The sequence below is a fragment of the Rhizobium sp. 05N49 genome (assembly GCF_056396805.1).
The window spans coordinates 1-115343 of the sequence record NZ_JBFTME010000012.1 but is presented as its reverse complement, the minus strand read 5'-3'; the positions used below and the strand labels follow the sequence as shown (position 1 = coordinate 115343).

Annotated in this window: 95 protein-coding genes, 2 pseudogenes and 1 riboswitch (1 of these 98 running past the window's edge); of the genes and pseudogenes, 52 read left to right on the top strand and 45 right to left on the bottom strand. The window is 59.4% G+C overall.

Annotated elements, in window-relative coordinates; genetic code table 11:
• The 5 genes from AC1DF8_RS23125 to AC1DF8_RS23105 all read right to left on the bottom strand — a co-directional run.
• Positions 1–838, bottom strand: partial view of an ABC transporter ATP-binding protein gene (locus AC1DF8_RS23125; protein WP_478155198.1) — the 5' portion only. It extends 296 nt beyond the left edge of the window; 838 of the gene's 1134 nt are visible here — the first part of the coding sequence; the start codon lies at positions 836–838; its stop codon lies off the left edge, out of view.
• Positions 839–924: 86 nt separating this feature from the next.
• Entirely contained in the window at positions 925–2130 is a 1206-nt protein-coding gene (locus AC1DF8_RS23120; RefSeq protein ID WP_478155291.1) for an extracellular solute-binding protein, read from the bottom strand.
• Between the two features lie 76 nt (positions 2131–2206).
• The gene (locus tag AC1DF8_RS23115) at positions 2207–3064 is read right to left on the bottom strand and encodes a carbohydrate ABC transporter permease (RefSeq protein ID WP_478155196.1); all 858 of its coding nucleotides are present in this window, start codon (positions 3062–3064) and stop codon (positions 2207–2209) included.
• Positions 3061–3945 carry a carbohydrate ABC transporter permease gene (locus AC1DF8_RS23110; protein ID WP_478155194.1) on the bottom strand — a complete coding sequence of 295 codons (885 nt, stop codon included), beginning with the start codon at positions 3943–3945 and terminating at the stop codon, positions 3061–3063. The genes AC1DF8_RS23115 and AC1DF8_RS23110 overlap by 4 nt, the downstream gene beginning before the upstream one ends.
• A 13-nt stretch (positions 3946–3958) precedes the next feature.
• Complete coding sequence (locus AC1DF8_RS23105; protein WP_478155192.1) at positions 3959–5116, bottom strand: Gfo/Idh/MocA family protein; 1158 nt, start codon at positions 5114–5116, stop codon at positions 3959–3961.
• Positions 5117–5527: 411 nt separating this feature from the next.
• On the opposite strand from AC1DF8_RS23105, the gene AC1DF8_RS23100 reads away from it, so the two are divergent.
• Entirely contained in the window at positions 5528–7768 is a 2241-nt protein-coding gene (locus tag AC1DF8_RS23100) for a CDC48 family AAA ATPase (RefSeq protein WP_478155190.1), read from the top strand.
• A 429-nt stretch (positions 7769–8197) separates the two neighbouring features.
• The gene (locus AC1DF8_RS23095) at positions 8198–9211 is read left to right on the top strand and encodes an aldo/keto reductase (RefSeq protein ID WP_478155189.1); all 1014 of its coding nucleotides are present in this window, start codon (positions 8198–8200) and stop codon (positions 9209–9211) included.
• A gap of 165 nt (positions 9212–9376) precedes the next feature.
• On the opposite strand, the gene AC1DF8_RS23090 is transcribed toward AC1DF8_RS23095, so the two are convergent.
• On the bottom strand, positions 9377–10399 hold the full coding sequence (locus AC1DF8_RS23090) for a methyltransferase (RefSeq protein WP_478155188.1): 1023 nt from the start codon (positions 10397–10399) through the stop codon (positions 9377–9379).
• Between the two features lie 781 nt (positions 10400–11180).
• On the opposite strand from AC1DF8_RS23090, the gene AC1DF8_RS23085 reads away from it, so the two are divergent.
• The 13 genes and pseudogenes from AC1DF8_RS23085 to AC1DF8_RS23025 all read left to right on the top strand — a co-directional run bounded on the left by AC1DF8_RS23085 (position 11181) and on the right by AC1DF8_RS23025 (position 25258).
• A complete protein-coding gene (locus tag AC1DF8_RS23085; protein ID WP_478155187.1) occupies positions 11181–13136 on the top strand; it encodes an SARP family transcriptional regulator in 1956 nt (651 codons plus the stop codon).
• Positions 13137–13177: 41 nt separating this feature from the next.
• Positions 13178–14206, top strand: a complete 1029-nt coding sequence (locus AC1DF8_RS23080) for a phosphatase PAP2 family protein (protein WP_478155185.1) — start codon at positions 13178–13180, stop codon at positions 14204–14206.
• Positions 14207–14236: 30 nt separating this feature from the next.
• Positions 14237–15931 carry a S8 family serine peptidase gene (locus AC1DF8_RS23075; protein ID WP_112970363.1) on the top strand — a complete coding sequence of 565 codons (1695 nt, stop codon included), beginning with the start codon at positions 14237–14239 and terminating at the stop codon, positions 15929–15931.
• Between the two features lie 239 nt (positions 15932–16170).
• Complete coding sequence (locus AC1DF8_RS23070) at positions 16171–17616, top strand: aKG-HExxH-type peptide beta-hydroxylase (RefSeq protein WP_478155182.1); 1446 nt, start codon at positions 16171–16173, stop codon at positions 17614–17616.
• Positions 17616–18230 (top strand): annotated as a pseudogene (locus AC1DF8_RS23065) (ThiF family adenylyltransferase); the annotation flags it as partial. The gene AC1DF8_RS23070 and the pseudogene AC1DF8_RS23065, both read left to right, overlap by 1 nt.
• A 429-nt stretch (positions 18231–18659) precedes the next feature.
• Positions 18660–18899: a hypothetical protein gene (locus AC1DF8_RS23060; RefSeq protein WP_112545496.1), complete on the top strand. Its 240-nt coding sequence runs from the start codon at positions 18660–18662 to the stop codon at positions 18897–18899.
• A gap of 108 nt (positions 18900–19007) precedes the next feature.
• A complete protein-coding gene (locus AC1DF8_RS23055; RefSeq protein ID WP_478155181.1) occupies positions 19008–19457 on the top strand; it encodes a DUF982 domain-containing protein in 450 nt (149 codons plus the stop codon).
• A gap of 116 nt (positions 19458–19573) precedes the next feature.
• Positions 19574–19798: a hypothetical protein gene (locus AC1DF8_RS23050; protein WP_112545395.1), complete on the top strand. Its 225-nt coding sequence runs from the start codon at positions 19574–19576 to the stop codon at positions 19796–19798.
• A 466-nt stretch (positions 19799–20264) separates the two neighbouring features.
• Positions 20265–21233 carry a biotin synthase BioB gene (gene bioB / locus AC1DF8_RS23045; RefSeq protein WP_478155290.1) on the top strand — a complete coding sequence of 323 codons (969 nt, stop codon included), beginning with the start codon at positions 20265–20267 and terminating at the stop codon, positions 21231–21233.
• A complete protein-coding gene (locus AC1DF8_RS23040) occupies positions 21230–22372 on the top strand; it encodes an 8-amino-7-oxononanoate synthase (protein WP_478155179.1) in 1143 nt (380 codons plus the stop codon). The genes bioB and AC1DF8_RS23040 overlap by 4 nt, the downstream gene beginning before the upstream one ends.
• Positions 22369–23007: a dethiobiotin synthase gene (gene bioD, locus AC1DF8_RS23035; RefSeq protein ID WP_478155177.1), complete on the top strand. Its 639-nt coding sequence runs from the start codon at positions 22369–22371 to the stop codon at positions 23005–23007. Before AC1DF8_RS23040 ends, bioD begins: the two co-directional genes overlap by 4 nt.
• Complete coding sequence (locus tag AC1DF8_RS23030; RefSeq protein ID WP_478155175.1) at positions 23004–24275, top strand: adenosylmethionine--8-amino-7-oxononanoate transaminase; 1272 nt, start codon at positions 23004–23006, stop codon at positions 24273–24275. The genes bioD and AC1DF8_RS23030 overlap by 4 nt, the downstream gene beginning before the upstream one ends.
• Positions 24272–25258 (top strand): beta-ketoacyl-ACP synthase III, encoded by a 987-nt coding sequence (locus AC1DF8_RS23025; protein WP_478155174.1) that lies wholly within the window; start codon positions 24272–24274, stop codon positions 25256–25258. Before AC1DF8_RS23030 ends, AC1DF8_RS23025 begins: the two co-directional genes overlap by 4 nt.
• A gap of 60 nt (positions 25259–25318) precedes the next feature.
• Here AC1DF8_RS23025 and AC1DF8_RS23020 read toward each other — a convergent pair whose 3' ends face one another.
• The 4 genes from AC1DF8_RS23020 to AC1DF8_RS23005 form a co-directional block, all read right to left on the bottom strand.
• Positions 25319–26644 (bottom strand): acetyl-CoA hydrolase/transferase family protein, encoded by a 1326-nt coding sequence (locus AC1DF8_RS23020; protein ID WP_112970356.1) that lies wholly within the window; start codon positions 26642–26644, stop codon positions 25319–25321.
• A 404-nt stretch (positions 26645–27048) separates the two neighbouring features.
• Complete coding sequence (locus AC1DF8_RS23015) at positions 27049–29193, bottom strand: methyl-accepting chemotaxis protein (protein WP_478155172.1); 2145 nt, start codon at positions 29191–29193, stop codon at positions 27049–27051.
• A 16-nt stretch (positions 29194–29209) separates the two neighbouring features.
• Positions 29210–30139: a substrate-binding domain-containing protein gene (locus tag AC1DF8_RS23010; protein ID WP_112545387.1), complete on the bottom strand. Its 930-nt coding sequence runs from the start codon at positions 30137–30139 to the stop codon at positions 29210–29212.
• 304 nt (positions 30140–30443) lie between these two features.
• Positions 30444–31235: a GntR family transcriptional regulator gene (locus AC1DF8_RS23005; RefSeq protein ID WP_478155170.1), complete on the bottom strand. Its 792-nt coding sequence runs from the start codon at positions 31233–31235 to the stop codon at positions 30444–30446.
• A gap of 168 nt (positions 31236–31403) precedes the next feature.
• On the opposite strand from AC1DF8_RS23005, the gene AC1DF8_RS23000 reads away from it, so the two are divergent.
• The 5 genes from AC1DF8_RS23000 to AC1DF8_RS22980 all read left to right on the top strand — a co-directional run bounded on the left by AC1DF8_RS23000 (position 31404) and on the right by AC1DF8_RS22980 (position 36153).
• A complete protein-coding gene (locus AC1DF8_RS23000) occupies positions 31404–32660 on the top strand; it encodes an ABC transporter substrate-binding protein (RefSeq protein WP_112545385.1) in 1257 nt (418 codons plus the stop codon).
• 109 nt (positions 32661–32769) lie between these two features.
• Complete coding sequence (locus tag AC1DF8_RS22995) at positions 32770–33864, top strand: ABC transporter ATP-binding protein (protein ID WP_183882407.1); 1095 nt, start codon at positions 32770–32772, stop codon at positions 33862–33864.
• The gene (locus tag AC1DF8_RS22990) at positions 33861–34751 is read left to right on the top strand and encodes a carbohydrate ABC transporter permease (protein ID WP_112545383.1); all 891 of its coding nucleotides are present in this window, start codon (positions 33861–33863) and stop codon (positions 34749–34751) included. Before AC1DF8_RS22995 ends, AC1DF8_RS22990 begins: the two co-directional genes overlap by 4 nt.
• 5 nt (positions 34752–34756) lie before the next feature.
• Entirely contained in the window at positions 34757–35635 is an 879-nt protein-coding gene (locus tag AC1DF8_RS22985; RefSeq protein WP_112545382.1) for a carbohydrate ABC transporter permease, read from the top strand.
• Positions 35636–35649: 14 nt separating this feature from the next.
• Positions 35650–36153 carry a GNAT family N-acetyltransferase gene (locus AC1DF8_RS22980; protein ID WP_112545381.1) on the top strand — a complete coding sequence of 168 codons (504 nt, stop codon included), beginning with the start codon at positions 35650–35652 and terminating at the stop codon, positions 36151–36153.
• Between the two features lie 93 nt (positions 36154–36246).
• Here AC1DF8_RS22980 and AC1DF8_RS22975 read toward each other — a convergent pair whose 3' ends face one another.
• Positions 36247–38049, bottom strand: coding sequence for a hypothetical protein (locus AC1DF8_RS22975; RefSeq protein WP_478155167.1), 1803 nt, complete (start codon positions 38047–38049; stop codon positions 36247–36249).
• Positions 38050–38310: 261 nt separating this feature from the next.
• On the opposite strand from AC1DF8_RS22975, the gene AC1DF8_RS22970 reads away from it, so the two are divergent.
• Both AC1DF8_RS22970 and AC1DF8_RS22965 read left to right on the top strand, forming a co-directional pair.
• Positions 38311–38778 (top strand): hypothetical protein, encoded by a 468-nt coding sequence (locus tag AC1DF8_RS22970; protein ID WP_112545379.1) that lies wholly within the window; start codon positions 38311–38313, stop codon positions 38776–38778.
• 35 nt (positions 38779–38813) lie between these two features.
• Positions 38814–39305 carry a CYTH domain-containing protein gene (locus AC1DF8_RS22965; protein ID WP_478155166.1) on the top strand — a complete coding sequence of 164 codons (492 nt, stop codon included), beginning with the start codon at positions 38814–38816 and terminating at the stop codon, positions 39303–39305.
• 4 nt (positions 39306–39309) lie between these two features.
• Here AC1DF8_RS22965 and AC1DF8_RS22960 read toward each other — a convergent pair whose 3' ends face one another.
• The 3 genes from AC1DF8_RS22960 to AC1DF8_RS22950 are packed head-to-tail and all read right to left on the bottom strand — an operon-like array spanning position 39310 to position 42070.
• Positions 39310–40248 (bottom strand): DUF2950 family protein, encoded by a 939-nt coding sequence (locus AC1DF8_RS22960; protein ID WP_112545377.1) that lies wholly within the window; start codon positions 40246–40248, stop codon positions 39310–39312.
• Between the two features lie 29 nt (positions 40249–40277).
• Complete coding sequence (locus AC1DF8_RS22955) at positions 40278–41714, bottom strand: DUF3300 domain-containing protein (RefSeq protein ID WP_478155289.1); 1437 nt, start codon at positions 41712–41714, stop codon at positions 40278–40280.
• Positions 41715–41755: 41 nt separating this feature from the next.
• Entirely contained in the window at positions 41756–42070 is a 315-nt protein-coding gene (locus tag AC1DF8_RS22950; protein WP_112545494.1) for a hypothetical protein, read from the bottom strand.
• A 323-nt stretch (positions 42071–42393) separates the two neighbouring features.
• On the opposite strand from AC1DF8_RS22950, the gene AC1DF8_RS22945 reads away from it, so the two are divergent.
• The 5 genes from AC1DF8_RS22945 (at position 42394) to AC1DF8_RS22925 (ending at position 47746) form a co-directional block, all read left to right on the top strand.
• Positions 42394–42735: a DUF3302 domain-containing protein gene (locus tag AC1DF8_RS22945; protein ID WP_112545493.1), complete on the top strand. Its 342-nt coding sequence runs from the start codon at positions 42394–42396 to the stop codon at positions 42733–42735.
• Complete coding sequence (locus AC1DF8_RS22940) at positions 42735–43892, top strand: HlyD family secretion protein (protein ID WP_112545375.1); 1158 nt, start codon at positions 42735–42737, stop codon at positions 43890–43892. The genes AC1DF8_RS22945 and AC1DF8_RS22940 overlap by 1 nt, the downstream gene beginning before the upstream one ends.
• Positions 43893–43991: 99 nt before the next feature.
• Positions 43992–45692, top strand: coding sequence for a SulP family inorganic anion transporter (locus AC1DF8_RS22935; protein WP_478155163.1), 1701 nt, complete (start codon positions 43992–43994; stop codon positions 45690–45692).
• Between the two features lie 20 nt (positions 45693–45712).
• On the top strand, positions 45713–46555 hold the full coding sequence (ppk2, locus tag AC1DF8_RS22930) for a polyphosphate kinase 2 (RefSeq protein WP_112545373.1): 843 nt from the start codon (positions 45713–45715) through the stop codon (positions 46553–46555).
• Between the two features lie 39 nt (positions 46556–46594).
• Positions 46595–47746: an AI-2E family transporter gene (locus AC1DF8_RS22925; RefSeq protein ID WP_112545372.1), complete on the top strand. Its 1152-nt coding sequence runs from the start codon at positions 46595–46597 to the stop codon at positions 47744–47746.
• Here AC1DF8_RS22925 and AC1DF8_RS22920 read toward each other — a convergent pair.
• From AC1DF8_RS22920 to AC1DF8_RS22885, 8 genes are all read right to left on the bottom strand, one after another.
• Complete coding sequence (locus AC1DF8_RS22920) at positions 47728–47964, bottom strand: hypothetical protein (RefSeq protein ID WP_112545371.1); 237 nt, start codon at positions 47962–47964, stop codon at positions 47728–47730. The two genes, AC1DF8_RS22925 and AC1DF8_RS22920, sit on opposite strands and share 19 nt — an antisense overlap.
• 167 nt (positions 47965–48131) lie before the next feature.
• The gene (locus AC1DF8_RS22915) at positions 48132–48476 is read right to left on the bottom strand and encodes a potassium channel family protein (protein WP_478155161.1); all 345 of its coding nucleotides are present in this window, start codon (positions 48474–48476) and stop codon (positions 48132–48134) included.
• A gap of 21 nt (positions 48477–48497) precedes the next feature.
• Positions 48498–49595, bottom strand: a complete 1098-nt coding sequence (gene cax / locus AC1DF8_RS22910) for a calcium/proton exchanger (RefSeq protein WP_112545369.1) — start codon at positions 49593–49595, stop codon at positions 48498–48500.
• 132 nt (positions 49596–49727) lie between these two features.
• Positions 49728–50654, bottom strand: coding sequence for an amino acid ABC transporter substrate-binding protein (locus tag AC1DF8_RS22905; protein WP_478155159.1), 927 nt, complete (start codon positions 50652–50654; stop codon positions 49728–49730).
• A 17-nt stretch (positions 50655–50671) separates the two neighbouring features.
• Entirely contained in the window at positions 50672–52030 is a 1359-nt protein-coding gene (potE, locus tag AC1DF8_RS22900) for a putrescine-ornithine antiporter (protein ID WP_113014245.1), read from the bottom strand.
• 20 nt (positions 52031–52050) lie between these two features.
• The gene (gene speC / locus AC1DF8_RS22895; RefSeq protein WP_478155157.1) at positions 52051–54414 is read right to left on the bottom strand and encodes an ornithine decarboxylase; all 2364 of its coding nucleotides are present in this window, start codon (positions 54412–54414) and stop codon (positions 52051–52053) included.
• Positions 54411–56672, bottom strand: coding sequence for an Orn/Lys/Arg family decarboxylase (locus AC1DF8_RS22890; protein WP_112970345.1), 2262 nt, complete (start codon positions 56670–56672; stop codon positions 54411–54413). Before AC1DF8_RS22890 ends, speC begins: the two co-directional genes overlap by 4 nt.
• Positions 56673–56831: 159 nt before the next feature.
• A complete protein-coding gene (locus AC1DF8_RS22885; protein ID WP_113116999.1) occupies positions 56832–57758 on the bottom strand; it encodes a cation diffusion facilitator family transporter in 927 nt (308 codons plus the stop codon).
• Positions 57759–57935: 177 nt separating this feature from the next.
• Here AC1DF8_RS22885 and AC1DF8_RS22880 point away from each other — a divergent pair, with 177 nt between their 5' ends.
• Positions 57936–59291 carry an amino acid permease gene (locus AC1DF8_RS22880; protein ID WP_112970344.1) on the top strand — a complete coding sequence of 452 codons (1356 nt, stop codon included), beginning with the start codon at positions 57936–57938 and terminating at the stop codon, positions 59289–59291.
• Between the two features lie 16 nt (positions 59292–59307).
• Here AC1DF8_RS22880 and arcC read toward each other — a convergent pair whose 3' ends face one another.
• From arcC to arcA, 3 genes are read right to left on the bottom strand one after another with little or no spacing between them, the layout of a single operon-like run.
• Positions 59308–60243, bottom strand: coding sequence for a carbamate kinase (arcC, locus tag AC1DF8_RS22875; RefSeq protein ID WP_478155155.1), 936 nt, complete (start codon positions 60241–60243; stop codon positions 59308–59310).
• 1 nt (position 60244) lies between these two features.
• Positions 60245–61249 (bottom strand): ornithine carbamoyltransferase, encoded by a 1005-nt coding sequence (locus AC1DF8_RS22870; protein WP_112545361.1) that lies wholly within the window; start codon positions 61247–61249, stop codon positions 60245–60247.
• Between the two features lie 37 nt (positions 61250–61286).
• Complete coding sequence (gene arcA, locus AC1DF8_RS22865) at positions 61287–62516, bottom strand: arginine deiminase (RefSeq protein ID WP_478155153.1); 1230 nt, start codon at positions 62514–62516, stop codon at positions 61287–61289.
• A 215-nt stretch (positions 62517–62731) separates the two neighbouring features.
• Between arcA and AC1DF8_RS22860 the strand changes: the two genes are divergently transcribed.
• Positions 62732–62971, top strand: coding sequence for a hypothetical protein (locus tag AC1DF8_RS22860; protein ID WP_162710120.1), 240 nt, complete (start codon positions 62732–62734; stop codon positions 62969–62971).
• Between the two features lie 104 nt (positions 62972–63075).
• Here the strand turns inward: AC1DF8_RS22860 and AC1DF8_RS22855 are convergent, their stop codons facing one another.
• Positions 63076–63426, bottom strand: a complete 351-nt coding sequence (locus AC1DF8_RS22855; protein WP_112545359.1) for a hypothetical protein — start codon at positions 63424–63426, stop codon at positions 63076–63078.
• 270 nt (positions 63427–63696) lie between these two features.
• Between AC1DF8_RS22855 and AC1DF8_RS22850 the strand changes: the two genes are divergently transcribed.
• The 3 genes from AC1DF8_RS22850 (at position 63697) to AC1DF8_RS22840 (ending at position 67445) form a co-directional block, all read left to right on the top strand.
• A complete protein-coding gene (locus AC1DF8_RS22850; RefSeq protein WP_478155151.1) occupies positions 63697–64914 on the top strand; it encodes a sensor histidine kinase in 1218 nt (405 codons plus the stop codon).
• Positions 64904–65578: a response regulator transcription factor gene (locus AC1DF8_RS22845; protein WP_478155150.1), complete on the top strand. Its 675-nt coding sequence runs from the start codon at positions 64904–64906 to the stop codon at positions 65576–65578. The genes AC1DF8_RS22850 and AC1DF8_RS22845 overlap by 11 nt, the downstream gene beginning before the upstream one ends.
• 88 nt (positions 65579–65666) lie before the next feature.
• The gene (locus AC1DF8_RS22840) at positions 65667–67445 is read left to right on the top strand and encodes a hypothetical protein (RefSeq protein WP_478155148.1); all 1779 of its coding nucleotides are present in this window, start codon (positions 65667–65669) and stop codon (positions 67443–67445) included.
• Between the two features lie 3 nt (positions 67446–67448).
• Here the strand turns inward: AC1DF8_RS22840 and AC1DF8_RS22835 are convergent, their stop codons facing one another.
• Positions 67449–68414: a hypothetical protein gene (locus tag AC1DF8_RS22835; RefSeq protein WP_112545356.1), complete on the bottom strand. Its 966-nt coding sequence runs from the start codon at positions 68412–68414 to the stop codon at positions 67449–67451.
• A gap of 160 nt (positions 68415–68574) precedes the next feature.
• Here AC1DF8_RS22835 and AC1DF8_RS22830 point away from each other — a divergent pair, with 160 nt between their 5' ends.
• The 10 genes from AC1DF8_RS22830 to atzF all read left to right on the top strand — a co-directional run bounded on the left by AC1DF8_RS22830 (position 68575) and on the right by atzF (position 81575).
• On the top strand, positions 68575–69219 hold the full coding sequence (locus tag AC1DF8_RS22830; protein WP_478155146.1) for a helix-turn-helix domain-containing protein: 645 nt from the start codon (positions 68575–68577) through the stop codon (positions 69217–69219).
• A 45-nt stretch (positions 69220–69264) separates the two neighbouring features.
• Positions 69265–69612: a hypothetical protein gene (locus tag AC1DF8_RS22825; protein ID WP_478155144.1), complete on the top strand. Its 348-nt coding sequence runs from the start codon at positions 69265–69267 to the stop codon at positions 69610–69612.
• A gap of 291 nt (positions 69613–69903) precedes the next feature.
• Positions 69904–71100: a DUF3422 family protein gene (locus AC1DF8_RS22820; RefSeq protein ID WP_113014261.1), complete on the top strand. Its 1197-nt coding sequence runs from the start codon at positions 69904–69906 to the stop codon at positions 71098–71100.
• Positions 71101–71787: 687 nt separating this feature from the next.
• Positions 71788–71899, top strand: a riboswitch (guanidine-I (ykkC/yxkD leader).
• A 74-nt stretch (positions 71900–71973) separates the two neighbouring features.
• Entirely contained in the window at positions 71974–73047 is a 1074-nt protein-coding gene (locus AC1DF8_RS22815; RefSeq protein WP_478155142.1) for a putative urea ABC transporter substrate-binding protein, read from the top strand.
• Positions 73048–73105: 58 nt separating this feature from the next.
• Complete coding sequence (locus AC1DF8_RS22810; protein WP_478155140.1) at positions 73106–73924, top strand: ABC transporter permease; 819 nt, start codon at positions 73106–73108, stop codon at positions 73922–73924.
• A complete protein-coding gene (locus tag AC1DF8_RS22805; protein ID WP_113210322.1) occupies positions 73921–74745 on the top strand; it encodes an ABC transporter ATP-binding protein in 825 nt (274 codons plus the stop codon). The genes AC1DF8_RS22810 and AC1DF8_RS22805 overlap by 4 nt, the downstream gene beginning before the upstream one ends.
• A complete protein-coding gene (locus tag AC1DF8_RS22800) occupies positions 74742–75563 on the top strand; it encodes an urea amidolyase associated protein UAAP1 (protein ID WP_478155138.1) in 822 nt (273 codons plus the stop codon). Before AC1DF8_RS22805 ends, AC1DF8_RS22800 begins: the two co-directional genes overlap by 4 nt.
• A gap of 10 nt (positions 75564–75573) precedes the next feature.
• On the top strand, positions 75574–76224 hold the full coding sequence (locus tag AC1DF8_RS22795; RefSeq protein WP_478155137.1) for an urea amidolyase associated protein UAAP2: 651 nt from the start codon (positions 75574–75576) through the stop codon (positions 76222–76224).
• A gap of 2 nt (positions 76225–76226) precedes the next feature.
• Entirely contained in the window at positions 76227–79766 is a 3540-nt protein-coding gene (gene uca / locus AC1DF8_RS22790; protein WP_478155135.1) for an urea carboxylase, read from the top strand.
• Positions 79767–79769: 3 nt separating this feature from the next.
• Complete coding sequence (gene atzF / locus AC1DF8_RS22785; protein WP_478155133.1) at positions 79770–81575, top strand: allophanate hydrolase; 1806 nt, start codon at positions 79770–79772, stop codon at positions 81573–81575.
• Between the two features lie 297 nt (positions 81576–81872).
• On the opposite strand, the gene AC1DF8_RS22780 is transcribed toward atzF, so the two are convergent.
• On the bottom strand, positions 81873–83048 hold the full coding sequence (locus AC1DF8_RS22780; RefSeq protein ID WP_478155131.1) for an adenylate/guanylate cyclase domain-containing protein: 1176 nt from the start codon (positions 83046–83048) through the stop codon (positions 81873–81875).
• 233 nt (positions 83049–83281) lie between these two features.
• Here AC1DF8_RS22780 and AC1DF8_RS22775 point away from each other — a divergent pair, with 233 nt between their 5' ends.
• Positions 83282–83479 carry a hypothetical protein gene (locus AC1DF8_RS22775; protein WP_112545346.1) on the top strand — a complete coding sequence of 66 codons (198 nt, stop codon included), beginning with the start codon at positions 83282–83284 and terminating at the stop codon, positions 83477–83479.
• 71 nt (positions 83480–83550) lie between these two features.
• On the opposite strand, the gene AC1DF8_RS22770 is transcribed toward AC1DF8_RS22775, so the two are convergent.
• The 7 genes from AC1DF8_RS22770 to AC1DF8_RS22740 all read right to left on the bottom strand — a co-directional run bounded on the left by AC1DF8_RS22770 (position 83551) and on the right by AC1DF8_RS22740 (position 91836).
• The gene (locus AC1DF8_RS22770) at positions 83551–85386 is read right to left on the bottom strand and encodes an ABC transporter ATP-binding protein (protein WP_112545345.1); all 1836 of its coding nucleotides are present in this window, start codon (positions 85384–85386) and stop codon (positions 83551–83553) included.
• Positions 85387–85422: 36 nt separating this feature from the next.
• Complete coding sequence (locus AC1DF8_RS22765; protein WP_112545344.1) at positions 85423–86619, bottom strand: aminotransferase class V-fold PLP-dependent enzyme; 1197 nt, start codon at positions 86617–86619, stop codon at positions 85423–85425.
• Positions 86620–86670: 51 nt separating this feature from the next.
• On the bottom strand, positions 86671–87186 hold the full coding sequence (locus AC1DF8_RS22760; RefSeq protein ID WP_112545343.1) for a RidA family protein: 516 nt from the start codon (positions 87184–87186) through the stop codon (positions 86671–86673).
• Positions 87187–87210: 24 nt separating this feature from the next.
• Positions 87211–88419 (bottom strand): amidohydrolase/deacetylase family metallohydrolase, encoded by a 1209-nt coding sequence (locus tag AC1DF8_RS22755; RefSeq protein WP_112970326.1) that lies wholly within the window; start codon positions 88417–88419, stop codon positions 87211–87213.
• The gene (locus AC1DF8_RS22750) at positions 88420–89289 is read right to left on the bottom strand and encodes an ABC transporter permease (RefSeq protein ID WP_478155128.1); all 870 of its coding nucleotides are present in this window, start codon (positions 89287–89289) and stop codon (positions 88420–88422) included.
• On the bottom strand, positions 89289–90230 hold the full coding sequence (locus tag AC1DF8_RS22745; protein ID WP_162710119.1) for an ABC transporter permease: 942 nt from the start codon (positions 90228–90230) through the stop codon (positions 89289–89291). The genes AC1DF8_RS22750 and AC1DF8_RS22745 overlap by 1 nt, the downstream gene beginning before the upstream one ends.
• Before the next feature lie 79 nt (positions 90231–90309).
• The gene (locus AC1DF8_RS22740; RefSeq protein WP_478155127.1) at positions 90310–91836 is read right to left on the bottom strand and encodes an ABC transporter substrate-binding protein; all 1527 of its coding nucleotides are present in this window, start codon (positions 91834–91836) and stop codon (positions 90310–90312) included.
• Positions 91837–92689: 853 nt separating this feature from the next.
• Between AC1DF8_RS22740 and AC1DF8_RS22735 the strand changes: the two genes are divergently transcribed.
• From AC1DF8_RS22735 to AC1DF8_RS22710, 6 genes are read left to right on the top strand one after another with little or no spacing between them, the layout of a single operon-like run.
• A complete protein-coding gene (locus AC1DF8_RS22735; protein ID WP_478155125.1) occupies positions 92690–93694 on the top strand; it encodes an NAD-dependent epimerase/dehydratase family protein in 1005 nt (334 codons plus the stop codon).
• A 33-nt stretch (positions 93695–93727) separates the two neighbouring features.
• Positions 93728–94903, top strand: coding sequence for a glycosyltransferase family 2 protein (locus tag AC1DF8_RS22730; RefSeq protein ID WP_478155124.1), 1176 nt, complete (start codon positions 93728–93730; stop codon positions 94901–94903).
• Positions 94897–97899 carry a glycosyltransferase gene (locus AC1DF8_RS22725; RefSeq protein WP_478155123.1) on the top strand — a complete coding sequence of 1001 codons (3003 nt, stop codon included), beginning with the start codon at positions 94897–94899 and terminating at the stop codon, positions 97897–97899. The genes AC1DF8_RS22730 and AC1DF8_RS22725 overlap by 7 nt, the downstream gene beginning before the upstream one ends.
• A 6-nt stretch (positions 97900–97905) precedes the next feature.
• Positions 97906–98985: a glycosyltransferase family 2 protein gene (locus tag AC1DF8_RS22720; protein WP_478155121.1), complete on the top strand. Its 1080-nt coding sequence runs from the start codon at positions 97906–97908 to the stop codon at positions 98983–98985.
• A complete protein-coding gene (locus AC1DF8_RS22715; RefSeq protein ID WP_478155120.1) occupies positions 98982–100724 on the top strand; it encodes an ABC transporter ATP-binding protein in 1743 nt (580 codons plus the stop codon). Before AC1DF8_RS22720 ends, AC1DF8_RS22715 begins: the two co-directional genes overlap by 4 nt.
• Before the next feature lie 10 nt (positions 100725–100734).
• Entirely contained in the window at positions 100735–101883 is a 1149-nt protein-coding gene (locus AC1DF8_RS22710) for a glycosyltransferase family 2 protein (RefSeq protein WP_183850350.1), read from the top strand.
• Here AC1DF8_RS22710 and AC1DF8_RS22705 read toward each other — a convergent pair.
• Positions 101880–102794, bottom strand: coding sequence for a DMT family transporter (locus tag AC1DF8_RS22705; RefSeq protein WP_183850559.1), 915 nt, complete (start codon positions 102792–102794; stop codon positions 101880–101882). The genes AC1DF8_RS22710 and AC1DF8_RS22705 overlap by 4 nt on opposite strands.
• A gap of 298 nt (positions 102795–103092) precedes the next feature.
• On the opposite strand from AC1DF8_RS22705, the gene AC1DF8_RS22700 reads away from it, so the two are divergent.
• Positions 103093–104295 (top strand): ROK family transcriptional regulator, encoded by a 1203-nt coding sequence (locus tag AC1DF8_RS22700; protein ID WP_478155117.1) that lies wholly within the window; start codon positions 103093–103095, stop codon positions 104293–104295.
• Positions 104296–104347: 52 nt separating this feature from the next.
• Here AC1DF8_RS22700 and AC1DF8_RS22695 read toward each other — a convergent pair whose 3' ends face one another.
• From AC1DF8_RS22695 to AC1DF8_RS22660, 8 genes and pseudogenes are all read right to left on the bottom strand, one after another.
• Entirely contained in the window at positions 104348–106369 is a 2022-nt protein-coding gene (locus AC1DF8_RS22695; RefSeq protein WP_478155115.1) for a beta-N-acetylhexosaminidase, read from the bottom strand.
• 30 nt (positions 106370–106399) lie between these two features.
• On the bottom strand, positions 106400–106870 hold the full coding sequence (locus AC1DF8_RS22690; RefSeq protein WP_478155113.1) for a GNAT family N-acetyltransferase: 471 nt from the start codon (positions 106868–106870) through the stop codon (positions 106400–106402).
• A gap of 14 nt (positions 106871–106884) precedes the next feature.
• Positions 106885–107811 (bottom strand): ABC transporter ATP-binding protein, encoded by a 927-nt coding sequence (locus tag AC1DF8_RS22685; protein ID WP_478155111.1) that lies wholly within the window; start codon positions 107809–107811, stop codon positions 106885–106887.
• Entirely contained in the window at positions 107808–108623 is an 816-nt protein-coding gene (locus tag AC1DF8_RS22680; protein WP_478155109.1) for an ABC transporter ATP-binding protein, read from the bottom strand. Before AC1DF8_RS22680 ends, AC1DF8_RS22685 begins: the two co-directional genes overlap by 4 nt.
• Complete coding sequence (locus AC1DF8_RS22675; RefSeq protein WP_183886315.1) at positions 108620–109522, bottom strand: ABC transporter permease; 903 nt, start codon at positions 109520–109522, stop codon at positions 108620–108622. Before AC1DF8_RS22675 ends, AC1DF8_RS22680 begins: the two co-directional genes overlap by 4 nt.
• Positions 109522–110502 carry an ABC transporter permease gene (locus AC1DF8_RS22670; RefSeq protein ID WP_112970310.1) on the bottom strand — a complete coding sequence of 327 codons (981 nt, stop codon included), beginning with the start codon at positions 110500–110502 and terminating at the stop codon, positions 109522–109524. The genes AC1DF8_RS22675 and AC1DF8_RS22670 overlap by 1 nt, the downstream gene beginning before the upstream one ends.
• A gap of 19 nt (positions 110503–110521) precedes the next feature.
• Positions 110522–112216 carry an ABC transporter substrate-binding protein gene (locus AC1DF8_RS22665; protein WP_113114308.1) on the bottom strand — a complete coding sequence of 565 codons (1695 nt, stop codon included), beginning with the start codon at positions 112214–112216 and terminating at the stop codon, positions 110522–110524.
• 371 nt (positions 112217–112587) lie between these two features.
• A pseudogene (locus tag AC1DF8_RS22660) lies at positions 112588–113054 on the bottom strand (Lrp/AsnC family transcriptional regulator).
• Between the two features lie 132 nt (positions 113055–113186).
• On the opposite strand from AC1DF8_RS22660, the gene AC1DF8_RS22655 reads away from it, so the two are divergent.
• Together AC1DF8_RS22655 and AC1DF8_RS22650 are read left to right on the top strand one after the other, a co-directional pair.
• Complete coding sequence (locus tag AC1DF8_RS22655; RefSeq protein WP_112970308.1) at positions 113187–113603, top strand: DUF2000 domain-containing protein; 417 nt, start codon at positions 113187–113189, stop codon at positions 113601–113603.
• 106 nt (positions 113604–113709) lie between these two features.
• The gene (locus AC1DF8_RS22650) at positions 113710–114339 is read left to right on the top strand and encodes a glutathione S-transferase family protein (protein WP_478155106.1); all 630 of its coding nucleotides are present in this window, start codon (positions 113710–113712) and stop codon (positions 114337–114339) included.
• Between the two features lie 445 nt (positions 114340–114784).
• Here AC1DF8_RS22650 and AC1DF8_RS22645 read toward each other — a convergent pair whose 3' ends face one another.
• Positions 114785–114973: a hypothetical protein gene (locus AC1DF8_RS22645; RefSeq protein WP_112970307.1), complete on the bottom strand. Its 189-nt coding sequence runs from the start codon at positions 114971–114973 to the stop codon at positions 114785–114787.
• Between the last annotated feature and the right edge of the window lie 370 nt (positions 114974–115343).

Below are 115343 nucleotides of genomic sequence, written 5' to 3'. Positions count from 1 at the left end.
GCGTCATCATCTTGCCGACCATGCCGTCTCGCGGCTTTACCGGCAGGGTGGCTGTCTGGCCGCGATAGTCGACGGTCGCGCCTGCCTCGCTTGCGGACGTACAGGTCACGGGCAGGAAATTCATTTTCGGATTGCCGATGAAGCCGGCGACGAACTGGTTGGCGGGCTTGTGGTAGAGCTCGAGCGGCGCGCCGGTCTGTGAAATATTGCCCGCATCCAGCACGACAATGCGGTCGGCCATTGTCATGGCTTCCACCTGGTCGTGCGTCACATAGATCATCGTCGCCTTCAGCTGCCGGTGCAGCTTGGCGAGTTCGATGCGCATGTCGGCGCGGAGGGCGGCATCAAGGTTGGAAAGAGGCTCGTCGAACAGGAAGATCTTAGGTTCGCGAACGATGGCGCGGCCGATTGCGACGCGCTGGCGCTGTCCGCCCGAGAGCATGCCGGGCTTCTGCTGCAGCCGCGTTTCGAGATGGAGGATGCGTGCGGCATTCTCGACCTTGGCCTTGAGCTTTTCCTCCTCCATCCTCTCGACACGAAGAGGGAAGGCGATGTTCTCGAAAACAGTCATATGCGGATAGAGCGCGTAAGACTGGAAGACCATGGCGATGCCGCGCTTGACCGGTGGCAGGTCGTTGACCCTGACGCCATTGATGATGATGTCGCCTTTGCTCGTTGCGTCGAGACCTGCGATCATGCGCAGGAGGGTGGACTTGCCGCATCCCGAAGGCCCGACGAAGACGACGAACTCGCCGTCCCGGACATCGAGTTCGACGCCCTTGAGAACTTCGTAGTCGCCATAGAATTTTTGAACCCTGTTGAGCTGAAGCTGTCCCAAAAATCTGTCTCCGGTCCCGGCCTGAATGCGCAAGAGTTTGGTCGGTGAGGATCGCAGATCGTCGACCTGCGATCCTCGACGTCGGTTTACTTGAAGGCTTCGATCTCGCCGGCAGCCTTCTTCAGGGCGGCTTCAGGCTCGGCCTTTCCGGTGACGACGGACTGGACCATCTCGATCATCGAGTTCTGGAAGCCCTTATAGTCGGTGAACAGCGGTTCGGGACCACCATAGCTGATGCCCTCGATGAAGGGCTTCCAGAAGGGATCCTTGGCAACGAATTCGTCGACCTTTGCAGACGGACGCAGCGGGGTAAGGCCTGCGCCGCCCTGCAGCTCGTATTCGCCCTGGATATCAGGTGAGGTGATGTACTTGGCGAATTCGGTCGCCTTGTCCTCCACGCCAGAGCCCTTGAAGATCGCAAGGCTGTCGGTGATGAGAAGCGTGCCTGCGCCCTTGGCATCCGGACCGAGCGGCAGCGTGGTGACGCCCCAGTTGATCTTCGTGTCTTTCAGGCGATAGGCGGCACCCGAGCCGGCCTGGATCATCGCGACCTTGCCATCGAGGAAGATGGCGCGGACTTCGTTCTGCTCATAGGCTGTCGGGCCTTCTTCGGCAGAGGCCGAAATATCCTTGTATGCCTTCAACGCGGCAAGGATCTGAGGGCTGTCGAGCGTGATCTTGCCTTCGGCATCGGTGACCGCACCGTTATTCGTATAAACCCAATGCATGAACTGGTGCATCGTGTTGTCGAAGGTCTTGGCGGAAAGACCAAAGCCCGGAATGCCGGTCTTTTCCTTGATGGTCTTTGCCATCTGGATTTCTTCAGCCCAAGTCTTCGGCGGCGTCTCGGGATCGAGGCCGGCTTGTTTGAAGAGGTCMTTGTTCCAGTAAAGCGCCTTGGTGGAGAAGGCGATCGGAACGCCCCACTGATTGCCGTCGAAGGTGACCGTGTCGACGATATGCGGGTAATAGCCCTTCTTCTCGTCATCGGTCATCGGAACGGGAACGATAAGGTCGTTCTGCGCGAACTCCTTCAGCGTGCGCGAGCCGACATAGGCCATCGCGACCGGCGTGCCGGCGGCAGCCAGCGTCGTTGCCTTGTCCTGGCACTGCGCCCAGCCGACGACTTCCGGCGTAACCTTCCAGCCGGCGTTCTTGGATTCCCATTCCTTGATGTATTTGGTGTGGATCGGGTCGATCGTGTCGCCGCAATAGATCCAGCTGATTTCCTTGTCGGCTGCCTGGGCCGTGACCGCGGTCAACGCCGTCGAACCAAGCAGGGCGAGCGCCACAAGGCCTGTCTTGATGGTAATGCTCACGTCGTTACTCCCATTCTCGTTGTTAGCTGTTCACTCTTTATTGTTGGTCTTATTGTTTCACCGCACCGGCGGTCAGGCCGCCGACGAGATAGCGCTGAAGGAAGAAGATGACGATCATCGCCGGCGCGATGCCGACGAAGGAGGCCGCCATCAGTTCGTTCCAGATGACCTCCTGCTTGCCGAAGTAAGCAAAGAGTCCCACCGGCAGGGGCATGTATTCAGTCTTCGAGTTGAAGGTCAGCGCGAAGATGAACTGCTGCGCATAGGCACCGATGAAGGTAGTGATCGCGACGACGATAATCCCCGGCATCGCAATGGGCAGAATGACGCGGCGCAGCGTATAGAAATGGCTGGCGCCATCCATGTAGGCCGCTTCGTTGAGTTCCTGGGGAATGCGGATCATGTAGGTGCGCAGCAGCCAGATCGCCGACGGGATAAGGAAGGCGACGCCCGGCACGATCATCGCAAGATAGGTATTCAGAACACCGATGCTGCGCATCAGGCGAAAGAGCGGGATGAGCAGGACGGCACCGGAGAACATGTTCACCGTCAGGAAGGCGCCGAGCAGGATGCCCATGCCCCTGAACTCGAATTTCGCAAAGGCATAGGACGCCGGAATGACGAGGCAGAGCACGATGACGGTAACGATGATCGAGATGAAGAACGAGTTGAAGATGTAGCGACCAAAGCCCGGCACGCTGATCCACATCGTCCGGTAAGCCTCGAACGAACCGTTTTCCGGCCAGAAGCGGTAGGGCGAGGAAAACAGCTGGCTGAGCGGCTTCAGCGACACCAGGAAGCCTTCGACGAACGGCGACAGCACGAAGAACAGGAAGACCGCAATGCCGCAATAGATCAGGATGATTTCCCACCAGCTGTAGCGATCGATCATGGGACGGCTGCTCATGCGCGCTTCTCCGGGTTCAGGCGGCGGGTGACACGGAAATAGGCGAAGCAGAAGAGCGACAGGAAGATGCAGATCAGCACCGCACGCGCTGCCCCTTCGCCATATTTCTTCGAGCCGATCGCCGTCTGATAGGTATCGATGATCATCGTCGTCGTTTCGCCGCTCGGACCACCCTGCGTCAGGATCCAGATAATGTCGAAGGAATTGAAGGTCGCAATCAGCGACAGCATCGACATTGTGATAATGGCGGGAACCATGAGCGGCAGTGTGATGCGGCGGAAACGGTACCAGCGGCCGGCGCCGTCGGTCCATGCCGCTTCGTAGAGATCCTTCGGGATCGACTGGATTGCGGCGAGGAAGTAGATCGTCACCAGCGGCACGCCAATCCAGACATCGGTGACGATCGTCGCCCAGAAGGCAGTGCTGCCATAGGCGAGGAAGGCGACCGGGCCGTCGACGAGGCCGAAGCGCTGCAGCAACCCGGAAATCATCCCGAACTGCCCATTATACATCCAGCCCCACATGAAGATACCGATAGCCATCGGCACGATCCATGGCGGCATGGTCAGCAGTCGAAACAGCGACCGGCCGGGCACGGCAGCATTCAACATTGCGGCACCGAACGTGCCGATGATCATCTTCAGGGCGACAGAAAAGAAGGTCCAGATGAAGGTTCGCAGAATGACTTCCGCGAACGTGTTATTGAAGATCTTCTCGTAATTGGCCCAGCCGACCCAGTTCGTCACCTTACGCAGCGATGCATCCGTAAACGACAGGATGAACGTATCGACCAGCRGATAGGCGACGATCGCGAGCACATAGAGGACAGCTGGAAGGAGAAGGATCCAGGCGAAGATGACGGCACTTTTCTGAGCACTCATCTTGCCGGTCTCCTCAGGCCGCTCTGGAGTGTAGCGCCTCGTCGAACCGGTCCCAGACGGGACGAAGGTCGATTACGGCCTTCTTCATGCGGGCTTCATCCATGGCGAGCGCCAGGATGCCTGCCTCCAATGCGTTGAGCGTGGAGACCGGGAGTTCCGAACCGGTGCGTACGCTTTGCAGAATATCGGCTGCCATCTGTTCGTCTGCGCCATAATGCTGCGACAGTTCGGTCGCGGCATATTTGTTTTCGACGATCTTGTTACCGGTCAGCTGCTCATGAACGTCAAGATAGCCGCGGACAAAATCGCCCTCTGCCATGCCGCGCGAGCCCATGATGGCGAAGCGGCGGAACTGGTCGGGAACATTCAGGTTGGTGTGGAAATTCATTCCGACGCCATTGGCGTATTCGACGATCGCCACCTGGTAATCGATAATGTCGGCATCGCTGTCGAACACCTTGTCCGAGCCCATCCAGCCGCTCGGCTTGCGGTGGAAGAGTTCCAGATCGTTGATTCCTTCGCGCGCSGGRTCGTTGGCGGGRATRAAGCTYTTGCGGCCGCCGAAGCTTGCAACACGTTCGGGGCGGGCGCCGACCACACCATTATAAAGGTCTAGGTCGTGGCAGCATTTCTCCAGCATGAAGCTGCCGGAATAGCGCTCGTAGCGGCGCCAGTCGCGCATGAAGAAGGCGCCGTGATAGGGCTCGATATGTTCGGAGGCTTCGATGGAGACGATTTGGCCGAGCTTGCCTTCGGCCTGGATGGCGCGCAGATCCTTATAAAGAGGCGAGTAGCGCAGCACGAGACCGACCATCAGCCTTTCATGGCCGAACTTTGCCATCAGGTGGRCAAGTTCGATGCTCTCGGCGATCGTGGTGACGATCGGCTTTTCGCAGAAGACCTTGAGGCCCGCCTCAAGGCCGAGGCGAATATGATCGAGATGCATGTGGTTGGGAGAGCCAATCATCAGGAGATCGAGCTTTTCGGAAGCGAGGAGCTCCTGCGGCGAACCATAGGCCGTGCCGGCAGAGACGCCGTTTTCCGTCAGTCCCGGCAGCCCCGCAGGGTCCGGATCGACATAACCGACAATCTCGAAGCTGCTGTCGATAGCCTTGAAGACATAGCCAAGATAGCCGAGCCGGAATCCCAGCCCAATGATTCCCACTTTCATGCTAAAGTCGTTCCCAATTTCGTAATTTATTTTCTTCAGGTTGGGACAAAAATCAGGGGCCGTCAACCGAAAACGGGGCTGAAGACGAATTGATGAAATTAATTTTCATCAGGCTCCATATGAGCGCGGCTTGCGGTTGGAGCGCACGCCGGGGTGCGACCGATCGATGCGATAGCAGCCTATCCGTGCCGAGCGGTCCGGCGAGATGCCTTACAGGAAACAGGATATTGGCCGCGCTAACAGCGCTTCTGGTGGCATGCGCAGGCGTCGATGTCTCCATCGCCGACAAGGCAGCACCATCTGTTTTCCCGTCGGGCTTTTCGTCATCAGACCCCAAACCAAACTCGCTTGCCTTTCTCATCAGGACGCTAGGTTTGTCTTGATTGTTTCACGCTCTTTTGGGGAGGCCTCATGTCCGGTTCCGATGATCTAACGCTCCAGGTCGCCAACATGCGTCCGCAGGATGCTGGAGCAAGCATAGCGCGGCTGCCAACCGCAGCGATGAACAAGCTCGGGCTTTCGGAGGGCGATCTGATCGAACTGATTGGTAAGCGCCATACCGCCGCACTCGCAGTCCGGCCCTATCCGGAAGACGAGGGACTGAATATCATCCGGCTAGATGGTCTCCAGCGCGTGAATGCCGGGGCCACGAGCGGCGATCATATCGAAATTCGCAAAGCGGACGCGCGTCCAGCAACCCGGATCGTCCTTGCGCCGGCTCAGAAAAACGTGGTGCTTCAAGGCTCGGGCGACGCGCTCCTGCGGACTTTCATGTATCGCCCCATGGTGGCGGGTGATGTGATTTCGACGTCGGTGCAACAGCGCAGCCGCGATCCTCAGTTGCTTCAGGCCTATGGCCTTCAAGAAATCAGGCTGGTCGTCGTATCCACACAGCCGCGCGGCATCGTGCAGGTTACGGAAGACACGGCTATCGAGCTTCGTCCACAGTTCGAAGAACCCAGAGAAGCTCGACGAGCCGACGTGACCTACGACGATATCGGTGGCCTTGGATCTTCGGTCGAGCAGGTTCGCGAGATGGTCGAGCTTCCACTTCGTCATCCCGAACTATTTCAGCGCCTGGGCATCGATCCGCCGAAGGGAGTTCTTCTGTACGGGCCTCCCGGGACGGGCAAAACACTTCTGGCCCGCGCAGTGGCAAACGAGACGGAAGCGAACTTCTACCATATCGCTGGCCCAGAGATTATGGGCAGTAAATACGGTGAATCTGAAGAGCGTCTGCGGCAGGTTTTCCAGGAAGCCTCGCAAAACGCACCTTCCATTATATTCATTGACGAGATCGATTCGATTGCGCCAAAGAGGGAGCAGGTAACGGGGGAGGTTGAGCGCCGGATCGTCGCTCAGTTGCTCACTCTCATGGACGGCCTCGAGCCGAGACAGAACATCGTCGTTATCGGTGCCACCAACCGGCGCGATGCAATCGACGAGGCCCTCCGGCGTCCGGGGCGTTTCGACCGCGAAATCGTGATTGGCGTGCCTGATCAGAACGGCCGGCGGGAGGTTCTAGCGATCCATACGCGCGGCATGCCTCTGGCTGAAGGCGCCGATTTGGACGAAATAGCGCGAACGACCTATGGCTTTGTTGGTGCCGACTTGGGAGCACTCGTGCGTGAGGCCGCCATGGATGCACTTCGTCGCGTCCTGCCGGACATCAATCTCAAGGAGGGTATCCCCGCAGAAGTTCTGGAAAAACTCACAGTCTCCCAGGATGACTTCAATTCAGCGATGAAGCGGATCCAGCCGTCTGCACTGCGCGAAATCATGATTCAGGCGCCAAATGTGCGCTGGGACGATGTCGGGGGGCTCGACGATGCGCAACTGAAACTTAAAGAAGGAGTGGAATTACCCCTGCGGTCGCCACAGTCATTCAAGCGGATGGGAATTCGGCCAGCTAAAGGCTTCCTGCTTTTCGGGCCTCCTGGAACCGGCAAAACGCTGCTCGCAAAGGCAGTCGCTCGTGAAGCCGAGGCGAATTTTGTCGCCACGAAGTCCTCTGACCTCCTGTCCAAATGGTACGGTGAATCCGAACAGCAAGTCTCGCGGCTTTTTGAGCGTGCCCGTCAAGTCGCGCCGACTGTCATCTTCATCGATGAGATTGATTCCCTGGCACCGGCCAGAGGCGGCGGACTTGGCGAGCCGGCCGTCACCGAAAGAGTTGTCAACACGCTGTTGGCTGAAATGGACGGTTTGGAGGACATGCAAGGCGTGGTCGTGATGGGGGCGACGAACCGGCCTAACCTGCTTGACCCCGCACTCCTGCGGCCGGGGCGTTTTGATGAGCTTGTCTATGTTCCGGTGCCGGACTTGACTGGGCGTCGTAAGATCCTGGGTATCCATACGCGGAAAATGCCACTGGCCGATGATGTCAGTTTGGATGACCTCGCTGAGAAAACGGAGCGGTTTACCGGCGCGGACCTGGAAGACCTGACCCGCCGAGCCGGGCTTATCGCACTCAGGCAATCGATCGACGCGTCGACGGTCTCGAAGGAAGACTTTGCCATGGCTCTCCAAGAGGTGCGCCCGTCCGTAACGCCCGAAGTCGAGAGGGAATACGAGGACATGCTGCGGACCCTGAGGCAGGAGAACCCGCAGAAGATGCAGATCGGTTTCACCCCTTTGCGCCTTGCGAAGTAACGCAAAGCAAAAAGACCATCATAATCGCGCTCAGCCTTGGCAATGGCGGCGCGATTAATTGCGGCCGCACCTGCTATTCCAGCGATACGGGGAGGCGCCCTTCCACCCAGGCATTTAGCAGTGCCTGCATTGCTCGCCGTCCGGTTCTCATCAAGAGCAGGAACTCTTGCAACCGCTAGCGGGGACCGGGGACTAACTCCCGACAGCTGGAGCATGAAGAGCAGGGGCGGGCGGGGCAAGCGACATCACCAATCAGGATAGCATTGCCGATCGTCCAGAGCTCGGTAGAGTGCAAGGGAATGGAGATCAAATATCCCTCGATGCTGCTGGTCGATGCAGCCGTCCCGGTGTCGTTCGAGTTCCCACACAGCCGACAAAGAGCAACGTTTTCGTGCATGGCGCTTTTGCAGACAACCAAAGGATAAGCCAATGACTCTCAAGGATATTCTGCCGAGCCGGCTTGGCTTCGGCGCAGCCCCTCTCGGCAATATGTTCCGCGATATTCCCGAACAGGAAGCAATCGCCACCGTGGAAGCCGCCTGGAGCGACGGTATACGCTACTACGACAATGCCCCCTTTTACGGCGCCGGCCTTGCCGAGATCCGCATGGGCGAAGCGCTGGCGAACAAGCCTCGCGACCAATATGTGATCAGTACCAAGGTCGGTCGCATCATTCTCGACGAGATCGAGGATGTCAGCGCCCGGGATCTCGGCGAAAAAGGCGAGGTCTTCAAATACGGCCGCCCCAACAAGATCATCAACGACTACTCGGAAGACGCCACCCTGCGCTCGATCGAGGACAGCCTGAAGCGACTGAACACTGACCGCATCGAACTCGCCTTCGTTCATGACGTCGCCCAGGATTTCTACGGCGACGAATGGCTCGGCGTTTTCGAAAGCGCGCGTAAAGGAGCCTTCAAGGCACTCGATCGGCTGCGCGACGAAGGTGTTATAAAGGCCTGGGGCCTCGGCGTTAACCGTGTCGAACCCATCGAATTGCTGCTGGCGCTGGACGGTCCGCGCCCGGATGGCTTCCTGCTTGCCGGCCGCTACACGCTGCTCGACCACGAGCGCGCGCTTCAGCGCGTCATGCCCCAAGTCTCCGAAAGGGGTCTCGGCATTGTCGTCGGCGGTCCCTACAGTTCCGGCGCGCTCGTAGGTGGGCCGAATTTCGAATACGCCCCCGCAACACCTGCGATCCTCGACAAAGTCGCGCGCATCAAGGCTATCGCCGATCGCCACGCCGTAAGCATGAAGGCAGCCGGCCTTCAATTCGCACTCGCAAACCCCGCAGTCGCCGCCGTCATTCCCGGCGCAAGCAAGCCCGACCGCATCGCCGAGGACCGCGCCGCGCTCGAAGAAGTCATCCCGCACGACTTCTGGCGTGAGATCCGTCACGCCGGTCTCGTTCACCCCGAAGCACCGTTTCCCTTTCTGGAGTGAGGGTAGGCGATAAAGACTGGTGCTGGCCTGTGCATCCGAAGGCACGGCTTAGGCCGTTTGGTTCCATAATGTTGATTATGCGATTTTGATGTGGAGCCGGGTGGGTTCAGCATGAACTCACCCCGTTAAAGTGTGTTGGCCGGCCAAGCAGACGACCGTGGACCGCTATTCAAAGAGAATGAGGCTTGCCGGAGTCGGTGGTAGCGGCCTGACCTTGACGCCGGTAAGGCCGGCCAGTCTTGCCATCTCAATCAGCTCACGTTGCGTATAGGCCTGGCCCGCCGGCGTGCCGGCGAGCATCTCCCAGGAGAAGGCCGCGGGAAAAGGCGGCGACACGCCGTCTTCGTTCGGCACGAAATCGACCGCGACGATTCGGCCTTGTTCTGCAAGGCTCGCAATGATCCTTCGCAGCAGTTGGGCGCAGGTCGGCAAATCGAAGTGGTGCAGAAAATTCGGAAGCAGCACGAGATCGTAATCCGTACCCCACTCTACATCGAAGGCACTGCCGGCGATCGTCCGGTATCGTTCAGCCACGCCAGCCTGTTGCGCATTCTGCCGCGACAGTTCCAATACGGCAGCCCAGTCGACGGCGACGATCTCCGCCGACGGAATGGCCTTCGCAATTTCGATGCCGAAAACGCCTGGACCTGCGGCGATGTCCAACACCTTTTTGGGAGACCTCGGCCAGCCGGAGATTTCACCAGCCAGTACTTTGGCGCTAAGCCCGGTAAAGGAGCCCATGCCGCGGGCAAACTTCACCCAGACGGGGTTGTCTGCCGACATATTCGCAAGCCCTGCCGAACCGCCGTTTCGCACGACGGCGGCCGGATCGCGCAGAAAATTATCCAGTACTTCCGGCGCGGCGGCGAACTCGACCGCAGAGCCCATATAGGCAGGCGAATTGCGATCGAGGAACATCCTGGTCGAGGGCGTCATTCGGTACTGTCCGTTCTCCTTTGTCAGGAAGCCATGAACCACAAGATAATCGCAGAGGATGCGCACCCCGCGCTCCGACGCGTCTATTGCCGATGCCAGCAGCGCCGCCGTCTTGCCCTCGCCGATATGAGTAAAGAGATCGAGCTCGATGGCCGCCCTGATCGCCGCCGTCTTTCGGCAGGCAAACAGTGCCTCAACCACGAGCTCGGGCGATACTGCGCCAGCATGGGCGTCCGCAACATTTGTTTCCATGGAATCCCCCCGAGCCTCGAGTGATCTTGTCTCGTGATGCCAGCCGCAGAAATTATGCGTATATTCGCGCCTTCTACAATACGTATTGCGCTAACCCTATCGGGTGACTGCCCGGCACAACTCGCCGAGCGTCGGGTCGGCTGCCACGCCTCAAAGAACTCGCTAGAGACATGAGATAGGTTCTCCCCGGCCCCGCTATGGAGTTCGGCAACCTCGATCGGTGCCGCCAGCTTTCCTCTCGTTAACGACGACAATTCCCCAGGCAACGGCGGCAGGCCGTCTCCGAGGCCCGCGTTGCGCGGCCGCGTACAACACGGACTCGTTGATCCGGTACGCGCAGCTTGTGGCCGTGGAGAACCCTTCCTTGGACGAAAGGCCAGGCGACCCAACCGTATTTTTTTTCGGCGCCCTCTCCCCGCCCCTCCCGAGATCTAAATGCCGCGCCGCAAGCACGCAGGCCGAGATCGCTCTGTTACAGCGAACGAGATGGATTTTTGAAAGGCATCGCTACTAACACTTTCGCGCAATAGCTAAAACGCCACTCCAATCAAACAGTAACGCGAAGAGGCTACCGGACTGATGACACGTCACCATTCAGAATGCCGCTGCAGCATCATCTGCATGTCTCATCCGAAAAGCGGACAAACGACAAAGAAGCGGATCGGAAACTTCGGCAGCGCCCGGAAGCTGACCGAAGGCGTACAACATTCCTTTGACGCTGCTTTGACGCCAGGGTGCTACGGCCGGTCTGCGAAGTTACGCGGAGGGATTTCAGCCAGTTATGCTTCAGTTCAATCATCGCCAGATCACCCGTATACCTTTCGAAATGCCGATTTCTCTTGTCGGTTGCTTGCCAGACGCTTCAGTTGTGACAGAGTGGACTCCGGATGCTAGATCTTCGGGCTGCCACACGAGCGTACCGGAGCCAACGGGGGCGGGGCCGGTGGATCGCATGAACAAGGAGCAAAATCCGTTTCGGATGTTCCTGCTCGGGCCATTTGCCCTGGTGGACGCCGCAGGACGGTCGGTTACTCCGAAATCCAAGAAAGCCCAGGCCCTTTTGGCAATGCTTGCGTTGTCGGCCCGTGGTTCGCGCTCGAGGATCTGGCTCAGGGACAAACTGTGGAGTGATCGTTCTGACGACCAGGCCGCAGCGAGTCTGCGTCAGGCCCTACTGGACATCCACAAGACTCTGGGACCGGCTCGTAATCTCCTGGTAGCCGACAAGAATACCGTTTGGCTGGATATGGACCGGCTTGTCCTTGACACTGACGTGTTGGTTCGGACGGAGCGATCGGCTGATCAAATCACTGACGAATTGCTCGAAGGCATCGACATCCGCGATCCGGAATTCGAGGACTGGCTTACGCTTGAACGGCAGAACTGGTATCGCCGCCTCGATGAAGGCCAGGTCCATGATGTATTCGAGCCCCGTCAAGAACCGAACCGTGATATCGCCAGACATTCCACGCTGCTGCCCCTTACAGCATCCCGGGATGCGCCAAGACAAGGCAAAGCCGTGGAGACTGGCGGCAGCGAGACATATCGCCGGCGAGGCGACGGCGGCTGGCGATGGGTCATGGCTCTTCAGTCCCCCATCGTGATAGGTGCCGGAGATGGCGGACAAATTGCTGCCACGCGGTTCCAGAATCTCATTGCAAAAGCCGTCACCGATGGGCTCGCCATTGGCGTCACCGACCTCTCTTTTACTTTGCCGGATGTTGAGGAGAGCGAGGGGCAGATCAGCCTTCCGATGTCCCTTCAGCTTCGGTTAACATTTGACGGTAGCATGGTGCTCGTCGAACTGGTGATGAAGCACCTGATCAACAACCGCATTCATTGGCTCGGCAGTCAGGCAATGAGCCGCACGCAATTCGAGCGGGGCGAGTTCGGCATCGCCGCTGCACTGATCAGCCAGGCCGTCGATCAACTGGCCTATTTCCAGGAGACCCAGTCAAACGACAATCGACTGTCGCAGGATGGCCTCCTGATCGACGCCGTCAATGCGATCTTTCGCCTGTCACGTGACGACCTCGCTAACGCCGAGCAACGCCTCGAAGAACAGATCCAGCATGAACCACGGTCATCGACCTTTGCGTGGTTGTCCTTCATCCGAACTTTCCAGGTCGGCCAACGGTTCAACGCGCTTGATGCGCATCTGATCGAGGAAGCCCAGTCCTACGCGCGCAAGGCGTTGGAAATCGATCCGCACAATTCCGTATCGCTCGCGCTTGTCGGCCATGTCCACTCGTTCCTTTTCGGCGAGTATGATTACGCAGCCAACCTGTTCGAAAAATCGATCCGTCTGAACCCGGCCCTGCCGCTCAGTTGGGATCTCTACGCGATGCTCCACTGCTATGCAGGCCAGCCGGACAAAGCCATGGCTATGGCGCGTTGGGTGCAAGAACTCGGCGTCTACAGTCCACACAAATACTACTTTGACACGACGAAGTGCATAGCAGCAGCACTTGCCGGTGATCACGCAGCAGCCATAGCCGCCGGCGAAGAGGCCTTGCGGGCACGGCCGAAGTTCAACAGCCTGCTACGCTACCTCGCCTCAAGTCATGCGCACCTCGATGATCTCGGCGGCGCACGCCACTATCTGCAGCGACTTGCGGCAGTCGAGGACGGCTTCTCCATCAACGCCTTCCGAGCTAGCGGCTATCCGCTCCTTAATACAGGCGGCGGCCAGATCTTGATCGACGGTTTGGTGAAGGCCGGCGCCAAGCTGCGCTGAACCCCGGATAATTTTTCTGAACTTTGCACAAGGAGGCTGCAATGGAAGCGGAAATAACCCCAGAGCCACAATCAAAAATTGTCTTATTCCTCAATCACTACAAATTCAAGATTGAGCCGGATGCGGTTCTTCCATGTGAACCGAGGGAGGACGAAGGGACGGCTCCTGTCGCTGGTGTACCGCCGATTGCCCCGACAGCAACCTCCGAAACTGCACTTACGCTCAACACGGGCCAGGAGGAATCGCCCGATGCAGGTCCCATGATGGCGACGATGGCCGCCGCCTCGGTCCTCAACAAGAGCGTGGCGAACAAGTCCGTGCTCAACAAGGCGTCGCTGAACAAAAACAAGAATAAAAATAAAAATAAGAACAAGAACAAGTCGACGATGGATGGCGCCAGCCTCGGCGTGTCGCAGCTTATCCCCGCCTTCGAATTGCGGCGGCTGCACCAGCAACCGTCACGCAACGCCTATACCGCAGCGCGACGTTTTACGTGGGAGATGCTGGATATATTGCCGCCGCCCGGCCCGGATTATACCCGTCTCGAAACGACGGTGCTGCTCTCGATGCAGCGACGCGACCGTGAACGTGTGCGGCGACTGCCCGACATCCAGCTCGAGTCGACGATCTCGGTCTCGGAATTCACGCGAGCATTGTACATCGAGGATCTTGGCGGTTACGAGCAGACGGAAGGACTTTTCCAGGCGATCCTGACGGCCTGCGAATATGTCGGGCTGATTTACAAGAGCAAGTTCAACCGGCAGCGGCCAAATCAGTTCGAGCCCATGCTGCGGCCATTGCTGGCCGTGCCGGTGCATGAATCCTATCCCAGCAACCACGCCTTCCAGTGCTTTTCGATCGCTTTCGCGTTCTCGACGATCCTACCGGAACATCCGGCCACCGACGAGCTTGCCCGCATTGCCCAGAACGTCGCAGAGAACCGCGAATGGGCTGGTCTCCATTATCCGAGTGACACGCAGGCCGGTCGCGATCTCGCCCGCCGCTTCGCTCCCTACCTCCACGATGCCTTCGGTCCTTTGTTCCAGGCCGTGCACCACGAATGGGTCTGAATTCGCCAGCTGCTCAACAGGGGTAAAACCATGACGGATCAATCGCAAATGCCCGAGCTCACGCCGATAAACTACTATTATCTCTGGCACTTGACCGCGCTTGGCGTGGTCGACGCCGAATATGGATCGCCTCCGCTTGTTCCACCCATGCCCGATGAGAGCGCGGCACGCGCGCTGCCCGATCCCATCATCACCGGCACGGTCTGGGATGATATCGCCTCTGCCGGCCCGTTGCGACCCGCTCGCGTTGCTTTGATCGATGTGGGTGTATCTGCAGATCATCCCAATCTTGCGACACGGCTCGACCGGGAGGCGTCAATCGACTTGACGACGCATCGCTACGGCGCACGCATTCTCGAAATTCTCGATACGACCAGCTCATTTGACCGAGAAGAAAAGCATGCCTTCTTTGCCGGACTCAACATCGCTCCGCTCGGAAATATCGGCCTTTCAAACGACGATGGTGATTATCTCAGTGATCTCGTTGCCGAATATGCCGCATCGGAGGGCGTTTTGCGGCGGCTCTACAATCCGGAATCGCTTTTTGCATCTCATGGTACCTGCTGTGCGGGGCTGATCGTCGGCGAACCCGCCGTTGTTTCGGAAGAAGGTACGCCCGCTCTTCCGCCGGAAGGAGCTTTTTACGGCGATGGCGAGGAGTTGCGCACGAGCGGCAACCGTAATGTCATCCCTTATTTCGGGGTTGACCCTTTCTCGAGGCTCATCTCGATCAGAACGTCCTTCGAAGACGATGTCAGGCAGTTCATTGCTGCCTTTCTCTATGCCTATCATCAGAAGGCGGACGTGATCGTCCTACCGCGTGGCCTGCCGGACCCGATACGCGGTGTGGTCGATCCAAAGAACGAGTTGAAGGCCGACCTGGAACTCTGGAAGAACCAGGATGCCGCCAATCTCTTCACGCGCATTGCCTTCGCCGACCTGGGTGCGCCCGAACTGGAGCCAAAGGCATCGCAGAAAGGCTCCAATCCCGACCGCCCTTGGCACATCCTCAAACAGCTCATCCTCGCTATCAGTCGCCAGATCCCTATCGTCTGTGCCGCAGGAAACAGTGCGGAAAGTCAGCTGATCTACCCGGCAAATCTCGCCGCCGACAATAACGGCATCATCGCCGTGGGGGCCGTTACTGTGGAAGGTTTCCGTTCGGGCTACAGCAATTATGGCGAAGGATTGACGGTGGTCTGCCCCTCCAACGACGGTGAGGTCTTCAACCGGCATCAGTTGCGCCTCGACCGGCTTTCTCCGTTTGCCGCACAGCACGACTACAACACCCCTCGGAGCCGGGAATACTACTATTCACACTTCTCGCTGCTGACGACGGACCTGTCGGGAATTTTTGGCTATGATCAAGGCTCGGATCCATGGTCGGCCATCGTGCCCTTCGGAACCAACCCGGGCATCGGGGGTGGATACTACACGAGCTTCGGCGGCACTTCCGGCGCGTCGGCACAAGTGGGCGGGCTCTGCGCGCTGATACAGCGGGCTTACAAGAGCCGCCACAACGCTGCTGACCGCCTCTCGGGCCCCCGTGTGAAGTCCATTCTGAAAGCAGCATCCCGCCTGGATGCCGTTGTCGCGCCCGGGACAAGAAAACTAACGGCAGATTGCATGAACGCCGAAGGTGAAGACGCCATCGATATGGCCTTTTTCTTCGGGTCGGGTCTGCCGAATGCGCGGACCGCGGTACAGTCAGCCCTCGCTATCTGAATCCCGGTATGTGACCTTCAAAAATCCAAGCCCCCTTTATCACGGGGGCTTTTTCTTTGTTTACGCGCTTTTTACGGATTTTTAACGCCGAACTGGCGGGCGGATGACGCCCTTGAGCAATAGTGCGTCACAGAAAACGACACTCACCGCTCCGATGGGACAAAGCCGGCCCGACACGGAGCATTTTCGCCCAAGATGAAATCTTGGTCTGGCTGAAGATAAACCCAAGGAGGCTGTCAATGTCCGCGTCCCGCATTCAACAAGTGGCAGATGAGGCGCGCCATGTGCTCAAGGCCAATCCCCTGATGGCAAGCACCGTCTCCTTGCGACGCATCGCAACGCGCAATCTTTCGAAGCGACGCTTCCGATATGGTCGCGCGCTCGCGGCAGCGTCGAAGCTCGCCGGCTGCTCGACCGGTACAGAGGCGCTGTCAGCCTATTTCCCCGGCCTGGCGGATGGCGGATACACTCGCTTGCTGGAGCTTCCAGCAGCCGTTGCCGGACCGGTCAATGCCGACCCCTATCGTTCATCCGTGCTCGCAGCCTGGATGGGTGGGCTCACACGAAGTGTGGAATGGCAGGCCGACGGCCCCGATGCCCGGGTCGTCAGCGACTATCTGCAGACGGATATGATCGCATCGGATCTTGAACTCGAACGTCAGCCGGCGCGCCGGCTCTCCTGTGGCATCGGCCTTGTCCCCTTGGAAAGTCCGGCACGAAGCCGCGTGATGCAATCCCTCCTCCACCAATGCATGCAGGACGATCCAGGTCTCGATCGCATCGTCACCGGCGAGGAGGAGCTGGACCAAATCGCCGGCCATATGGAGAGGGTCTTCGCGCTGATCGCGAAATTGGACATGTACGGGCATCAGCGTCTGATCGACAGCCTGCATACGCTTTACGTTGGCGTGCGGCGCGAACCGGCCTGTTCGGTATCGAGCTCGACCGAATTGCCCGGTAGCGTCATCATCGCCATTTCCAGAGAACGTTTGTGGGACGGTGATCATGCCGAGACCGCAGCCCAATTGCTTCACGAGGCCGGGCATGTCCTGCTAGGGCTGTATACGGCCTCGGCGGCAGCATGCCTGCCTGACGAATTCGAGTATGTTTCCCCGTACAAGAACGACCTACAGACGCTCGAAAGCATCCTGCATACGGCCTACACCATTCCCTGGGAGTGCGCCTTCCGCATGGCATGTCTTTCCGCCGAAGCGGATCCTGAGCGCCGCGCCCGAAAGGCTGCATCCATAATAGCCTATGCCGCGCGGCAAGTCCCGCTCATCGATATCGCTCGAAATGGAATAGAGCGTCTCGGCGGCGATGTCCTCCTCGACCTCCCAGACATCGCCGCCATACCTTCGTGGAGCGGCCGCATCCAGTTTCTCGTCAACAGACTGCTTGCAGAAGAGCCCATAGCGCACCGCCAAGCCCATTTTGCAGAGCGCCAGCAAATTCTCGATCGCCAAGCCTGGGACATCGGACAGATGCTCTTGCGCGGCAAGGAGCCGATTGACCCTCGAATGGGCCGGCGACAGATCGACGACAGCGGCGACAATGTCTTCCTCTGGTACGACGGCAAATTCCATGTGGTTCCCAAAGCGGCAGACCATGCGATGGGCAAGAATTGCAGTCCTCGCGCCGAGACGATCCACGCAACTGCGAAAAGCGAGATGGAGGTGATGTGATGGCCCATCATCGGTCCAAACAGCTGCAAGCGGTTGCCACGGCGCGCATCGATTTCCCCAACCTCTTCGCCCACAGTGTTGGGCGGGGCGGCAGAGGGGCTCTGTTTCCCGGCATTAGTGCTGATGCTGCCGAGCAACAGGGCCCCAATGTCATCAAGCCTGCATTTGCCGTTTCGCCGAACCCTTCCGACGTGAAGGCGCAGGATGAACATGTCCTGGCCACAGACGATCATATTGGTTTCCTCCCGGCGCCTCGCTGCCTCCAGCAGATTTGCGACATCGACTTCGTCATCGTCGGATGCGGCGGCCTGGGCTCGCAGATTGCTATCGAGCTTGCGACCCTTGGCGCGCGTCGTTTCCTTCTCATGGATGCCGATCGTATCGATGAGATCACCCTAGGCCATCTCCCGTGGGCGCGCCGGGATGATCTCGGCTGGCTGAAGACGGAAAAGTTGTCGAGCTATCTGGCTGCACGCTTTTCGGCCAACGTATTCGCGCTGCCGGAATTTGCGCAAGGGACGGCGGCACTCCGGTTGATCGCGGACTACGCGCAGAATCCTTTCATCGTTCTCGCGGGCGACGATCCGCGCCAGGCCGAAGAAGTCCTGACGGCCGCCCTCGCATCAACAGCCGGGCTGCCACCCCATTTGCATGTCGACTGCCCCGACACCCGTTGCAAACCAGGCCCCTCGATCGCTCCGCCAGCGGATGCAGGTCCGGTCTGCGATTGCGACGCCCGTGTCGCGACCGGGCATCGCTTTTTTGCCCTGCGGGCAGCGGCCAGCAACACATCCATCGCTCGCCTTGTCGTCTCGGCGATTGTTCAGGAATGTCTTCCGAAACACGCCCCGCCGCGTGGACGCAGTTGGATACTGGACTTCAAAGGCTCGCAGTGCGCGCTCCGTTCGCTTCCCAGGCGCCTCGCATCCGCAAGTCCTTCTTCCACCACGAGAGACACTGATATGGATTATGCCGAACGCTCGAAAGCCACTCTTCCGGCTGCGACAGGTTCGCAACCAGCGTCGCTCGCGCAGCACTCAGTCATAGGCTACGCCAGCGAGACTGCCGGAAAGGACGAGGAGCTGACAATATCAGAAGTTCTTCGTGATCCACTGATCGCTGCCGTGATGCGCGCCGATGGCGTGACGTCAGAAGAATTCAGGCGCCTCCTCGAGACGGTGGCTCGCCGGCTGAAAACCAATCTGGCCAACTCTTTCGACACAGATGGGAAGGAACAGGCCGTCAGGACGCCTGCGCCGCCCAATCGAGGGGATCATATGTGACATGTTTGCCGAAACGCCGCCGAAGTTGGTTGACGAGCCTGTGTCGTCAATCCCGGTCCCAAAGCAGGGGCCGGCGCTGGCGTTGGCTTTCCAACGGAGTTCAGGGCAATGAGATGCGATATATCAAGAAGGTTTCCGACGATAGTTCTTGTGTCTGCACAAGGCGAAGATCGTAAAGTGATCCGTACCGCACACGAGGCTGCACAATTGTTGCTGAAGGATTGGCCCATCGACGATGGTGAGGAATTCTTTGCGGCGGTGAGAATTTGTCTGAAGGTGCTGACCGGACATGCCGAACCCGATGCCGTGCATGAGGCGATCATTCGCGCCGCACATGAAGCGGGTATTACAGCGGTTACGACCGATCCACACCTGGGTATCTTCAGGATCTATCCTGGCAGCGAGGCCTGTAGCGCAAACGCCTATCCCAATCCCGCTGCCATTGAACCGCTTCGCCTATCGCCATCAGCGCGCCGGAGGCGGCAACGAAAATGGTCGGGGCGATCCAGAAAGGCATCAAGCGCGGATGTCGAGAAGGCCTCGGGGTGCTTCAAGTGAGGGCACGCCGTTTGCGCTGAAGGCGAACCAACCTCGACCTGCGTAAGGCCGATCAACCCAATCAGAGGCTGGCGTGTCCAGATAACCGTCAGCGATAGAATAGCTAAGGGACCGTCATGTCGAACAAGGAAGCAGATCGAAGATTGTTCGATCGGATCTGGGCTCTTGGGGCCGAAGCAGTGAGAGACAAGCGCGTTACCGCGCTGACCTATGTCACACTCAGTACGCCTAGCCTGGAAGAGTACCAGAATAGCCGAGGCGCGCGGATGTCGGACTTGATCAAGGTTGTCCAGCTCGGGATACTTCACCTTCGCGAAAAAGGCGAATTTAATCAATCTTGAGCAATGACGATGCCTGCTTTGACAGAGGTCGCGCCCGCGGCCTCATTCAAGCTGCCTAAATCCCTGACCAGCAGACAGGCAGTGAGTAGCGCGTTTCATAGCGGGCGGCTCTTAGCTTTTGACACGAATCGTACTGGTTACTGGGGAAGACGCCGGGAGCGTGACGCCCCATTTCCAGCGCTGAACGCGCCACCCTGTGGCGAATTACGTCAACATATGCCGCATCTGTCTTACAACGGTTGACGTAAGCCTTCACAGAACCCGCCGCTCTTATCCGAGTTGCGCAATCAAGTTCCCCTCAAAAAGCACAGGCTGGCACATACGACGGACGTTCGGCAACGATAGTTTCGCTCAATTGCTTCCGAATTGCTCTTGCAAAATTATCGATAAAAATATTTATCTATCCATAATTTGAATCAGATGGACAGAAAAAGTGAAAAAAAGCGACCAAACTTCTGAATTTTTGATGATTTCCGCATCGCACCCATTAGGCATCACGCTGGACGACGCCAAAATAATCTATAATTTGCCGTTTAACGATCTGCTCTTCCGTGCCCAAACCATTCACCGCGCACATTTCGACCCCAACGCCGTGCAGATGAGCCGTCTTTTGTCGATCAAGACGGGTGGATGCGCTGAGGATTGCGGGTATTGCAGTCAGTCCGCCCACTACCCGACCGGCCTGAAGGCCTCGAAGCTGATGGAAGTCGAGCGCGTTCTCACCGAGGCGCGTAAAGCCAAGGATGCGGGGGCGACCCGCTACTGTATGGGGGCGGCCTGGCGCAGCCCGAAGGACCGCGACATGGACACGCTGGTCGCCATGGTCGAGGGTGTGAAAGCGCTCGGTATGGAAAGCTGCATGACGCTCGGCATGTTGACTGAGCGTCAGGCAGGCGAACTCGCGGAAGCTGGCCTCGACTACTACAACCATAACATCGACACGTCCGAGCGCTTCTATTCGGAGATCATTACCACCCGAAGCTTTGAAGATCGGCTCGATACGCTGGAAACGGTGCGCATGGCCGGCATCAAGGTGTGTGCCGGGGGGATCCTGGGCATGGGCGAGACGGTCGATGACCGGATCTCCATGCTGCTGACGCTGGCAAACCTGCCCGTGCCGCCGGAAAGCGTGCCAATCAACCAGCTCATCCCCATTCCCGGTTCGAAGCTGGCAGACGCGGAACCTGTCGATCCGATCGATTTCGTGCGAACGATCGCCCTCGCGCGCATCCTGATGCCAGCCTCGCATCTACGCCTTTCGGCCGGACGCACCGAGATGAGCGACGAGATGCAGGTGCTCTGTTTCTTCGCGGGCGCCAACTCCATCTTTGTTGGCGACACGCTGCTGACCGCAGACAATCCCGGCGACGATCACGACACGGCGCTCTTCCGCCGTCTCGGCCTTTCTCCGATGCCGCTGGAGCCGGTGGTGTGACGGCGATACTTTCGGACTATACCGCCACGCTGGAGGGCCTGCGGCGCAAGGCGCGGCTGCGCAGCCTGGCGCCGCAGCGTGGCGTGGACTTCACCTCGAACGATTTTCTTGCACTTGCGGGCGCCCCGCGCCTCAAGGCGGCGATCATGGCGGCGATGGAAAGGGGCGTTCCGCCGGGCGCAGGCGGATCGCGTCTGCTGCGTGGCAACCATTCCGAACACGAGGCGCTGGAAGTGGAAGCCGCCGAGTTTTTCGGCGCGGAACGCGTTCTTTATTTCGGCAGCGGCTACGCCGCCAATTCTGCACTTTTCTCGACCTTGCCCCGGCGCGAGGATCTGATTGTGCACGACGCGCTCATTCATGCGAGCGCCCATGAGGGCATTGCGGCGAGCAAGGCAGCGTCCGTCAGCGCCGAACACAACGATGCGAACGCCTTCGATGAGGCAATCCGGAACTGGCGCAGGAGCGGCGGCAGGGGACGTCCCTGGATTGCGGTCGAGAGCCTCTATTCCATGGACGGCGACAGAGCGCCGCTCGCCGCCCTCGCCGATATTGCCGAACGCCACGAGGGCTTTCTCGTGATCGACGAGGCCCATGCCACCGGCGTTTTCGGCAGCAACGGCAGAGGACTGGCGACGGGGTTGGAAGGCCGAGACAACGTGCTTGCCCTGCATACTTGCGGCAAGGCGCTGGGCGTTTCCGGAGCCCTGCTTGCAGTCCCCCGCGTGCTTGCCGACTATCTCGTCAATCGTGCCCGCGCCTTCATCTATTCCACCGCGCCCTCGCCTCTCATGGCGGCAGGCGTGCGCGAGGCCTTGCGCATGCTGGATGACGAACCCGAGCGCCGCGAGGCCCTGGAACGCTTGGTCGCTTTTGTCGGCCATGGATTGAGGAGCCGATTCGGCAAGGAGCAGAGCGGCTCGCAGATCCAGCCGGTCGTTATCGGCGACAACGCGCGTGCGCTACGAATTGCCGAAACTCTTCAGGCCCAAGGGTTCGACATCCGCGCGATCCGTCCGCCAACCGTGCCGGAAGGTACGGCGCGCCTGCGCCTCTCGATTACGCTCAATGTCGATCAGGAGCAGATTGCGAGCATGCTGGATTGCCTTGCCGACGCCATGGAGAAACACAGGAAATGACCGCCCGTTTCGTGATAACCGGCACGGATACCGGGATCGGCAAAACCGTGTTCGCCGCGGCGCTAGCGGGTGCACTCAACGCCCGATACTGGAAGCCCGTGCAATCCGGACTGGAGGACGAGACGGACAGCGACACCGTCGTCCGGCTGAGCGGCCTGCCGTCCGACCATATCCTGCCGGAGACCTATCGGCTTTCCACCCCGGTCTCGCCGCATCTTTCGGCGCGCCTCGATGGTGTCGAGATAGACGTTGCCAGGCTTGAGCCGCCGGAATGCGACGGTCCGTTGATCATCGAGGGGGCTGGTGGCCTGCTGGTCCCACTCACGAAAGAAACGGTCTTTGCCGATGTCTTCGCCCGCTGGCGCATTCCCGTCATTCTCTGTGCGCGAACGTCGCTCGGCACCATCAATCATACGCTCCTGTCCATCGAGGCGCTGCGCAGCCGTGACATTCCCATTTTTGGTGTCGTTTTCATCGGACCGGAAAATGCCGACAGCCAGGCGACCATCGCCACTATCGGGCAAGTGAAGGCGCTGGGGCGATTGCCGCTGCTGGAAAACTTGACTGCTGAAACACTGCGCCGCGCCTTTCACGAGCACTTCGACATTGCCGCCCGGATGGAGGCACGCGCGTGACCCCCTCGCCCGTCTGGCATCCCTTCACACAGCATGCCCTGGAACCGCCGATGAAGCGCATCGTCGCGACCGAAGGCGCATATCTGTTCGACGAGGACGGCAACCGCATACTCGACGCGATCTCGTCATGGTGGGTGATCACCCATGGCCATCGCCATCCCGCCATCATGGCAGGAATCCGCGAGGCGACAGAAGCCTACGACCAGATCATCTTCGCCGAATTTACCCATGAACCCGCAGAACTTCTCGCTGAACGCCTTCTCGCCTTCGCACCCTCTGGATTGAAACACGTCTTCTATTCGGACAGCGGGTCGACGGCCGTCGAGGTGGCGATCAAGATGGCGCTCGGCACGTTCCACAATCGCGGCATTGCGCGTGATCGCATCGTCGTGATGGAACATGGCTACCATGGCGACACGATCGGCGCGATGTCCGCCGGAGAGCGCGGCGTGTTCAACGCCCCCTTCGAGCCGCTGCTCTTCGGCGTCGACCGCCTCCCCTTTCCCGAACCCGGTCGGGAGCAGAAAACGCTCGATGCGTTCGAAACCATCTGCCGTTCGGGAAGAGTCGCCGCTATCCTGATCGAACCGTTGGTGCTCGGCGCCGGCGGGATGAAATTCTACGGGAGCGCGGTCCTCTCCGCCTTGAAGGAAATCGCCGGCCGGCACGGCTGCCTGTTCATTGCCGATGAGGTCATGACCGGCTGGGGCCGCACCGGAACGCGTTTTGCCTGCGAACAGGCGGGCGTGGCGCCCGATATCCTCTGCACATCGAAGGGTCTGACCGGAGGCGCCCTGCCGCTGGCAGCCACCCTTTGCACCGGCGAGATTTTCGAGGCTCATCTGTCTCGCGACCGGCGCAAGACCTTTTTCCATTCGAGCTCCTATACCGCTAACGCAATCGCCTGTGCGGCGGCTGTCGCCAATCTGCAGGTCTGGCACGATGAACCGGTGGAAACCCGAATTACCGAACTTGCTGTGCTGCACGCCAAGCATCTGCAGCGCTTCCAGACCGACGCGAGATTTGTAAACGTCAGGCAATGCGGGACGATCGCCGCCCTTGATCTTGCTGTGCCGTCCGGCGGCTACCTCGCCGAAGTGGGGCCGCGCCTGCGCAGGCTGTTTCGCGAACGCGGGCTGCTTCTGCGCCCGCTCGGAAACGTCATCTATCTGATGACACCCTATTGCACGAGCGCCGAGGATATCGCTGTCGCCTATGACGCGATCGATGAAGTCGCCTCGCTCGTTCTCGAGGAAACTGTGTCGTGACGCCCTTCTCCTCCCGGCTCGCCGGATTCGGTCACGCAGTTCCATCCCGCATTGTCCACAATGCGGAAATCGAAAGCCGGCTCGGCCTTGAGGAGGGCTGGATCGAAAGGCGCACCGGCATCCGATCCCGCCATTGGGCAACCGATGGGGATACATTGAGCGGCCTTGCCGCCGAAGCCGGGAAAATGGCCCTTGAGGATGCTGCGATTGCGCCGGGCGAGATCGCCATGATCCTGCTCGCCACCTCGACGCCGGACCATCTCTTGCCGCCCTCGGCGCCGCTGCTGGCACACAAGCTCGGTTTAAAAAATTCCGGAGCCATCGATCTTGCCGGAGCCTGCTCCGGCTTTCTCTACGCGCTGACACTGGCAGACGGCTTCGTGCGAGCACATGGCCGAGCAGTGCTGGTCGTGGCCGCCAATATCCTCAGCCGCCGCATCAACCCGGCGGAACGCGCCAGCGCCGTTCTGTTTGCCGATGGCGCCGGCGCGGTCGTGCTTGTCCCATGCAGCAACGTTCAAAGCGGCCTCAAGGCAGCCGTCCTGGCTTCGGATGGGAGTGGCTATGACCTCATCACCATACCGTCCGGCGGCAGTAACAGGCCCTTCTCTTCCGAAACCGCAGCAGACCAGGTGCTGATGACGATGCGCGATGGGCGCGAGGTCTTCTCGCGTGCTGTCGAATTGATGACACGCACCTCGCGCCAGGCGATCGACGAGGCCACCGCAACGATCTCCACCATCGATCGCTTCATTCCGCACCAGGCCAATGCCCGCCTCTGCGACGCGGTTCGCCACAATCTCGAATTGGAAGAAAGCAAGCTTGTGAGCACGATTGCGGAATTCGGCAACTCTTCGGCTGCGACCATTCCGCTCTCCCTTTCAGTTGAAAATCGCCGCAGGCCATTCAAACCCGGAGAGCGCCTTCTCATGGCCGCCGCCGGTGCGGGTATGGCGGGTGGGGCTGTCGTCCTTGCGGTCTGAACCGCGCGGTGAAGATGCACACCTGTATTGAAGCCGATGATCGTTCGAGGAGCGACAGGGCTAGCAGAGGCCCGTCTCACGGGCTGCCCGCTCGAGCCCTTCACGAAAATCGGGGTGGGCCAGGCCAATCAGTGCGCTCGCCCGCTCGGCGACGGACCTACCCTTCAGGTTCGCCCATCCATATTCCGTAACGACGATATGGGTATCGTTGCGCGATGTCGTCACCGGTCCGGTCAGCGTCGGAACGATACGCGAAAGCGTGCCATTCGCCGCAGTCGAATGACAGGCGATGATCGATCGTCCCCCGCGAGAGGCATAAGCACCGCGCACGAAATCAACCTGGCCGCCGGACGCACTGAATTGCCGTCCGTTCACGAACTCGGAATTGCACGCGCCGTTCAAATCGATCTGTAGCGTCGCGTTGACCGATACGACCCGATCATTCCGCGCGATGACGAAGGGATTGTTCACGTAATCGACCGGATAGGCCTCGACTGACGGATTGTTGTCCAGGAAGTCGTAAAGCGCCTGATCTCCCAGTGCGAAGGTGAATATGGACCGCCCGGCATGTGTCTGCTTGCGACTGTTGTCGACCACGCCCGCTTTGACCAGGCTGGCAAGACCCGGCGTCATCATTTCCGTATGGATGCCAAGGTGGCGATGTCGAGAAAGTCCCGAGCATACGGCATCGGGAAGAGCTCCAATGCCCATCTGCAGGCAATCGCCATCGTCGACCAAGCCAGCAATGATCGCTCCGATGGCGTCGTCGACCTCGTTGCGAGGGGCGGCGGGCAATATCGGCAGGCTGATGTTGTTTTCAACAAGTGCCGTCGCGCTTGATACGGGGATCATGCAATCGCCGCGCACGTAAGGCATATTGCTATTGACTTCGAGGATCAGGCGAAGTCCGGGTTTTCGCGATATTGTCAGGGCATAATCGGTGCTGGCGCCAAGACTGAAATTGCCATCTTCATCCATTCGAGAAACGGTTGCAATCAACGTGTCCACGCCGACATGCTCGATCATGGAGCGCGGCACCTGACTGAAATGACACGGCACCAGATCGACAGCGGGCAACGCCTCCGCCAATCTCCTCTTGTCGAGCGCACGCTCGACGCCCGAATGAAAGTAACTCATCGGGACGATCAGGTCGCGCAGTTCGAAATCGAATACGCTTTTGCCGGCAACGCCGGCGCAAAGCAGATAGTAGAGGCGCACATCCTCGATTGCTCGTGCACGAGCGCGCTCGGCAAGTGCTGCCAGGAGTGCGGGTGGCTGACCGGCGGCGAGCGGCATCGCAACCTTCGCCCCGGACGGGATCATGGTGACCGCCGTCTCTGCAGATGTCAGCAGCGTGCGATATTGCCTCTCATGGATCGTGGTCATTGGGCCCTCCTCCCAGTCCACGCAGCGCGCACGGTTTGAACGCGCAGCTCCGCCAAGCCACTATGCGCATTCTACGTCGCCAAGGCGAGAGCCTTCATCGCATGGCAATGCCGATTTACAAGGTCCAAGCTGTGCGAAGCACCACATGAAACCGACACGAGCCAAAGCCGAACGATAATGGCGACGGGCGGCTCCTCATTGTTTTAGGCCTACCAGTTTCGGGAGCGGCGCGTTCGCATTACCGGTCTTGACCGGGACACCAGCGCCACCGCTTCGGAGAGCTTTTCAGATCCTTTTGATCTTGCACGGCAATTGGCTTCGCTCCACGATGTCGTGCTCGGCCTGTGGGGCAATTCTGAAAATGACACCTTCATGAACTGCCCCATTGGGAACGATCGAACGTGTCAGGATGCCATCGCATAATACCGATTTTCTGAGGCGCGAGCGCTACTTGTCCGGAACCGGTACAGCAATTCCGCGAGGTTCTCCGTTTCCTGTGTCAGGCTCTGAGCTGCGGCCGTGGTCTGTTCCACCATCGCCGCATTTTGCTGTGTCACCTTATCCATCTGGTCGCCGGCGGCCGAGACCTCGCGCAGGCTTGTGGCTTGCTCGCGGGCAGCCGCCGCGATCTCCGCAACCGTCGCATTCATCGCAGTCACCTGCTCGACGATCTGTTCGAGCGAGACACCAGACTCGCCGACCAGTTCGACGCCCGTCTTGACCTGCATCGAGGAGGTGGAGATCAGTTCCTTGATCTCTCTGGCCGCATTGGCCGAGCGCTGGGCAAGCTCGCGCACTTCCTGGGCGACGACAGCGAAGCCCTTGCCGGCTTCACCGGCGCGCGCGGCTTCGACGCCGGCGTTCAGCGCCAGCAGGTTGGTCTGGAAGGCAATCTCGTCGATGACGCCAATGATGTTGCCGATCTTCGACGAGGAGTTCTGGATTTCCGTCATTGCCGCGATGGCGCGAGAGACGATCTGACCACCCTTTTCCGCGTTGGTGCGGGCGGTTGCCACGACAGACTGGGCGCGGCTGGCGCCTTCCGCCGTTCCGTTGAGGCCGCGGGTGACATCGCCGAGCGCCGCAACCGTCTCCTCCAGCGAAGCGGCCTGCTGCTCGGTGCGGCGGGCGAGGTCGTTGGAGGCGGTGGAGATTTCCGCAAGGCCCGACCGGATGGTCGTGACCGCGCGAATAACGGCGTCGATTGCTTCTTCCAGGCTTGCGACCGAGTTGTTGAAGTGATCGCGGATCCCGACATAGCGGTGGTCGACTTCGCCGACGCGGACGGAGAGATCGCCCTTCGAGAGCGCATCCAGGCCGACCGAAATCTGACGGAAGGCATGCTCCATCACATGGGCATCGCTGAGGCGCTCCGCTTCCTGGCGCAGCCGTTCTTCTTCGGCTGCGAGGCGCGCGCGCTCGGCATTGGCTTCGGCGATCAGCTTGGCGCGACCGGTCTCCTGGAAGACCTTCAGCGAGCGCGCCATAGCACCGAGCTCGTGACGATGCTCGACGCCCTTGATCACGATGGTCTCGTCGCCGCGGGCAAGCCGCTCCATGGACTGCGCCATGCCGCGAACGGCAGAGGAAACCAGGCGGCCGACGAAATAGGAGAGCAGGAGGCCGATGACGATCAACAACCCGCTGATGACCAGTGTCGTGCTGGTCGCGGCAGCGACCGTTGCTTCGACCGAACCGTCCAGGTTCTTCTGCGCGCCGGTCACGGTTACCTGCAGATCCTTGAACGCGCTCGAAATCTTCGGTGCGAGTACGCTGAGCTGCGTCTGACGGATATTGCCGGATGCCTGCAATACTTCCTTCATATCGCCGAGACGGGCAGTGTAATTCTGCATGAGTTGCCCGGCACCCATCAGGCGCTTCTTCTGCAGCTCGTTCTTGGCAGCCTTGGCAGCGGCATCATTGAGCGCCACCGCTTCGGCGAGCGCTGCCTGCGCCGCATCATAGGCGGCAAAGTCGTTCGAATGCACGAAGCGTTCGGAGAAGTAGAGGCTGCGGTTCAAGGCTTCCAGCGTCTCCGCCGTCATGTGCAGCAGAGCCACGTCGTTCTGGCGCCAGGCGCTGCGCATCACATCGTTGAGCGCGATGCTGGTCCAGGGGCCGAATTCGGTGACCTTGGAGATCAACAAATCGCGGCGGGCCTGAAGGGAGACGATCTGTTCGAACGCCTTGCCGTAGGCGGCAATGTCCTGGCGGATTGCCGCAAGGCCGGATTGCAGGTCCTTGTTGCCGGCAAACCGTGGGTCGTCCGCCTCGAAAGCTTTGACGCCGGCGCGGAAGCTGTCGACGACGGCCTGCGTCGGCGTGGAGCGGAAGGCCTCGGCCGACATCTGGATCTCGTGCAGCTGGTCGCTGTAGTCCGAGATCGCCAGGCTCTGACCGGCTGTGGCGCGATAGGAAGCGAAGATGCCGGCAAGCCCGCTCATGCCGGAGATGGCGCTGACGGTGAGAAGGCTCATCAGCAGGATCAGCGGCACGAAGCCGGAGGTGATCTGCGCGCGAATGCCGAATTTATTCCAGAAATGCAACATGATAGGCCTCTTATGCTCACTGGCTCTTCGGCAGATATTTGGCGATGTTTTCAGGTGTCACGAGCTCGAAGGGAACGTTGTTTTCCCGGGGCACCTTCTCCTTGTTGGCGAGCTTGACCGCAGCGTCGACCGCAGTAGCCCCCTGCCCGATGGCGCTCTGGAGAATGGTGACGTCAAGATCGCCGGCCTCCATCGCCGCGAGCGCATCGTCCGTCGCGTCGACGCCGGCGACGACGACGTCCTTCATCGGCATGCCGGCCTTCTTCATCGCGTGGATCGCGCCAAGCGCCATCTCGTCGTTGTTGGCGATAACGGCGTCGAACTTGACGCCGGCGGCCAGCCATTCCTGCATCTGCTGGTCCGCATAATCGTGCGACCAATAGGCCGCCTGCCGCTCGACGATTTCGAGGCCCTTGCATTCCGGCGTGGCGATGACGTCAGATATGTCCTGGGTGCGGGCGCGAGCCGCCGCGTGGAAGGGTTCGCCCATCAGCACGACGACGCGGCCCTTGCCCTTGAGGAGGGCGCAAACCTGCTTCGTCTCCAGCGTTCCCGACTCCTTCTCGTTGGAAGCGACGACCACCTGATTTTCCGGCAGATCGAGCAGGTTGGAGGGAACATTGTTGATGTAAACAAGCGGGATGCCGGCATCCGCCGCCATCTTCGTCATCTGCGGACCGAGGTCGCCATCTGAGACCGCAAGGATGATCGCATCGACTTTGTCGGCAATGAGCTTCTGGACCTGCTTCTTCTGCAGCTCATTGTCGCCCTTGGCATTTTCGGTGACGAGCTTCAGTCCTGATATCGTCTGCCCGTGGCTGACGACGCCGTTCAGCAGCAGCGTTCTGAATTTGTCGAGATCAGACATCGAGATGCCGATCGTCTGGGCGCTGGCGGCGGAGATCGACATCGCCAAGGTTATGGATGCGAGCGTGGCAGTCTTCACTAAATTCCCTCCGCGATTTGAATTGAGCCGGATCGTTACAAATCTTGGTAAATCTTACCTTTCATTCGCAGAGGGTTGGCCAAGGAATTTAACGGTTAAGATGATTGGCTTCAGGTTCGCAAACAGGGCCATATGCGGAAACAGGATAGACTGCGCCGAGTTTGCCGGAAGCTCGACCTCTGAGAAACTGGCCGGCCGTCATGTCACGACACAGATCGCCAGAAACCTGAACGATGCGGCTTCTGCGCTTTCGCGTTCGCGGGGAACTTCGCATCCAGCCGGCCCGCACTGGGGACAGCGTGGCTCAATACTGCGTGAAATCACCTGATTCCGATTGAAGCAGCGTCAGAGGATAGCGCGCAGGATGATGGACCAGCGCTGTCAGGTTGACCGGGCGGTTGCGATCGTCGAAAGCGATCTGGTCCACGGTGAGAACCGCGGCTGGCCGCGGCAGCTCGAGCATCACAGCCTCCTGATCCGTTGCAAGGCGCGCGCTCAGCGTTGTCTGCCCGCGCTTCGGATGAATGCCATAGCGCTCGCGAAGCTCGGCATAGAGCGACCGGTTGGCAACGGCCCAGTCGAGATCGAGCAGGCCCGGAACGCGTGAAGCCGGTATCCAATCGGTCTGGACGACGGCAGGTATGTTGTCGAGAAGACGAAGCCTCGACAAGAGAACCACTTCGGCGCCAGGCGCCAGGAACAGCGGACGGCTTACCTCAAGCGGCGCATGCACGATGCTCGCCTCGATCAGCTGATGACCGGGACTTCGCCCGTTCGCTATAGCGATGCTGGTGAAGCTTTTCAGAACCTGCAGTTCGAAGCCGCCGCCACGCTCGGCGACGTAGAGTCCTTTTCCAGGCTGGCTGTGTATCACGCCCTGCTGAATCAATTCGCGGACGGCATGGCGCACCGTGATCCGGCTGACATTGTAGAGATCGACAAGTTCCCGTTCTGACGGCAGCTTGCCGCGCAGCGGCAGTTTGCCATCGCGGATGGACGCCAGAAGTGCTTCGTAGACCTGCCTGTGCAAGGGGCGAGCATCGTTGCGGTCGATGCCGCCCTGTGGCGCGATGAATGATGCCGGCGCTTGCTGCATCTTGAATCCGATCCTGTGCTGTGTGGAGCACTCTTGCCGTTTTGTATCCTCGACGCAACCGCCGGCAGAGTCCATGTTGACATGACTGGTCATAACCAGTCCTATTGCAAGCAAGGAGACAAAGAGCTCCGCATAATGCCGAAGCGTTATCAACGAAGGGAACAATCGATGCTGAAGAAAAGCCTTGCCGCATTGGCGATATCTGCTGCCCTCTGGGGTAGCAGCGCACATGCCGAAACCATTTCCGTGTTTTGCTCGCCGACGGAATTCGAGCTCTGCACGAACGTTGCCAATGCCTGGAAGGAAAAGACGGGCAATGAGGCCAAGATCAACAAGATGCCCGCGCTTCTCGACGACGCGATCCCGATCTATCAGCAGCTGCTCGCCGCCAAATCCAAGGACGTCGACGTTCTTTTCCTCGATGTGATCTGGCTCGGCATGTTCAAGAGCAACCTGCTCGACCTCAAGACAATGATCCCGCAGGCAGACCAGGATAAGCATTTCGCCTCGACACTCAACGCGGCCAAACTCGACGGCAATCTCATTGCCATGCCGGCCTATATGGACGTCGGGCTCATGTTCTACCGCAAAGACCTGCTCGAAAAATACGGCAAGGCGGCGCCGAAGACCTGGGACGAGCTGGCTGCCACGGCCAAGGAAATTCAGGACAAGGAGAGGGCTGCGGGCTCGGCCGACATGTGGGGCTATGCCTGGCAGGCCAAGAGCTATGAGGGCCTGACCTGCGACGCAATCGAGCTTGTTGCTTCCAACGGCGGCGGCACCATCATTTCCGACGATGGAAAGGTGACCATCGACAACCCGCAGGCTGCCGCAGCGCTCGAAAAGGCGAAGGGCTGGATCGGCTCGATCAGCCCCGAGGGTGTCCTCAACTATGATGAGGAGCAGTCGCGCGCCGTCTTCGAATCCGGCAACGCGGTCTTCCACCGCAATTGGCCTTATGTCTGGGGCACCTCGCATGAAAAGGGGAGCAATGTTGTCGACAAGGTCGGCGTGATGCCCCTCCCGGTCGGCAAGGAAGGCGAAAAGTCGAGCGGATGCCTTGGCCCGATGTACTACGGCGTCAACAAATACAGCGCCAAGCCCGAGGTCGCGGCCGACTTTGTGAACTTCATCACCGGCCCGGACATGCAGAAGATGCGTGCGCTGAAGGCGGCGCTCAATCCGTCGATCCAGGCGCTCTATAGCGATCCGGAAGTCCTCGAGAAGATACCCTTCCTCAAGGATAACCAGCAGGCTTTTGCCGATAGCGCCGTGCGCCCGTCCGGCTACACCGGCACAAGCTACAATCGCGTGTCGCAGGCTTTCTACCGCTCGGTTCACGACATGCTTTCCGGCGGTGCCGAGGTCAAGTCCAGCCTGACATCGCTGGCCGGTCGACTTGAGAAACTGAAGGAAAGCCGCTGACGCTCTCCGGATCTCCGGCGGCGGGAACGATCCGCTGCCGGAACGCGTCACTGCCTCGCCATCGAATAGGATGGCGAGCCCTCTGCCGTCTCATACCCCCAGGTGAACAATGGCATCGGTTTCGCTCGAATCCGTTTCGAAGAATTTTGGTACGCATACTGTTATCCAGAATGTCGACCTGCAGATCATCGACGGCGAGTTTGTCGTTTTCGTCGGTCCCTCCGGTTGCGGCAAGTCAACGCTTCTTCGCATCGTCGCCGGCCTGATCTCCGCGTCGAATGGCGTGGTGAGGATCGGTGGCGACGACGTGACTGATGTGCCCGCCTCCCAGAGAGGCGTAGCCTTCGTCTTCCAGTCTTACGCGCTCTATCCGCATATGAATGTTGCGCGCAATATCGGCTTCGCGCTTGAGACACTCGGCATGAACAGGGCCGCGATCAGCGAGAAAGTGCGGTCGGTCGCACGGATGCTGAAGGTCGATCATCTGCTCGAACGCCGGCCCCGCGAGTTGTCCGGCGGGCAGCGCCAGCGCGTTGCGATCGGCCGAGCCTTGGTGCGTCAGCCCGAAATCTTCCTCTTCGATGAGCCGCTGTCCAATCTCGATTCGGATCTGCGTATGGAGATGCGCATGGAGATCGCCAAGCTCCACGATGATCTGAAGACGACGATGATCTATGTCACCCATGACCAATCGGAAGCAATGACGCTTGCCGACCGGATCGTCGTTCTCAATCACGGACGTATTGAGCAGGTCGGCACGCCGAAGGAACTCTACCACAGCCCCGACAACCGGTTTGTCGCAGGCTTCATCGGCAGCCCCCGGATGAACTTCCTGCCCGTTCAGTCAGCTTCAGCCAAGGTGACCGGCCCGGGCGGCCTCGTTATCGATGCAGGCCCCGAGGGCCAAACTATCGCCGAAATCGGCATACGGTCGGAGGCGATCCAGCTAGTGAACGCTGGAGACGGACGAATGACCTGCGTGCTCGAACGTATCGAGGATCTTGGCCATGAGCATTTTGCCTACTGCCGCATCAACGGCGACGTCATCTGGGTCATCCGCGTCAATGTCGAGCCGCCGAGGGAACTGATCGGCACTGAGGTCGGTCTCAATTTCCGGGATACTGCGATCTTTGCCTTCGCTGCCGATGGAAAACGCCTCATTCTCAACCGTCAGGCCGCCGTGATCGAAGGAGGGCGGCAATGAGCGCCCGGCTTGCCCGCCGCGACCATCGTGCGGCCTGGCTGTTTCTGCTGCCGGTTATCATCGTCATGCTGGTCGTCGCACTCTGGCCGCTCGGCCGCACCTTCTTCTTCGCCTTCACCGATGCCTATCTTGACGACCCCTCCGTCTATTCAATGACGGGAATCGATAACTTCCTTGAGGTCATCAACGACCGCAGCTGGTGGATTGCCGTCAAGAATACGCTGATCTTCACGGTCATCTCGGTCGCGATCGAGACGGTTCTCGGCCTGGCGATCGCGCTCCTCGTCAATGAAGCCATTCCCGGCCGCGGGCTGGCGCGCGCCGCCATCCTCGTGCCCTGGGCGATCCCGGTCGTCGTCTCGACGAAGATCTGGGAATGGATGCTCAACGACCAGTTCGGCGTTATCAACAAGCTCCTCATCGGGCTTGGCCTCATCGATCATGGCATTCCGTGGACGGCGAGCGGATCGCTCCTTATGGGCGTCGTGATCTTCGTCGACGTGTGGATGACGACCCCGTTCATGGTTCTGCTTATCCTGGCAGGCCTGCAACTGATATCGTCGGAGATATTCGAGGCAGCGGAGGTCGATGGCATTCCGGCTTGGAAACGTTTCTGGTCGATCACCCTGCCGATGCTGCGCCCCGCGATCGGCGTAGCGGTCCTCTTCCGCGCCCTCGATGCGCTCAGGATGTTCGACCTTGCCTATGTGATGGCGGCAAGCAACGAGAGCGTCATGACCGTCTCCATCTACGCGCGCGACCGGCTGATCAGCTTCCAGGAGCTCGGCATCGGCTCGGCGGCATCGACCTGGGTCTTCCTGCTCGTCGCGCTTGTCGCCATCATCATCATCGGGGTCCTTCGCCTCGACAGAGCCGCGGGGACCTGAACGACATGGCAGATGCAATCATCCCGAAGACCGTCCGCAGGCCTGCCTCCTATTTCAGGATGCGGCGCCGTGTCGTGCGAAGCCTGCAGATCCTGGCCCTTCTGCTCGTCCTGTTCTACACGTTGTTTCCCTATTACTGGGCCTTCGTTTCCTCGACGAAGCAGGGGTCGGCACTCTATCAATCGGCGCTGATGCCGGCGTTCGACTTCACCTACTATCGCCAGTTGCTCGACAATCCCGTTTTCATGGGCTCGCTTCTGAACTCCGCCTATGTCGCGGTTTCAACCACGTTCCTGTCGCTCGTCATCGGGCTCAGCGCCGCTTATGCGCTGGGGCGCATCGACTTTCCGCAACGGCGCACCATTCTGATGATCGTGCTGATGATCTCGATCTTCCCGCAGGTCGTCGTTCTTTCCGGCATGTTCGAGCTGATCAACTGGATGGGTCTGTTCAACCGGCCAAGCGCGCTCGTCCTCACCTATCTCCTGTCGACCGTGCCCTTCACGACCTGGATCCTGACCACCTTCATACGCGAGTTTCCGCGGGAACTCGAAGAGGCCGCGATCATCGACGGCTGCTCACATTTCAGAATTCTGATGAAGATCCTGTTGCCCCTCATGGGACCTTCGCTTGCCAGCACGGGCATTCTTGCCTTCATTCTGGCTTGGAACGAGTTCCTCTTCGCGTTGACCTTCACGCTGACGGACGAGAACCGGACCGTGCCGGTTGCAATCGGCCTGATCGCCGGCAATAGCCGGTACGAATATCCGTTCGGTCAGATCATGGCCGCATCCGTTACCGTAACGTTGCCGCTGATCATCGTCGTATTGATCTTCCAGAGACGTATCGTTGCCGGCCTGACGGCAGGCGCCATCAAGGGCTGACAAAGGACTAAACCATGGACATGCTGGTAAAACTCTACGAGCTGAAGGCGGATCCTGCGCTCGATAAACGCATCGCCGAACAGGGTATCACCATCCGGCGTGTCCTTGCGCCGGAGTTGAGCGCTCTGACGGCCTGGATCGAGCCGCGCTTCGGATCCGGCTGGGTCGCGGAAGCGACGGTTGCCACCATGCGCCAGCCGCCCACTTGCTTCATCGCGATCCAGAACGACGAACTCATCGGCTTTGCCTGCCACGACGCAACCGCCAAGGGCTTTTTCGGGCCGACCGGCGTCGATACGGCCGCCCGCGGCAAAGGTGTCGGCCACGTTCTGCTGCTGACCACGCTTCTCGATATGTACGCGCACGGCTACGCCTACGGGGTAATCGGGGGCGCTGGCCCGATGGAGTTCTACCGTCGAAGCGTCGGGGCAATCCCGATCGAAGGCTCGGACCCCGGCATCTATCGCGGCATGCTGCCGCTTGCCCAGCCGAGAGGCATTTCGGAATCGGGCCACTAAGTCTGATCGTGACAGATGTAAAAGCTCACGGAGACGTGTCGCTCGATCATCGTCTCCAGTGCTGTGGTCACGGCACTAGAGACGATGCTCACTTCAATTGAGAGACGCCTTGGCAACCGAAACAGGCATGCCGGCRGCTTTCAACCCAGCAAGGAAACGCTCCTGGTCTTCGGTCCGGGCGAGCCGCTTGGCGACTTCGCGCCCGACATTGGGGATCAGTGCGGGTGACCGGAGCTGGATCCAATCGAGTTGCTCCTTTGCTTCGGCCGTTTTCCCAAGGGTCCCGAGGATGGAGAGCAAGACGAGGCGATGCATCGGGTTGTAGTTCAGATCCGACATGCGCGACCAAAGTTCCGCGGCTTGCGTGTCACCCCGCATGAACGCACAGAGCGCCATCCCGACTTCGTAATAGCCGCGTGGCCCGGCATTCCTGTTGATGGCCTCGGAAATCAATTCACAGCCTCTGCTCCATTCTCCCGACATCGACAGACGTAGGCCATACTCCCCCGCCACTTCCGTGTCGTTCGGATTGCTGGCATAGGCCGCCTCGCCGGCGCGCAGGGCCGCAACCATGTCATTGCTGAAAAAGTTGGCGAGCATCAACGCCTGAAGGGCGCGCGCATTCTTCTGGTCGAGTTGTACGGCGCGTTCGGCAAGCTCCTTTGCAAGATTGAGTGTGGCGGCGGTCGGCTTGGTGTTCAACTGGTACGGAAAGCGGAACTCGTCGAGATGGACCAGCGAGAGGAAGGCGGCAACATTGGAATCATCGGGCGTCTTCTCGATGGCCCGCTGCAGGCAAGACTTCGCAACATCATGGGTCTTCACGGTCATCTCGCTGCGATAGCTATAGTAGGAGAGAATGCAGGAAAAGGCGTCCGAGCCCCCGGCGATGCTGGCAGTGTCTGCCGTAAATATGACGCCGAACGGTCGTGCCACCGCCGTCGCGATATGTTCCGCAAGACTCGCCTGGGTTTTCAGGATGCCCTGCACTTTCATGTCGGCATCGTAATTGTTGGCCCAGATGACCACTCCATCCACCCGTCGCACGAGCCTGGCAGTTGAGCGCAGGGTGCTGCCTTCCAACCGCACGCTTCCCTGGAGAGCATAGAGCGGCTGCGGTGACGCCTGGCCTTCTCGATTGCGTGGCAGCGGAGCGACCACGACAATATCGTTGAAGGGGACGAGTTTTTCGATGATGTCGTCGGTGATGCCACGAGAGATATCGGATGCATGTCCGTCATCAGAGGCACTTTCAAAATGCTCGACAACGATGGTTGGGCGACTGGTTACCCCCCTCGCCGCTTTGGTGTTCGTGTCGAACGGGCTGACATGCCCGAGCATCACAGCCACAGAGGCGAGGACGATCCCGACACCCCCCGCAATCAGCCAATATCGGGAGCGCGACGGATGCCTGCTCGCCGCGGCCCGGCTGGTCGTGTTCCTGATGACGTTGACCCGCCCGGCGTCATCTCCTCCCGATAAAGGCTGAGGTTCTTGTCCAAAGCTTAAGACATCCGCATCCTCGATATCCTGTCTCACATCGAAGACCGGTACGTAGCCACCACGGGGAACCGTGATGACGATCCGGTCAGCGCTGCCGGCGGTCAGATAATAATGTTCCAGTTCCCGCCTCAGCCGCCCGGCTTCGATGCGGACACATGGATCCTGCTGGGCATCGAAGTTCGCATCCCTGCCGAAAACCGCCTGGGCGATGGTAAAGGCCTTCAGATAATCGCGACGGCCCGCAAGTGTCTCGTTTACGACAAATTCAAGGAATCGCCCCGCCCGCTCGGGAAGTCGAAACTCCGGGCTGGATAGGATGCGCTCAAGTTGCTGCAGCACCTCCTCCTGAGAAGGTGCGCTGCCGCAAGCCCTGTCAATGCCTGCATTTGTCATCGGCGCCCTCGAATCCGATTGATCACAACCTGCAGTATGCTGCCACCGACGATAATCCCATGTCGTCACCGCGGCAACGTGATTTAATAGAAAAGGCTAATTTAACGGAAGGATTTCAAGAATCGACCGTATGACGTCAAGGTTACTGCAGGCGGTCATCGGTCGGCGTAAGATACCGTATCCTACCGCAATGGACGTGTATTTTACTGCCCTCGTCCCCGCGCGCGCTCTATCATCATCCTCATTCTGGAGGAGGCGGCGATGACATCACCTGAGACGTCCACATCCCAATCTATGACAAGCGCAGAGGACCTGCGCAAACGTGCTCTGGAACTCCAGCTTCTGGAAATGGAGCGCAACGAAAAGATCAAATCACGTGAAGCAAAGAAACATGCCGATTTCGTAGAGGATTTCTTCCGCAAACAGATCGGAGAAACGGAACGCGCCGTCATTAAACGGCTGGTGATGAAAGCGGCGGCGGACGGCAAGTACGAGGCGCTGATATACAGTTTTCCATCGACATTCTGCAGTGATAGCGGCCGCGCCATTAATAACAACCTGCCCGGCTGGCAGAAGACGCTGCAGGGTAAAGCAAAAGAACTTCTCGAACTGTTCGAGGAGGTCGCCAAGCCGCAGGGTTATGGCCTCAAGGCGATGATCATCAATTTTCCCGACGGCATGCCCGGAGATGTGGGTTTCTTTCTCACTTGGGAACCGCCTCTCGACTGACCCGTAACAGCAGGCATGAGCGAAGGAATATCGGATTGAAAGCGACCGAGATCGAGCGAAAGTTCCTGGTCCGCAACGATAGCTGGCGCGCTTGCGCCGGCGCCCCGCATCTGCTGCAGCAGGCCTACCTTTGCCGGCGCGATCAAAACCCTGTCCGTGTCCGCCTGATCGATGGCTGCTCTGCACGTCTAACGATCAAATTTCGAACGCCGGGCCTTGCCCGAGAGGAATATGAGTATCAGATTCCGGTCGATGAGGCCCGGGATCTCCTGCTCCATGCGGGAGGCCGCGTCATCGAAAAGACCCGCTACCGTGTTCTCCATGATGGCAAGAGCTGGGATGTGGATGTCTTTGCCGGCGCCTATGAGGGACTGACGCTCGCCGAGATCGAAATGGCGAGCGAGGATGAGCAACCGAACCTGCCGCAATGGCTGGGTCGCGAGGTCACGGGCAGGAAGCGATACTCCAACCGCGCCATGGCAGCTGCCTTGCGCTTTTCGCCGGCAGCGTCGAACGCCGCCGGCTGAACTTCTATTCGCTTACCACGGTCCAGCTTGCGTCCGGGTTGAAATCCTTGATCGCTGCTGCGCGCTCTTCCGTTTTGGGGCCTAGATCACGCTGGTAGATGATGTTGGCGCCATTGATCACGAATGTCTGCACGCCCGTGACCCTGTATTTGACCGGCCAGGCAATCAGTGCAAAGCCGCCGGTCATATAACCGTTGATGATGTAGCTTTGCTTGCCCCCGAGCACGTTGTCACCCTGAGACGTCAGAATGCGGTAGCGATAGCCGAAATAGCCCTCCCCGCGCTTGGCGGCACCGAAAGCGGCGGTCTCGACGAGCGCGCTTGCCGGACTTTCCTCGGGATAGACGTTCGGATCCCAGTACAGGCCGTCAAGCTTGCCGGGACTGCTGATCAATTTCTTCGCGAATTCATAAATGCCATCGCCATCGCGGTCCTCGGATGCATACTGGTATTGGGCCGCGACATATTCGTGCATCGTGTCGATGGTGGCGAGTTCGTTTTCACCGATACGACGATTGGTAATCTCTTCGAGGCCGCGTTCGGTGTCAAAGGACCATTTGCCGTCCTTGTCTTCGGTCACCGGAAACGGCAGCGGCCAGAGCCGATCGCCGATCGCAACAATCTTTTTGCCGTCGAAATCCCGCAGGATCGCCTGCCGTTCCGCGCCCTCACGGATCAATCCGTAAGCGATCACCGCCTCGTTGCTGGAACGCAGCTTGTCCGCCTTTAGGCCAAGCAGAGCTGCGAGATCTTCGATATTGCCGGAACCGAGCACCGATTTCAGTTTGTCGAGCGCAAGCTCCGGCGTGTCGAATTTCGGTGAGGGGGTTGCCGCCACATATCCGGCGAGATCTGTCTGTACTTGCGAAAGCGCCGGCGCAGCCGGCATTGCGCAGAGCGCCGCCGCGAACATGAGCGGAATTACGGTCGATTGGCGTCTCATGATGTAACTCCCTGAGCTGAAAAAAGGTCTCACCGCCGTCTGCCGCCACCACCGCCGCCACGCCCGCCGCCGCCCTGCGGGCGAGGCCGATGCTGTGCGGGGCGAGCGGACTGACGATGGGCGCCCATGCTCTGCGATCCTCGTTTCGAGGCGACAGCTTCGCGCCGGCCGGACTGGACATTCCCAAGTGCGCTCGGTTGACGCCCCCGATTGTCGGGCCTGGCGGCCATCTGCGGTTTATTGGGCCTGTTGGCGGATCTCTGCGCGGGTTTGGACGGGCGATTGGCCGCCTTCTGAGGACGTGCCTCCGGCCGGCCAGCTGCAGGCCGATTTCCTGCCGTTGGTCGATTTCCTGCTGCTGGGCGATCCCCTGCCGATGGCCGGTTTCCTGCCGCTGGGCGGTTTCCTGCCGCTGGGCGATCCTTCAGGCCCTGTGCCGTGCTCTTGCGGATGTCGTCCGCACGCACTGAATTGGCGCGATTACCGGGCCTCTGGGCAGCCTGAATATCGTTTGCCCTGTTGCGCAACTGGTTGCGATTGTCAGCCTGCAGGCCGGACTTGATCGCCGAGCGGTCCAGCTTCGAAAGCTGGTCCTTGCCGATGCTCAGTTTGCTGCGGTCGACGTTGCTCCAGTCGACATCATTCCACTTGAGCTTTCCATTGAAGTTGCGGTCGTTCAGGCAGTTGTTACAGTCGATATCGATATCGCCACCCCAGCGGCCGCCCCAGACACCCCAGTCATCCCAGTTGACGACAGCCGCCCAGGCGAGGCCGGTCACCGCGCCAGCAAAGAACGCGGCCCCAGGGTAATAATAGTTGTCGTAATAATTGGGATAATAGGAGATCGGCGCCGAGGTATAACCCGGTTCGTAAAGCATTTCCGGCGGATATTGCGGGATATAGATCTTTTCCGGATCCGTCGGCCGGATGATGATATTGTCGTTCTCGGTTACGACCGTCACCTTGTCATCCGTCTTGATGATGTTCTTTTCAACCGCCTCATCGCGAAGCTGCTGGATGGCAATCAGGACGTCCTTTTGCTGATTGGTGAGCGCATCGGCGAGCGATTGGGTCCAGTCGAGATCCTCGCTCATCATCTTGACGACGTCAGGGTAATTGAGCAGCGAAACGACGCTGCCGTCCCAATCACTCTTGGGCTTGAGATCGGAATTCTTCTTTTTTGCTTCCAGGAAGCGCTGTGCCTCGATGATCTGGAGAGGAAAGAGTGAGGCGGCGGAAATTGCTGCGACCAGTTCATCCGGATAGAGAGCGATCCGCGCCACAAGCACTTCGAGTTCGTCCTCCGACAGAAGCGTGGCCGCCGGTTGCTCGGCAGCCGCCTGCGCGGGCGCCGCCGCAGCAGGGGCCGGGGCTTGCGTCTGGGCTCGTGCCGGTAACGTCGGCTGCAGCGCAATGATTGCCAACGCCGATAACCCACCAAGCAGTTTGTGGGACAATGCTTTCATCACGCACGTACCTCCCTTGGACAATTGAATGACAGATACGCTTACGGAAATTTCGGGCCGGTCTGCGGGGACCGCCTGAGCATTACGATTTTCGATTGGGCAATCGCCTCCCCCATCTCTTTCAACAGGGCATCGACGAGACCCGCATATTCCAGTCGCCGCGCCTCCCGAACAGCCTCCGGTAGCCTCTCGACATGCGCCAGAGCCTGCGCCGCAGCGGTGAGATCCTCACACATGCTGTGAAATGGCTCATTGATATAGAAAAGTCGCTGCACCAGCCGCTTCTGGTCGGGAAAATAAGTCTCAGCCGTCTCGAGGGCGGACAAATATGTCGAACCTTGTTCTCCCGACACCATCCCCGCCCCCGCCATCAAACTGCGCTAAGCAGATGAGGAAACTATATAACAGGGCGATCGGCAGCAGACGTAAAATACACGATCCTACGTTAGCCGGCTTTTGAAAAACCGCGGCAGTCCCGAGTGGCAATGCCGGCATGACCGCTGTTGCTCTGATCCCGCCCTTTTGCTTTCACGTGGAGATGGTCCCCACAAACGGCAGAGTTTCCAACGCTTCAATAGAGCTTACGCGATGCTACGGGCCTCAGCATGAAAACAGGCCTAATATTCTGCCCTCGACAGCGATCAAACGGCTCGGCAAGGCCAGCCCGAAGGGAGCGACCGTGTTTCTCGACTATTTTGCCTTGGGCGTCCTGGTCTTTGTCTTCGTCACCCTTTTCTACGCGGTGATCGCAATCCACGACATTCCTCACCTCATGGCCAAAGCGCGCAATCATCCGCATCAGGACGCCATCCATGTCGCCGGATGGGTTAGCCTCTTCACCCTCCATGCAATCTGGCCGTTCCTGTTCATCTGGGCCACCCTCTACCGCGAGGATCGCGGCTGGGGCATACGCACGGATGGGAAGCTGTCGGCGGAAGCCGAAGCGAATGCTGAGATTGCCCGCCTTCACGCACGGATCGCCGACCTCGAAGCGCACACGCCGGAGAGGGAGAACGCCTGATGGAACTACTCCTCATCCTGACTTATGCCGCGATCTGCTGGACGATCTTCAAGCTATTCAGGATCCCGGTAAATCAGTGGTCACTCGCAACCGCCGTCCTTGGCGGGATATTCATCATCTCGGGCCTTGTGCTTCTGATGAGCTACAATCATCCCTATTCGAGCGATGGGCGCATCTATTTCACGTCGGCTCCGGTCATCCCCGTCGTGGGAGGCCAGGTCGTCGACGTTCCGGTCACTGCGAACGCGCCGCTAAAGAAAGGCGACATCCTTTTCCGCATCGACCCCCGGCCATATCAGTTTGCAGTCGACCAAAAGACGGCAGCGCTTGCTGAAGCCAAGCAATCCGTCCTGCAACTGAAAGCCGCTCTCGACGCCGCCAATGCGGCAGTCACGGGGGCCGAAGCCTCGCGGGACAGATCCTTGCAGGCTTTTGAAAAGTTCCAGGCGTCGAACGAGAATTCGAAATCGAGTGGCCGAGGCGCCGTCTATTCTGAACTCGAGGTCGAGAACCGGCGCGGCATCTATCTTACCGCGGAGGCAGCGGTCGATACGGCACGTGCGCAAGCGACACAAGCAAAGCTTGCTTATGAATCCGAGATCAACGGCACGAACCCGACGGTCGCGAGGCTGCAGGCCGAGCTGAACAACGCCGAATACGAACTCGACCAGACGACCGTACGGGCGCCGTCTGACGGGTATGTTACGCAGGTCTTCCTGCGCCCAGGCATGATGGCCAATCCCCTGCCCCTACGCCCGGTCATGGTCTTTATCAACAGTGAGGACCGCATGCTGGCGGCAGCCTTCATCCAGAACTCGCTGCAACGTGTCCGCGTCGGTGATGATGCCGAGGTCTCCTTCAAGGCTGTGCCCGGCAAAATATTCAAGGCACGGGTGGCGGAGGTCATCGATGTGATGGCCCAGGGCCAATTGCAACCGAGCGGTGCGCTGATCGACCCGCAATCGCCCGAACGAACATCGCCCGGTCAGACCTTGGCCCGCATCGAGCTGCTCGAGAACACCGATCAGTATCAACTGCCCGGCGGCGTTGTCGCTGAGGTCGCGGTCTACACACATTATTGGCATCACGTCGCCCTCCTCCGCAAAGTGCTGCTGCGCATGAGCAGCTGGATGAACTACGTGTTCCTCGAACATTGAAGCAAAGGGTGGCGCCGACCCGGCGGTGCAAGCAAAAGCAAGGCACCGCGGGAGTAACGGCGACAGGATAAGGAGCCGGAATTGATAGGCAGTCTTCCTATGTTGCGGGGCCTGGCCGGTTTCAACAAGGCCTGGTTCCGGAGTGATATCCCGGCCGGGCTGTCGATCGCCGCCGTCGGTCTGCCGAGCGCTATCGCCTATCCCGCCATCGCGGGGCTGCCGCCGGAGACAGGCATCTATGCCAGTATTGTCGCGCCGGTCGCCTATGCGATTTTCGGGCCTTCCCGGCTCCTGATCGTCGGGCCCGATGCTGCGACGATGACCGTGCTGGCAGCGGCGATGGGCACCATCATTGCTGCCGCACCGGCGGGAGGCGATGTCGATCGGGTTGCGGTCGCTTCGGCGCTTGCGCTGGGGGTCGGTATTTGCTGCCTAGCAGCAAAATTGCTGCGGCTCGGCGTGCTCGCGAGCTTCCTGTCCCGCCCCATCCTGGTCGGTTTCTTTGCCGGCGTCTCTCTCTCGATCCTGATCGGACAGATCGGTCGGTTTACGGGCGTAAAAATCGAATCCGACGGGTTGGTCTCGCCGCTTGTCGAGATCTTCGCCAAGAGCAGCCTGATTCACTGGCCTTCGCTTATCCTCGGCACTGTCATGTTCGCGTTGCTCTGGACCGTCCGTGGCTTCAATCTGAAAATCCCCGGTCCCGTACTGGTCGTCGTTATCTCAGTCATCCTTTCGGCGCTCTTCGATTTTCGTGGTCGGGGTATTGCGGTCGTCGGCGACCTGCCAAGCGGGTTGCCGAGTTTTTCCCTGCCGGCTTTCTATCAGATGCCTCTCGACAAACTCATGATCGGCTCGGTCACGATCTTCCTCGTCAGCTTCGGCGCCGGTATCGTGACGGCGCGCAGCTTTGGATCGCGGACCGGCGAAGAGGTCGATGCCAATCAGGAGCTGATCGGGCTTGGTGCTGCCAATATCGCCCCGGGCCTTTTCGGCTCGTTTCCGATCAGCGCATCGGATTCCCGTACCGCCATAAACCTGTCGACGGGCGGCGTTTCGCAGCTCGCCGGGCTCGTTTCGGCGGCCACACTGATCGCCGCACTGGTTTTCCTGCATGGCGCGTTGCGGATTCTTCCGATCCCTGCACTTGCGGCCATTCTCGTGGCAGCGGCCATCAGCCTGATCGATATTCGCGAGCTCAAGAAAATCTGGCGCATCAGCCGCATGGAGTTCGTCTTTGCGCTGATCGCCATGTGGGGAGCCATCAGTTTCGGCGTCCTCAACGGCGTGATCGTCGCCGTCGGCGCGACCTTCGTCTATCTGCTGCGCCAGACCATGTTTCCGCGCGACGGCCTGCTTGGCCGCATCGAAGGCCGGCATGGCTTCTTTGACCTTCAGCGCTACCCGGAGGCACGCCCCGTTCCGGGCGCCGCCGTCTTCGCGGTTCAGGGCAGTATCCTGTTTTACAACGCCGACTATGTGCGCATCCGGCTGATGTCGGTCGCAAAGGAACTTCCCGCCGACACCAAATGCTTGGTGCTCGATGCCAGCGCCATCACGCAAATCGACAGCACCGGCGCCACCGCACTCGAGGCCGTGGCGGAATTGCTTGTGAAGCGAAACATCATCTTTGCGTTCGCCGATCTCAGCGATGAAAGCCGCGCCATTCTCGAGCGGGCCGGGATCATCAAGACAGTCGGCGCCGAGAATATTTTCAATGGCAGAGAAGAGGCCCTGCGGACTCTGATCGGCGATATCGACCAGATCGGCAATGCCGCACCGGCAAGCGCTGCCCCGTGATGACAGAAGGAGGGAGAGACATGGACGAGAATTACGAGCCGCAACTCGCCGATGGCGAGGAGCCCCGCACCGGCAAGGGCAAGAAGAAAAAGAAGTCATGGGATTACGAGAAGGAGATCAGCCGCCTGCAGGTGGAATTGGCCCATCTGCAAGCCTGGGTCAAAAAATCCGGCGCACGGATCGTCATCGTCTTCGAAGGACGTGATGCTGCCGGCAAGGGCGGGATGATCAAGCGCATAACGGAAAGGGTCAGCCCGCGCGTCTTCCGGGTGATCGCCCTGCCCGCACCGACCGACCGCGAGAAATCGCAGATCTACATGCAGCGCTACATCGCCCATCTGCCGGCCGCCGGCGAAATCGTGATCTTCGATCGCAGCTGGTATAACCGTGCCGGAGTCGATCGGGTCATGGGCTTCGCCAGCGACAAGAAGGCACAGCGCTTCCTTGAGCTCGCACCGCGTTTCGAGGCCGCTATCGTCGAAAGCGGCGTCATCCTGCTCAAATATTTCCTGACGGTCAGCGAAGAAGAGCAGGAACGGCGTTTCAGACGCCGGATCGACGATCCTCTGCGGCAATGGAAACTCAGCCCCATGGATGTCGAATCCTACCAACGCTGGTGGGACTATACGCGCGTCTATGACGAGATGCTGCGGATGACCGACAGCAATCACGCGCCGTGGTGGATCGTGCCTTCGGATGACAAGAAGCGGGCGCGGGTCAACTGCATCTCGCACATTCTGCAATCGATCCCTTATGAGCGTGTGAAATTCGAGGCGCCGGATCTTGGGAAGCGCCAGAAGCGCCCGTCGGCCTATGTCGAGGATCGCGCAATCCGGCATGTGGTGCCCGACACAACGTCATGACGATGGGTCCGGCTCTACATGCCGGGGATGGATGCAGCCATGGAGCAGGTCAATGATACGGCCCCGCAACCGAGCGGTGCGGGGCAATTTTCGATCGAGGCGCGCGTCAGCGATCTCGTTCGCTTGGGCATTATAGGGCTTTTTGCCTATTGGACACTGGAGCTTATCGCTCCCTTCGCGCTGATCGTCATCTGGTCGGCTATCCTTGCGGTGGCGCTGTTTCCGATGTTCGATGCTCTCTCGCGGCTGATCGGCAACAGGCCGGTGATCGCGTCGATCGTCATCGTCGTCAGTTGCCTCGTCCTGATCATTGCCCCGCTTGCCCTCGTCGCCGTCAATTTCGCCGACACTGTGCAGGCGTTGATCGGCAAGTTGCGGACGGAAGACTTCACCTTGCCTGCCGCCCCGGCTGCCATCAAGGAATGGCCCGTCATCGGCGAGCGCATCTATAATACATGGAACCAGATTGCCGGCGACCTGGCTTCTACCATCATCAAGTTTCAAGCGCCTATCCGCGAAGTGATGGGCGTCATCGTGGCAAAGCTCGCTTCGGTCGGCGGCGGTGTCTTGAGTTTCGTTGCCTCGATCCTGCTTTCCGGCCTGTTTCTGACGCGGGCCACGCCACTTGCTGCGGCAGTGCAGCTGCTCGCAAACCGGATCGGCGGCGAAAAAGGCGTCGGCTTTGCCCGGCTTGCCGGAAGTACGGTGCGGAATGTCTCGCGCGGCGTCATTGGCGTCGCCTTCCTGCAGACGCTGCTTTGCGGTTTGTGCTTTGCCTTTTTCGACATCCCCGCACGCGGTGCGCTGACCTTTGCCGTCTTCATGCTCTGCGTGATGCAATTGGGTCCTGGGCTGGTGCTTCTGCCCATGATCGTTTGGGCCTGGTTTTCCTGGTCCTATGGCACCGCACTTATCTTTACCTGCCTGGCGATACCGATTACGGTGGTCGACAATGTCCTGAAGCCCATATTGATGTCGCGCGGTCTCTCGACCCCGATGCTCGTGATCCTGATCGGGGTCATCGGCGGTACGCTATCACACGGGCTTCTCGGGTTGTTCCTGGGGCCCGTAGTGCTCAGCGTCTTTTACGAATTGCTGCGAGCCTGGGCCTGGCCAGCGGCAGCGTCAACCGGATCCGAGCATGAACTCGCTGCCGGCTTCGACGGACAGGTTCAGCGGTCGGTGCAGTAGACGAGAACCTCCTGCTCTATTTCAAGGCAGAGCTGCTCATATTCCGTAATCAGCCTGTCTTCACGCGGGCGCTGATTGCGGAACCGATCCAGTGCATCGACGGCAAGATCGTAGGCTTCAAACATTTCACCAAGTGTCTCGCTGGCGATGCCAGAAAGACGATGACGAATATCAGGCAGTCGGAGCATCAATTTCCTTCGTCCACGCTCTCGGCTCATAAGGCAGCTCCGTATATTTGCGCACCCCCGCAAATCGTACGAACTCAGGGGAACGCCGGCCGTTCCCGATTGGTTACCGAAAATTTATTCGTAAGAATGGTTCCGTTGGATCACATTACAAGAGATCGAATTGCGCTCTGCACAGTGCGGCGTAAACGAAGAGGGCATCAGGGCTCCCAATCGTCAGCGTTCAAGGCCTTTACAGTGACTGCGGCGACAATGCCGGTCAGCACAATTCCTGCGAAGCCGATGACCAACGACAATACCCGCGCCGAAACATGTTTGGGAGTAAAATCGCCGTAGCCGATGGTCAGGCCCGTCACGAACGTGAAATAGAGAGCCTCATCGAGGCGCCAGTCTTCGATGCGCCAGATTGCAAGCCCGCATCCGATCATCACAAGGACCACCCCTGATACGATTGGCCAGATCACGCGAAGCTGCCTTACCAGTGTGGTGAAAAACAGACGCCGCATTTGTCGATGGGTCAATTCACGACCAGGTTTCATTGGCATATTTGCCTCCGCCGGCCCGCATCACGATGTCTGATCGGGCAGAACATAAAGCGTCATGGCAAAGATCATGTAGACCATCAGCACCAGCATGCCGATGAACCATGCCGAACGCCCGCTATTGGTGACGAACATTGCCGTGATCGTGGCCAAGAAAACCATGACCACGACGCCGGGCGCAAATTGCAGATCCATCGGTGTCGGACCGATCAGATAGCTCAAGAGGACCAGCACGGGCGCGACGAAGAGCGCGATCTGCGACGCGCTTCCAAGTGCAATGCCCACACTCAGGTCGAGCCGGTTCTTGCGCGCACCGGAAAAGGCCGAAGCCATTTCGGCAGCACCGCCGACCAGCGCAACGACGATGAAGCCGACAAAGGCTTGCGTCATCCCGAAAACCTTGGCCGCTTCCTGCACGGATTCGACGAAGATCTCGCTGACGAGCGCAACCAGCACCGTGACACCAGCAAGGGTGGCGAGAGCCATGCCGATCGGCCACGGCGCCTCTTCAGCCTCATGCGCTTGCTCGGCTGCGGCAAAAGCGTCGCGATGCGTTTTGAGCGTGAACAACAGGCCCAGCCCGTATCCGACGATGAGCAGGATCGCCAGGCCCAAGCTGAGCTTTTGGATGACGGCCGTTGCCGACGCCGAATCCATCGAAGCAACCGCCGACGGCATCAGCAGACCGATCGTGGCGAGGAAGAGCAGGCCCGACTGAACGCGGGCATTGGCGCGGTTGAACTCCTGCGTGTGGTGTTTGAGGCCGCCGAGCAAAAAGGAGGCTCCCAGCATGAACAGGGTGTTCGCGACGATCGCACCGGCGACGGATGATTTTACGAGCGTGTATTGCCCGGCGCGAAGTGCCGCCAGCGCAATGACCAACTCCGTCAGATTTCCAAGCGTCGCGTTGAGCAACCCGCCGGCAGCATCGCCCGTCTTTGCCGCTACGGATTCAGTCGCGTGACTGAGGAGACCCGCGAGCGGTATCACCGCAAACACAGAGAGGATGAACAGCAGCGTGTGCGCCTCGGGGGCAACGCTCGCAGCGACAAAGACGACCGGCACTGCGACGAGCAGCCACAGCATCGGGTTGTGACGAATTTCTTTCCAAAGGAGGCTCACCCCACAACTCCCATCCGTTTCGCTGCATCCATATTTCTTGCTGCGGCATGCAGACGGGTTGCAGGTCGACGGACCTGCTCCGGAGCGTGCCGCCTTCATTTTCGACGGCCGTATTTCCCACCGATCGCGGTGTTATTCCGGCAGTGCCGTCTGCTGGAAGAATGTCACCGTTGCTTCATCCGGTGGCCCGAACCAGGTGGTGAAGAAGGTTCGGAAATCCTGCGCCGCATAGGTTTGGCTCAAGGCACGATCGACAGCGAGACGGAAGTCCTCGTCGCCGCGTGCCAGTTCGAGACCGAGCGGCTCGTAGGTGAAATGGCGCTGCAGGACGATGAGATTGCCGGAATTGTCGCTGCGGGCGGCAGCATCCATGAGGACCGGCATATCACCGAAGAGCACCGCCGAACTGCCGTCCAGCACACGTTCGATACCCTGCTGATAGTTGTTGACGGGCGTTGCGGTCGCCGCGAGCTGGAAGGTCTTGATCCTGTCGGTCAGCCAGCTTTCACTTGTCGTGCCGGCGATCGAAGAGAATGTCTTGTGTTCCAGGATCGTGCGGGCCGGCGAACCGCGCCAGACGGGTCGGCTTGTCGGTTCGCCATATTGCAGCACCTCCCGCAGCGCCAGCGGAGAACTGGTGCTGAGCAATGCGCCGGTGCCGCTCGGGAAGATCGGGATCGAGAACGAGACAAGTTTGCGGCGCGTCAATGTCACCGGCTCCGCACCGCAGACAAGATCGGCTGCACCACTCTCGATCGCCGTGGTCTTGGCATCGCCGGACAGGGGAACCCATTCGACATCGAGCTTCGACAGGTTCAGCTGTGCCCTCAGACTATCGGCAATCTTGTTGCAAAGGGCGACAGCATAACCATCCGGCCTGCCCTGGTCGGAATTGAAGGAAAAGGGCCTGGCATCCGGATCGTAGCCGAGTTTCAGTGCGGTGCTCGTCTTGACGCGGTCGAGCGTCTGGGCTTGCGCAGGCATGCTTAGCGCCGATGCGGCCATTGCGGCGAGGACGGAGGCGGCGATCACCGCCCGGCGACCATTTCTCTTTGACATGATTGGTCCTCCCTCTGTTATTCGGCCGGAGCCCGGTTCACGCCGCCGGAAAAGCGCGGGGCGATCAGGCCGTAGATGATGAAACCGATGCCTGTGACGATCATGCCGCCGAGCACTGCATCCTTGCCGGAGGCGTAGATGGCGAAGACGCTATAGGCCATGCCGATAAGCGCGATCGTGGCATTCAGCTTGTATTTCGCCGGCGGCACGCGGGCGGCCTTCATCATGACGAACAGCGCAGACAGCGAGATGATGTAAGGCAGCACATTGGTGACGACAGCGAGATTGACCAGTGCGGAGAACTGTTCGCTCAGCGTCGGCGATATGGTCATCAGGGCAAGGCAGGTCTGCACGATGCCGAGAATGATCATCCCCCGCACCGGTGCACCCATCTCGTTAACCCGCGAGAAAATGGACGGGAACATCCGCTCGTCGGCGGCGGTCTTCGCCGTCTGGGCAATCGTGAACTGCCAGCCGAGCAGCGAGCCGAGGCAGGCGAGCACGGCCAGCGCCATGATGATCGAACCAACAGTCGGGTTGAACATGGTGGCGTAGGCGAGCGCGAACGGTCCGGTGGAGGTCGCGAGATCCGCATTCGGCACGATGCCCTGAATGACCGTCGTCGACAGGATGTAGATGACGGCTGCACCGAGCGTCCCGAACATGCAGGCGAGTGGCACATCGCGCTTGGGATTTTCGACTGCATCGGAATTCTGTGCGGCCGATTCCATGCCGAGGAAGGCCCAGAGGGTCAACGAGATGCTCGATCCCATCCCTTGCGCAAGCGATAGTCCTTTCGGGTTCCAGGCGGCCGCGAACGTGCTGGAGCTGAACCACAGCCAGCCGATGATCGACAGCAATCCGACGGGAAGGATGACGCCCCAGACCGTGATCGACCCGATGCGGCCGGTGATGCGCGGTCCGCCGAAATTGGCGGCCGTGGTCAGCCACAGAAGGACGATCAGCGCCAGGCAGGTCATGATGGGGGTCGAGGTCAGAGCCGGAAAGAAGCCGGCAAGATAACCAACAGCCGAAATGCCGATCGCCACGTTGCCGACGGCAAGCGACAGGAAATACAGGAAGAACACCATGAAATAGCCGTCCTTCCCATAGGCATCTTCCGCATAGGCGGACATGCCGCCGGGGCGCTGGTTGAACAGCCCGGCCTGGGCAAAGCCATAGGCGATCGCCATCGAGCCGACGGCGGTCACGAGCCAGGACAGCAGCGAGATCGCACCGACCTGGGCCATGTTGGCGGGAAGCATGATGATGCCCGAGCCCATCATGTTGACGGCGACGATGAAGGTGAGCTGCACAAGGTTCATCTTCTTCTTGGCCGTGGTCTCGGCCGCGAGATGCATCGTGTTATCGGTCATGACGAAATCCTCCCTACCCCCTACTCGCGCACGACATATGTGTGGAATTTGATCCGCCCATCGATCCGCTCCTGGAACACGCCCTGGACCTCGTAGTTGAAGCCCGGGAAGCGATTGAAGGATTCCTCGAAGGCCAGGAAATAGTCCCGCATCGGCCGCGCCCGCTCGTCCCAGCGCTCGCCGGGTACGATAACGCCGATCCCGGGCGGATAGATCAGCGCCAGCGTCGCGGAGATCCGGCCGGCGGCTTCCGTCAGCGGTACGTAATCGACATTGTTGGCGACCAGCGCTTCATAGGCCTGCTTGGGCGCAATTGCCGGCTCCGGGAAGCTCTCGGAACGGAAGCACAGACGCTGCAGTTCCTTGACGCCGGCCTCCCGATAGAAGGAGTGCATCTCCCGGCAAACCTGGCGAACGGTATAGCCGGCATAGCGCTCGCGATTGGCCGCGTACACGGTCGGCAGCACCTCCTGCAGCGGAGCGTCTCGGTCCCACAGGTTCTTGAACTTGACAAGCTTGGCGACCAGCGTGTTCAGCTTGCTTTCGTCTTCGGCAGGCGTCAGCAGGAAAAGCAGGCTGTTCAGATCGCATTTTTCCGGCACCACCCTCTGCTCGCGCAGATAATTGGCAACGACAGTCGCCGGAATGCCGAACTCGCGATATTCACCGGTTTTCCGGTCGATACCGGGCGTCAGGATTGCAAGCTTGTTCGGATCGACCATGGTGTAGCCGGGCGCATAGCCCGAATAACCATGCCACTTCGCCTGCGGATCGAACCGCCAGCATTGCTGCTCGCGTTTGAGCACATCGGTCGGGATATCTTCCCATCTGGTATCGGCGAGATCGCCGGTGTGCTTCGAGCCTGAAACCGAGACCTTGTCCGGGACGAAAGGATCGAAAAACCATTGTTCTTCGGGGCTTGCCGCCTTGCTCTCGTAGTGATTGACGAAGCCGCGCAGCTTCTTGCGCACCTCGATGCCGAGTTCGATGCAGCGGTCCCACAGCATTTCGCCGGCCTTGCCCTCATGGACCTTGGCGTTGACATCGAGCGAGGCGAAAAGCGGATAGAAGGGTGAGGTCGAAACATGCATCAGCAGCGATTCATTGAAGCGCTTGTGTTCGACGAAGCGGCGCTGGCCGCTGATATGTTCGTCCCGCTTGTGGATCTGTGACGCCTGCGAGAAGCCTGCGCCCTGCTTGTGGACCGACTGGGTGGAAAACAGACCCGGCATGTCGGCACCGAGGTCCTTGAGGCGCATCGGGCTATGGCCATCAAAGAGCGGATGAAAGGCGTTATAGCCAATCCAGGCTTCGTCCCAGAGCACGTAATCGCAGAGATGGCCGATCTTCTCCATGACCTGCTGCACATTGTAGATCGTGCCGTCATAGGTCGCGAGCTGGATACAGGCGAGACGGAAAGGCCTCTCACCCTTCGCCCGGCTCTTGTCGGTGACCAGCGGGTGCTCCTCAATCTTCTGCCGCAGCCAGCCCTCGTCCCAGGCCGCCCAATCGACAGCACCGATCATGCCGAAGGAATTGCGGGCGGTCGGCAGATAGATCGGAATAGCGCCGGCCTGCACGAGAGCGCCCTGATGCAGGGACTTGTGATTGTTGCGGTCGAAGAGCACGAGATCGCCGCTGCGCAATACGGCATTGGCCACCACCTTGTTGGAGGTGCTCGTGCCGTTGAGGATGAAGTAGGTGCGATCCGCGCCGAAGATGCGCGCTGCCTGTTTCTGGGCTTCGACGGCAGGGCCTTCATGGATCAGCAGGTCGCCGAGATCGACGTCTGCGTTGCAGAGGTCGTTTCGAAAAATGCTCTCGCCGAAATATTTGAAGAAAAGCTGCCCAGCCGGCGATTTCCGATAGAACTGGCCGCCCTGATGCCCCGGGCAATCGAAGGCGATATTGGCCTCGCCGTCATAGGCCATCATGCCGCCGAAGAAGGGCGGCAGCAGCGACTTGCCGTAATTGACCGCGCTGGAGACGATCTGCTTGGCATAGAAGGTCGGTGTCTGCTGGCCGAGATAAACGAAACCATCCACCTCACCGGCCATTTCCACGACATCCATGTCGGCAATCGTCAGCGTATCGGCCATCGCCCAGATCGGCGTGCGAAAACCGATCTCCCTGACGGAACGAAGGAAGCTGCGCGCCGCCAGCAGCTTGCCGCCCTCGACCGAACCGATATAGGCGCCGACATCAGCATCCTCGGAGACATCGGCGGAATAATCGTCGCGCAACTCCACCTCGAATCCGTCAGCGGTGATCTGCGACACCAGCGCCTGTGCCTGAGAATTGTCGCGGTCGATGATCGCCACGATCTTCAGCATCTTGTGGAAGGGTATGGCGACCGTCGGAGACTTCACATCACGCGGGATCATTCCTGGCCCTCCCCTGCAATGCAATCGACAAGGTAGCGACGTCCGCCATCACCGGGCGCGAAGCGAAGGCCGTGAATATCGGTTTCGAAACCTGGGAACTTGCTGTCGAAGTCACGGGCGTAGAGCAGATAGTCCTGGATCGACTTGGTCGACTGGGTGATCCGCTCGCCCGGCATGATCAAGGGAATTCCCGGCGGATAGGGAACGATCATCACCGCAAGGGTGCGGTTCATGAGATTGTCTATCTCGACGCTCTCGATCTTGCCCTTGACCAGCCGGTCGTAGGCATCGGCGGGACGCAGGGCCATTTCCGGCAGCACCGTGTACATCTCGCGCTGCGCCTTCGGCACATCGTCCTTGCGATAGATTGCGTGGATCTGCTCGCAGAGATCTTTCAGGCCCATGCCGGCATAGGCTTCCGGATGGGCCGCGGCGAGCGCCGGCAGCGCCCGGGTCAATGGCGCATTGGCATCATAAAGATCTTTGAAATTGAGGAGTTCCGTGACGAGCGTGCTCCACTTGCCGCGGGTGATGCCCATCGAGAAAAGGACGAGGAACGAGTAGAGACCGGTCTTTTCGATCTCGATGCGCCGCGACGACAGGAACTTGGTAATGACGGCAGCCGGTATTCCGTGCTCGTCCATCACCCCGCTTGCCGAGAGACCGGGCGACAGGATGGTGACCTTGATCGGGTCGACCATGACGTGGTTTTCGGCAAGGCCGGTAAAACCATGCCAGGCGTCATCGGGCTTCAGCACCCAGTCGGCATGGGTGTCACTCGGCGTCTGTTCGGCAACCGTCGGCTCCCAGACGTCGAACCACCAGCTTCCGTCACTCTGTTTCCTGACGGCATTCATCGCCCGTCGGAAGCTGATCGCCTCGTCGATTGTTTCCTGCACCAGCGCGCGACCGGCCGGCTGCTCCATCATCGCGGCGGCCACATCGCAGGAGGCGATGATGCCATATTGCGGCGAGGTCGAGGTGTGCATCATGAAGGCTTCGTTGAAGCGCGTGACATCGAGGCGCTTGTTCTCTGCATGCTGGATGTGGATCATCGATGCCTGAGACAGGGCGGCCAGCAGCTTGTGCGTCGAGTGCGTGGCAAAGGTGATGGCGTTTTGCGACCGCGCTGGCTGGTTCGACGAGATGCCGTGGAAGCCGTCGTAGAATTCGTGGAAATTCGCATAGGCGTACCAGGCCTCGTCGAAATGCAGTACCTCGACTGCATCACCCAGCGACGCCTTGATGGCATCGACATTGTAGCAAAGCCCGTCATAGGTCGAATTGGTGATGACCATCAGCCGGACTTTGCCGCTGGTCTGCCCGGCAAAGGGGCTGGCGGCAATCTTGCCGGCGATCGATTCCGGCGTGAACTGATCCTTGGAGATCGGGCCGATAATGCCGAGCCCATTGCGGGACGGCGTCAGATAGATGGGTGTCGCGCCTGTCATGATGAGCGAGTGCAGGATCGACTTGTGGCAATTTCGGTCGCAGAGCACGAGATCGCCGCGCCCGACCATGCCGTGCCAGACGATCTTGTTGGCGGTCGACGTGCCGCCGACGACGAAAAGGGTCTCATCCGTGCCGAAGATACGCGCCGCATTGCGCTCGCCCTCGGCGATCGGCCCGACATGATCGAGAAGCGAACCGACGCTCCCGACCGATACCGAAATATCCGATCGCAGCGTGTTTTCGCCGAAGAACGTATAGAAGAGCTGACCGACGGGGCTCTTGCGGAAGGCGACGCCGCCGCCGTGGCCGGGTGTGTGCCAGGAATAGGCACCCTCCAGCGTATAATCCATCAGCGCCTTGAACATCGGCGGCGGCAGCCGGTCGAGATAGTTCCGAGCGGCCTGCGCGATGGCGCGGGCCATGAATTCCGCCGAATCTTCGAACAGCCGGAAAAAGGCATTGGCGTGCCGCAGCACTGCGGCAGGCACATCTTCCGCGGTCGTGTCGTCGCCGAAGAGGAAGATCGGCAGACGGTCGTTTCTCTGCCGCTTCGCAGCCAGAACCTCGCCCAGCACCTGCCAGCGTGTCGCCTTGTCCTCGGTGCCATCAACGGAGACCAGCCAGCAGGATTCGGTGTTGAAGACATGGACCAGACGACGGGCGTCTTCATAGGAAACGCCGGAGACGATCCGGAATCCTTCCTTCTCGATGGCGGCGGCCAGATCGCGCATGCCGCGCCCGGCAGCACTCTTGCCATCAAAATCCTCGTCGATAACAGCGATAGGAAATGCCGTCTGGAATTCCATGCGTTCCTCCAGAAACCGAGGGGTCAAACGCTGCGGCCGCCATGCAGCCGTCTGCATCTCAGGTTGAAGGATGGTACATGACGGGTAGTGCAGCGTCGTTGATTGCAATCAACGTGACGGGAAGCATTTCACGGCGAAGGGGGAAGCCTCGTGCCGGGACTATTCCGCCCATTCGTGATCGGCGGTGAAGGCAATGGTCAGCCAGCGATTGGCGCTTTCATCACCGATCGCATTGCCGATCTCGTCGCGCAGCGCGTCCCACTCCTCGATGGTTTTCGCGGGAAGCCCTTCGGGCACGATGAAGTAGAGTTCGATCTGCTTGGCGCGGCCGACCTGGGCGACATAGGCGCGGTGCGAGACGAAGCCGAGGCGGCGCACCGTGTCGGATGCGATGCGGTCCACGTGCTCTTGCAGATCGACAGGCGCGATCAGCAGGATTTCGGTCAGCGCTTTCCAGATCGTGCCGATCGGGAGTGGGATCATGACAAGACAGACGAGGATCAGGACCGCAGGGTCCATATAGCTGGCAACCCAGGCAACAGGTGTCGCCTGGACGGCCATGCCGATGAGAAATGCGATAAGCAGTGCAAGCGCGATGCCGCCCGACATGATCCAGGCCTTGATGTCTAGCGAGATGAAATCGGATTTGATGCGGCGGTTGAACCGGATGCCGAGGACAGCCATGATGGCGCAGACGAGCACGGTTGCCGCGGAATAGGCGATCGCCATGCCAAAACGTAGTTCATGGCCGCCGTTCAGAATGCTGATGATCGCGCTGATCAATGCATAGACACCGACCGTCATCAGCAGGCAGCCATTGAGCATCAATACGATCGGCTCCAGATGCCAGAACCCCATGGTGAAGCGGTTTCGGATCCTGCCGGACTGGGCATCGCTCTGCGTCGACTTGATGATCAGGGTGGAAACCCAGAGTGCAAGCCCGGTCATAGCCGCATCGGCCAGCGAATAGACGCCGTCGAAGGCGATGGAGAATGAGCCGGACAGAATGCCGAAGACAACGCCGAGCACCGCGACCACAACGGTGGCTGCAATCGAGATCCTGAGAAACCCCTGCTCGCCCAACATCAACGTCACCTCCAGCACTGTGAGTAGCTGCTTTACCCTGATGTCGAAGGCTAAACCAGACCGTCAGACTACGCATTGATCCGGATTGCGGGAGCCCGTTTTTGCAACGACAATCGCGGCTCGAAGGCAGTCCGAAGAGCCATCGGCTTCCGGAAGCCGGCTCACGGGAGGGATTTCATGACAACCTCGTCGAATGGCAAGAGCCTTGGACTTGGCGCCTGCACAGCCATCGTTGTTGGAAACATGGTTGGGTCCGGATTTTACCTTTCGCCGGCCGCTGTTGCGCCCTACGGCAACCTTGCGATCATCGTCTGGATCCTCATGGGTGCCGGGGCGATCTGCCTCGGCCTTACTTTCGCGCGCCTGGCGAGGCTCGTGCCCGCCGTTGGCGGTCCCTATGCCTATACGCGGCTCGGTTACGGCGATTTCGCAGGCTTCCTTATCGCCTGGGGCTATTGGATTTCCATCTGGACATCGCTGCCCGTGATCGCGATTGCCTTTACCGGCGTGATGGTCGATCTCTTCCCTGCACTTGGTAACCGCTTCACCGCGACTGTGCTGACGCTCGGCGTTATCTGGGCGATCGTGCTCGTCAATCTTCGCGGCGTCCACGCCGCTGGCCTCTTCGCGCAGGTCACGACCTATGCCAAGTTGCTCCCCTTCGGCGCCGTTGCCATTATCGGCCTTCTTTATATCGACACATCGCATTTCGCCGAATTCAACCCGAGCGGCCAGCCGCTGCTGCAGTCGTTTGCAACGCTGGCGCCTCTCACCATGTTCGCCTATCTGGGCCTGGAATCGGCGACAGTTCCTGCCGGCGACGTCGAAAATGCGGAGCGGACCATTCCGCGATCGACCGTACTTGGGATATCGATCGCCGCCGCGCTTTACGTGCTTGGCACTGTCGTGGTGATGGGCCTCTTGCCCCGCGAACAGCTCATCCATTCGGTCGCGCCCTTTTCCCAGGCGGCTGGGGTCATGTGGGGCCGGCCGGGCGAGCTGGCAATCTCGATCGCCGTGCTTGTGTCCTCGATCGGTGCGCTCAATGGCTGGACCCTTCTCATGGGGCAGGTTCCGATGGCGGCGGCCCGCGACGGTCTATTTCCGCCGCTTTTTGCCCGGCTCTCCTCGCGCGGCGTGCCTGCATGGGGCATGGTTATTTCAGCTCTTTTCGCAACGATCCTGGTGCTCGTTCAGGCACTTGGCTCAGAAGGCTTTGCCGCCGTCTATCGTTTGATGGTGGGGCTGAGCACAATGGCCGCCGTCGTTCCCTATGCCTTCTGTTCGCTTGCCGGAACTCTTGTTGCCGGCGCGACGCTCGGGCGAATGCCAAGAGTAAGCGCGATCGAACTCATCGCCTTTGTCTTTGCGATCTTCACCCTCTACGGCTCCGGAGCAGAACCGGTGCTCTATGGCCTCGTGTTGCTGATGCTTGGTATTCCTGTCTATGTCTGGCAAAGACGAAACGCGGCCGAAGCGACAGACAAGGAGACGGCAGCAGCTGCAGCATCGCGCCCGGCCGTCTCGGGATAGTGTTTGTGTCGAGAGATTAGTGCCAGCTCAAGCCGTCAAAGCCGGTATTGATAAGTGTCCCGCGCTCGCCCCGGACCATTCCGCCGATGTCGGCAAGGGAACCGATTGCGGCTGTCTTGCCGTTTGCCCGTGCAAAATGGCAGGCGGCGTCCACTTTCGGCCCCATCGAGCCGGCCGGGAAGGAGAACTGGTTGAGATCATCAGGACGGGCGCGATGGATTGCCTTCTGAGACGGCTTGCCCCAGTCGATGCAGACGGCCTCGGCATCCGTTGCCATGATCAGCATGTCGGCGTTGAGATCCCGTGCCAGGAGCTCCGAACAGAGATCCTTGTCGATGACGGCTTCGACACCGATCAGCTTCCTGTCGGCGCCTTTTTCATACATGGTCGGTATGCCGCCGCCACCTGCACAGATGACGATCGTCCGCTCTTCGAGTAGCCAGCGAACCGGACGGATCTCGAAGATGCGCTTTGGTATCGGCGAGGCCACGACGCGCCGCCATTTGTCGCCATCCTGTTTGAATACCCAACCCTTTTCCGTGCGGATCCGATCCGCCTCGCCCTTGTCATAGACTGGTCCGACGAACTTGGTGGGGTTCTGGAAGCCGGGATCGTTGGCATCGACCTCCACCATGGTCAGAAGCGTCGCCAGGGGTTGCTCGAATGGCAGGAGATTACCGAGTTCCTGCTCCAGCATGTAACCGATCATGCCTTCTGTCTCGGCACCGAGAACATCAAGCGGATAGGCCTCCTCGGGTTTATAGGCCGCTCCCTGGAGTGCCAGCAGCCCAACCTGTGGTCCATTGCCATGGGTTATGACAAGTTCATGTTCAGCCGCCAGGGGCGCGATCGCCTGGGCCGCGAGGCGCGCATTTCGCCTCTGGGTATCGGCAGTCATAGGCTCCCCGCGCCGGAGAAGCGCATTGCCGCCGAGCGCAATGACCACACGCATTCTAATCTCCCAAAGTAGCGACAAGCAGGGCCTTGATCGTGTGCAGGCGATTTTCCGCCTGCTCGAAGGCGACATTGGCCTCAGATTCGAAGACGTCATTGGTCACTTCGAGGCCGTTCTCCATGCCGTAATCTTCGGCGATCTGCTTGCCGAGCGTGGTTTCGGTGTCATGGAATGCCGGCAGGCAATGCATGAACTTGGTCTGCGGATTGCCGGTCGCTTTCATCAGGTCCTTATTCACCTGGTAGGGAGTGAGCAGCTTGATGCGTTCGCGCCAGACATCCTTCGGCTCACCCATCGAAACCCAGACATCGGTGTGGATGAAATCGACGTCCTTGACGGCCTCCTTGGGATCTTCGGTAACCAGCAGGCGCGCACCCGAAGCCTGCTGCAGATCCTTGGCGATCTTCATATATTCTTCCGAGGGCCACAGCGATCTTGGGCCGCAGATGCGCACATCCATGCCGAGCAGGCAGCCGACGATCAAAAGCGAATGCCCCATATTCGAGCGTGTGTCACCGACATAAGCATATTTGATCGCAGCGATCGGCTTGTCGCTGTGTTCACGCATGGTCATGACGTCGGCAATCATCTGTGTCGGATGATATTCATCCGTCAGGCCGTTATAGACTGGCACTCCGGCATATTTTGCCAACGTCTCCACGCCCTTCTGCGCGGAACCGCGATACTCGATCGCATCATACATGCGCCCCAGTACCCGTGCCGTGTCCTTGAAAGATTCCTTGTGCCCGATCTGCGAGCCCGACGGATCGAGATAGGTGACATTGGCGCCCTGGTCCGAGCAGGCGACTTCGAAAGCGCATCTTGTCCGAGTCGAGGTCTTCTCGAAGATAAGGCAGATTTCCTTGCCCTTCAGGTGCTCCTGCTCGGTGCGGGCATATTTGGCCCGCTTCAGATCTCGGGCGAGATCGAGGAGATAGCGGAATTCCCGCGGCGTATAATCCTGCACGGTTAGAAGCGAGCGATTGCGCAGATTGAAGCTCATGGTCTTGCTCCGTCGGTCAGTTTTGTGAGTGAAAACGTCAGTAAGCCGGATCCCGCCAGATCGGGCACGTCATGCAATGCCCACCGCCGCGGCCGCGGCCGAGTTCGGAACCTCGAATCGTGATGACCTCGACACCTGCCTTGCGCAGTAGCGTGTTGGTATAGGTATTCCGGTCGTAGGCGACGACGACACCCGGTTCGAGCGCGACGACGTTATTGCCATCGTCCCATTGTTCGCGTTCGGCCTGATAGGAATTGCCGCCTGTTTCGACCGTGCGTAATAGCGGCAGATCGAGCGCTTCGGCCACAACATCGAGCATCGGCTGGCTTTCGGGATGAATCTCGAATGTGCCGTCGTCGTCTACCGGATACATGCTGTAGCAGCGGATCTGGTCGACGACTTCCGCAAATAGCGTGACGATATCGCGATCGCAGAAGCTGAAGACCGTATCGAGATGCATTGCCGCGCGGCTCTTCGGCATCAGGCAGCCGATCACCCGCTTTGCCGCCTTGTTCCTGAAGAGGGCCTGCGCCACCTGGCCGACGGCCTGATAGGTGGTGCGTTCGCCCATGCCGATCAGAACTGTGCCATTGCCGATCGGCATCACGTCACCACCCTCCATCGAGGCATTGGCGAACTGATTGTCGGAATCGCCCCACCAGATCCGGAAGTCGCCGCCGTGGAATATCGGGTGAAATTTATAGATCGCGCGTTGGATCAGCGTCTCGGCGCGTCTTGCCGGCCAGAACATCGGATTGCACGTTACCCCGCCATAAATCCAGCAGGAAGGGTCGCGCTGGAACAGGGTGTTGGGGATGGGCGGGATGACGAAATCGGTTTCCGGCAGGGCACTCAGCATCAGCGACTTCGCCCTGACATCAGGCAGATCGGAAATTGAAATGCCGCCGATCATGAAGGCGGCAAGCTGTTGGGCCGGCATCTCGTCGAGCCATGGCCGCATCGCCTCGGCGATCTGCGAGCCGAGCACGTTCGGGGTGACGCGTCGATCCAGCACGAAATCGCGTGCCTGCTTGTCGGAGAGCGCCTGGCCGAGCAGGTCATGGAGCTCGAGAACTTCGACCCCTCTTTCCTGCATCTTCAGGACAAAATCATAGTGATCCTTCTGGGCCTCATGCACCCACAAGACATCGTCGAAAAGAAGGTCATGGCAGTTTGCAGGCGTCAGGCGCTGATGGGCCAGAGATGGCTTGCAGACCATGACGGTTCTCAGTTTTCCGACCTCAGAATGAACACCGAAACCACGCATGCGGTCCTCCTTCCAGCCTTAGGATGGCGGCTGCGCCGCCGACCGTTAAACACATTCAGCCTGCTGGCAGCCTATTTGGGCAGGCCGGGGCATGTCATTGATTGCAGACAAGGTGCATTGCAGCATTTGCAACTCCCTGGCCTAGCCTCCAGAGAATGCAGTTCCATTCAATGAAGGTCGGACGTATCGCAACGCTGTATCGGCCACGAACGCCAATGGGTTGGATGAACGTCCAGCAACTCGCCGGTGAGCGCGTTAGCCCATCCGCCGGGCAGACGAAGGCAGGGAAAAACAAGGGCATGGACGCCTTCGTCGTCTATGACGGCGAGTTCTATATCCTCTTCGAACGGAGCTTCGACGACCAACCGCCACATCACCGAACCCTCCCCGACGATGAACGAGCGTCGACCAACAAGAGGCCCTGTTTCGGAATGCCGGTCACTCGGCCGGCGTGATTTTTCCTGCCAGCGCGCGGATGCCGCAACGACCTCCGCTATGTCCTGCCTTTTGATGGATTTGCGATCGCGCGGCTTCCTTCGCGGGAACCCTGCATGCTCGCTCATTCGATGTAGAACGTCAGGTTGCCGTTGCGGGCGCGCGTCACCCATTCGATCTGATTGGGTGTCAGTTTCTTGGCCTTCAGTTGCTGAACGAGCCATGAGTTGGAACGGATCGCCGTCCGGATTTCCTTGACGTGTTCAGCGCTGCCCGGCCTCGGCATTGCGCCGACTTCAACTGCGGTTCGAAAACTGACGATGGAAAACCGCTTGTCGTGATAGGTTCTAATGTGCTCCGGCAGGTTTTCGGCCCAATTCATGCGCCGGAATTCCTTGCGGCTCTGCTGCGCGCCAACAGGTGTCACCAACGACGCAGCGGTTGCAATAGCAATAGCAAGAGCAAACTTTCTCATCTTCCAGCTCCCTCAAATGGCTGTAAACCCATCGCGTCGCAGAGTAGCGGAACAGCGAGCCAGAGGCATTGAGCCGGATCAATGGAGATGAGGCCGCGCCAAAGCGCCGGCTCGCCGGTCCTTCAGCAGGTCCGGTTGCAGAAAAAGACCAATAGAGTCTACGCGATACTACACTGATCCCCCATCCAAAGATGGTAAACTCACGTCATTGTTGAGAAGGAAAGGCCGTCGAGGCCCTGGATTGCTTCTCAAAGGGCGGAGGAGACCATCATGTCCACCAAGATGGAGGCGCCGCAAGTTGCCGAATATCGTTCCTTTGTCCCGGGCGGGATGGGACGAACCTCGTTCAGCGGATCGCGATTAGCACGCCCTAACTCAGCGCCAAGCCTGTCGGGGGAGAACGGACAACAGGCGATCTGGATCCGGCAACTCTACGAACACATGCCCGACGCGGTATTTTTCATGACCGCGAGCAATAGAATTTCGGCCTGTAACAGGGCTGCGGTGACTTTGTTCGGTTATGAGGAAGATGAATTGCTCGACCGCAAGATCGACTTCGTCTGGTCTTCAATGCCGGATATTCAGATCAAGGGACGCTGGGCGGACCAAGGCGTAGTGCGTGCGGGCCTGGCAACCACCAAGAGCGGCGTTCAGTTTCCAACTGCCCTGACCATCATCCGAGAAAAAGGCGAAAAAGAAACCTTCGCGGCTGCGATCTTTGAGGATTTCCGGACTGAACGCGGGACATTGCATCAGATTCAGGAGCTTCAATGTGAGCTGGCGCGTCTTGCCAGGATAGTCGCGCTTGGAGAGATGACGGCAACGCTGGCACATGAACTCTCCCAGCCGCTGTCCTCGATCGCCGCCTACTCCGAGGGGTGTAGGCGCCTTGTGACGAACGATGGCCGCCGGCACGGCGAGGAGCTTCGTGAAGCTCTGTCGGAAATTACACAGCACGCCTCGTGGGCAGGAACGATCGTCAAGAACATCCGGGACGCTGCAAAGCGCGGCGCCGGTGAGAAGCGGCCGGAGGCGATGCACGCGCTGATCCGCGAAGCGACAGCGCTTGGGCTCGCCGGATCAGCCCGGAAAGGCCTTCTAACCGATATGCGGCTCGACGCAGCGCAGGATATCGTCGTCGCGGACCGCGTCCAGATCGTCCAGGTGCTGATGAATCTTCTTCACAATGCCGTCGAGGCGACCGATGGCATTGAGCAGCCAACCATCGCAATCCGAACCAGAACCGACGACTTCTCGCTGGTCGTCGAGGTGTCCGATAATGGCTGCGGAATTGCCGCCGAGATCGAAGCGGCGCTGTTTCGTCCCTTTGTGACCAGTAAACCGCGCGGACTTGGCATGGGGCTGGCATTATCGAAACGTATCATCGAAGCGCATGGAGGCTGCATAAGCGCGCGCAAGGGAATACAGGGAGGCTCGGTCCTTTCGTTTTCGCTGCCGCTGGCGGAGACAACGATCAATGGCGAATGACCTTACGATCCATCTCGTCGACGACGAGGAGTCGCTCCGGCGCTCTCTGACGTTTTTACTGGTGTCGGCAGGCTTTGCCGTTCGTGCACATAGTTCTGCGAAGGCGTTCCTGGAACTTCTGCCGCTGTCCGGCCGAAGCTGTCTTGTCACCGATCTGTGCATGCCTGACAGCAGCGGCGTCGAATTGCTCCATCGCCTGCGACGCCTCGGCATAGACGTGCCGGCAATCGTCATTACCGGCCACGGCGATATTGCCGCGGCGGTACAGGCGATGAAGGCCGGGGCATTCGATTTCCTGGAAAAACCGTTGAAGGAAGACGTGCTTATTGCGGCCATCAACGGAGCGATGGACAAGAGGCGGATCAGCAGGATTCTACCTGATTCTGGCAGCGTCGCCACACGGCTGCGCCAGCTGACCGAGCGCGAATATCAGGTTCTGATCGGCGTCCTCGATGGGGCGCAGAACAAGATGATTGCGTATCAACTCGGCATCAGCTCGCGCACGGTGGAGGTCCACCGTGCCAATGTGATGGCAAAAATGGGCGCGCGCAATCTGGCAGAGCTCATGCGAATGGCCATAACCATCGATGCCGCATCGCAACCACCTGAAACCGCGAAAGCTTTGCCCGTCGGGAGCTGGTCAACTTATATTCGGCAATCCTAAAGCAATTCTTGCAACCTCAGGCTTGTGCGGTATGATGCGTTAGAACTGACTTATATAGTTGCGTGTGATCTTTGTCGTAGGGGCGATCATGAGAAGCGCAAAGATCAAAGATTTCAGCAATATTGAGCCGACAGCTGACGAGATTTGCCGACAGGTCGAACGAATCCTCACAAGTGAGGAATTTCACGCGCCGAAGCGTGGACGAAATTTCCTGGAATTCGTCGTCAACGAGACGCTTGCCGGTCGATCGGACTTCCTGAAGGCGTTTACAATAGCAAATGTAGTTTTTGGCCGGGAAGCTTCATTCGACCCGCAGAACGATCCGGTTGTCCGGATCGAGGCCGGCCGAATACGTAAGGCACTCGAGCGCTATTATCTCGTCGCAGGCCAGAGGGACAACGTCGTCATTACGGTGCCCAAAGGCGGATATGTGCCGCATTTCGAATATGCGCGGGCTGCGCAGGCTCCGGCTGAGCCGGTCGAGATCTCGAAAGATCCCCGAAATGTTGAGCACGAAGATCAAGGACATTCGCTTGAGGAATCACGTCCTGGGGGATGGATAGCCCGTCTTGGTCTCGGAACCGTGGTGGCTGTCGTCCTTGCCCTTCTTCTCCTGGCCCTCACCTTCGCACTGTCTTGGCGTGATGTGCCAATCGCGGCATTGCCGACGGCACATCTGGAGCCAAGGGTGGTTGTCGATTTTTTCGCGGATGGCAACCCGGCTGACGACGGCTCCGATATCGCCCTCGGTCTGCGGGACGACATTATCGGGCAGCTCGCCCAGTTCGATGACATCATTGTCGTCGCAGATCCGCTCCGCGATGAGCATGTCGCAGCTGCCGCCTACCTGTTGCAGGGCAATGTCCAGATCGATGGAAGCAGGCTGCGAGCTGCCGCCAGGCTGGTGCGCCAAGCGGATGGAGCCGTCATCTGGGCCAATAATTTCGATGGGAATCTTCGAGATCAGAACAAGCTTGTGATTCAAGGCGATGTCGCGCGAAAAATCGCCGATGCAATTGCACAACCCTATGGCGTCATCTTTCAGACCGACAAAGATATGATAGCGCCCCCGGCGCAGACGGGAGACCGGAGGGCCTACGAATGCACGCTTGCCTATTCCAGCTATCGTCAGACCATGACCGCGCAAAACCACAGCGCGACACGCGAATGCTTGCAGCGAGCAACCCAGCGGTTCCCTGACAATGCGGTTTCCTGGGCGCTGCTGTCCATGATCTATCTCGACGAAATCAGATACCGCCACAGGCTCGGCACGTCATCGTCATCGCAGCCTCTTGCGCTGGCGAGCGCTGCGGTGGAGCGAGCAGTATCACTCGCGCCGGGCAATCCCCATGTGCTGCAAGCGCAGATGCTGGTGAGCTTCTTCAGGGGAGATATCGACGACGCCCTGAAGGCGGGTACGGCGGCCTATGCTGCCGATCCCGATGACGTGGAAGTCGCGGGCGAGTATGGCCTTCGATTGGCGTTGTCGGGGAAATGGCAGTCGGGCTGCGAATTGTTGTCGATCGCCCTCAACAAGGGTGTCGGCACCAGAGGTTATTATGAAAACGGTCTGGCTCTGTGCGCGTTGATGAAAGGAGATATCGAAGAGGCGGAAAAGTGGTCGCGGAGGTCCGATTTCGATCACAATGTTCTGCATCGCCTTCTGCTGCTATCCATTCTCGGAGCGGCCGGAAAGACGGACGAGGCCATTCTCGAACGGGATTGGCTCAATATCCACGCGCCAGCGTTGATGACGAATATCCGCCAGGAGGTCGCACTCCGTCTGCAACGACCGGAGGACCAGGAGCGCTTCCTGAACGGACTGCGCGCCTCGGGATTAGTCATCCCCCCTCTGCCCGCACAGTAGGGCCTAAGGATCGGCGCTTACGCCGCTCAGCCTGTGACTATTCGAAATCGCCATGGCGATTTGAGCRGCGATCTCGTCCTCGACGTCGAGAATAGTCTGGCCGCGCAGGTCTCGATCATATTGATTGGCCCAAATGACCGCGCCGTCGGAGGCGTTTATCAGGCGGACATGAAGATGAAGGATCGTGCCCTCGACGAGGGCGCTTCCTTGCAGGTTTAAATGCGAGCCTGTCACTTCTGGCCCGGAGCGGCTGGGGGCAAGCACGATTAGGCTTTCCACCCTCATAAACTTTGCAATCAACTGATCGGCCAATCCCTTTACGAAATCAGAGGCCTGCGTGCTGCCGCCGAGTGCGATAAAAGGTTCGATCGCGATCCTGACCTTGTTCTCCGACGTTGACGCGGCAGGCACCGGCAGCGCCTTTGGTGGGGAGAGATAGGCTTCAAGCGGACGAACAAGGGCGAGTACGGCCATTACCCCGAACAGTGCGGGGACCCCGATCGGCAACAGGAGATCACGATAGCTGACCGGCTGCCCCTGCCTCGGGGGCCGCCGTATGTTCTCGCGGTTTTGCGGAGCGGAAATTTCTCCTCCGTTCGAACGGTTTTCCTCGCTCGAAAAATGCGGCGCATACCCTCCTTTGGGCACGGTAATCCGGATTGGGTCATTGCTTCCGCTGACGAGATAATAGCGTTCGAGCGCGCGACGAATTCGTCCGGCCTCGATGCGGACGACGGGATCATTCTGTGCATCGAAGGAGGCATCGCGCCCAAAAACCGCTTGTGCAATCGTATAGGCCTTGAGCTGTTCGCTACGCCCTTCAAGTGTCTCTTCAACGATATATTGCAGGAATCGGCGTCCGCGCTCAGGGGCAAGGAATTCCGGACTGGCGAGTATAAGGTCAAGTTGCATACGCACGCTTGCAGGCTCATGAACTGCGCGGTTTTCCCCTCCCTCTTCCGACACCATTGAGACCTCCTGCGATACCGTCGTATCACTCTCATCAAGGGGGAATTGCGTTATACACGGGTTGGTAGCCCGGGGCTTCCGTAGCAATACGTAAGGGATATCTCGAATATCGGGGCGGGCAACGATTGCTTATGCTGCGATGTGGATGGGGGCGACGCATATGCTTCAAAACCAAACGATCGTAAAGCACACGACAGTTTCGGGCCACCGCCATGGCGGACCAGCCGGAGCAATCAGGGATCAATCCATCCGGCTCAAGGCCGACGAGACGATCTATAGCGAGGGTGAACACGCGCTTGCGATCTACCAGGTCGAAGCAGGCGCGGTGCGGATTTACCGCCTCACGGCAAGCGGTCAGCGGTACATTCTATCCTTTTGCGGCAAGGGCGAATGGTTCGGGCTCGAGACGGGCAATGTACGAACCGATTTTGCAGAAGCCGTTTGCGAAACCTCTATCAAGCCCTTTCGCGCCAATCAGGACGCAGTCGTCCCCATAGACCTTCTTCACATTGCTTTGACGAACCTTGCAAAGGCACAGCACAAGCAACTCGTCATCACCGAGCAAAGTGCACTGAAGCGCGTCGCCGCCTTTGTTTACGAAACGGCCGATCGTCATCCGGGAGATTGCGAATTCGATATGATGATGTCGCGTAGCGATATCGCCGACTATCTCGGACTGACAGTCGAGACAGTGGCCCGCTGCTTTACGAAATTACGCGAAAAACGCATTCTTTGCCTCAACGGAAAATTGCAACGCATTGTCCGAGTCCTCGATCGTGATGCGCTCGTCGCGCTGACGATCTAGATGCTGCGGATTTCGAAGATCGATCTTGAAAAAAGGGGTTGAACAATGACGCACGCATCCGATCGAGGATTGAACGCACCGGCCAAAGTGGTCCTCGCAAGCCTGACGGCACTAACTGGCCTTCCCCTCGCGACTGCTGAGGCGCAAACCCCATCTTTTGAACAATTTCCAATACTTATCCAATGCAAATACAAGGAAACCTACCACGCTTTCTACATATCGCGTATTTCAGAGGACGGTACCGCAACCTATGTGGCATCCGAACGCATGGGCGGTACGATCACCCTGGATGGTAAAGCGAAGGCAACGGGCGGCGCAGGCGGCGGTAGCTGCGTCGGCAAGACTTTGGCGGAGCTTCGCGCATCTCACCAAGCATATGATTTGAAACCCTGAATCCGACTTGAGTTCTCTCCGTCGCCAGAACGCTTCGGAGTGAGCCGGCTATGCCTGCAAGCTCACGTGGGCATCAGACAAAGGGATCATGAAACGGCTCCGGAAACCGGGCCGTTTCCAGTTCGGGCGGTCCCGATCCTAACCGTGAAAAGTAAAATCGATTAGCAAGACCTTGGGATAGTTGACCTCGTGAGATCCGACTGATTTGGGAGAAGTGTACTTCGATCAAACGGATTTTTCGCTAGGGCGTCTTCTTGGCCATTTTGACCCTTAATACGGTGAGATAGTACGATGTCGGATTTCAACGCTGAGCTCCATGCCAGGCCTTCCATCTATTTTACCGGCCCGGCTTTCGTTGAGCATATAGCGCTCATGCCGTCTGCCCTCGTTGCCCTCCACGGAAGCCGCTATCTGCCCGAAGGCGATGATAGCGGCGATCCGCGAACACAGGTGGAGCACCACACCGAATTCGTCACCATCACGCGTGTCACCCAATTGAGCGCAGATACGGATACGTGGCCGCGATCCAGTCTTTTGGAAGACGACATTCCGGCTCTTGTAGATATGGACGCGCCGGCGCTCATATCTCGGGTCGGCATCCTGGTGCTCGGGCCTGCGCCGACGGAGCTTGGGCTAACCCTCTCGAAATTCGGATTTCGCGATACCGCCGCGTCTTCAATTGGCGGAGGGGCGGCGCAGGTATGCTCTGATTTTCGTGTTCAGGATGACAAGACGAGCCGGATCCTTCTCTTCAACAAGGACTTGAACGCCTACCGCCTTGGCAGGATGGTGCGCAGAATATACGAAATCGAAACTTATCGCGCCATGGCGCTGCTTAGTCTCCCCGAGGCCCGACGGCTGGCTCCCTTGCTTGGGGATTATGACAAGAAGCTCGTCCAACTGACGAACCGAAATCAGACCACCCCGGCGACCGAACATAAGAAACTGCTTGACGAAATCTCCAGCCTATCCGCGCAGATTATCTCGGCGGCAGCAGAAACACGCAATCGTTTCGGCGCCACTGCCGCCTATGCAAAAATTGTCGAGGAGCGGATCGGCGAGCTACGCGAATCTCATGTTCCGGGTTTCCAGCGGTTTGGAGTTTTTGTTGCAAGGCGCTTCCGACCGGCCGTCCGAACCTGCGAAGCGACTGCTTTGCGTCTGGAGCAACTGTCCCACGCTACCATGCACCTGATCGACCTCCTGCAAACACGCATTCAGGTTGAAATCGAATACCAGAATGCCATCCAGATCCAGGCGATGGCTGATCGCGCCGCAACCCAGGTCAAGATCCAGCGGGCGGTAGAGGGCTTCTCCATCATCGCTATCAGCTATTATCTGCTAAGCCTGTTTAAGGTCGTTTTGGAAACCGTCGATCACGCAGGCTATCACGTCAGTCCGTTGGTGATGCTTGTGTCGATCCCGCTCGTTATCGGAGCTGTTGCCGTCGCCATCCTGCGCGTCAAACATGCGCTCTCGACAGAATGAGCCCCCGCTAAAAAGAAAGCGTCTTGTTAGAGTGGTTGTTCACCATTCGCCGAGAAGTCAAAGCCGACTGGCGCACCGTCGGATGATTTATTGAGCAATTTCAGATAATAGCGGAAGCATCGATAATGGAATTGCCTCGGAGTAACATCGTGAAGTCTCGATTGTCGCCCAAGCTTATACTTTCAGCATTTGCGCTGCTCGCCAGCTCGACGCTGGCCCCTGCCGACGGCTGGCAAACCGACACGCAAGGCACGTCCAATTGGCATGTGTCGCCAGCGGTCGGGCAGTGCAATGTCAGTCGGGCCAGGAACAGAGCAATACGCGCGGGTATTTACCGAAGCGAGATCGTCTATCGCGATGAGAACGTGCTGACCTTCAGGGGGCTGACTCTTGGCGGATACCGCAGGGAGATCACCTTCGGAAACGAGCCAAGCTGCCCGGAATTGGAGTCGAGGGACATTCCATAGGTCACCGGTAAGGCCAGACAGTTAGATCCGGGCGCATCGAGAACGGGAAGAGCGTAGCGGCGCATTAAATTTTATGCATCACCGCAGGATACTTTCGCATTTCGATTAATAATTAGGCATGAGTATGCACTTTTGCTGCCTTAAAGTAAGCGGCATATCTACCAGTCCTTACAAATCAAACACATAGATAATCTGGCATAGCGCTTGCTTTGATATAAGCAGAGTTGGTGGCTAGGGTTCCGGCGCTTTCGAAGGGCGTGACTGGTCCGAGAGCCACCACCGGCGGGGGAGAAATTCCGCCGGGTGCACGGCGGGACAAAAGCCCGGGAGACCTCGTAAGCCAAGGGATTGGCGGCACGATGGTCATTGCCGATCCCTTTTGAAGAAAAGCAAAAGGGGAATTTCAATGCAGACTTTTTCGAAGATCCTTTCCATCACCGCGCTTTCCGCTTCGCTGGCACTGGGCTTCAGCTCCTTCGCCAAGGCCGAACAGAAGACCGAATTCAAGGTCGCCTGGTCCATCTATGTCGGTTGGATGCCCTGGGGCTATGCGGCTGACCACGGCATCGTCAAGAAATGGGCCGACAAATACGGCATCAAGATCGATGTCACCCAGTTCAACGACTATGTGGAGTCGATGAACCAGTACACGGCAGGCGCCTTCGATGCCGTGACGCTGACCAACATGGATGGCTTGTCGATCCCGGCTGCCGGCGGCGTCGACACGACGGCTGTGATCGTGGGCGACTTCTCGAACGGCAATGACGCCGTCATCCTGAAGGACAAGGCAAGCCTTGCCGATATCAAGGGCCAGAACGTCAATCTCGTCGAATTCTCCGTCTCGCACTATCTGCTCGCCCGCGCGCTCGAAAGCATCAAACTGACCGAGCGTGACGTGAAAGTAGTCAACACCTCCGACGCCGATATGGTCGCTGCCTATAAGACCGCCGATGTCTCCGCCGTCGTCACCTGGAACCCGCTGGTCTCTACCATCCTGGAAGATCCCACGGCCAAGAAAGTTTTCGACAGTTCGCAGGTGCCGGGCGAAATCATCGACCTGATGGTCGCCAATAGCGGCGTGCTCAAGGACAATCCGAACTTCGGCAAGGCGCTGGCCGGCATCTGGTACGAGACAGCCGCTCTTCTGCGTGCCGATACTGCCGAGGGCAAGGCAGCCCGTGAAGCAATGGGGTCTGCTTCGGGCACCGATCTCGCCGGTTTTGAAGCCCAGCTTGCCGCCACCAAGCTCTTCGACAAGCCGGTCGATGCCGTTGCCTTCACCGCTTCGCCGAACCTGCCGAAGACCATGGATCTGGTCCGTAACTTCCTCTTCGAGAAGGGTCTGCTCGGCAATGGTGCACCATCTGCCGATGTCATCGGTATCGAAATGCCTGACGGCAAGGTGCTGGGCGATACGGGCAATGTGAAGCTGCGTTTCACCGAGACCTACATGAAGGCAGCCGCCGACGGTTCGCTCTGATCGCAACGGAGGCGCGGCTTAATCGCGTCTCCCCTTCTTCACCAGCGGAGCATTTCCCATGCGTTGGATCAACACGAGGCCGAGCCGGGGCGCACAGTTTGCCTTGACGCTGCTGCCCTTCGTGCTGCTCGCCCTTGCCTATGCCTACGGCTCGGCTGCGCGACTGGCGGAGAACGCCAATGACAAGCTTCTGCCGAGCCTTGCGGGATTTGCCGATGCGATTAACCGTCTAGCCTTCGTCGCTGACCCGCGCACCGGCGAGTATCTGCTTTGGTCGGATACCGGTGCGAGCCTGATCCGCCTGCTATCCGGCCTCGGCATCTCCACGGCTATCGCGCTTGTCGTGGGCATGCTGATCGGCATGCTGCCCTATCTGAGGGCGTTGCTTGCCCCCTTCATCGCCGTGATCTCCATGGTGCCGCCGCTGGCGCTGCTGCCGATCCTCTTCATCGTCATGGGGCTCGGAGAAACCTCGAAGATCGCCCTCATCGTCATCGGTGTCGCGCCGACGATGGTCCGCGATCTGGCGCTGAAGGCGCTGGAACTGCCGCGCGAACAGATCGTCAAGGCCGAAACGCTCGGTGGCTCCTCGTGGCAGATCGGCCTACGGGTCGTGCTGCCGCAGATCCTGCCGCGGCTGATCACCTGCCTCAGACTGCAACTCGGCCCGGCCTGGCTGTTCCTCATCGCGGCCGAAGCGATCTCGTCGGATTCCGGTCTCGGCTACCGCATCTTCCTCGTCCGCCGCTATCTCTCGATGGATATCATCTTCCCCTATGTCGTCTGGATCACACTGCTTGCCGTGGTCATGAATGCACTGCTCGATCGCCTGCGCATCGCCGTCTTCCCTTGGTCGGAGCTGGAGAAGCAGGCATGAGCGAATTGAAGATCGAAAAGGTCTGGAAGGAATATGGCGACCAGATCGTGCTTGAGGACGTGTCGCTGACCGTCGCCTCCCGCGCCTTCGTCGCACTCGTCGGCCCGTCGGGCTGCGGCAAGACCACCTTTCTGCGCATGTTGCTCGGCCAAGAACAGCCGACGAAAGGCAAGATCCTGCTCGACGGCGAGCGGCTGCCGCCGGAACCGGGACCGGATCGCGGCGTCGTCTTCCAGCGCTATTCCGTCTTTCCGCATCTGACGGTGCTCGGCAATGTGCTGCTCGGCAAGGAATTGTCAGCCGCGCGATACAAGGCCAAGCTCTTCGGCGCAGCTCGCCGCAACGCCATCGAGGAAGCGCGCCAGCTGATCGCCGAGGTCGGGCTCGCCGGTTCGGAAAGCAAATATCCAGCGCAGCTTTCCGGCGGCATGCAGCAGCGCCTGGCGCTCGCCCAAGCACTCATCATGAAGCCGAAAGTGCTGCTGCTCGACGAGCCCTTCGGCGCGCTCGACCCCGGCATTCGCGCAGAGATCCACACGTTGATGAAGCGGCTCTGGCACGAAACGCAGATGACCGTCGTCATGGTCACGCATGACATGCGCGAGGCCTTCACGCTCGCAAGCCGCGTCGTCGCCTTCGAGCGCCGCCGTGACCGGCCCGAAGAGAAAGAGCGCTACGGCGCCACCATTACCAAGGACATTTCCATCTGGCCGCCGCGCCTTGCCGGCCAGTCATCGATTTTCAGCCCCGACCGGGACGGCCCGGTCGCTTCCCTGGGGCATGGCCGGGACGACCTGGCACCATCAGGAGAGATGCTATGATGCATGTGAGACGCTCGCCCGAAGAGATCGCCGCCAATCGCGCGCGCTACGAAGAGCATCAGAAGAAGGGTCTGGAATTTGCGCCCAAGGCTCTGCCCGGCGCAAGTCCGTTGCCGGCACCGGCGATCGATGCCGCGGCTATCGTCCATCAGGAAACCATCCCTGGCGGCTGGTACTGGTCAACGAAACTCCAGCGCGGCGAGGCGATCCGAGTCGATCAGGCCGAGGGCAATTCAACGGTGGCGCTCGTCGCCTGGAATGCCGATGATACGAGTGAGCGGATCAACCTCGTCGATACGGCCAAGGTCCAGTGGACGACGGCGCTCGGCAAGGGACGTGTAATCTTTTCCGACATGGGCCGCGTCATGTTCTCGATGATTGAAGATAGTTCCGGTGCCCATGACTGCCTGATGGGAGGCTCGACGGCGGCCTCGAACGCGGCGAAATATCCCGGCGAAAAGACCCGCAACACCCGAGACAACCTTATCCTCGTTGCCGTCAAGCTCGGCCTCGACCGTCGCGATATTCCTGCTATCCTCAACCTCTTCGCGCCCGTGCGCCTTGCCGAGGCCGGCGGTTTCGGCTGGCAGGGCAAACGCTCCAACAGCGGCGATTACGTCGAACTGCGCGCCGAGATGGACATGCTGGTCGGCTTCTCCAATTGCCCGCATCCGCTTGACCCGGACCCCATCTACCAACCGAAGCCCGTTGTCATCACCCGCTACAAGGCACCCGTGCCGGCTGCGGACGATCTTTGCAGCACGGCGACCGCCGAAGCCGTGCGCGGCTTCGAAAACAACACCTTGCTGCAGGCCTGAGGAGGAAACGATGTCCGATTTCATCCAGACCTCCGCTGCCCGCAGCCCGCAGAACGCCGCTCAGGATCATTTCATTGCGGCCGAAGCCCCGTGGTCCGGCATCGTGCGCAAGGGCCAGACGATCCGCATCGAGGACAGTTTTGGCCAGCAGGCGATCGACACGCTCTTCTATCGTGCCGATGATTTCTCCGAGCGCTATTCCAATCAGGATACGATGCGCATGCAGGGTGCAGCCTATATCGGCATCGGCACGAAAATCATGTCGAACGAAGGCAATGTCATGCTGACCATGACGGCCGACAGCTGCGGCCGTCATGACACTTCGGCCGGTGCCTGCTCCTGCGAGAGCAACACGGTACGCTTCGGCCATGGCACCAAATATCTGCATGCCTGCCGCGACAATTTCGTACTCGAAGTCAGCAAGCACGGCATGGGCAAGCGGGATATCGTGCCGAACATCAATTTCTTCATGAACGTGCCGATCAAGCCGAATGGCGAGATGACGATCGTCGACGGCATTTCCGCACCGGGCGATTATATCGAACTCGTCGCCGAGATGGACGTGCTCTGCGTCATCTCCAACTGCCCGCAGATCAACAATCCCTGCAACGGCTTCGACCCGACGCCGATCCGGGTGCTGATCTGGGATGGCGAGTATTGAGCATGTTCAAGAAAGTCCTGATCGCCAACCGCGGCGAAATCGCCATCCGGGTCATCAAGACACTGCGACGAATGGGTATTGCGTCCGTCGCCGTCTATTCCGATGCCGACCGTTTCGCCAAGCCCGCCCTGATGGCCGACGAGGCTGTGCGCCTCGGGCCTGCGCCAGCCAGCGAAAGCTATCTCAATATCGATGCCGTGATCGCCGCCTGCAAGGCCACAGGAGCAGAGGCGGTTCATCCCGGCTACGGCTTCCTGTCGGAAAACATCGGTTTTGCCGAGCGCCTTGCCGCCGAAGGCATCGCCTTCATTGGCCCCCGTCCCGAACACCTCTCGGCCTTCGGCCTGAAACATACGGCGCGCGAACTTGCCGAGGTGAGCGGCGTGCCGCTGCTGCCCGGCACCGGCTTGCTTTCAAACGCCGATGAAGCGCTCGCCGCAGCCGAAACGATCGGCTATCCCGTCATGCTGAAAAGCACGGCTGGCGGCGGTGGTATCGGCATGCAGCTTTGTGCCGATGCCGAAAGCCTGAAGGCGTCGTTCGAAAGCGTGCAGCGCACTGCGCGGGCGAGCTTTGGCGATGCGCGCGTCTATATCGAGCGTTTCGTGGCCGAAGCCCGCCATGTCGAAGTTCAGATCTTCGGCGACGGAAAAGGCAAGGTTATCGCGCTCGGCGAGCGCGACTGCTCGCTGCAGCGGCGGAACCAGAAGGTGGTCGAGGAGACCCCTGCCCCCGGTCTCTCGGCCGTCACGCGTGCGCGCCTGCACAAGGCGGCCGTCGATCTCGGTTCGGCGGTCTCCTACGAGTCCGCCGGTACCGTCGAATTCATCTACGATCCCATTCGCGAGGAGTTCTACTTCCTCGAGGTCAACACTCGTCTGCAAGTGGAACATCCTGTCACCGAAGCCGTGTTCGGCCTCGATCTCGTCGAATGGATGATCCGCCAGGCTGCGGGCGAAGCTGTGCTCTCGGGCGCGGAGGCTCTGCAGCAGAAGGGAGTGGCGATCGAAGTGCGCGTCTATGCCGAGATGCCGCATGCTGATTTCCGCCCGAGCGCTGGCCTGCTGACCGAAGTCGCCTTTCCCAAAGATGTGCGTATCGACGGCTGGATCGAGACCGGCACGGAAGTAACACCCTTCTACGACCCGATGCTCGCCAAGGTGATCGTCTCGGCCGAAAATCGACCGGCGGCGATCGAAAAGCTCAAGTCGGCCCTTGCCGAAACATCGATATCAGGCATCGAGACCAATCTCGATTATCTGCGCGCCATTGCCGGCTCCGAGTTGCTTGCCGGCGGCAAGGTGGCAACGACAGCGCTGCGCGACTTTTCCTTCGTGCCTGATGTGATTGAGGTCATCGCACCCGGCGCCCAATCGAGCATCCAGGAATTGCCCGGCCGACTTGGCCTCTGGCATGTTGGCGTGCCGCCGAGCGGGCCGATGGACGAGCGCTCGTTCCGGCATGCCAACCGTCTCGTCGGCAACAGCGATGCGGTCGCAGCATTGGAACTGACGGTCTCAGGTCCGGTCCTGAAATTCCATACCGACACCGTGATCGCCCTTGCCGGCGCCAGGATGCCAATGAGCGTCGATGGTGAGAAACTGCCGCATGACGAGGCCGTTACCGTCCGCGCCGGCCGGACCCTCGTAATCGGCAGCATCGATGGACCTGGGCAGCGCGCTTACCTCGCCGTAGCAGGCGGTTTCGCCGCCCCGGTCGTGCTTGGCTCGCGGGCCACGTTCGGGCTCGGCCAGTTCGGCGGCAACGCCACCGGCACGCTGAAGACGGGCCATGTTTTGCATCTTGCCCGCCAGACGGCCGCCAAAGCGTCGACACCGGCAACCGAAGCGGCAAAACTGACGCGCGAATGGGATGTCGGTGTCGTCTACGGTCCGCATGGTGCGCCCGACTTCTTCGAGGACGGTGATATCGAGACGCTGTTTTCGACAAGCTACGAGGTGCATTTCAACAGCGCCCGCACCGGCGTACGCCTGATCGGTCCTGCACCGAAATGGGCGCGCAGCGATGGTGGCGAAGCCGGCCTTCATCCGTCCAACCTGCATGACAACGCCTATGCGATCGGCGCGATCGATTTTACCGGCGACATGCCGATCATCCTCGGGCCGGACGGGCCGAGCCTCGGCGGCTTCGTTTGCCCGGCGGTGATCGCTCGCGACGAACAGTGGAAGATGGGCCAGTTCAAGCCGGGTGATCGCATCCGCTTCCATCCAGTTGCACGGCCGGACGATCCGATTGCCGGACCGGTCGTGCACCGTGCGAAGGAAGAGATGGGCTCGCCCGTTATTGGCAAGCGTGAAGACGGACCAGTCTCTGTCGTCTATCGCCGTCAGGGTGATGACAACCTGCTGGTCGAATATGGGCCGATGTCGCTCGATATCGCGCTGCGACTCAGGGTGCATCTTTTGATGCAAGCCGTGTCGCAAGTGCGTCTGCCCGGCATTATCGATCTCACGCCCGGCATCCGCTCACTGCAGATCCACTATGACGGTACATCGCTGACCCGCAAACGCCTGCTCGGCCTGCTGGCCGAGATCGAAGCGAGCCTGCCGGCGGCGCAGGACGTCAAGGTACCAAGCCGCATCGTGCATCTGCCGCTCTCCTGGAATGATCCGGATGCGGAACTTGCCATGCGCAAATATCAGGAACTCGTGCGGCCGAATGCGCCCTGGTGCCCGTCCAATATCGAGTTCATCCGCCGCATCAATGGGCTGGCGGACGAACAGGCGGTGCGCGATGTCGTTTTCGATGCAAGCTATCTCGTGCTCGGCCTCGGTGACGTCTATCTCGGCGCGCCGGTCGCCACTCCGGTCGATCCCCGCCATCGGCTAGTGACGACGAAATACAATCCCGCCCGCACCTGGACGCCCGAAAATGCCGTTGGTATCGGCGGGGCCTATATGTGCATCTACGGCATGGAAGGCCCCGGCGGTTACCAACTCTTCGGCCGCACCATCCAGGTCTGGAACACCTGGCGGCAGACGCCGGTCTTTGCCAAGGACAAGCCGTGGCTGCTCGATTTCTTCGATCAGATCCGCTTCTTCCCGGTCAACCATCAGGAGTTGGCCGAAGCCCGCAGCGCCTTCCCGCATGGCGGATATCCCGTCCGCATCGAGGAGACGGAATTCTCCTACGCCGCCTATGAGCGGGAATTGCAGGCGAATGCATCCTCGATCGGAGCCTTCAAGACGCGCCAGCAGGCCGCCTTCGATGCCGAGCGCCAGCGCTGGAAGGAAGCCGGACTCGACAGCTTTGTCACCGACGAAGGCACCGGCGAGAGCCCGGATGGGGACATTCCCGTGGGATGCTTTGGGGTTGCCAGCGCCGTGCCCGGCAATATCTGGAAACTGCTGGTCGAGCCGGGCGCACCGGTCGCAGCCGGAGATACGCTTGCCATCATCGAATCCATGAAAATGGAAATCAACGTCACCGCACATGCGCCAGGCCGCGTCCGCGACCTGCGTGCAAGCCCCGGACGAAACGTCAAAGCGGGTGATATCATTGTTGTTCTAGAGGAGTGCTGATCCATGCTGCCGACCATTCTTGATCTGACAAGCCTTCGCGCAGCCTATGAGGCCGGCCACAGCCCGCTCGAGATCATCGAGACGGTCATTGCCCGGCGGGCCGCCTCTAAGGATCCGGCAATCTTCATCACATCGACGCCTGATGAGGCGTTGCGGTCCGAAGCTCGAGCCCTGATGGAGCGTGCGCCGCAGCCGAACAGCCTGCCGCTTTGGGGCATTCCCTTCGCCGTCAAGGACAATATCGACGTGGCGGGACTGCCAACGACAGCCGCCTGCCCGGCCTTCACCTATCATCCCGAGAAGGATGCAACTGTCGTTGCTAGATTGCGGGCAGCCGGCGCGATCGTGATCGGAAAGACCAATCTCGACCAGTTTGCGACCGGTCTCAACGGCACGCGCTCACCCTATGGCGCGCCGCGTTCGGTCTTTGACGCCGACTATATTTCGGGCGGCTCGAGCTCCGGTTCGGCGGTGACGGTGGCCTCCGGCCTCGCCACCTTCGCGCTCGGCACGGATACGGCCGGTTCCGGCCGCGTGCCGGCCGCTTTCAACAATCTCGTCGGCATCAAGCCGACGCCGGGCCTGCTGCCGAATACGGGCGCGGTGCCCGCCTGCAAGAGCGTCGATTGCATCACGATCTTCGCGCCGACCGTTGGTGACGGGGTCGCGATCCGCAAGATCGCTGAGGGCTTTGATGCTGCCGATGCCTTTTCGCGGCGTGCCAAGCCCGCCACCCTGCCGGGCACGGGCCTGCGCGTCGGCGTTCTCGCAGGTGCGGAACGCGAGTTCTTCGGCGATACCGATGTTGAGGCGCTTTACGATCAGGCGATCGAGCGTCTGAAGGCACTCGGCGCTACTATCGTTCCGTTCGACTATGTTCCGTTCCGCGAGGCAGCTGCGCTTCTGTATGACGGCCCCTGGGTTGCCGAGCGTCTGGCAGCTGTCGAGGACTTTCTGGCCAGCAATGCCGCCGATTTCGATCCGACGGTTCGCAAGATCATCGAAGGTGCGAAAGGCAAGACAGCAGTTGAGGCTTTCAACGGCCGATACAAGCTCGAAGAGCTCAGGCGCAAGACGGAAGCCGAATGGGCAAAAGCGGATATCCTGTTGCTGCCGACGGCCCCGACGACCTTCAAGGTTGCCGACATGCAGGCCGATCCGATCGTTCTCAACGGCCGACTGGGTCGCTATACGAATTTCGTCAACCTGCTCGATTGCGCGGCCATCGCCGTCCCTGCTGGCTTCGGCAGCAATGGTCTGCCTGGTGGCGTGACGCTGATTGCGCCGGCTTTCACCGATGATGCGCTGGCCCCGCTTGCCGACGCACTACATCGTGCTGCTGCTGCCGGCATGGGGATTGATCGCGGTGCGGCCGTCCCCGAGCCGAGCCGTGTCGCCTTGCCGTCAGACAATACCATCGCCATCGCGGTGGTCGGTGCGCATTTGACGGGCATGCCGCTCAATCACGAGCTGACAACATTGGGCGGCACGTTGGTAAAGGCCTGCCGCACCACAGGCGACTATCGCCTTTTCGTGCTGCCGAATACCGTGCCCCAAAAGCCTGGCCTCATTCGCGAACCGGGCTATGACGGGCGTGGCCTGGAGGTTGAGGTCTGGGCGCTGCCGCCTGATGGATTCGGCCGTTTTGTCGCCAAGATCCCAGCACCCCTCGGCATCGGCAAGGTCACGCTGGAGGACGGATCGAGCGTATCGTGCTTCCTCTGCGAATCCCATGCGGTGATGAATGCGGAAGAGATCACTGCACTCGGCGGTTGGCGCGGCTATATGCGCCGCACATCTGCCGCCTGATCCGGTGGGCGCGGCAATGAGATTCATACTTCGATTGCTGATGAACGGACTGGTTGCGCGGACGAACGCAATACAGGGACGACCGATACAAACCGCCAGCCGCAACGATGATGGACCCCGCGCCGGCGGCCAACAACGTTAGTCTGGGTCCCAAGACACGCAGTCGGCGCGAGAGATGGCGCCTACTCTCCATTCCCTGCAATGCGACGGCCGGCGGCGCACGCGAGCCGATCGGCCTGACGATGGCGTTCGCGGAAACGCCCGTCTGTTTGCATCAATCCGGCCCAACCGGGCTGATCAGTCCGGCCAGGCGTAAATCGCTGCTGGGCGAGCGACGCCCTTGAGCGCAAACGTGCCCGCTTTCTCGAAGCGACCCGGCGCCTGAACGACGAAATCGGCGGATGCCAGCAGGCTATAGCCGATCTCGTCGGCCAGCTTCTCCATGCGTGCCGTCTCGTTGACCGCTCTGCCAATGGCAGTGAAGTCAAGCCGACGGACCGCGCCGACATTCCCGTAGAACACTTCGCCGACGTGAAGGACGATATCGACGAGAAGCTCCGGCTCTCCCGCGTCTGCTCGCCTGCGATTGACATCAGCATTGGCGCCCATGGCTGCTCGCGCCGCCGACAGAGCGCGGCCGCATGCCTCGGCCGGGTTGTCGATATCGGCAGGGAATATGGCAAGCAGACTGTCGCCCATGAACTTCAGTATCTCACCGCCCTCCTGCTCGACCGGAGCGCCGATCGCCTGGAAGTGCTCATTGAGCCAGGCAACGATGCGTTCGGGTTGATGCTTTTCATTGAGCGAAGTGAAGTTCTTGAGATCGGCAAACAGGATTGCGGCATAGATCGCGGTCCCGTCGCCGCGCCTGATATGACCGTTGAGGATACGCCCGCTGGTCCGTGCGCCCGTATAAACAGCCAGAACATCGCTCGCAATCCGTGTGGTCGCGATGCGGCAGCACGCGAGTGACAACGCCGGCACCAATCTATCCAGATCTGCGATCAACCTGTCCGAAAAGCCGTCGGGGTCATCAACGGCGATCGAGAAACTGACGCCCGCCAATGCCGTATCGCCAGGGAATGAAACGAGCTTCATCAGATAATCGGTGGCTCCGAGTTCAGCCAACTCTGTCAGCAACGGAATCGGCGGAGCATCCAATCCCGGCGGCAATCGCCATCGGGCATATTGCAGATTGTTTTCCAAGAGGTAGAAGATGGGAGAGCGCCGGAACAATTCCTGCCCCGCTTCATCATGCCCTTGAACTTCCGTCGAGAAGCCGGAAGAACGATACCAGGCGACCGAAAATCCCCGCTGCAGAGGATCGATCGACGGCATCGCTATAGACGCACGCAGGATCGGATATCCGAGATCCGTCAGTCGTTCTACGACGCCCTGCAAAATGGTCTCGATGGAGTCCGCCGAGAGTCCTTCGGCAATGATCCAGTCGATCAGGTCTTGCAAACGCGGCATAGTCACGGTCCCTCTGGCCTCCAGATTTGATGGAGGTCTGTCGTTCTACCGCAATTTCGTCCGCGGTCCATCGCGGCAGCAGATAAGCTCCGTTGCAAAAATCTTCAACGCTCGCATTAGTCGATGGAACAAAATCGGCGCTGCTGCGTATCCTCTCACTGGGACGCACAAAAACCTGTTATCGCTCTAACAAGAAGCACAACCCCACTTCGAGGAAGGAAAGGAATGTGTCTATGACCGCACGGATTGCTGAAGTTGTGCCGCATGACGATCACGTGGTTACGGCCAAAGAGGCCCTTGAGGGACTATATCTTAGGCTTGAAATGGAGGCGGAGGTTCGGCTCGTTGCCGCGGCATTGCGCGCGGGTTGGACGGCGGACGAAGCGCTTGACGCGATCGACCAGCTTCGAGCCGACGATACGAAGCACTGAGCGCTCCCGGCGCCGCCAATTTGCAGACCGTGGCAGCGATGAAAGCTGGCAGCCGCGGCCTAGAGGCGTTATCAGACGGCGACCAGATGTCCCGGCGATACCTCGCGATAGTCGAGCGGTTTGATACTGTAATCGATTGGGCGGATCGGGCTCTTGATCTCGTCATTGGCGACGGCCCGCTTCTCGCGGCGGCGATCAGGGTCGGGAACGGGTACCGCCGCCATCAGCTTTTTTGTATAGGCATGCTGCGGGTTGCCGAAAACGGCAGCCCGTGGGCCGATTTCGACGATTTCGCCGAGATACATGACGGCCACGCGATGACTGACACGTTCGACGACGGCCATGTCATGAGAAATAAACAGGAATGCAAGGTTGAGGCTCTGCTGCAGGTCCAGCATCAGATTGATGACCTGCGCTTTGATCGAGACATCCAGCGCCGAAACACTTTCATCCGCCACGATGACCTTCGGCTCTAGTGCGAGTGCACGCGCAATACAGATGCGCTGGCGCTGTCCGCCAGAAAATTCATGCGGGAAGCGTGAGCCCATGTCGGGCGTCAGGCCGACTTTGACGAGGAGGTCTGCGACGCGCTCCCTTGCCTGTTTTGCGGTCCCCATCCTGTGTTCCAGATAAGGCTCGGCAATGGCGTCGCCGACGCGAATGCGCGGATTGAGGCTGGCGAAGGGGTCCTGGAAGATCATCTGCACCGTTTTGCGCATCTCGCGCATGCCCGCCTTATCGAGCGCCAAGACGTCCTTGCCGTCGGCGATGACGGAACCGCTCTGAGCATCGATCAAACGCATGATCGCACGCCCGGTCGTGGATTTGCCGCAGCCGGACTCGCCGACAAGGGACAGTGTCTCGCCGGCATGAAGGTCGAAGGAGACGTTCTCGACCGCATGGACGCGACCAGTCAACTTGCCGAACATGCCAGAATGAATGTCGAAGCGTTTGGTGAGGTTCTTCACCTCGAGCACCGGGCGCGCAGCCGCGGCGACCGTATCAGCGGTCTCGACCGGAATGTCTGATTCTCCCGTTGCCGTATTGACGACGGGAAAGCGAAGCGGCCGCTCGTAACCCTGCATGGAACCGAGTACCGGCACAGCCGACAGAAGCGCTCTGGTATAGGGATGTTTGCCGCGATGGAAGATATCGGCGGTCGCTCCCGTCTCCACCTGTTCGCCGCGATACATGACGACGGTCCGGTCGGCGATCTCGGCCACGACACCCATGTCATGCGTGATAAAGAGAACCGAGGTCCCCTCTTCCTCCTGCAGCATCTTGATCAGATCGAGGATCTGGCCCTGGATCGTAACGTCGAGCGCCGTCGTCGGCTCGTCGGCGATCAAAAGCTTCGGCCGTGAGGCAAGCGCCATGGCGATCATGACGCGCTGGCGCATGCCGCCGGAGAAGCGATGGGGATATTCGTCGAAGCGCGATGCTGCCGAAGGAATACGCACCTTTTCGAGCAGGCGAACGGTTTCCGCACGCGCTTCGGTCTTCGACATCGACCGGTGGCAGAGCAAGGCCTCGGAAATCTGGTCGCCGATCGTGAAGAGCGGATTGAGGCTCGTCATCGGCTCCTGGAAGATCATCGCAACGTCATTGCCGCGGACCTTGCGCATCTGGTCCTCGGGCAGGGCGAGAAGATCACGCCCGCCAAGCATGATCTTGCCTTCAATGCGGCTCGAATCCGCCTGCAGAAGGCGCATGATCGACAGCGAGGTCACGCTCTTGCCGGAGCCGCTCTCGCCGACAATGGCAACCGTTTCGCCCGGAGCGACATCGAAGGAGGCATTGCGAACGACGGGCTTCCAGGCGCCATCGACCAGAAACGATGTCGTCAGATTCTGGACGGAGAGAACGGGCTCTGCCGTTACGATGGATTGTGCCTGAATGCCTGTCATGATCGCTTCCTCAGAATTCGCGCCTTTGGTCTCGTATCAATCCGGCCACTTCAGAACGCCTTCAAAGCGGCGCTTGCTGCGGTTTTCGATGGGCGTTGCGATGATCTCGTTGGAGGCACGTGCCTTGTCGAGTTCCTCGGCCAGACGGCTGGCAACCATCTTCTCCTGGCCCGGATGCAGATTGCACGGATCAAGATAGAAGTAGCGGTGCTCGACTTCGTGGTCGCGCACGATGATCGGCGGAGAACCACGGCCGAGCGCATCGGCGAGGTCCCAGGCGGTGATATGGGCCTCATCGGTATCGATGATAACGCGCATGCGATCGAGCGGGTTGTTGGTCGGATCCGGCTCGATCAATGCAATTACGCCGGGGCGGCCATCGAGTGTCTGTTTCCAGAGGTTGAGATAGCTCGTTTCACGCTCACGGATGCCGGCATGGTCACGCTTATCCCAGGCCTCAAGTGCTGCCATGACGCCGAAGATGCTTTCCTTGCCGACCTTCATGCCACGGCCGATGCCCATATTCTGCAGGAAGGCGTTGCGCACCAGTTCCTTCTTGCCGGCAACGATGCCCGAGGTCGGACCGCCCAGGAACTTGTGACCGGAATAGAGCGCCACATCGGCCCCCTGTTCCAGGAAAATGCGCAGGTCATATTCCGAGGCTGCGTCGACGATGACGGGAACGCTCTTTGCGTGGGCGATCTCGACGAATTCCTTGAGGTTCAGCAGACCATAATCCACGACATGGTGCGAAACCACATAGACGGCTGCCGCGGTCTTTTCTGTAATCGCATGCTCCATGTGGAAGCGGTGCGTAGAGGTTGCCTGACCAACCAGCACGACCTTGCCGCCGGCAAGGCGGATCGCCTGATCGACCGGCGCGCCATAGCTGACGACGTGGCCCATCTGGACGAGAACTTCGTTCTTCTCCGGAACGACATCCGGCAGCTTCTCGATGGCGAGAAGATTATTGCCGGTAATCGCGCCCGCGACAGCAAGCGATATGCCGGCCGAGCAGGAGGCGGTGACGAAACCCGCTTCGCCGCCGGTCAGCCGCGCAATGATCGCACTTGCCTTGCGCTGCAGATCGTTGATCTCGACGAACTGCGGCAGGATCGACGACATGGCGGCAATCGCCTCGGGGACGACGATCGAAGCGCCGAGGCTGGTCATCGTGCCGGAAACGTTGATGACTGGCCGAAGGCCGATCGATGTGCGGATGTCCTCAGACATGGATGTCTCCAATTTCAAACTGTTAGGCCCGAGCAATCATGCTCAGCCTCGTTAATCCCTGAGCGCAACGATAGCCTCGATTTCGACGGTGATATTTCCCGGCAGCGATCCGAACCCGACGGCCGAGCGCGCATGCTGCCCGATCTCCTCACCGAAGACATCGATCAAAAGATCCGAGCAGCCGTTGATGACGGCGGGATGGTCGACGAAGTGTGGCACGGCATTGACCATGCCGAGCAGCTTGACGACACGCTTGACGCGGCCGAGATCGCCCAGCGCCTCATGCATGACGGAAAGTAGATTGATGCCAGTGAGCCTTGCATGCGTGTAGGCGGCTTCGATGCCGACCTCGGCGCCGACCTTGCCTGCATGCATGAAGCCGTCGGCCTCACGCGGCCCCTGCCCCGACAGGTAGAGCATGTTGCCCTCCTGCACGTGGGTGACGAAATTGGCGATCGGCGGCGGTGAAGCCGGAAGTTTTATGCCGAGCGCGGCAAGCCGCTCATAAGGCGACGTGCCGATAGTGCCGGCGGTGGCGGAAGACTGGTTCACGCGAACTCCTGTCATGCGATTTTCTTTTATGCTTCGGTCTTACCGGTAGGAATAACCGTGGCTATGGCGCACCAGCTTGCGGGCGCGCGGCACATAACGGCTGGAGGTATAGGCCTCGTTGCCGATGACTGCATGCCGCGGCTCGAAGAGCTTCTTGAGGACCGACACGTCGCCATTGGAATCGGTGGCTTCGAGATCGGAATCGACGAGATCGAAAACGGTGAACTCGGCCTGAGCGCCAACCGAAAGGCGGTTGTCCATCGACAGCTTGATGACCGATGCCGGTGCATGGGTCACCGCATTGATCACCTTGTCAAAGGGCATGCCGACCGAGAGTAGCTTCGACATCGTCGTTGCCAGATCCCACACCGGGAAGTTCATCGAATGACCGTGCAGGTCGGTCGAGATCGAATACGGCAGGAGACCGCGGGCAATCGCTGCCTCCGCCACCTTGAAGGAGAAGGAAGCGCCGCCATGGCCAATGTCGAGGCGGATGCCTTCGGATGCGCAGCGTTCGGCAAGATTGAAGAGATCCTCGTCCTCCATGATGCTGGAGCCTGCCTTGCCGTTGAAGCAGTGGGTGACGACATCGCCAGGCCCAAGAATTTCCAGCACTTCGTCATAGAGCGCCGGCGGCTCGCCGACATGCACCATCATCGGCACCTTGAGGATTTTCGCGATCTTCTTGCCGAGCTTGACGGGCGTGACACCCCAGGAGCCGGTGATCACATGGCTGGCGCGCACCTTGATGCCGACGATGTGCTCACTGTTTTCGGCATAACATTCGAGGATGCGATCAAGGTCGATATCTCTGATGTCGCGCAGTTCCGCGACACGGTTACATGCGACCAGTCCGATGGAGCCGAGATTGAGGAAAGCCTTGATGCGTTCCTTCGACGGCTCGATGATATATTCACGGAACCCGTGGAAGTTGGCCTCACCGGCGGAACCGGCATCGACCAATGTCGTCACGCCCCGTTCGACGCCGCATTCGGACGGACGGATCGAGATATCGGTACCACCGTGCCAGATATGGACATGCAGGTCGACCCAGCCTGGCGAGACGAAGGCACCATTGCCGTCAACGCGTGTTACGTCATCGGCCACGGCCAGGGACGGGCCGAGCCTGGCGATCTTGCCATCCGCATCGACCAGAATGTCTATCGCCCCTTCAGGCGTACCAGCACCAAAGCCAACGGGCTTCACGTTGGTGAGAAGGAGCGGCTTGCCCGCTGTTCCACCGGTCATTTAGAGGTCCTTTCGAAGTTTGGGATCGAGCATGTCGCGCAGACCGTCACCGACCATCTGGAGCGAAAGCACGGAGAGAATGATGGCGACGCCGGGAAACAGCGTCATCCAGTCGRCCTGCCCGATATATTGCCGGCCGGCGGCAATCATCGTGCCCCAGGTCGGAATTTCCGGGCTGACCCCGAGGCCAAGGAAAGACAGGCCAGCTTCGGCGAGCATGGCGCTCGCAAAGAGGAAAGTCGACTGCACCATGATCGGCGAGAGCAAGTTCCTCAGCACATGGCGCGTCATGATATGGAAAGTCGAAATACCGAGCGCCTGCGCCGCCTCGACATAGGGCAATTCGCGGATGACGAGGGTCGAGGCGCGGACGATGCGGGCAAGGCGCGGCGCATAGACAATCGACAGCGCGATGATGACGGTCGTCAGCGACGGGCCGAGAGCCGCGACAAGCGCAATCGCCAGCAGGATATCCGGGAAGGCCATCATCGCATCGATCAGGCGGGCGATCGGCGTGTCGAGGTTCTTGAAAAAGCCGGCAAGCAGCCCGAGCGTCACCCCGATCACCGCCGAAAGTGCGACGACCGCGACACCCACGAGCAGCGACAGGCGGCCGGCAAAAATGGTGCGCGACAGCACATCCCGGCCGAATTCGTCAGTCCCGAAGAAGTATGTGCCGCTCGGGGGTTTCAACCGGTTGACGATCGAAAGCTTGGACGGCGAATAGGGCGTCACCCATGGCGCCAGGATCGCCAGCAACACGAAAACCGCGAGGATGAGCAGGCCGAAGGCGACCGTTTTGCGCTTCAGAAGGCGGCGGATGAATTTACGGCCTTCGCTTTCGGCCGGTTTGATCGCGATATCCGTCATCAGTAGCGCACCCTCGGATCGACGAGCAGATAGAGCATGTCGATCGCAAAATTGATCAGGACGTAGAGGGCCGCAATCACCAGAAGCGCACCTTGAATGACCGGATAGTCCCGGCGCAGGACGGCTGACACGACGAGATTGCCGACACCCGGGAGACCGAAGACGGTCTCGGTCACCACCGCGCCTGAGATCAGCACCGCGGCGGTGAGACCGAGAACTGTAAGGATCGGGATCAACGCATTCTTCAGGGCATGCTTGAGGATGACCCGGCGTTCGATCAGGCCCTTGGCACGGGCGGTGCGGATGTAATCGTCGCCGAGCACATCGAGCATCGAGGCGCGCGTGAAGCGCAGGATGAGCGCCGAGGAGACGATGCCGAGCGCAAAGGCTGGCAGCGTCAGGTGATACATGCGATCGAGGAATGTCGAGCCAGGCCCGCCATATCCGGAGACGGGAAACAGACCGAAACGCACGGCAAAAATCTGCATGAGGATGAGACCGAGCCAGAAGCTCGGAATGCTGGCGGCAAACATCGCAAGCGTCGTTGCCGCCTGATCGATGAAGGAGCCACGGCGATAGGCGGCATAGATGCCGATCGGCAGCGCGATGATGCCGGCGATAACAAGCGAGAAGATCGTCAAGAAGAAGGTCGGTTCAGCGCGATCGAGCAGCGCTGACGTCACCGGCATATTGAGGAAGATCGACTGCCCAAGATCACCCTTCAGCAACTGGCCGATATAATAGAGATATTGCACGCCGATCGACCGATCCAGACCAAGGTTGGCCCTGAGATCTGCGATATCCTGCGAGGTCGCATCGGGGCCGAGCATGACGGCGGCTGGATCACCGGGCGTGACGCGCACGATGACGAAGACGATCGTGACGACGAGGAACATCACGACGATCATGCCAAGCAGGCGCTGAAAAATGTAACGTATCATGAGGTCTGCCTCGGTGCCGGGCGGGCCGATGGAAAAAGGATACCGGCGCGAGTGCACCGGTATCCCGCGATGGAGAGCGTTACTTCTTGACCGATGCGTTCCAGAAGTACGGCCACGGAGCCGGGTCGACGCCTTCGAGCTTGGTCGATTTTGCTGATACGGCGTTGAAATCGCCGATCTTCATGTAGGGCACTTCGTCGTACATGGCCTTCTGAACATTGGCCCAAAGTGCCACGCGCTTCTGCGGGTCGACTTCGGAGGTGAAGGCATCGACGACGGTCTTGCGGGCCGGCGTGTCCCACCAGCCAGGCGAGCTCGGAGACAACGAACCGATCAGCGCCGGCTCCGGCAGGAAGGGGCTGTGAGTGATGTAGATATCCCAGAGCTTCGGATCGGTACGGCGCTGCGTCAGCGTCGCCCAGTCGACAACCTGCAGGTCGACGGCGAAACCGGCAGCCTTCAGATATTCGGCAGCGACCTGCGCCATCTTGTAATGGAATTCATACTGGCGGCTGGTCAGAATACGGATCGGCTCGCCATTGTAGCCGGCCGTTTTTGCTGCCGCGGCGGCACCTTCAGAATCGGCGACATTATAATTGCCCTCGACACCGGCATCCGTATTCCAGCTGTAAGGCTTCGGATAGATATCGCCGTCGAGCGTGTAAAAATCCGTGCTGCCGAAAGCGGCGGCAAGCATGTCTTCCATGCTGAGCGCCTGGCGGATCGCCTTGCGGACCTCAACGTTCTTGGCAAGCCCTTCCTTCGTGTTGAAGACGAAGACCGGATAGCCGAAAGGCTTCAGGATGACCGGCTGCGAAGCGCTCGACGCCTTCAATTTATCGAAGGATTCGACCGGGATCGAGTCGACGTAATCGTACTGGCCGGAAACGGCGGCCTCGACGCGGGTGTTGGCATCAGGAACCGGCACGAAGCGGATTTCATCGAGATACTGGTGGCGGGCGCCGCCATAACCGTCGCTCTCGCCATCCCGTGACTTATAGCCATCGAAACGGACGAGCTGGATATATTGGTCTGCCTTGCGCTCCTTCAGCATATAGGGACCGGTGCCGATGAATTCCTTCATCGGTTCATCCTGCTTTTCGGCGGGAATGATGATGGCTGCGGAGTTGTTGAAGGCGAGCAGCGAAGTCAGCGGCGCATAGGGCTGTTTCAGCGCGATCTTGACGGTCGCCGGATCCACCGCAGTAATGGAGTCGATGAAGCTCGCAACCTGCTTCCCGCGCGAGGCGATTTTCATCCAGCGGCCTAGCGAGGCAACGACGTCTTCCGAGGTCATGTCGGAGTTATCGTGAAACTTGATGCCGGTGCGCAGCTTGATCGTATAGGTCTTACCGTCCGCACTGATTTCCGGCAGGCTTTCAGCCAGAAGCGGCGTAACATTCCACTTCTTGTCGAAAGTGTAGAGCGTTTCGAAAATGTGCTGCGTGACGATACCGACGAGGTCGGCGGTCGAGGACATCGGGTCAAGCGTCGGCGGCTCACCGATCGTCGCGACGTTGATCACGCCACCCTTTTCCTGAGCCATCAAAGTTGTTGGCAAAGCGACTAACGCCGTGCCGAGAAGGAATGCGACCAGTGTCTTCATTTCATGCTCCCGTTTTAATGTTCCACAATTATGTTATGTCGATTTTTATAATAGAATAGCGACGCAAGTGGTCCTGTCAATCAGGAAAGTGGCTCCATCGTTGGAAATGAACAGATGCAAGCGACCGCGATCGTTTTCGATTTTCCAATGGTTGCGCGAATGTCTAATCAAATTGTAATTAGTGATTGAAAAAGGAGAGCGGTTTCTCCGATTTGAGAAGTAGGTTGCTCTGCCTGCGCTGGCATGGTCACCGGTTAGTGACGCACAACAAGAGCCCGTCACCAGTTGTCATTCGCCCGATAGGGCTACCTGCCTCCAGTTCTAGCGACGTGGAACATGGATAAGGCTGCGCCGGCTCTCTAGATCGAGGAAAAGGGCCTTAAAGTTTCAATCTAGAATTAAGTCCGATTTGGAAAGCATATCCTCGGTTTCTTTAACTACTTCGCATGAGGTAGACCACATCAGACTAAAGTCCGTGTTCTGCACCGCACAAAAAAGCTAAAACGCGACCGTGTTGCTTTTAGTCGAGGACATTGTAGGTGCGTTGAAAGCGGTCCTCCAAAACGGTCCATTAGATGGAGTTCACTCCGCTAGCGCTCGGACTGCATTTGGAAGCGCGGCAACAAATCGAAGGAGACCTCCCTTATCTGGGGCAGATGAATCGTTGCGGCCTGCGCGACGACGCTTGGCTATGCTTTCCAGCCGGGGGATCTCTGTGCAGATTTACTACCATTATCGACATTATTCAAAGTTCTTAACGCTAAATTCCCAAAATGGACCGGAGTTATTGACGATCTTAGATCGTAGCATTCGCATATAAGCAAAACGAAACATTCGATCCGCAGGAGAAGTCATGAAGAAAGTGCTTGTAGCAGGCGGAGCCGGTTTTCTCGGATCCCATTTGTGCGATAGGCTTTTAAATCGCACCGACATCGAAAAGCTGGTCGTCGTTGACAATCTTTGGACCGGTCTTGAGGCCAATATTTCCCATATTAGGGATCCGCGCTTCCATTTCGTGCGATCGGACGTGGAAGAGCTTCAGACGTCGGACAAATTTGACGAAGTTTACCATCTTGCTTCTCCGGCCTCGCCGCCCTGGTACATGAAGGAACCCAAGAGAACCATTTCGGCAAATCTCATCGGAGCGTACCGTCTTCTGGACCTTCTGAAAARGGGAGGCCGCTTCTGTTTCACCTCTTCCTCGGAAGTTTATGGTGATCCTCTCATCTCGCCGCAGCCGGAATCTTACAAGGGCCAGGTCGATTGCACCGGGCCACGCTCATCCTATGACGAAAGCAAACGCTGCACGGAGTCCCTGCTGTTCGAAATGCAGCGTACGCAAGGGCTGGACGTCAAAATTGTTCGCCCCTTCAACGTCTATGGACCAAGGACGCGGCCGGACGACGGTCGGGCCGTCTCCAACTTTGTAGCCCAGGCTCTCACAGGCCGCCCCATTACGGTATTCGGAGATGGCTTGCAGTCCCGAAGCTGGGGTTATGTCGATGACATCATCGATGGTTTTGCGCGTTACTTCTGGATGAACGAGACGGATTACAGAGGCCCGCTCAATGTCGGCAACGATCGGGAAATCTCCGTCCTCGAAGTAGCCCAATATGTCTCGCGCCTGATGGGCGGGATTCCGATCGTCTTCGAACCTTCGCCGCCGCATGACCCGACAAACAGACGGCCGGATTTGACGAATGCAAACTACGTGATGCCCGAATGGTCGTGCGCGATCAGCTACGAGGAAGGCGTCGCAAAAACTTTGGACTGGTTCAGGCAGGAGATGAAAATTACTGCCGCAGAGGCTGCGGCTGCTCCGTCTGAGACGCGCCGGCTGGCCAAGGCAGGACGTTAACCAGTTCCCCGGCATCTGGCGCAGAGTGTGGTAATGAGTGACGCCGTCCCGCGTGACATGAAAGACAATGTCTTTCCTGTGCCCATCCAGTACCTGGATCTTTTGGATGACGTCCGTGCGGATGCGCGGGCGGTCGCTGCCGGCTTGGTCGTCTTCACCTCCGACGGCCTTCCCGTCGGTCAGGCCTTTATCAAAGGGCCAGAAGACCTGACCGAACTGGCAGCACACACCGTACTGCCAGAGACCACTGAACACGCCCGGACTGTAATGCAGACGCCAATCAGGAACCGCGACGTCAGCCTCCTGATCTGCACCAAGGACCGGCCGGATGAACTGGCCAGATGTCTCGCATCGATCCCGAACCAGTCTCTGCCGCCGGTTGAGGTCATCGTCGTCGACAACGCCTCAGCCGACGACGGCACGCGCCGCGTCGTGGAGGCGGCCGGCGCGACTTATGTGCGTGAGGACAGAATAGGCCTGGACTTCGCTCGCAATGCGGCCGTCCGCGCGGCAAGTACCGAGTTCGTGGCCTTCACGGATGACGACGTGGTCCTGCATGAACGCTGGCTAGAAAACCTGATGAAGGCCTTTGACCGGCCCGAGATCGGATGCGTTACCGGCCTTGTCCTTCCCGGAGAGCTTTCCACGCCCGCGCAACTGATCTTCGAAACCCATTGGGGATTTGGCAGAGGCTATAAGCGCCTGGATTTCGGTCCGGACTTCTATCGCCAGAGCGCACCATACGGGGCGCCTGCCTGGCTGATCGGCGCTGGCGCAAGCCAGGCGTTCCGCCGTCAGGTGTTCAACGATATCGGATTGTTCGACGTCCGGCTGGATATGGGCGCGGCGGGGTGCTCGGGCGATTCCGAATTCTGGAATCGACTTCTGCATCACGGTCGCACCTGCCGCTACGAGCCAACGGCGGTTTCCTGGCATTTCCATCGCAAGGAGATGAAAGGGCTCGCCAAGCAGATCCGCCAATATATGAGTGGCCATGTGGCTGCCTTGCTGGTCCAGTACCAGAACACCGGAAACCGGGGAAATCTGCGGCGCATCCTCGTCGCCCTGCCACGATACTATTTTCGAAAGTTGAGGAAACGGCTGCCCAAGGGAGCGACCTCGGATGACTTCTTTCTCAAGGAGGAAATGCTGGGATGCGTCAACGGCGCCTGGTATGTCCTGCGCCGCTGGAAGATGCCGGCATGGTAACAGTATCAAAGCCTGTCATATCGTTCCTGATCCCCGCATATAACGCGGCGGAAACTCTGGCCGACTGCTTGGGCAGCTTGCAGAGACAGTCGGTATCAAACTGGCAGGCAGTGGTCGTCGACGACGGTTCGAAAGACGATACCTGGAATGTGCTCGAAGGCCTGGCGAAATCGGACAGCCGGATCCTGGTCCATCGTCAGGCGAATGGCGGCGCATCCGCAGCGCGCAACGCAGCCGCCCGTTTTGCGACCGCTCCTCTGCTGTGCATGCTCGACGCCGACGACTGGCTGGATCCTGCATTCATTCAGAACATGCTACCGGTCGCCGCCGATGGTCTGAAACCGGTCATTGCCTATTGCAGCTATCGCCGCGTCACGCCAGACGGCCGGAAGCTAGGCATCGAGACACCTCCCGATCTCACAGGAGACAGGGCAAAGCGGGAATTCTCGTCGTTCTGTGCTCTAGCGATTCATGCAGTGGTCTTTCCCAAAGACCTTTTCGTCAGCATGGGCGGTTTGGATGTCGAACTGCAAACTTGCGAGGAATGGGATCTCTGGCTCCGCATGGCATTTGCGGGAGCTGCGTTCCGACAGGTCGAGGGGTGCTTTGCCTTCTATCGCATGAAGACCGGTTCTCTCTCCAGAAATCCGTTCAAAACGGTGAGGGATGCAATCCGCGTTACCACCAGCGCGCAAGAGCTGCGCTTGAAAGAGGGACTTTCGCAGTCCGATGAGGATGCCCAATGGACCGCACCTGCGCTCGGTCAATTGCGCATGCTTGCCTGGGCCGCTTCCGTCAACCTGTGCACGGGAACCGATCTTGCCGAGCTGGCGAAACTTCTTCCCCAATTCCCGAATGCCTCGGGCTACGAGAGCTTCCTGGCCGAGGTGATATTGCACGGGTTGAAGGTCGGCCAGGAAGTTGAACGTGATTCCGATCTTATCGCGTTGCTTGAGCGCTGGAAGCCAGCGTTCCTCGACCTTGTACAATTGCTTGAGCGGCACTCTCTTCCCGGAACCGGACGCCGGATAGAAGAGCTCACTGTCTGGCCGATCTCTGCGGCTGACCGGTCTCGCTCCTTCGCGCTCGGCCATCTGCAGGTGGTGGCAACCGACATCGGCAAGCTAGCCTTGATCAGAAGGGCGGACGAGGCCGATACACTGCTGCTGCATCTCTATGCCGGTCGGCACCATGTCGGATCGCATGTCGCCGCCCTGTGGGGAGACTTATCCATCCGCGCCCAGGCCGATCTGATCATCAATGAACTAAAGACCGCAGATCGTTTGCCGACACCTTTGACATTTTCCTATGCGCGCACTTGGGCAACTGGAGCCATCCGCAATGCGAGGGTTTTCAGCAAAATTATGAGGCAGCGTCGCGGACGGCGAAGGCAACTCAACCATCTCTTCAAAACGATCCAGGTAACCGCACTCGTCGGGCCGGCAGCGAACGCGCGAGAGGATGATGCAGGCATGCCCGAGGCGAGCTCGCATTCCAAGCATCCACTCGTGGTAACTGTGTCCAGCGACGTGTCTCCTGACGTGGAAGACAAGCAAGCGTATCTATCCGAAGCAGCGACGAAGAAGGAATATTGGGAACGTTTTTTCGAGCGCCCGGACCCCTGGAACTATGTCTCAGTATACGAACAGGTCAAATACGAGCAGACGCTGAGCCTCATTCCTGATGGTGTCGGGAAGGCTCTGGAGCTCGCCTGCGCTGAAGGACTATTCACGATAAAACTCGCACAAAAGGTCGGTTTCGTGACGGCCGCCGACATTTCCAGCCGCGCGGTTGAAAGAGCAACCGCGAGATGCCGCGACCTTCCGAATGTGGAGCTTCGCGTCCTGGATTTCGTCGAAGGCGAACTTCCGCCCGAACAGGATCTCGTCGTTTGCTCGGAGGTCCTCTATTTCATCGACGATGAAGCGAGCCTCGAACAGGTGTGCCGGAAGATCGCCGCCGCCTTGACACCGGGGGGCTGCCTTGTCACGGCACACGCCCATCTCCGGCGCGACGAGCCCGACAGAACCGGTTTCGACTGGGACAATCCGTTTGGCATGGGGACGATCAAGAAGGTCCTGTCAAACCTGCCTGATCTTGTGCTTGAGGAAACGATCGAGACCGAGCTTTACGCAATCCATCGGTTCGCAAAGCGCAATACGGCAACGCCAGTCGTGCATATCGCGGCCCATGGCGTGCCTCTCGATGCGAACGTCGCCAAATACATTATCTGGGGACCGGCAGGCGTCGATCGCGAGGTCGCGTGGGCGAATGAGGTCGTGACCTCGATCCCGGTGCTCATGTATCACAGGGTCGCACTTGACGGTCCGGACTCGCTCCGTCGCTTCCGGGTGCCTCCGGAAACCTTCCGTCAACAGATGCAGTTCCTCCGGCGGCAGGGCTACTATGCGCTGACGGCCGAGAGCCTGACCAATCTGTTGCGTCAAGGCAAACCTATCCAGGGCCGACCCGTCGTTCTGACCTTTGACGACGCCTATCTCGATTTTCTCACTGATGCCTTTCCGATCCTGGCGGAAAACGGGTTCAGTGCAGACGTCTTCGTGGTGACGGATAAGGTGGGCGGCAGGTCGGATTGGGATGCCCGCTACGGGGATACGGCACCGCTGATGTCCTGGGGCGATATCCAGAGCCTGCACCGACAAGGCATCCGCTTCGGGTCTCATCTCGCGTCTCACAGGCCGGCAAGTTCGCTTGATAACGCGACATTGCTCGACGAGGCCGCTCTTTCGCGCGATGCACTGGAAAGCCGGCTCTGCGAGCCCGTGAGGTCCATCGCCCTACCCTTCGGCTCCATCGATTTCCGTGTTCCCGGCATCCTTGTTCGCGCGGGCTACGAGATCGGCTTTTCAACCAAGCCCGCGAGGACGAGCTTTGTTGACCACCCCTTGTCTCTGCCACGCCTCGAAGTTCGCGGCGACCTTCCTCTCAAGGCCTTTGCCGAAATGATGGGCCAACCCGACGCTTTCATCGGATAGCGCGCCATGAATGTCGATCCCCTCCCCTTGGTCACTGTTGTTATTCCGGCCTACAACGCGGCAAGGACGCTCGTAGATACACTTCGAAGCGTCTCGAGCCAGACCCACGAAAGCCTGGAAATCCTCGTGGTCGATGATGGCTCGCAGGATGGGACCTACGAACTGGCAATCGATTATCGGCTCCAGGATTCACGCGTCAGGGTCCTGAGGCAGGAAAACGGCGGTGTGGCTCGCGCCCGCAACGCGGCAATCGGCGAAGCGATCGGCAGTTACATTGCCCCCATCGATGCCGACGATCTCTGGCATCCGCGCAAAATCGAATTGCAACTCCGGGCGCTCGCAGGCCTTCCCGACGGGCGCGGCGTCGCCTACAACTGGTATGCGGCCATCGACGCGAATGGCGTGATTTTCGCTCATTCGAGCCCGGTTTTGTACAAGGGCGACGTCTTCGAAATCATGATACGGGAAAATTTTATCGGTAACGGCAGCACGCCGCTGATGCCGCGTGCGGATGTCCTGGCATGTGGTGGCTACGATCCGTCGCTGCGCGATCAGGATGCCGAAGGATGCGAAGACCAGAAGCTTTATTTGGCGCTGGCCGAAAGGCTGCCTTTCACCCCAGTCCCTGATTTTCTGACGGGATACCGTTTCACTCAGGGGAACATGTCGAGCAATGCCTGTCGCATGCTGAGATCACATGCCCTGGTGATGGCAGAGGTAAAAAAACGCCATCCGCATCTTGCCGCCGCCGCCGCCACCGCGGAATTCGATACGGCGCGATGGTATTTCCATAAGGCGCTTTCCAGCAAAGACCACGATCAGCTCAGAAAGCTCGCGCCGATGATTGCTGGGCGGTTCCCCGTGAGGCTTGCTAGGCATGGGGCCAGCCTTGTCTGGCACTCAGCCAAACGCCGGGCACGACGATTGGCAAGACGCCTGACGGGGAAGCGCCCTGCCCCGCAGGCCGCAGATACAATGGCCGTTATCGCCCTCTCCGAGAATGGCACCTCATTCCATGCTCGTTTTGAAACGGAAGCTGTTGGTCAGAGCGGCGTCTTAGCCAAACCACGCGGGAATGGCTTATGACAACGCAGCAAGACTCCGTATCCACCAAGTCGGCCAGACCCTTCAATTTGGTCATCGCAGCTCGATTCCGTGAGCTCCTGAAACTCGTGCCGTCGCTTCGGCTGAAGACGTCGGTAATGGTCGTGATCGGTATCCTGAGCGGCCTGATGGAAATGGTCGGGATCACCTTTCTGGTGAGCCTCGTTTTTGTTCTCGGCCAGCAAAGCCCCTCAACCGGCGTTGCGATCCCTGGGCTTCCGGCATTCTTCGGTGGGTTTGAAGCTGCGATATCGAAATCGATGCTAGTCGCCATCCTCGTCTGCGCGATCATCCTCAGGATCGTTCTTGGCTTCGCCAATTCGATCATCGCGAGCGCCGTCAGCCATCAAATCAGCGGCAGCATCCGCCATCGTCTCTATTCAAAAATCCTGACGATCCCATTTCAACGCTTTCAGCGCTACGAACGCAGCGATCTGATGAATGTCATCGCAACGGAGTCCTATGCGGTCGCTTCGGCTCACGCGAGCTTGGTACGCCTGGGTATCAATCTCGGGACCATCATCATCTTCGGTACCGGGATGCTCGTGATGGCATGGCCGATCGCCGTGCTCGGCCTTATTTTCGGTGTGGTCCATAATCTGACCCTTGGCCTGTTTGCCGAGACCTATCGGCGCACAGGCGCGGCCGCCATCTCGGCGATGGAGGACCTGACCCAATTAACCTGGACCACATTGCAGACCGTAAAGGCAGTGAAAAGCTTCGGCCTGGAAAAGCGCCACGAAAGCAGTTTCGATGCCCTTTCAACAGATGTCGGGAAAACCTGGTCCCATTCCGACAAGATGGGTGCGATAACCTCGCTTTTGAGCGAGGCGCTGACATTCGGCGTAGTCCTGACGATCATTCTGTCTTCGCAATTTCTGCCGGTGGATTTCCGTGCAGCCTTGTCGGCGACCATCCTCCTCTACAGGCTTCAACCATATATCAAGGAATTCGATTCCCAGATCCTTGGCCTGCATGCCCTGGAAGCCCCCTTGCAGAACGTTATGGCGGTAATTTCCGAGGCGGATGATGCGAGGCAGGTTGCCTGCGGAGAAAAGCTCAGACATCTGCAGCAGGAGATCGTTTTCCATGATGTTTCCTTCTCTTATGAAGGCAGCAGCGCTCCCGCCGTCAGCCATGTGAGCTTCTCCATCAAAACAGGAGAAACAACCGCACTGACGGGGCCAAGCGGCTCCGGCAAGACAACGATCCTCAACATGCTGCTCGATCTCATCCAGCCGAGCGAGGGGCGCATAACTCTCGATGGCCGGGATCTTTCAACCATCGAGCGACCGAGCTGGTTGCGACTGCTCTCCGTCTCGGGCCAGGACGTCGAGTTGATGGAAGGCACGGTTCTGGACAACATCCGGTTCCGCCGCGAAATTTCCGAGGAGGATGTCCGTTGGGCGGCGGATATGGCTTGCGCCACAGAATTCATCGAGAAACTGCCCGCCGGCTTCGACGAATGGCTGGGCGATGAGGCAATCAGGCTTTCTGGCGGCCAGCGGCAACGCATTGGCCTGGCGCGCGCACTCGCCGGTCGACCTGAAATATTGCTACTCGACGAAGCCACCAATGCGCTCGATGAGGCGACCGAAGCGCGGGTGCTTTCCCTCCTGCTTGGGGAATACCGGACTAGGACACTGATCATCGTCACTCACCGATCGTCTGTCGCCAGCCTGATGAAGCATCAGATCTGCCTCGTCCCGGCGGGGATATAAGGAAGAGCCGATGGACCGAGGTGATGCTTTTCACTCCACCCAACCGTTGGTTTCGGTGGTCATTCCAGCCTTCAACGCTTCCCGCTATATTGAGCGCACGCTTCGGTCCGCCATGGCCCAGACCTATGCTGCGCTGGAGATCATTGTTGTCGATGACGGCTCCACGGATGACACGGCAAAACTGGTTGAGCAGATAGCGATGACGGATTCACGGATCCGCCTCCTGTCCACACCAAACCATGGTGTCGCCGCCGCAAGAAATACTGGAATCGATGCATCATCAGGTCGATATGTGGCATTCCTCGATGCCGACGATCTCTGGCACTCGACGAAGATCGAGAAGCAGGTAGACGCTCTCATCCGCTTATCCCCGCGATGGGCCGCGGTCTATGTGCTGCATTATATCATCGATCAGGACGATGAGATCATCGGGCTCGGCGGCTCCAAGATCGCTAGGGGCTATATCTACGCCCGGCATCTGAATTTTAAATATGTAGGGAACGGAAGCGCGCTTCTCGTCCGGCGGGACGCTGCGCTTGAGATTGGCGGGTTTGATAGCTCATACGCTGCAGAAGATATCGGAGGCTGTGAAGACCTCGATTTCGAACTCAGGCTTGCCGCGCGTTATTGCATGGAAGTCGTCCCCGAACGCCTGGTGGGATACAGGAAATATCCCGGCAATATGTCGTCCAACCACGCGCGGATGGGTCGAGGTGTTTTGGAAGTAATCAAGCGCTCGATCATCGCAAATCCGCAGCTTCCGAGATACGCGGCCAGGAGTGCTATCGCGCTTACTCAAAAATATGCGTTCCGGCAGTACAGAAGGGCAAGGCACCTGCGTCTGTCCATCGTGACCGCCTGGGCGATTTTTCAAAACCCGCGGTTCATGCTCAGCTTCGCATGGCAGGCTTACCTGCTTGTAATGAAGCAACGCCGTGCTCCCAAGCCAGATATTGCGAATGGTCAGCGGCAATTGAAAAAATCGAAATTCGACGAGCAAATCTCGCTTTCGGTTGAAAGCCCCGAGGAGACCCCGCGATCACGCCACCATATGATGCGACTGACTGCGGCGGATGCCAAGCTCGGCTCAATCCGTGTGGGTGATGAGCACGTAGACATGCCCATCGCTGAAATCACCACGGGACCGCGTGACTTCTAATGCCCATCGGGCGGAACGTCGGCTTTGGGCGTGACATCCACGATGTTCTTGCGATGGAAGATGAAGAGGCCTGCCAGAACAATGATAACGGAGCCAATCAGAATCTGGCTGTCCGGCAATTCGCCGAAGAAAACATAGCCCAGCACGATTGCCCAGAGCAGCAGGCTGTATTGAAGCGGTGCAAGGAGGGAGGCCGGAGCGAGCTTCAGGGCGCGCGTGATCATCAAATGCGCGCTGCCCGCGACGACACCCAGCGCCAGCATCGCGATGAAGTCGAGGGAGGACATTGAACGCCAGTCGCCAATGCTCAGGATTAGACCGGTGACCAGGGCGCCGACTGTCTGCCATGTCACCAGCGTCGCATCGCTCGTTTGTCGCAACCGACGGCCGAGGATCAGTGTCAGCGCGAAGGACAGGCTGCCGATCAGACCGAAGATCGAGGGCCAGGATAACATTGCCGTTGAAGGTCTCAGGGCTACCAAGACCCCGACAAAGCCAATGATGACGGCTAACCAACGGCGCCAGCCGATCGTTTCGCCAAGGAAAAAATGCGACAGAGCGGCCACGTAGATAGGCCCGGCCATGTAGAAAGTCATGACGTCGGCGAGCGGAAGGTAGGCGACCGCGGCATAGAATAACGCAACATCCCCTGTCGTCAGGATGACTCGCAGGACCTGCAGAGGCACGCGCTCGACCTGAAACAACGTGCGAGGTCCTTGCCTGGCAATCATGGGAGCAAGGATGAGAAAGGAACCGAACGAACGTATCACCAGGACCTGACCGACCGCAAAGCTCGCCACCAGCCATTTGCCCATGGCGTCATTCAAGGAAAATAGGAGATCTCCGAGAAGCATCAGAAGCACGCCAAAGAGTACGGCGTTTCCTGCGGTGCGGCTGATGCTCAAATTCATGATTCGCCTCAATTGGTTAGGCATTCCGCCTGCCATAGAACTTCATCCTGGCGCCGTCGATCCTGGCAGACGATTTTCACGACAAATCTCTTATCATTCAGGGGAATTCGATGCCCTGTCCGGCACCGTCAACAGCATCGACGCCTGCGACACCGTCGTTAAAGTGATACTTTAAGAGCCGACGAAACAATCGGCATCAACTGTCGTCGCGATCACATTGAAAAGACTGCACACTTCTGCCCTTTCCCACATGATCGTCTTGTGGCAAAGGTGATATTCAACTCCTATAAAAGACACCATGAAGGCTATTTCAGGCACCAATCTCGAGCAGGCCAAGTCACACAACAGGCGTGTCGTGATCGAGGCTATCCGCACCAATGGTCCGCTGTCGCGCGCCGCAATCGCCCGCATGACAGCGCTGACGGCGCAGACGGTCTCGAACATCGTCGAGGAATTGCAGCGTTCCCACCTGCTCGTGCCCGCCAAAGCGCAGAAGCTTGCGCGCGGCCAACCGATCATCCCCTATTCGATCAACCCGCACGGTGCCTATTCCATCGGTCTCGAACTTGGCCGCCAGCGCGCCAGCGGTGTGCTGACTGATCTCTCCGGCGCCGTGTGTGCACGCATCGAGCGCCATGTCGAACATCCCGATCCCGAACAGGCCATGCCAGTCCTCGGGTCTATTGTCGAGGATCTGCAGCAGGCCTTCTCCTTCGACCGTAACAGGTTGCTCGGTGTCGGCATGGCCCTGCCCGGCCGTTATGCGGATGGCGGCGTCACCTCGCTGAGCCCACTGAACCTGCCCGGCTGGCAGGACTTCCCGGTTGGCTACGAACTGGAACGGCGCGTCAAGGTCCCGGTGCTCGTCGAGAATGACGCGACGGCGGCGGCTATTGGCGAACGCCTGCATGGTGTCGCCCGCGGCTTCAGCAGCTTCGTCTATCTCTTCCTTGCGGGTGGCGGCGGCATCGGCGCCGGGATGTTTCTCGATGGACACCTCTACAAGGGCAGCCGTCACAATGCCGGCGAGATCGGCCACATCATCGTCGAGCCGCACGGCCGGCTTTGCAGTTGCGGCAAGCGCGGGTGTCTCGACCGTTACGTTTCGCCGACCGTCGCTTATGAGGTTATGGGCATAACCAACGCGGATGAGCTTTCGCCCGACGATCTGGACGCGCTAATCGCCAGAAGCGGCGATGGCCTCGATACATGGTTGGATCAGGCCGTGCAGCCATTGCGACAGACTATCGATTTCCTCGAGCTTGCCTTCGATCCGCAGACAATTGTGCTCGGCGGCAGCATCTCGACCATGATGATGCGCCGGCTAGCCGAGCGGCTGGAGCCGTTGCACGTACCGATCGACCCCGCTGAAGAGAGAACCATTCCGCGTGTCATGATCGGCATGACCGGCAAGGATACAGCGATCCTCGGAGCGGCCGCCCTGCCGATCTTCTCGGAGACCAATCCGCGCTTCGACGTGTTGCAGAAGCCGGTCGGCTGATCTCCTCCTCGACCGAGAGGTGAAGATCAGCCGTCGCCGTCTCATCAATTGATCAGGACTGCTGCAGCCCGTAGAGCAGTGGCATCAGCCCTGCGAGTGCCTTGAACCGTTCCCAGGATTTCGCAGACGGCTTCGTCCAGCCCGTTTCGGCAAGTGCCGAAAGGCGCGGGAAGACGAGCCGGTCAAAGACGGCACGATCCGTCATCGGCTCGGACCAGATGCAGGCCTGGATACCGCGAAGCTTCTGCTTCTGAGTTTCAGTCCAGCCGCCCACCGGATCGAACGTATAGATCTTTTCGGCATCCGAGGTGCCGGCCCAGCTCGCACCCGGCTCGTCCCAATCCGGCCGCAGCGCCATGTCCAGATAATAGACCTGCCCAGGGCAGACGACGATCTCATAACCGCGATTGGCAAGCTCGGCGGCGACTTCAACATTGCGCCAGCTGCAAAGATAGCTCTTCGATTTGTCAATGACATCGCCATGCGCCGCTTCTTCCCAACCGCCGGTGATGCATCCCTTGGAGGCAAGGAAGCGCTGAACCCGCTCAAGAAACTCGGCCTGAAGGTAGGCAGCACCAGAACCATGGATATCGTCGGCACCATGAGTATTGGTAATGACATTCAGGCGCTTCGCATGCGCATCGGCAACCTCGTCACCGGCGAGCGAACGCAGATTTGTGAGCGCCTCCGGTGAGCCTGACCAAGCGCCGAGCGGCACTTCGTCGGCACCGATGTGGATGGTCTTGAAGGGGAACAGCTCGATGAGTTCCGAGAAGATCGTTTCGATCACCTCATAGGTCTTTTCACGAGCGGGGTTGATGCAATTATCGGGGAAGCCCTGAACGGAATAGTAGCTACCGGCCTCCTGCGGATCTCGCAGCTCCGGTATCGCCTGCAGCATTGCGTAGCAGTGGCCGGGTATATCGATCTCCGGTACGATTTCGATGCCGAACCCCTGGGCGTAAGCGACGATCTCGCGGATGGCGTCCTTGGTGTAATAGCCGCCTGTACGGGCCGGGCTGGAGCCGAGCAGCGGCGGCAGGGCAAGACCGTGGCCACGCCACGCACCGATCTCGGTCAATGCCGGATATGCGTCGATCTCCACGCGCCAGGCCTCGTCATCGGAGAGGTGCCAGTGGAAGCGGTTGAGTTTGTTCCAGGCGAGTACCGCCATCAGTTTCTTGATCTCCGCCTCGCCGTAGAACTGACGAGCAACATCCAGATGCAAACCGCGCCAGGCCATCGATGGTTCATCGACAATTTCGCCTGAAGCCGGGAACTGGAAAGTCTGTGGATGCAGGCGCGCACCCCGCCAGATCTGGCCGAGGGTCACGAGGCCGTAGAGAAAGCCGGTCTGGCCATTTGCCTCGACGGTGATCGCCTCCTCTTCGAATGTCAGCCGGTATGCCTCGGGACTGAGACCGGCAGACTTCTTCAAGCTGACAGTTGCAGCCCCTTCCGCAGGCGAGCGGACGATACCTTCGACGGCAAAGAGATGGGAGACCAGTGTCTTGAAGCTACCAGCTGCAGCTATCGCATCCGCATCTTCAGCCTGCAGTGCGAAGCCTGCCGGCAAGGGTCGCCGTGAAGCGACAGCCACATGATTCGGCCAGGGAATGATCGAAACCTGCACCGGCGCCATCGCCGGCACGGGGAAAATCTCCGCGCCACGCTTCAGGGGCGCATTGCTGGCAGATGACCGCGTAGGTTCGATCCCGAGCGAAACAGTGCTACCGTCGGCAAAAGCAAGATAGGCGCTGGTTGCACCATCCGTCCAATGGCGAAACTGCCAGCTCAGGGCGTGGACTGATATCGTCCAGGTCTCGCCCTTGCCGAGAACGAAACCTTCCGGCGGCTGGAATTCGGTGAAGTTCGACAGCCTTTTTAAAACGGTTGCCCCCTCCACACGTCCAGCGGGATCGACCCGTCCTGGGCCACTGACGCAGAGCGAGAAGCCCGAGAGTGGCTCGGCGGCCAGATTCTTGAGCTGCAGGACATAGGAGAAATCCTTGCCGTCGGCTGGTGGATTCCAGAGGGTTTCGAGCCGCAAGGCCGGATGTCGCGGTTTGGACATGATTGCTTCTTTCTGTTCGGATTGTCGTGATCAGCTCTTGAGCATGCCGGCATAGATGCCGGGAGCGGAATCGGGGATGGGAGTGGCGCCGACGGCTTTCTCGTAAAAGGCGGATGGGCCGACATCGCCGATGATCGCATAACCATAGCCCATGGTCTTCAGGTCGTTGAGGCTGGCAAAGAGCAGCGCCCTGCCGACGCCGAGCGCCCGCATGCTTTCATCGACACCGGTCGGCCCGAAGAAATCGGGAGCGGTCGCCTCGTGGCAGGCAAAGCCGACGAGCCTGCCTTCGCGCGTAGCGATGAAGCAGGTCGGCGGCTGGCGTGTCATCGCAACCGTTGCCTCGCTTGCCCACGCGTCGCCGAAATGCTCGCCGATCCAGCGGACAATCAGCTTCAGTTCAGGCGGCAGTGCCCGGCGGATAGTGACGCCCGCTTTTGCCATCGCGTCGGGTGATTTTGTGTCCTGCGGAAGAGTGGACAGGTTCACGAGATAATCCATTGGCGTATGTCCTGTTAGCTTTGGGCGCCGAGTGCGCGCATGAAATGATTGGGGCCGATCTGTTCGATCACCGTGGATTCCGGACGGCTGAGCGAACGGACGCGCTCTGCCTGCTCGAGGAAGCGTGCACTGCCGCCGGTCACGAAAGGGCGTCCGCCATCGGGCACCGCCGATAGCAGGAGCTGGGTATAGGGATGGCGGGGTTTGGAGAGCACTGTTTCTGTATCACCCCATTCGACCATTTGACCGGCAAACATCACGACGATCTCTTCGGCCACATGCGCCGCCGTTGCGATGTCATGGGTAATATAGAGCATCGCCAGTTCGTTCTCCCTCTTCACCCGGGCAAGCAGATCGAGAATGTCCTTGCGGATGGAAACATCGAGCATCGACGTCGGCTCGTCTGCAACCAGCACGCTCGGCGCGACCGCAAGAGCCCGGGCAATGTTGACGCGTTGCCGCTGGCCGCCGGAAAGCTCATGCGGGAATTTCTGCTTCGACACGGCCGGGTCCAAACCGACGCTTGTCAGCAATTCCGTAATGCCATCCTCAAGAGCTATCCGCGACGTGTCCTGGCTATGAAGTTGCAGTGGCCGGGAAAGATGATGACTGACCGTGAAGGCGGGGTTGAGTGACGAGAACGGATCCTGGAAGACCATCTGAACGTCCTTGCGATAGAGACGTTCATCCCTCGCCGTCCCCTGCGCGGTCAGATCCTGCTCGCGAAAGAATAGCTTGCCGCCGGTCGGCCGGTCGAGACGCGCGATGATACGGGCACAGGTCGTCTTGCCGCAGCCGGACTCGCCGACAAGCGCCAGTGCGCGGCCGGGATGGAGCGAGAAGGAAACGCCTTTCAGTGCATGCACCGGCCCGAATTGTCGCCTGATCTCTTCGATCCGTATGACGGGTGCGGCCGCGGACGGATGTGTCTCGGGCTTCATGCCAGTGCTCCTGAAAGATGGGGCGTGCTCGGAAGCTTGGGAATGGCGTTCCAGAGCTTGCGCGTATAATCATGCAACGGCGCCTGACTGACCTGGCTGACATCTCCGACCTCAACGAGCTCGCCCTTCAGCATGACGCCAATGCGCTGGCAGAGTTGCGCCATCAGATGCAGGTCATGGGTGATGAACAGCACCGAAAACCCGTAAGCTCGCTGCAGGTCGACGACCTGTTCGAGGATTTCGCGCTGCACGACGACATCGAGCGCCGTTGTCGGCTCGTCCATGATGATGAGCTCGGGCCTCAGCGCCAGGCAAATGGCGATGACAATGCGCTGTCGCATACCGCCCGAAAACTGATGCGGATAGTCGCTGATGCGCTGCGACGGTATGCCCACGAGCCGGAACATCTCCTCTCCGCGCGCCCGCGACTCCTGACGAGAGCAGCCGGTGTGCCTGTGAAGCACATCATGAAACTGCGCTTCGACCCGCATTAGCGGATTGAGTGAGTTCATCGCGCTCTGAAAGACCATGCCGATGCGCTTCCAGCGGATCTTCTGCAGATCGCGCTCGGGCATCTTCAGGAGATCCTGCCCATCCATGCGGATGCTGCCGCCGCTGATCCAGGCCGGGGCCTTGGACAGTCGCGTGATGGCATAGGCGATTGTGCTCTTGCCGCAGCCGGATTCGCCGGCAAGCCCGAAGATCTCGCCCTTGCCGATATTGAAGGAGACATCCTTGACGGCGCGGAACTCTCCCCTGTCGAGCAGGTAGTCGACATTGAGCTTTTCGATTTCCAGGAGATTGCCGCTCATCGGCGTGCCTCCAGTTCACGGTTGCGGGCACGGGTGAGCCGGAACCAGCGCGTCAGTGCCGGACCGGAGCGAAGCTGCGGATTGGCGATCTCGTCGAAGGTAAAGTTAAGCAGCGCAAGGCCGAGGCCGGTCAGCGCGATGCCGATGGCCGGCACGCCGACGTCCCACCACGCGCCGACCATGATCGCCGATGCATTCTGGGCATTATAGAGCATCGTGCCCCAGGAAACTTTCAGTGGATCGCCGAAGCCGAGATATTCGAGCGTCGTCTGTGCGACGATCGCGTAGATGATGCTGCCGACGAGGTTGATGCCGATCAGCGGCGTCAGGTTCGGCAGGATCTCGACGAAGATGATACGCCATGCCGGTTCGCCGATCATTTTCGATGCGGTGACAAAATCGCGGTTGCGCAGCGCCATGGTCTGAGAGCGCGTCATGCGCGCGCCCCATGGCCAGGAGGTCAGCGCGATGATGGTCATGATCGTCATCGGCCCGACCGTGCCGGCAAAGGAGGCAAGCAGGATCAGAAGCGGCATGTTTGGAACGACTAGAACTGCGTTTGTCGCAAGATCCAGCGCCGCGTCCGTCTTGCCTCCGGCGTAACCGGCGACGAGGCCGATCGCGGTGCCGATGACGGTGATGGCAATGCCCGTTGCAAAACCGACCGACAGCGAACTGCGGGCACCCCAGACGAACTGGCGATAGACGTCGCGGCCCATTTTCGTCGTACCAAGCACATGCTCGATGGAGGGTGGCTGGTGGGAACGGCCGACACGTGCGCCCGGCTCGCCAGGGGCGATGACGGGGGCAAGCAATGCCATCAGCCAGAGGCCGACGACGATGATCAGGCCGGCGACGGCCTTCTTCTGACGAAGAATGGATCTGAGCGTGAACCCCATTACACGGCATCCCGCAACCTGGGGTCGATGAACCCGTAGATGATATCGACGAGGAAATTCGCTCCGAGCGTTGCGAGCGTCATCAGCAGGAGCTGGCCCTGGATGACCGGATAGTCGCGAGCGATGCTTGCGGTATAGAGCGTCAAGCCGAGCCCCGGATAGTTGAAGACGATTTCGGTGACGATCGAGCCACCGAAGACGGCGCCGAGCATCAGCGCGAGGTTCGTCAGGACCGGAAGCATGGCATTGCGCGCGCCATAGCCGAACATGACGCTCAGATGGCTGAGGCCCTTTGCCCGGCCCATTGTGACGTAATCCTCCCCAAGCACCGAGATCATCGACGAGCGCATTGTCGTCTGAAACTCCCCGATCAGGAACGGCGACAGCGTCAGCACCGGCATGATGGCGTGGATGAAGACGCTGCCGGCGAAAGTGAAGTTGAACCCGGGATCGAGGTTCGGATCATAGGCGTAGCCGACGGGTAGCCACCGCAGCGACACACCGAACAAGAAGAGCGTCGTCAGACCCACGATGACAGGCGGCACCGAAATCATCACGACCGCGAGCGGAGAGACGATCGTGTCGAAACGTCCGCCGCGCCGCCAGGCGGAAATTGCACCCAGAACCACGCCGACGCTGAGCGAAAAAATGATGGCGGTGACGACAAGGAAAATCGTCCAGATTGTCGAGCGGCTGAGGACCTGGACAACCGTCTGAGGGTAATATTTGACCGAGACGCCGAGATCGAAGGTTGCAAGTCCCTTCAAATAGTCGACGAATTGCAGGAGCACCGGCTGATCGACTGCGCCGAAGCGTGCCTTGATCGCCTCGACGGCTGCAGGTGTCGCCCGCGGGCCGAGCTGCGCGACCATGGCATCGACGGGCGTCCCCGGCATAAGCCGGGGAAGTATGAAGTTCATCACGATGGCGAACGCCAGGGCGACTGCATAGACGCCAAGGCGCCGTCCGGAAACACGCATGTCCCTTGCCTCGCCGGTCTTATTGGACCGGCTTCAGGCGGAGCAGATGCATGAGGCGCATCCGGTTGTTATCGTGATCTTCCGGGTTCATGACCGGGTCCTTGTCGGTTACCCAGCCGGTAAAGCGCTTGCTGGAGAACTGATACCAGGTCGGGCCATTGAAGACAGGCACGACGGGGAAATCTTCGGCCACCAGCAGCTGAATGTCGTTGAAGATCTTCTTGTGATCATCATCGGACGTCGCCTTCAGATATTGATCGAAGAGCGCGTCGAGTTTCGGGTTGGAATAGCGCGAGGGAGCACCTGTGACGCGGCCGGCATAAGCCGTCGACAGGCTTTGGTAATAGCCGCGGAATGGAGTCGCCCCATCGGCACGCGAGTTCATAACGACCTCGAAACTACCGTCGAGAATCTGCTTGCGCCACTGTTCGTATTCCGGTGTCGTGACCGAAGCATTGATGCCGGCTGCGCGCAGGCCTTCGACGGCGATCTGCACGGCATCGATCCAGTCTGTCCAGCCATTGGGAACGATGATCGGGAAATTGATCGGCTTGCCGCTCGGCGTCGTACGAAAGCCGTCCGAACCCTTCTTGTAGCCTGCGTCGTCGAGGATCTTGCTGGCCTTCTCGGTATCAAAACCCATGAAGGCATCCTTGTCGCCTTCGGCAGCCTTGTTGCGCCAGCCTTCAAAGCGGGGCGGCAGGCCGGAGGCATGTTCGTTGACGGCGGGATAGCCGAAGCCGGCAATGTCGACCATCGACTTGCGGTCCATGGCGAGGCTGAAGGCGTGACGGAAGTTCAGATCCTTGTAGGCTTCCAGATTGCCCTCGTCCTTGCTCTTGAAGTTCATCTGGAAGGCGACGGTTTCAGCCGGTGGCTGCCAGTAGCCGTTGTGATCGGCGTCGAGCGCCACGAAGGTCTTGTCGATCTCGGGGATGAAAGAGCCGATCCAATCCATATTGCCTTCCGGCAGGATCGCGAGCATCTGGTCGTTGCCGGAAATCTGCGGCAGTCGCAGGCAATCGACATGCAACGAAGCGGCATCCCAGTAGTCCGGGTTACGGCACTGTTCATAAACCTGCGGCGTGAACCGGCGCACTTCCGTCATCGGACCGGAACCGATCGGCTTCTCATTCTTGAAAGCAACCGGATCTGAAACATCCTTCCAGACATGTTGGGGAACGACGGCAAGATCGGCAAGCGATTCCGGGAAGTCGGAATTGACGGCCTTGAGCTTGATCGTCACCTCCGTCGGCGACGGCGCCTCGACGGATGCAACGGTCTCGCCGACACCAACCGTGTCGAGCGCGGCATTCTTCAGCATCAGATCGATTGTGTACTTGACGTCAGCTGAGGTCAGCGGCTGTCCATCAGACCATTTCGCGCCGGGCCGCAATTCATAGGTGATCGACATCATATCGTCGGAAAACTTGTAGCTTGTCGCCAAGCGCCAGACCGGCTTGCCGCCATCCTGCGCGTTGAAGATGACCAGCGGCTCATAGATGAAATCCATGGTGCTCTGCCGACGACCGGCAAGATCGAACGGATTGAAGTTTTGCACCCAGCTCGACTGCTCTTCGATATGCATCGTCAGCACGGATTCGGCAGCCGAAGCAGCCGATATACCAAAGGTCATCACCACCGTCAGGGCGGTGGCCGCGGCCCAGGCGGCGCGCGCAGAAACACTGCGGATTACGCTCTTATCCAGTCCCATTTTTTCGTTCCCTTAGTTGTTATTTTTTGATTCAATCAAATTGATTTAATCAAGCTAACGCAAGGTTTCCGATCCGGTCAATCGGGTGGAAACTAAAAATTTCGGCTTCCTGGAAACTGAATTCTTCTGTGCTAATACACATCGCGGCAAACGGCTCAACAACTGTGGCACGGCCTGACAAATCAAATTGTCATACTTATTGTGCGTCGCGAAAAGTCTCGCGCAAGCGTCACCGATCATTCTGGATCTGTTGAAATGTGATTATTTGATCCAGCTATATTGAAGCCATGACGGCCCGCTTTTCAGTACCCTCTAGCCGTCCAGCACCCGCTGGACGGCTATTCCACCGATCATCAGTTCGGATCAGCTTCTTAAAATCCTACCGGAAAACCTTCGAACGGTTTGATTTCCTTGAGAACAAACGTGGTCTGCATTTCCTTGGGCGCGGCAGGCGGCGCACGACCGACATGGCGAAATCGGCATAGGAATCGAGATCAGCCGAGACGACCTGCAATAGAAAATCCGAATCTCCGGCAATGCTATAACAAGCGACGACTTCCTGTAGCCGTGCAACCTCGGCGGCAAAGGCGTCCGCCTCTGCCTCGTTGTGACCATCTATCTTCACTCGGATGAAGGCAAGGACGCCGAGCCCGAGTTTGCGCCGGTTGAGATCGGCCTTGTAACCCCGGATCACACCTGTCTCTTCAAGCTGCCGCACCTTTCGCCAGCAAGGGGATGTGGACATGCCGACACGCTCGGACAATTCCTGATTTGTCAGTCGTCCCTCGGCCTGCAGGCTCGAAAGGATTTTCAGTTCAACCGGCTCAAATGTCGTCATGGGAAGCATCTACCTACAAATTGCACAAAGCAGGTCGATCCTACCAAGTATCGGCCAAGGACAGCAATATCAGACAGGATTGTTCTGCTGCGATCACTTAGGCTGTCGCCATCGTAATCTCAGGTCTTTCAGATGCTCTCCGATATCCGCATTGCCATTGTCGTCGACCCCAAACTCCCGTCCGCTCTCATTGCAAATACAGTCAGCGCCATCGGCATTGGCGTAGGCGCCAAAATGCCGCTCCTTGGCGCCGAGAGGCTCAGCGACCGTGCTGGCAGGGCCACCGATATCGTCTCCAATCGACCGGTGCCGATCCTGCAGGCCGATGGCGAGACGATCCGACAGATCCTGTTGAAGGCGCTGAACCAGCCGGAGGAACACGCCATCGTACCGTTTCCTGGTTTTGCCCGGTCACTGCACGACTATACTGACTACCAGCGTCAGTTCCCGAACAGGGACTTGAGCGATGAGGAGATCGATGGACTGGGTCTTGCCGGACCGGCTAAATGGGTAAGGTCGCTGACCGGCTCCCTGAAATTGCTGCGGTAAATTGCCGGGCATACACAAGTGCAGGTTTTGTTGTCGCCGCGACATGTTTGGTGGTGCAAAGCAAGATTTCATTCGATAACCAAGGCCCACCGGTTAGGAGTGGATCATGGGCGCCCTTCGAGTTCTTGGCAGGCAATCATCCATCAATGTTCGTAAGGTGCTGTGGACCTGCGAAGAGATCGGCATCGACTATGTGCAGGAAGATTGGGGAACGGGATTTGCCTCGACCAGCACACCGGAATTCCTTGCGCTTAATCCGAATGGTCTCGTGCCGGTCATCGATAGCGATGACGGCATCCTGTGGGAGTCCAATACGATCTGCCGTTATCTTGCGTCCAGGTATGGCCGCGACGATCTCCTGCCACCCTCCCCATGGAGACGGGCGCTCGTCGAACGATGGATGGATTGGCAAGCAACGGAGCTCAACAGTGCCTGGCGCGGTGCATTCCAGGGCCTTGTGCGCAAGGACCTCGCCTATTCCGACCCCTCCGTCATTGCCGACAGCGCCAGGAACTGGAATCGCAAGATGGAAATCCTGGAGAACACCCTCGCGACGACGGCACCTTTCGTAGCGGGAGACGAATTCACGCTGGCCGACATCCTGATCGGCCTTTCGGTCAACAGATGGTTTCACACGCCCATCGAACGACCCAGGTTACCGGCGGTTACAGCCTATTTCGAGCGCCTCAAGGAACGACCGTCCTTCCGCCGCGGCGGGTACGACATGTTCCCGTAGATATCGGGCATCCGACAACGCCAAGTGGCGCTGTCTCGCCTATTGTTGTTTGGGCGCAGGTGCCTGTTGGGGTGTGTCGCCCGGTCGAATGACCGGCATGTCCCCGGTTGGAGGGGCCGGTTCAACCATCCCGCGATCGCCCGTCGGCGGAGGCGTCAATACGCCTTTGCAGCGAGATATCTTGCTTTCCGATCCCTCATTCTCCGTCTGCCGATCGGTCTCGACTGACGACGGGTTATCGGCCTGACATCCCGGTTGCTGCTCCTTGCTGCCGGCTTGGCTCATGGCAGTATGGGGAGCGGCGATGAAAAGCCCGAAGGCAAGCCCAAACAAGAATGGCTTACAGGAAAGGCGATGCATCGGCTGCCTGGCCAACGGTACTTGCCGCAAAGTCCACATCGGTGTCACTCCCGGTTCGCCCAACCTGCGTTGATCTGCAGGCAGGTCATCGCTTCCCTTCGCGAACGCGAATGCCTGGCTTGCCAATCGGCATCAGGCGGGGATCGTTGATGCCCGGCCTTATGGCATCCTGCTCGCTCGACCCCTTGATAGGCGGGCCGCGCCCGACCTTGTTTTCCGGGGCGTCTGGAGGTGTTTCCAAATGTTCGCGATGTTGCTTGTCGAGTTTGGTCATAACCGGCCTCATTGCATCCGATCAATCGTGTGTCTGGCCAGGTATCCCGGGGCAGTTTTTCGCGCATGAGCGCGGATTGGTATCGCCAACGCCAGGGCGAAAAAGCCACAATGAACACCCATTTTGCCGGACACCGTCTTGCGATTGACGCTCTTTATGTTCAGTCCAACCAGCACGAACTTCGAAAGTTCCGGACAGAGAGAGGATTCGACCCTCGGAATTGTCGGGCGAAATGAGAAATTGACCCCCTAACGAAACGTAGAACTGACCCCTCGTGTCAAACGAGGAGAGATGGATGACGACTGAGATTTCGGCGCATGCTGCATTGTCGCGAACGATGCAGGGCGGGGATATGCTTCAGGCTGATGAG

What these genes read in the sequence shown, in the direction of transcription:
- AC1DF8_RS22940 (WP_112545375.1), top strand. Translation starts at nt 42,735, where the DNA reads ATGGAACTACTCCTCATCCTGACTTATGCCGCGATCTGCTGGACGATC.
- potE (WP_113014245.1), bottom strand. Translation starts at nt 52,030, where the DNA reads ATGACCGATAACACGATGCATCTCGCGGCCGAGACCACGGCCAAGAAG.
- AC1DF8_RS22760 (WP_112545343.1), bottom strand. Translation starts at nt 87,186, where the DNA reads ATGACAGGAGTTCGCGTGAACCAGTCTTCCGCCACCGCCGGCACTATC.
- AC1DF8_RS22950 (WP_112545494.1), bottom strand. Translation starts at nt 42,070, where the DNA reads ATGGTGTCGGGAGAACAAGGTTCGACATATTTGTCCGCCCTCGAGACG.
- AC1DF8_RS22825 (WP_478155144.1), top strand. Translation starts at nt 69,265, where the DNA reads ATGACGCACGCATCCGATCGAGGATTGAACGCACCGGCCAAAGTGGTC.
- AC1DF8_RS22885 (WP_113116999.1), bottom strand. Translation starts at nt 57,758, where the DNA reads ATGTTGGGCGAGCAGGGGTTTCTCAGGATCTCGATTGCAGCCACCGTT.
- ppk2 (WP_112545373.1), top strand. Translation starts at nt 45,713, where the DNA reads ATGGACGAGAATTACGAGCCGCAACTCGCCGATGGCGAGGAGCCCCGC.
- AC1DF8_RS22715 (WP_478155120.1), top strand. Translation starts at nt 98,982, where the DNA reads ATGACAACGCAGCAAGACTCCGTATCCACCAAGTCGGCCAGACCCTTC.
- AC1DF8_RS22995 (WP_183882407.1), top strand. Translation starts at nt 32,770, where the DNA reads ATGGCATCGGTTTCGCTCGAATCCGTTTCGAAGAATTTTGGTACGCAT.
- AC1DF8_RS22705 (WP_183850559.1), bottom strand. Translation starts at nt 102,794, where the DNA reads ATGAATTTGAGCATCAGCCGCACCGCAGGAAACGCCGTACTCTTTGGC.
- AC1DF8_RS22845 (WP_478155150.1), top strand. Translation starts at nt 64,904, where the DNA reads ATGGCGAATGACCTTACGATCCATCTCGTCGACGACGAGGAGTCGCTC.
- arcA (WP_478155153.1), bottom strand. Translation starts at nt 62,516, where the DNA reads ATGCGTGGTTTCGGTGTTCATTCTGAGGTCGGAAAACTGAGAACCGTC.
- AC1DF8_RS23000 (WP_112545385.1), top strand. Translation starts at nt 31,404, where the DNA reads ATGCTGAAGAAAAGCCTTGCCGCATTGGCGATATCTGCTGCCCTCTGG.
- AC1DF8_RS22685 (WP_478155111.1), bottom strand. Translation starts at nt 107,811, where the DNA reads ATGAAGCCCGAGACACATCCGTCCGCGGCCGCACCCGTCATACGGATC.
- AC1DF8_RS22740 (WP_478155127.1), bottom strand. Translation starts at nt 91,836, where the DNA reads ATGAAGACACTGGTCGCATTCCTTCTCGGCACGGCGTTAGTCGCTTTG.
- AC1DF8_RS22805 (WP_113210322.1), top strand. Translation starts at nt 73,921, where the DNA reads ATGAGCGAATTGAAGATCGAAAAGGTCTGGAAGGAATATGGCGACCAG.
- AC1DF8_RS22730 (WP_478155124.1), top strand. Translation starts at nt 93,728, where the DNA reads ATGAGTGACGCCGTCCCGCGTGACATGAAAGACAATGTCTTTCCTGTG.
- speC (WP_478155157.1), bottom strand. Translation starts at nt 54,414, where the DNA reads ATGATCCCGCGTGATGTGAAGTCTCCGACGGTCGCCATACCCTTCCAC.
- AC1DF8_RS22925 (WP_112545372.1), top strand. Translation starts at nt 46,595, where the DNA reads ATGGAGCAGGTCAATGATACGGCCCCGCAACCGAGCGGTGCGGGGCAA.
- AC1DF8_RS22675 (WP_183886315.1), bottom strand. Translation starts at nt 109,522, where the DNA reads ATGGGGTTCACGCTCAGATCCATTCTTCGTCAGAAGAAGGCCGTCGCC.
- AC1DF8_RS23015 (WP_478155172.1), bottom strand. Translation starts at nt 29,193, where the DNA reads ATGTTGCATTTCTGGAATAAATTCGGCATTCGCGCGCAGATCACCTCC.
- arcC (WP_478155155.1), bottom strand. Translation starts at nt 60,243, where the DNA reads ATGCGTGTGGTCATTGCGCTCGGCGGCAATGCGCTTCTCCGGCGCGGG.
- AC1DF8_RS22905 (WP_478155159.1), bottom strand. Translation starts at nt 50,654, where the DNA reads ATGTCAAAGAGAAATGGTCGCCGGGCGGTGATCGCCGCCTCCGTCCTC.
- AC1DF8_RS22955 (WP_478155289.1), bottom strand. Translation starts at nt 41,714, where the DNA reads ATGAAAGCATTGTCCCACAAACTGCTTGGTGGGTTATCGGCGTTGGCA.
- AC1DF8_RS23055 (WP_478155181.1), top strand. Translation starts at nt 19,008, where the DNA reads ATGAGATGCGATATATCAAGAAGGTTTCCGACGATAGTTCTTGTGTCT.
- AC1DF8_RS22765 (WP_112545344.1), bottom strand. Translation starts at nt 86,619, where the DNA reads ATGTCTGAGGACATCCGCACATCGATCGGCCTTCGGCCAGTCATCAAC.
- atzF (WP_478155133.1), top strand. Translation starts at nt 79,770, where the DNA reads ATGCTGCCGACCATTCTTGATCTGACAAGCCTTCGCGCAGCCTATGAG.
- AC1DF8_RS22815 (WP_478155142.1), top strand. Translation starts at nt 71,974, where the DNA reads ATGCAGACTTTTTCGAAGATCCTTTCCATCACCGCGCTTTCCGCTTCG.
- AC1DF8_RS23005 (WP_478155170.1), bottom strand. Translation starts at nt 31,235, where the DNA reads ATGCAGCAAGCGCCGGCATCATTCATCGCGCCACAGGGCGGCATCGAC.
- AC1DF8_RS23070 (WP_478155182.1), top strand. Translation starts at nt 16,171, where the DNA reads ATGTCCGCGTCCCGCATTCAACAAGTGGCAGATGAGGCGCGCCATGTG.
- AC1DF8_RS22755 (WP_112970326.1), bottom strand. Translation starts at nt 88,419, where the DNA reads ATGACCGGTGGAACAGCGGGCAAGCCGCTCCTTCTCACCAACGTGAAG.
- AC1DF8_RS22700 (WP_478155117.1), top strand. Translation starts at nt 103,093, where the DNA reads ATGAAGGCTATTTCAGGCACCAATCTCGAGCAGGCCAAGTCACACAAC.
- AC1DF8_RS22655 (WP_112970308.1), top strand. Translation starts at nt 113,187, where the DNA reads ATGCTCTCCGATATCCGCATTGCCATTGTCGTCGACCCCAAACTCCCG.
- AC1DF8_RS22795 (WP_478155137.1), top strand. Translation starts at nt 75,574, where the DNA reads ATGTCCGATTTCATCCAGACCTCCGCTGCCCGCAGCCCGCAGAACGCC.
- AC1DF8_RS22890 (WP_112970345.1), bottom strand. Translation starts at nt 56,672, where the DNA reads ATGGAATTCCAGACGGCATTTCCTATCGCTGTTATCGACGAGGATTTT.
- AC1DF8_RS22800 (WP_478155138.1), top strand. Translation starts at nt 74,742, where the DNA reads ATGATGCATGTGAGACGCTCGCCCGAAGAGATCGCCGCCAATCGCGCG.
- AC1DF8_RS22920 (WP_112545371.1), bottom strand. Translation starts at nt 47,964, where the DNA reads ATGAGCCGAGAGCGTGGACGAAGGAAATTGATGCTCCGACTGCCTGAT.
- uca (WP_478155135.1), top strand. Translation starts at nt 76,227, where the DNA reads ATGTTCAAGAAAGTCCTGATCGCCAACCGCGGCGAAATCGCCATCCGG.
- AC1DF8_RS22645 (WP_112970307.1), bottom strand. Translation starts at nt 114,973, where the DNA reads ATGACCAAACTCGACAAGCAACATCGCGAACATTTGGAAACACCTCCA.
- AC1DF8_RS22720 (WP_478155121.1), top strand. Translation starts at nt 97,906, where the DNA reads ATGAATGTCGATCCCCTCCCCTTGGTCACTGTTGTTATTCCGGCCTAC.
- AC1DF8_RS22855 (WP_112545359.1), bottom strand. Translation starts at nt 63,426, where the DNA reads ATGAGAAAGTTTGCTCTTGCTATTGCTATTGCAACCGCTGCGTCGTTG.
- AC1DF8_RS22850 (WP_478155151.1), top strand. Translation starts at nt 63,697, where the DNA reads ATGTCCACCAAGATGGAGGCGCCGCAAGTTGCCGAATATCGTTCCTTT.
- AC1DF8_RS22665 (WP_113114308.1), bottom strand. Translation starts at nt 112,216, where the DNA reads ATGGGACTGGATAAGAGCGTAATCCGCAGTGTTTCTGCGCGCGCCGCC.
- AC1DF8_RS23100 (WP_478155190.1), top strand. Translation starts at nt 5,528, where the DNA reads ATGTCCGGTTCCGATGATCTAACGCTCCAGGTCGCCAACATGCGTCCG.
- AC1DF8_RS22915 (WP_478155161.1), bottom strand. Translation starts at nt 48,476, where the DNA reads ATGCCAATGAAACCTGGTCGTGAATTGACCCATCGACAAATGCGGCGT.
- AC1DF8_RS23075 (WP_112970363.1), top strand. Translation starts at nt 14,237, where the DNA reads ATGACGGATCAATCGCAAATGCCCGAGCTCACGCCGATAAACTACTAT.
- AC1DF8_RS22980 (WP_112545381.1), top strand. Translation starts at nt 35,650, where the DNA reads ATGGACATGCTGGTAAAACTCTACGAGCTGAAGGCGGATCCTGCGCTC.
- AC1DF8_RS22830 (WP_478155146.1), top strand. Translation starts at nt 68,575, where the DNA reads ATGCTTCAAAACCAAACGATCGTAAAGCACACGACAGTTTCGGGCCAC.
- AC1DF8_RS22770 (WP_112545345.1), bottom strand. Translation starts at nt 85,386, where the DNA reads ATGACAGGCATTCAGGCACAATCCATCGTAACGGCAGAGCCCGTTCTC.
- AC1DF8_RS23085 (WP_478155187.1), top strand. Translation starts at nt 11,181, where the DNA reads ATGCTTCAGTTCAATCATCGCCAGATCACCCGTATACCTTTCGAAATG.
- AC1DF8_RS22860 (WP_162710120.1), top strand. Translation starts at nt 62,732, where the DNA reads ATGGGTTGGATGAACGTCCAGCAACTCGCCGGTGAGCGCGTTAGCCCA.
- AC1DF8_RS22670 (WP_112970310.1), bottom strand. Translation starts at nt 110,502, where the DNA reads ATGCGTGTTTCCGGACGGCGCCTTGGCGTCTATGCAGTCGCCCTGGCG.
- AC1DF8_RS22880 (WP_112970344.1), top strand. Translation starts at nt 57,936, where the DNA reads ATGACAACCTCGTCGAATGGCAAGAGCCTTGGACTTGGCGCCTGCACA.
- AC1DF8_RS22985 (WP_112545382.1), top strand. Translation starts at nt 34,757, where the DNA reads ATGGCAGATGCAATCATCCCGAAGACCGTCCGCAGGCCTGCCTCCTAT.
- bioD (WP_478155177.1), top strand. Translation starts at nt 22,369, where the DNA reads ATGACCGCCCGTTTCGTGATAACCGGCACGGATACCGGGATCGGCAAA.
- AC1DF8_RS23050 (WP_112545395.1), top strand. Translation starts at nt 19,574, where the DNA reads ATGTCGAACAAGGAAGCAGATCGAAGATTGTTCGATCGGATCTGGGCT.
- bioB (WP_478155290.1), top strand. Translation starts at nt 20,265, where the DNA reads ATGATTTCCGCATCGCACCCATTAGGCATCACGCTGGACGACGCCAAA.
- AC1DF8_RS23020 (WP_112970356.1), bottom strand. Translation starts at nt 26,644, where the DNA reads ATGACCACGATCCATGAGAGGCAATATCGCACGCTGCTGACATCTGCA.
- AC1DF8_RS22650 (WP_478155106.1), top strand. Translation starts at nt 113,710, where the DNA reads ATGGGCGCCCTTCGAGTTCTTGGCAGGCAATCATCCATCAATGTTCGT.
- AC1DF8_RS22990 (WP_112545383.1), top strand. Translation starts at nt 33,861, where the DNA reads ATGAGCGCCCGGCTTGCCCGCCGCGACCATCGTGCGGCCTGGCTGTTT.
- AC1DF8_RS22710 (WP_183850350.1), top strand. Translation starts at nt 100,735, where the DNA reads ATGGACCGAGGTGATGCTTTTCACTCCACCCAACCGTTGGTTTCGGTG.
- AC1DF8_RS22745 (WP_162710119.1), bottom strand. Translation starts at nt 90,230, where the DNA reads ATGATACGTTACATTTTTCAGCGCCTGCTTGGCATGATCGTCGTGATG.
- AC1DF8_RS22810 (WP_478155140.1), top strand. Translation starts at nt 73,106, where the DNA reads ATGCGTTGGATCAACACGAGGCCGAGCCGGGGCGCACAGTTTGCCTTG.
- AC1DF8_RS22775 (WP_112545346.1), top strand. Translation starts at nt 83,282, where the DNA reads ATGACCGCACGGATTGCTGAAGTTGTGCCGCATGACGATCACGTGGTT.
- AC1DF8_RS23080 (WP_478155185.1), top strand. Translation starts at nt 13,178, where the DNA reads ATGGAAGCGGAAATAACCCCAGAGCCACAATCAAAAATTGTCTTATTC.
- AC1DF8_RS22870 (WP_112545361.1), bottom strand. Translation starts at nt 61,249, where the DNA reads ATGAGCTTCAATCTGCGCAATCGCTCGCTTCTAACCGTGCAGGATTAT.
- AC1DF8_RS23095 (WP_478155189.1), top strand. Translation starts at nt 8,198, where the DNA reads ATGACTCTCAAGGATATTCTGCCGAGCCGGCTTGGCTTCGGCGCAGCC.
- AC1DF8_RS22970 (WP_112545379.1), top strand. Translation starts at nt 38,311, where the DNA reads ATGACATCACCTGAGACGTCCACATCCCAATCTATGACAAGCGCAGAG.
- AC1DF8_RS22820 (WP_113014261.1), top strand. Translation starts at nt 69,904, where the DNA reads ATGTCGGATTTCAACGCTGAGCTCCATGCCAGGCCTTCCATCTATTTT.
- AC1DF8_RS23115 (WP_478155196.1), bottom strand. Translation starts at nt 3,064, where the DNA reads ATGAGCAGCCGTCCCATGATCGATCGCTACAGCTGGTGGGAAATCATC.
- AC1DF8_RS22935 (WP_478155163.1), top strand. Translation starts at nt 43,992, where the DNA reads ATGTTGCGGGGCCTGGCCGGTTTCAACAAGGCCTGGTTCCGGAGTGAT.
- AC1DF8_RS22840 (WP_478155148.1), top strand. Translation starts at nt 65,667, where the DNA reads ATGAGAAGCGCAAAGATCAAAGATTTCAGCAATATTGAGCCGACAGCT.
- AC1DF8_RS22690 (WP_478155113.1), bottom strand. Translation starts at nt 106,870, where the DNA reads ATGGATTATCTCGTGAACCTGTCCACTCTTCCGCAGGACACAAAATCA.
- AC1DF8_RS22960 (WP_112545377.1), bottom strand. Translation starts at nt 40,248, where the DNA reads ATGAGACGCCAATCGACCGTAATTCCGCTCATGTTCGCGGCGGCGCTC.
- AC1DF8_RS22695 (WP_478155115.1), bottom strand. Translation starts at nt 106,369, where the DNA reads ATGTCCAAACCGCGACATCCGGCCTTGCGGCTCGAAACCCTCTGGAAT.
- AC1DF8_RS23090 (WP_478155188.1), bottom strand. Translation starts at nt 10,399, where the DNA reads ATGGAAACAAATGTTGCGGACGCCCATGCTGGCGCAGTATCGCCCGAG.
- AC1DF8_RS22725 (WP_478155123.1), top strand. Translation starts at nt 94,897, where the DNA reads ATGGTAACAGTATCAAAGCCTGTCATATCGTTCCTGATCCCCGCATAT.
- AC1DF8_RS22780 (WP_478155131.1), bottom strand. Translation starts at nt 83,048, where the DNA reads ATGCCGCGTTTGCAAGACCTGATCGACTGGATCATTGCCGAAGGACTC.
- AC1DF8_RS22680 (WP_478155109.1), bottom strand. Translation starts at nt 108,623, where the DNA reads ATGAGCGGCAATCTCCTGGAAATCGAAAAGCTCAATGTCGACTACCTG.